Origin of the sequence: Amycolatopsis sp. cmx-11-32, assembly GCF_047608695.1 — a bacterium.
Lineage (GTDB): Bacteria > Actinomycetota > Actinomycetes > Mycobacteriales > Pseudonocardiaceae > Amycolatopsis.
The window spans coordinates 170,397-273,357 of the sequence record NZ_JADNQN010000013.1; the positions used below are offsets into that span (position 1 = coordinate 170,397).

Consider the following 102,961-nt stretch of genomic DNA (forward strand, 5'->3'; position numbering starts at 1 on the left):
GTCACGCCAAGGCGCCGGATCGCTTCCGGGGCGAGGTGGATCGAGTGCGCGAGCCAGACGTCGTCACCGAGCCAGCCGAGTTTGTCGGCGTACTCAGCGGGCGTGCAGCCGGCTTCGGCGAGACACTGCTTCTCCTCGTCGATCGTCTCGGCGAGGTGCGTGTGAAGCCGGACTCCCTTGCGTCGCGCCAATTCCGCCGCACCGGTCATCAGCCGCTCGCTCACCGAGAAGGGTGAGCACGGCCCGACCGCGATCTGGAGGTGCGCGTCCGCGGAGTCGTCGTGGAACCGGGTGATGGCGGCCTCGGTGCCGAGCAGCGCGGCCTCGGTCTCCTCGACGAGGTTGTCCGGCGGGAGCCCGCCCTGGGACTCACCGCGGTCCATCGAGCCGCGGACGACGTGCAGCCGCACCCCGACGCGGATCCTTGCGGCGGCGAGGGCCTCCACCTGGTCGCCGCCGTCGCGCGGGAAGACGTAGTGATGGTCGGCGACGGTGGTGCACCCGGTGGTCGCGAGCCGCGTGAGCCCGGCGGTGGCCGCCGCGTGCGTGATGTCGGCGTCGAGCCTGCTCCAGATCGGGTACAGCGCGACGAGCCATTCGAACAGCGTGTGGTCGGCGGCGAGACCGCGCGTCGCCCATTGGTAGAGGTGGTGGTGGGTGTTGATCAGGCCGGGGGTGACCAGGTAGCCCGAGCCGTCGACTCGTTCGTCGTACTCGCCGCGGGGCGCCTTCCCGGCGCCGACCGCCGCGATGCGGTCGTTCTCGATGACGACGTGGCCCGAGGCGTGCTCGGTGCCCGCGCGATCGACGGTGGCGATCGCGGCGTTCTCGATGACGGTCTTCACGTGGTCTCTCCCCTGGTCGCGGCCAACCGGACGGCGTCGAGGATCTTCTCGTACCCGGTACACCGGCACAGGTTCCCCGCCAGCGCCTCGCGAATCTCCTCGTCGGCGGGGTTTTCGACCCGGTTGAGCAGATCGTGCGCGGCCACCACGAGACCGGGGGTGCAGAAGCCACATTGGACGGCACCCGCGTCCACAAAGGACTGCTGGACCCTGTCGAGGTTGTCGCCGTCGGCGAGCCCTTCGACCGTGCGGACCTCGCGGCCCTCGACCTGACCGGCCGCGACCAGGCACGAGCACACCGGGACCTCGTCGAGATAGACCGTGCAGGAACCGCATTCTCCCTGTTCACAGGCGTTCTTGGAGCCCGGGAGACCGAGCCGCTCGCGGAGCACGTAGAGCAGGCTCTCGCCTTCCCAGACGTCGTCGGCCTGGCGGGACTCGCCGTTGATCGTCACGTTCACGCGCACTCGCGTTCACCCTTCTGAAAGTCGTTCCACGCCCAGGTCAGCGTCCGCCGCGCCAGGACGGACAACGCGTGTTCGCGGTAGCCGGCGCTGCCCCGGACGTCGTCGATCGGCGACGACGCCTGGGAGACCAGCTCGCCGAACCGGCGTTTGACCGAGTCCGCGATCGACGCCTTGGTGGACCAGGGAAGTTCGGCGGTGAGGAATTCCTCGGCGGCGGTCGCCCGGCGCGGGGTCGGCGCGGCCGAGCCGACGGCGGCGCGGACTTCGCGGATGTCGAGATGCAGGGCCACCGCGAACGAGCAGACCGCGATGACCATCGCGTTGCGTGTCCCGACCTTGGCGAACTGCTGCGGGCCGATTGCGGCGGGCAGGTACACGGCGGTGATCAGCTCGTCGGGTTCGAGGGCGTGGCGTTTGACGCCGAGGTAGAACTCCTCGGCCGGGATCCGCCGCGTTCCGCGCACCGACGCGGCCTCGATCTCGGCGCCGAGCACGAGCAGCACGGGATGCGTGTCACCGGCGGGCGAGGCGGCGCCAAGGTTCCCGCCGACGGTGCCACGGTTGCGGATCTGCGGCGAGCCGACGGTGCGCGAGGCCATCGCCAGTGCGGGCAGAACTTCACCCAGCTCAGCGATCACCCGAACGTAGGGCACGCACGCGCCGAGCCGGATATCGCCGTCGGTTTCGGTCCACTCGGCGAGTTCGGTGACGCGGGTGAGATCGAGCAGCGCGCCGGGGCGACGGTGGTCGAAGTTGAGCTCCACCATGACGTCCGTGCCGCCCGCGATGGGCACCGCGTCGGGTCGCTCGGCCTTGACGGCGAGCGCCTCGGTCAGCGAGCTGGGGCGCAGGAAATCCACTCTCGGGCTCCTCGGTTCGGCGGCGGTCTGTGACGGCCGACTCAGTAGACGCCCTGCGCCCGTATGGCGGCAACGGTGCCGAAGCATGAAATCTCCCCTGCACGCACCGGTCGTTTTGTGCTTTCCTACAAACCTGATGACGACCGTGAGAACTCTGCTCGCGCTGCCAGGGCTGCGCTTGCGTGTGCGCGCCGGAACGGCACTGCTCGACCGCCCGGTGTCCCGGATCTACGTCACCGAGCTGCCCGATCCCGGACGGTACGTGTCGGCGGGCGAGTTCGTCCTGAGTGGGTTGCTGTGGTGGCGCGGGCCGGGTGATTCCGAGGCGTTCGTCGCCGCGCTGGCGAAGGCCGGGGCCGCCGCGCTGGCGGCATCCGGAGCGGATTCCGACGGGATCCCCGAAGACCTCGTCGAAGCCTGTACGAGATACGGGATTCCGTTGCTGGAGGTCCCAGCGGATCTATCGTTCTCGGTGGTCACCGAACGTGTCGTGCTGGCGTTGGCCGCGGCCGCGGAAGGCGCTCGCAAACGTTTGCTTTCAGCCGCCACCGAAGACGCGTCGGTGGAGACCCTGCTGGACCGGGCCCGCGCGGAGATCGGCCTCCCCTGCTGGGTGGTGCCCGCCGGCACGCCGTCCGACCTGGTGGGGCGCTTCGTCGCCGCGGGCGGACGCGTGCTGGAGTCCGGCGACGTCACCGTGCGGCCGATCGGCGGCAGGCACGCGGTGCCGTGGCTGCTCGCGATCGGCGGCGCACTGACCGCGGCACAGGTGGAGATCGCCGAGGAGCTCGCCGGGCTGATCGGGCTCGCGCGCACCAGGGCGGACGAGGTCCGCGCGGTCACCGATCGGGTGCTCGAACCGTTGCTGGCCACGCTCGACGAGGGCGGCGATCCGCACGCGGCGCTGACCGCGACCGGACTGCGCGGCGATCTGCGCGTCGTCGTCGCCCGCACCGAGGGAGCCGAAGCGGCACGCGGGATCCTGACCGAACTACTGCCGCCGGGCGCCCTCGTCGGGCCGGCCGGGGAAACAGCCTGGGCGCTGGCCGAGGACGACGGCGAGTGGCCCGAAGACTGGCCCGCCACCGTGACGGCCGCGTTGACGGGAGTGGAATCGCTGCTGCCGTGCCGCCGGGTGCTGATCGGGATCAGCGACCGTTCCCCGGTTTCGGTGCTGCGGGGCGCGAAAGAGGTCGCGCGCTACGCGCTGGCCGTGGCGGGGATGCGGCCGGGCACGATCGAGATCGTCCCCGGCGGCCAGATCGGTATGCACCGGCTGCTGCTGGCAGGCACACCCGACGACCTGCGGGCGGCGTTGCGGCGACGGGTGCTGGGCCCGCTGCTGAGCTACGACGCCGAGCAGGGCACCGATCTGGTGCACACCCTGCGTGTCTTCCTCGAATGCTCCGGCTCGCCGACGCGGGCGGCACGGGCGTTGCACATCCACGTCAACACGTTGCGGTACCGGATCGGGCGGGCGAGCGAACTGCTCGGCGCCGATCTGACCGAGTTCACCGAACAGCTCGACGTCTATTTGGCCTTGTCGGCAGGGAGCTGAAATGGGCATCACCACGGCGCAAGAAGCCGCCTACGACCCGCGGGTGGTCGCGTTCGGCCGGATGATGGGCGCGGCGAACCGGCTCGAATACCTGCTCGGCCGCGCACTGGAGACCGAATGCGGGATCTCGCACCTGATGTTCGAGGTACTGCTGATCGTCGGCAGGGCCGGTGAAACCGGGATGAGCATGCGTGCGATCGCGCAGGAGCAGGTGCTGACCACCGGCGGCGCGACCCGGCTGGTCGACCGGATGACGACACTCGGCCTGGTCGTCCGCGGTTCCGATCCCGAAGACCGCCGCGTGCAACTCGTACGGCTGACCGGCAAGGGTGAGGAGACGACCGTGCGGGCGGCGCGGACGCACGTCGAGAACATCCAGCGGCTCTTCCTCGACCCGCTGCCCGCGGACCATCGGGAACAGTTCGCGCTGGACCTGCGGACACTGAGTCATTTCGCGCGTGACGCACTCCCCAGGCTCCGCTAGGAATAGCTGACTCGTCAGGCATCGTTGGATATCGTCATGAGGCTCATCTATGTCTTCGACGCGTACTGCGGCTGGTCTTACGGCTTCGCCAGGACCATGGCCGACGTCGCGCACCGGCATCCGGATCTGCCGGTCGAAGTGGTGTCCGGCGGCCTGTTCATCGGCGGGCGCCGGGTACCGATCCGGCAATTCGGCCACGTCCAAGGAGCAAACGCCGAGATCACCCGCCGGACCGGGGCACCGTTCGGCGAAAGCTACGAACGCCTCATCGCGGACGGCGAGTTCGTCATGGACTCCGAGGCAGCCGCGTGCGGGATGGCGGCGTTGCGCGAAGTCGCGCCGGACCGCGCGGTGCGGCTCGCGGCCTTGCTGCAAGAGGCTTTCTATCTCGACGGGCTGAGCCTGTCCGAGGTCTCGACATATCGGATGGTCGCCCAGCGGGCGGGCTTGAACGGAGACGCTGTCGAGGCCGCACTGGACCGGGTGTCCGCGGCGGCCGATTTCCGGCGGGCACGGGATCTGGGCGTCACCGGGTACCCGACGCTGCTGGCCGACGACGGGGAACGGGTGGGGACGCTGGTCGCCGGGAACGCGAGCGCGGACGAGGTGGAGCGGCGGATCGGCGCACTGGTTTCCTGATCACTTCGATACTTGACTCCGGACATGTCGAACGATGTGACGTTGCGGCCCGCCGACGCCCAGGACGCTTCGGCGGTGGCGGAGATCTGGTACCACGGCTGGCAGGACGGCCATCTCGGCAACGTGCCCGACGCGCTTCTGCGGATCCGCACCCGGGAATCGTTCCGGGAGCGGGCATCCGACCGAGTCGGCGACACGTCGGTCGCCCTGGTGGCCGGCGAGGTGGCGGGGTTCGTGATGGTCGTCGGCGATGAGGTCGAGCAGGTGTACGTGTCTTCGGCGCATCGTGGCAGCGGCGTGGCCGGGGTGTTGCTCGCGGAGGCCGAACGGCTTGTCGGCGGTGGCGGGCATTCGCGGGCATGGCTCGCGGTCGTGCCGGGGAACACGCGGGCGCGGCGGTTCTACGAGCGGTGCGGGTGGGTTGACGAGGGCGGGTTCGATAATCGGGTCGATGGGCCGGATGGGCTGATTTCGGTGCCTTGTCGGCGTTATGTGAAGACGACCGCTTGAGGTGTCCTTTTCACCTTGCGAAGATCCCGGCAATGATCGAGTCGCCATCGGCATGTGTCCGTGGCGGTGGCTCCGATTCGCCCGCATGCCATGGCGAAGGGTGAGCGCTTCCGCCTAACCATCGGCGACTCGTGATGGCCGGTGACACACCGAACTTGTTGTGGTGCAGCGTAGAGAAGCGGAGTTCCGCGCTTGATGAGTGCTGCATACACCGATATCCGAGGACGCTGTGCTGTTCCTGTCCGGCCTGCGCCCGCGGAGCGCGTGTGGCGGGGGCCTACAAGCAAGCCGTTCTGGTGCCGCGCTGGTTCCTGGACGACTATCGGGACTAGGGCAACGCGGTGCTCGCGGCACCTGCGCGGGGCGCTGCTGGCGGCCGGTTATTCGTACGTGATCGAGGACGGCGCGTTAATCCACACCGACTGGATCTCCATTCCCGGCCCCACATTCAGTGTCGACTTGTGGTGGTCGGGCAAGCATCGCCATCACGGTGGGAACACTTAGGTGGTGTCCGCCTCGGACGGGGGCCGCTGCGGACATCCGATGTACGGCCTGACCCTGGCGGGCTTGGGCCATGAAGGCGAGCCCGAAACGTCCACGATCCCTTTAGAAAGCCAAAAGACGGGTAACCAACCGTCGAGGAGCGGGCTTACAACGCCATCCACAGTACCGTGCGCTGCCTCGCCGAACGCGCCAACTCACTACAAGATTGCTCGCACAACGCCGCGAAAGGTTATGCGAAAATGTTTATCACCCTTCAGTGGTAAATGCGCCGTTTCGCGGTAACGCAAAATTACGAACACCTGTTCGACAGAATTGCGGTATCATTGAGGGGTGTCCGAGACCTTCCTTCCCGAACTCCCGCAGGAGTTGTGGCGTGCCGGCAAGCTGGAGCTTGCCCACGGCGTGCAGCAGTTCCTGCAGGTGATGAGGATGACATCCGCCGGTCTGGGCCAGTATCTGGCGGAGATCGAATCTCGTGGCGTCAAGGACTTGTACGGGTATGGCACGACGATTGCGTGGTTCGCCGATATCGCCGGGTTGAGTCAAGGTGAGGCGCGGCCGTAGGTGAATCGCGCGATCGACCTGAACCCCACACGCGCTCTCGACGGCACCGAGATCCCGCCGTTCGCACCCGCCACCGGCGCCGCGGCAGCCGAGGGTGCGATCGGGGAAGAACGGATCAAACAAATCCTGGAGATCCTGCGGAAGATCCCGGCCGAAGTGACCGTGGAGGATCGAGAGCATGCCGAGAAGACCCTCGCCGCTCTCGCCCGGGACGCGGGCCCCCGGCAGGTCTCGAAACTCGGGGACAACCTGCTCGCCTGGCTCGACCCCGACGGCAACGAACCCAAGGATCCCGAACCCGCCCAACCCCGCCGCGAACTCACGCTGGAACGCCGCAAGGACGGCTTCTGGACACTGAAAGGCCTCCTTGACGACGAGAGCGGGGCGCGGACCGCGGCCGCGCTGGAGGCTTACGCGAAACCGCGGCCGGTGGATGAGTTCGGTCAGGTGGATTTGCGTTCCAAAGCCGAACGCCAGGGTGACGCGTGGGTCGACCTCGTGGACCTCGCGGTCGCCTGCCCCGATCAGCCCGGCACCAACGGCTACCGCACCCTCCTCCACATCACCATCGGCCTCGAGGAACTCAAAACCGGACTCGGCACCGCCTGCCTCGACTTCGTCGGGACGATGACCGCCCGCGAAGCACGGATGGCCGCCTGCGACTGCCTCATGCTTCCCGTGGTCCTCAACGCCGCTGGCGAACCCCTCGACAGGGGGCGTCTCAGGCGGTTCGTCACCCCAGGCCAACGCCGAGCACTCAACATCCGAGACCGCGGATGCACCTTCCCAGGATGCCACCGCAAACCCAAAAACTGTCACGCCCACCACATTCACCATTGGGTAGACGGCGGACCCACCAACCTCCGCAACCTCACACTGCTCTGCGGTTTCCATCACCGCCTAATCCATCATGGTGACTGGGAAGTCCAGTTAGCCGCCGATGGGCTGCCGGAATTCATCCCGCCCCAATACCTGGATCCACTGCGAAAAACCCGACGCAACACCCTGACCTGACCCGAAGAGCCCGCCAGCCACACGGCGACGGGCCCTTCGGCATGCCCAAAGGTGGACTGTGCGGAAAGAGGACACTCAACCTGAATCCACCGGTGTTGTGCATGTCCGGGTACGCAAATGCCCTCTGGCTTGAACGATTGTTTTGCGACGGAACAGAAAGCACTGAGCGCGAGGGCATCGGCTGGATGTGATCAGCTCATACCCCCGGATCGGGACGCAAAGCGTTGTCGGTCGTGGCCGGGATGGCCGCGGACAGCCTCACCCCGGAAACCCAACTAACGGAATCGCACAGCGTGGTCGAAGTGGCGATTCGGCTCATTGAGGGTTAAGGAGCCACCACCCGCCCGACTCACGCGAGTAGTCACCTTCTCGCGGCACAGCCGCCCCCTCCAGCATACTCAGCCGGAGTTCTCCGGCAAGGCCAGATAGGCGAGCGGCCTCGCCCGCCGCGCGGGCGTGCTGGTGTTCGCCTCGCACGCCGACGAACTCCTGCGGGAGCTGTGCACCACCGCCTTGTGGATGGACGAAGGCCGGATCCGCGCGCACGGCTCGCTGGACGAGGTTCTCGCGTCTTACCACGGCCGGGTGCCGCCGCTCACCTAGCTCTCCGCGCGTATCCGTCCAATTCGGACCGGGAGAACGACAGCTCCTCCACGTCCACAGCTCCGCAATCCAGCCCCCGCGACAGGAAGCTCGCGAGTGCCTGCGCCGTCGCGGGCTCGTCCAGTACACCGCGGCCGGTCTGGTCCGCGTAGTCCCGCAGCCGTCCCAGCGCCGCCGGGTACCCCTCGCGGAAGAACGCGTACGTCGCGGCGAACCGGGTCGGCAATTGGTGCGGGTGCAAATCCCAGCCCTGGTAGAAGCCGCGCTCCAGGGAACGCCGCACCAGTCGCAGATGTTCGTGCCAGGCCGGGAGGATCGCGTCGCCGACGGGCAGCTTGTTCGTCGAGCCGTCCGAAAGCCGGACACCGGTGCCCGCGGCCGAAACCTGCATGAGCTGCTTGGCGAAATCGGCGGCCGGATGTTCCATGCTCTGGTACTCGGCGCTGATCCCGAGACCCGCGCTGTAGTCGTAGGTCCCGTAGTGCAGCCCCGAACAGCGGCCGCGCGCGGCTTCGATGATCCGCGGCACCGCCACCGTCCCATCGACGTCCACAATGGACTGTGCTGTCTCGATCTGGACCTCGAACCGCAGCGTGCCCTCGGACAGGCCGTACGCCGATTCGAGGCGCTCCAGCACATCCGCCGCGACTTCGACCTGCTCGACAGCGGTCACCTTCGGCAGCGTGACGACGAAACCTTCCGGCAGTGGCCCGCTTTCCAGCAGTCCGGCCAAAACGAGATCGAGGGTGCGGATGCCGCGGCGCCGGGTCGCCTGTTCGAAACTCTTGAACCGGATGCCGACGAACGGCGTACCGCCAGTGATGGCGAGGGTCCGTCCCGCGGCGAGCGCGGTGGCGTCCTCCTCGGCGTCACCCGGCCTGCCGTAGCCGTCCTCGAAGTCGATCCGCAGATCCTCGATCGGCTCGGTCAGGAGTTTGGTCCGGACGCGGTCGGCGACGTCCGCGTCGAGACCGAGTTCGTCCGCGTGCTCGCCGAAGACCCGCAGGGCCTGCTTGCCCCAATCAGCGACGAGCCGAGTCTTGTACCGCGAGGCGGGCACGTACACGGTGTGCACGGGCTGGCGGCCGGGCGGCTCGCCGGGATACTTGGCCACGAAGCGCGCGTCGGCCTCGGCGAGGCGCGCGTCAGCGGCGGTGTAGACGTCCTCGGTGAGCCGCCCGTTCCCCATCTGTCTACTTGATCCGTTCGTAGGCGGGCAGCGTCAGGAAGTCCGGGAACTCGTCGGCGAGCGCGACCTGCTCGAACAACTCGACGGCGGGTTCCAGCAGCTCCGGCTTGATCTCGGCGGCGAGTTCGCCCCGCACCTCGGCCAGCACACCACGCACCAGTTCCCCGGTCACCTTGTCACCGGTGTCGAGCTGCGTGCCGTTACGCACCCACTGCCACACCTGCGACCGTGAGATCTCGGCGGTGGCCGCGTCCTCCATCAGGTTGTGGATCGCCGCCGCGCCGTTTCCGCTCAGCCAAGAGGCGAGGTAGCGGATGCCGACGTCGACAGCGGCGCGCAGACCGGCGGCGGTGGCGCCGCCCGGCGTCGAAGCCGCGTCGAGCAGCTGGTCGGCGGTGACGGACACCTCGTCACGGGTCCGGTCGAGCTGGTTCGGCTTGCCGCCGAGGACCTTGTCGAACTCCTCGCGGCAGATCTCGACCATGCCAGGGTGCGCGACCCACGAACCGTCGAAGCCGTCGCCCGCTTCACGGCTCTTGTCCGCGCGGACCTTGTCGAGTGCCGCGGCGGTGACTTCCGGGTCCTTGCGGTTCGGGATGAACGCGGCCATGCCGCCGATCGCGAACGCGCCGCGCCGGTGGCAGGTGCGCACCAGCAGTTCGGTGTAGGCGCGCATGAACGGCGCGGTCATGGTGACCGAGTTGCGGTCCGGCAGCACGAACTTCTCGCCCGCGTCGCGGAAGTACTTGATGACGCTGAACAGGTAGTCCCAGCGGCCGGCGTTCAGGCCGGAAGCGTGTTCGCGCAGTTCGTAGAGGATCTCGTCCATCTCGAACGCGGCCGGGATGGTCTCGATCAGCACGGTCGCGCGGACGGTGCCGTGCTCGATCCCGAGCGTCTTCTCCGCGTGGGTGAAGACGTCGTTCCAGAGCCGGGCTTCGAGGTGGCTCTCCATCTTCGGCAGGTAGAAGTACGGGCCCTTGCCGCGGTTGAGCAGTTCCTGCGCGTTGTGGAAGAAGTGCAGGCCGAAGTCGACCAGCGCGCCGACGGCCTGGCGTCCACCGAAGGACAGGCCCCGCTCGTCGAGGTGCCAGCCACGGGGGCGGACGACGATGGTCGCGTGCTCGACGTCGTCCTTCAGCGCGTAGCTCTTGCCGCCGCTTTCCAGCGTGATGGTCTCGCGGACGGCGTCGTACAGGTTGACCTGGCCGGAGACGACGTTCGCCCAGTGCGGCGTGTTGGCGTCCTCGAGGTCGGCGAGCCACACCTTGGCGCCGGAGTTCAGCGCGTTGATGGTCATCTTGCGGTCGGTCGGACCGGTGATCTCGACGCGGCGGTCGCGCAGCGCGGGCGGAGCCTCGGCCACCTTCCAGTCGCCCTCGCGGATCTCCTTGGTCTCGGGCAGGAAGTCGAGTTTGCCGGTGGTCCTTGCCTCCTCGCGGCGCTCGCCCCTGGCCCGCAGAAGCTCGTCACGGCGGGCGGCGAAGGCCTCGTGCAGGCCGGCGAGGAAGGCGAGCGCCTCTGGCGTGAGGATCTCGCCTCCACGCTCGACGGGCGCACCGAGCACCTTGGCTGAGATCTGGTCAGACATGTGAAACACCCCGCGTCGGAGAAGATCGAAGATCGGCTAAAGATAACGTCCCTACGGTTTTACATGACGGACTATAGTTTCTGCATAGCGGAACATCAACGCCGACGTAAGGAGTGCCACGGTGGCAGCGGAGAAGAACGGACGCGATGGCGGCGTCCAGTCACTTCAGCGGGCCTTCGAGCTCCTCGAGCACCTCGCGGACACGGGAGGCGAGGCCAGTCTTTCGGAGCTGGCGACCCTGTCCGGGCTGCCGATGCCGACCATCCACCGGTTGATCAGGACACTGGTGGACCTGGGTTACGTCCGGCAGAACACCAACCGCCGGTACGCGCTGGGCGCCCGGCTCATCCGGCTGGGCGAGAACGCCAGCATGCAGTTCGGCTCGTGGGCACGGCCGCTGCTCGCGGAACTGGTCGACGAGATCGGCGAGACCGCGAACCTCGCGGTGCTGGAGCGAGACGAGGTCGTCTACGTCGCCCAGGTGCCGTCGAAGCACTCGATGCGGATGTTCACCGAGGTCGGACGGCGCCTCCTGCCGCACGGCACCGGCGTCGGGAAGGCGATGCTCGCGCACCTGCCGTCCGATGACGTCACTGCACTGCTCTCGCGGACCGGCATGCCCTCGTACACCGAGCACACCTTCACCGACCAGGACGCGCTTCTGCGGGAGCTGGCGAAAATCGCCCAGCAGGGTTACGCGCTCGACGAAGCCGAGCAGGAACTGGGTGTCCGCTGCGTGGCCGTCGCGGTCCCTGGCGCGCCAGTGCCGGCGGCGGTCTCGGTGTCCGGACCCTCGGGACGGCTCACGATGGAGGCCGTCGAGCGGATCGCGCCCGCCGTCCAGCGGATCGCGAACGCGCTCGGGTCGACCCTTTCGCGTGACGGAGTCACCGTCTGAGCCTGGTCTCCAAACCGTCGAGCATCCGGTCCAGCCCATAGCCGAACTTCTCGTCGCGGAGCCGCTCCGGGTCGGCCTCGGCGTCGTCCTGGACAAGGCGTTCTCGCTGATAAGGATGCTCCCGTGCCGCCTCTTCGATGGCCGGACGCAGTTGCTCCGCCCACTCGCGCTCGCTTCGGCCGCTCTTCGCGACCGTCGTGAGCCAAGCCGCCTCGGTCGTCCCCATGCCGATGACGTAGGAGATGACCGCGCTGATCGCTTGATCCGACTCGTCGTCAGGGAATCCCGCGGTCACGAAGACGGCCATCAGCCGCTCGTTGAGCCGCATGACGTTCGGCCCGAGGTACGACAGGCCGACCGAGCCGAGCAGTGAGGCGACCCAGGGGTGCCGCAGGATCATCGCGCGCACGCTCCGCGCCCCGACGATGGCCGCTTCACGCCACCGTGCCGGATCGTCGCTGTCCGGCACGGTGATCTCGCCATAGACCTCGTCGACGACAAGCTCGATCAGTTCGTCACGGTTGGCCACGTGCCGGTAGAGCGAGGTCGCGCCCGCGTTCAGCGCGGTGCCCAGTCTGCGCATGCTCAGCGCGTCGACGCCTTCCACGTCCAAGAGCCGGACGGCCTCGGCGACGATTTGCGCCTGGCTCAACGCCGGCTGGTCGCGCTTCCGGCGGGGACGGGTCCACACCGACTGGATGGGCTGCTCTTCGACCGACATGCCCCCACCTTAGCGCACGACGTGCCCCCTTGCGCACGATCTAAACTCCTGCGTACAGTGTGCGCATCAGCAGAACAATGTATGCAACTACTTCAGGGGGTATCCGATGAACGAGTCGGCAGGCCGAGACCCACGCCGCTGGTGGATTCTGATCGTGCTGTGCTTGAGCACGCTCGTGCTGGTCGTGGACAACATGGTCCTGACGGTCGCCGTGCCGCCGCTGGCCGAAGACCTCGGGGCGAGCGCCCAGGACACGCAGTGGATCCTGGACTCCTACATCCTGGTGTTCGCGGGCCTGCTGCTCACGTCGGGAAGCCTCGGCGACCGGTTCGGCCGCCGGAAGGTGATGATCATCGGCCTCCTCCTGTTCGGGGCGGCCTCACTCGTCGCCACGTTCGCCGCGAACCCGCTCGAACTGATCCTGTCCCGCGCGGTGATGGGCGTCGGCGGCGCGCTGATCATGCCGAGCACCCTGTCCATCCTGATCACCGTGTTCGACGACGCCGAGCGCCGCAAGGCGATGGCGGCCTGGAGCGCGGTCGCGATGCTCGGCCTGATCGGCGGCCCGGTGCTGGGCGGCGTGCTGATCGCGTGGTTCTGGTGGGGCGCGGTGTTCCTGATCAACGTGCCGATCGTCGTCATCGCCGTGGTCGCCGCGCTCACCCTGATGCCGGAATCGAAGGGCCCGTGGCAGAAGCCCGACCCGCTCGGCGCGATCCTGTCCGCGACCGGCATGGTCGCACTGGTCTGGACGATCATCGAACTGCCCAAGCACGGCATCACCGAGGCCGGGACCCTCGTCCCGCTGGTGGTCGCGGTGATGAGCCTGGTCGGCTTCGTGTTCTGGGAGCGGCACACGCCGTCACCGATGGTCCCGCTGAAGCTGTTCCGCAAGCGCAACTTCAGTGGTGGCAGCCTGTCACTCACACTGGTGCAGGTCGGCAACGGCGGCCTGCTGCTGCTCCTGACCCAGTACCTGCAGTACATCCTCGGCTACACGCCGACCCAGGCCGGCCTGGCGTTCATCCCGATGGCCATCGCTTCGCTGCTCTGCAACACCCTCGGCGCCACGCTGGGCCAGAAGGTCGGCAACCGCGTGCTGGCCACCGTCGGGATGACCGTGATGGCGGCCGGATTCGGGCTGCTCGCGACGCTGTCGACGAACGAAGGCTTCCTCCTGCCGGCGATCGCGCTGTTCCTGCTCGGCGCCGGTGGCGGACTGGCGATGCCGGCGGCGATCGCGGCGCTGATGGGCGAGGTCCCCGAGGAGCAGGCCGGTGTCGGCTCCGCGCTCAACGACACCATCCAGCAGCTGGGCGCCGCGCTCGGCATCGCGATCCTGGGCAGCATCGTGTCCAGCCTGTTCACCGCGCACATGCCCGACTCCGCCCCGGCGCAGGCGCGGCTCTCGATCGGCGACGCCTTCGCCACCGGTGACAGCGGCCTGATCACCGCGGCCCGCGAGTCGTTCACCTCGGCGATGTCGACGACGTTCCTCGTGAGCGCGGTGGGCGTGCTGGCCGCGGCGGTGGTCGCCTTCCTGGTGATGCGGGACAAGAAGACCGCTCCGGTCGAGACCGACGAGAACGTCCCTGTCACGGCCTGAGCCAGTGAGAGGAAGTCCCGTTCATCGCGAATTTTGCGATGAACGGGACTTTCCTCTCACCTGGGTCTAGTTGCTGAGCAAGGCTTCCACGAACGCGCCGGGCTCGAACGGCGCCAGGTCGTCCGGCCCCTCGCCGAGGCCGACCAGCTTGACCGGCACCCCGAGTTCGCGCTGCACCTGGAAGACGATGCCGCCCTTCGCGGTGCCGTCGAGCTTCGTCAGGACGATGCCGGTGACGTCGATGACCTCCGAGAACACGCGGGCCTGCATCAGCCCGTTCTGCCCGGTGGTGGCGTCGAGGACCAGCAGTACCTCGTCGACCTTCGCCTGCTTCTCGACGACTCGCTTGACTTTGCCCAGCTCGTCCATCAGGCCGGTCTTGGTGTGCAGACGGCCGGCGGTGTCGATCAGCACCGCGTCCACGCCCGCCTCGGCGCCGCGCTTCACCGCGTCGAAGGCGACCGCCGCCGGGTCCGCGCCTTCCTTGCCGCGAACGACCTCCGCGCCGACCCGCGCGCCCCAGGTCTGCAGCTGGTCCGCCGCGGCGGCGCGGAAGGTGTCGGCCGCGCCGAGCACGACGGTGCTCCCCTGCGCGACGAGGACCCTGGCGAGTTTGCCGGTGGTGGTCGTCTTGCCGGTGCCGTTGACCCCGGCGATCAGGACGACGGCGGGTTGCTTCACGCCGTCGACGATGTGCGGCAGCGCGCGAACGGCGCGGACGGCATCGGTCGACAGGGCGGCCGTCAGCACCTCCTGCAACACCGTGCGCGCCTCTTCGGACGTCCGCACGGCGCGGCGCTTCAACTCGTCACGAAGGCGCTCGACGATCTCCGTGGTCGTCGCGGCGCCCAGGTCCGCCATCAGCAGGGTGTCTTCGACGTCCTGCCAGGAATCCTCATCCAGATCGCCGGCGCCCAGCAGGCCCAGCAGGCTCTGACCGAACACCGAGCGGGACTTGCCCAGCCTGCCGCGCAGCCGCTCGAGGCGCCCCGTCGCCGGGGCGATCTCCTCAGCGGGGGCGGGTACTTCTTCTTCGACCGGTTCGGGCAGGTCGACGTCGCGCACCGTGCGCTGCGAGGAATCCCTCGGCACCGACGCGTCGTCCCCGACCGCGGGCTGGCCGTCGGTCTCGGGGCGGTCCTCGACCGGGTGCTCGGCTTCTTCGGTCTTCTCACCGCCCGGAGCGAGCGCGATCCCGCCGGTCGCGGTGTAGCCGCCACCCTTCGGCTTCTCGCGCTCGACGGCCTCGGCAGCCTTGGACTCGTCCAGGCTGATCCGGCGGCGGCGCGCGATGAACAGTCCGGCCACCAGAACGGCGACCAGGACCACAACGGCAACGACAGCGATCCAGAACCAGGGGGTGTTCGACACGGCGTCATCCTCGCATCCGCACGGCACCCGGCTCAGACGCCCCACGGGAAGCAAGCCGATCTTGTCAGGCACCCACTCGATAGGACTCATTTCGGACAAGAACAAACAGTGTTGCTTGCGTGGCCTCCTGATCGAGGGTTAGACCACCCGAATGACGGTTTTCTCCGGCACTGGGGTCCGGGTGATCGGACTCATCTCCGGCACGTCGATCGACGGGATCGACGTGGCGGCCGCCGACCTGCGCGCCCACGGGGACACCGTGGTGCTCTCCCCGCTCGGCCGGCTCGAAGTCCCTTATCCCGAAGCGCTCCGTGAGGCTTTGCTCGACGCCCTCCCGCCGAACCCCTGCAGTGCCGGACAGCTCACGAAACTCGACACCCTGGTGGGCCAGGCCTTCGGCGAGGCGGCCGCGCGCGGCATCGAGGAACTGGCCGGTGGCGAGGCCGACGTCGTCGCCTCACTCGGCCAGACGGTGTTCCACTGGGTCGAGGACGGCGCCGCGCGCGGCACACTGCAACTGGGGAATCCGGCGTGGATCGCCGAGCGCACCGGACTGCCGGTGGTGGCCGACCTGCGTGCGCGCGACGTCGCCGCCGGCGGGCACGGCGCGCCGCTGGCCAGCACGCTGGACGCGTTGTGGCTGCGGGACATGACGGCGTTCGGCCCGGTCGCGGCGCTGAACATCGGCGGCATCGCGAACATCACCGTGGTCCCCGCGGACGGTGACGTCCTCGCCTACGACACCGGGCCCGGCAACGCCCTGATGGACGTCGCCGCGCACCGCGCCACCGGCAAGCGTGCCGACATCGACGGAGCGCTCGCCATGCGCGGGAGGATCCGGCCCGATCTGCTGGCGAAGCTCCTGCTCGACCCGTACTACGCGGCCACGCCGCCGAAGTCGACCGGCAAGGAACTGTTCCACGGCTCCTACCTCGACACCGCGCTCGACGGGCTCCCGCCGGTCGGCGCCGAAGACCTACTGGCGACGCTGACCGAACTGACCGCGGTCACAATCGCCGCGGCATGCCGTCGCCACTCCGTCGCGACGCTGATCGTCTCCGGCGGCGGCGCCGACAACCCGGCGCTGATGGCGTCGCTCGCCAGGAACCTGCCGGGAACGGCGCTGAAGACCAGCGACGACCACGGCCTGCCACGCGCGGGCAAAGAGGCATACCTGACCATTCTTCTCGGCTGGCTGACCTTCTCCGGCGTCCCGGGGAACCTCCCGTCGGCGACCGGGGCCCGCGGCGACCGGCTGCTGGGCAGCATCACCCCGGGCGCGGGTCCCCTGCGGCTACCCGCCCCTCTTACCTCAACCGTGACCCGGCTACGGGTAGCGGCGACGACCGGCGAGCGATAGGAGATACGGATGCGCGCACTTGACCTCGCGATCATCGGGCTTTTTCTGGTCGGCATGCCCCTGCTGGGCATCTGGATCGGCGGCAAACAGAAATCCGGCTCCGACTACTTCGTCGGCGAAGGCAAGATCTCCTGGTGGGTGGCCTGCCTTTCGGTGGTCTCCGCGGAGACGTCCACCCTCACCGTGCTCTCCGTGCCGACGGTGGCCTACATCGCCGCCCCTGGCGACGGCGGGATGACCTACCTGGCCTTGGCGATCGGCTACATCGCCGGCCGGACCGTGGTGTCGATGGTGCTGCTGCCGCGCTACGTCGCGGGCAACCTGGTCACCGCGTACGCCTTCCTGGGCAAACGATTCGGCGGCGGGCTGCAGGGCACCGCGTCGGTGACCTTCCTGCTCACCCGCACGCTGGCCGACGGCATCCGGCTGTTCGCCACCGCGATCCCGATCAAGGTGGTGATGGCCGCCTACGGCCTGAGCGTCTCGTACTGGACCATCGTGGTCGGGCTCGGCATCGCGATGGTGCTCTACAGCTTCTTCGGCGGGGTTCGCGCGGTCGTCTGGGTCGACGCGATCCAGATGCTCTGGTACATCCTCGGCGCGGTCGTGGTGATCTGGGCGCTCTCCGGCAAGCTGCCGGACGGCTGGTTCGGCAAGGCCGTCGACGCCGACAAGTTCCAGATCTTCGACTTCTCCTCGAACATGCTCACCGGCCAGTACGCGTTCTTCACCGCGGTGATCGGCGGCGCGGTGCTCTCGATGGCCTCGCACGGCTCGGACCAGCTGATCGTGCAGCGCCTGCAGGCCACCAACGACCTGCGGGCCGCGCGGAAGGCGTTGATCGCCAGCGGTTTCGTGGTGTTCATCCAGTTCGCGCTGTTCCTGTTCATCGGCGTACTGCTGTGGGCGCTGTACAACGGCCTGAGCCCGACCAAGCCGAAGCCGGAAGGCCTCGGACTGGCCAACAAGGACGAGCTGTTCGCGAACTTCATCGTGAACGACCTGCCCAGCGGCCTTTCCGGGTTCGTGATCGCCGGAATCCTGGCCGCCGCACTGAGTTCGTCGCTCGGCGCGCTGGCGTCGTCCACGGTGACCGACGTCTACGAACGGGTGATCGGCAGGCAGTTGCCGGAAGCCGACCGGCTGAAGCACGGCCGGATCTGGACGATCATCTGGGCGGGCGCGCTGATCCTGTGCGCCGGTTTCTTCGCCTCCGCCAACAAGACGTCGGCCGACCCGATCGTGGTGCAGGCGCTCGGCATCACCGGTTACACCTACGGCGCGCTGCTCGGCGCGTTCCTGCTGGGCCTGCTGTTCAAGCGGGCCAGGCAGGCGGACGCGATCGTGGCCTTCGTCTCGACGGTGGTCGTGATGGCGTTCATCATCCTCGGCGTCAAGTTCAACAAACCGGACGGCAGCCTGATCGGGATCGACTTCAGCAAGGCATCGGGGAACACGGTGGCGCTGGCGTGGCCCTGGTACACGCTGTGCGGCGTGGTGATCACGCTCCTGGTGGGCGGATTGCTCTCGCTGCGGCACGGGAGCGTGGATCCGCTGGCGGAGCCGGACGTGAAGGAGTCGACGCCCGTTTAACCCCTTTCGAACGCTAGGAACGGTCCGTTCCTTGCAAATTTTGCTAGGAACGGACCGTTCCTAGCACGCGCTAAGCGGGAACAGGGTCCTCTTCGGCGGTCCGCAGCCGCTGCGAGATGACCTTCGTGATGCCGTCGCCCTGCATCGAAACGCCGTACAGGGCGTCGGCGATCTCCATGGTCGGCTTCTGGTGGGTGATGATGATCAGCTGCGACGAGTCCCGCAGCTGCTCCAGCAGCCCGATCAGCCGTCGCATGTTGGTGTCGTCGAGCGCGGCCTCGACCTCGTCCATCACGTAGAAGGGCGAAGGCCGGGCGCGGAAGATCGCCACCAGCATGCCGACGGCGACGAGTGACTTCTCACCACCGGAAAGCAGCGAGAGTCGCTTGACCTTCTTGCCCGGCGGGCGCGCTTCGACGTCGACACCAGTGGAGAGCAGGTCGTTGGGCTGGGTGAGCACCATGCGCCCCTCACCGCCCGGGAACAGCACGCTGAACACGGTCTCGAACTCGCGAGCGACGTCCTCGTACGCCGACTCGAAGACCTCGAGGATCTTTTCGTCGACCTGCTTGATGACGGCTTCGAGGTCCTTGCGGGTGTCCTTGAGGTCTTCGAGCTGGGTCGAGAGGAACTTGTACCGCTCCTCCAGCGCCGCGAACTCCTCCAGCGCCAGCGGGTTGACCTTGCCCAGCAGGCTCAGGTCCTTCTCCGCGCGCTTCGCCCGGCGGGCCTGGGTGTCGCGGTCGAACGGCATGGGCGGCGGCTGGGTGACGTCTTCGCCGCGTTCCTTGGCCGCCTCGTACTCGGCCATCTCCCCCGCGCTCGGCGGCACGGGGATGTCCGGGCCGTACTCGGAGACCAGGTCTTCGAGGCCGATACCGAAGTCCTCGGCGATCTTGGTTTCGAGCTGCTCCAGCCGCAGCCGCTGCTCGGCACGCAGCACCTCGTCGCGGTGAACGGCGTCGGTGAGCTTCTCCAGTTCGCCGGTCAGCTCGCGGACCTTGCTGCGGACCTGGGTCAGCGCGGTCTCCCGCGACTGCCGCCGCGCCTGCGCCTCGTCCCGCTCGTGGGCGGCGCGCTGCACGGAAACCTCGATGCGCTCCAGCGCGATCTCGCCGCCGTTGACCACCGCGTTGGCGATCTCGGCGCCGCGTTTCCGCGCGGCCCTCGCTTTTTCGGCGCGTTCGCGGGCCTGGCGCTCGGCGTACGCGGCACGGCGGAGCGATTCGGCCTTGCCCTGGATGCTCCGCGCTCGCTCCTCGGCGGTGCGCAGCGCGAGCCGGGACTCCATCTCTTCCTGGCGGACGGTGCCGAGGTCTTCGGCGGCCTGGTCGCGTTCGACGGTGTCCGGGTCCTCGTCGATCTCCTGATCGGCGACCGCGGACAGCCGCTCTTCGAGTTCGGCGAGCTGCCGCAGCGCCTGTTCACGGCTCTGCTCGACCTTGGCGCGCTGGTTGCTCAGCCGCTCCATCTCCGCCTGCGCGGCGCGCGCGGCCTGCTGCATGCGGTTCAGCCGCTCGGACGAGCGGGCCTTGCGGACTTTCGCGTCCCCGAGGGCGTCCTTGGCCCTGCCGACCTCTTCGCGCCGTGCCTGCTGTCCGGCGCGGGCGCCTTCGAGTTCCGCGGCGGCGCGTTCCAGCGCGCGCTCGGCGGCGTTCAGCCGATCGCCCGCCTCGTCGACGGCGGCCCGCACCTCGATGACGCTCTCACTGCGGGCCGAACCACCGACAGCCCAGCGGGCACCGAAGACGTCGCCCTCTGGCGTGACCGTGCTGACCTCGGGATATAGCTCGACGAGACGGCGCGCGGACTCCAGACCGTCCACAATGGCCACCCGGTCGAGTGCGTGCTCGACGGCGGACCGGAGCGCGGACGGCGCCGAGACCACTTCGCGTGCCCAGCGCGCACCCTGCGGCAGCGTCGGCCAGGCACTGGTGTCCACTGTGGACTCCAGGCCGCCGAGCAGGATGCCCGCGCGACCGGAGTCGTTGTCCTTCAGGAATTTCAGTGCGGCGAGCGCGTCGGCGCCGCCGTTGACCGCGACCGCGTCGGCGACCGGGCCGAGTGCCGCGGCCAGCGCCACCTCGTGCCCTGCCTCGACGGTGAGCAGCGCGGCCACCGAACCGAGCAGACCCGGCAGCTCGTGCTGCGCGCCGAGCAGCGCACCGGCGCCGTCCTTGCGGCGCAAGCCCATCGACAGCGCCTCGACGCGTGCCTTCTCCGACGCGATCTCGCGTTCGACGGTCCGCTCGACCTTGACCAGTTCCTCGACCCGCGCCTTGGCGGCGTTGTTGGCCTCCACCGCGCGGTCGTGATGGGCTTGCAGGTCGAAGTCGTCGGATTCCTCGACGCCGCCCTCGGCCTTGGCTTCTTCGAGTTCCTCGACGGCGATCTCCGCACGCTCGGCGGCCTCTTCGAGCGACACGGTGAGCCTGTCGATCTCGTCGGAGGTGGCGCCGTTCTTGCTGCGCAGCGCCTCGACCTGCCCGGCGAGCTTCGCGAGGCCTTCCCGCCGGTCGGCGATCGCGCGGACGGCGGCCATATGCGCGCGCTCGGCGGCCTGCACGAGGTGTTCGAGCTGCTCGCGCCGCTGGACGGTCTCCGAAAGCACCATCCGTGCCTCGGCGACGGCCTCGTTGAGCTCCTGTTCCCGCTCGGCGACCTGCTCGGCCTCGGCTTCCAGTTCGTCGGGATCACGGCCGTTGCCGGCGTGCTGCACGTCGGACGACAGGTGCCGCTGACGCTCCAGCGCGAGGCGCACGGTGCCGCGCAACCGCTCCGTCAACGCGGAAAGCTTGTACCAAGTCTCCTGGGCCGCGGCCAGCCGCGGCGCGTCCTCGGCGAGCGAAGCCTCGAGTTCGGCTTCCTCGGCGGCGACGATCTCCAGTGCCTGCTCGACCTCGGTACGGCGCTGACGGGCGACACGCTCGTCAGCCTCTTCCTTGGCGATGCCGGAGCGCTGGGTGACGAGGTCGTCGGCGAACAACCGCAGCCGGGCGTCACGCAGTTCGGACTGCACCCACTGCGCCTTGCGGGCGATCTCGGCCTGCTTGCCCAGCGGTTTGAGCTGGCGGCGCAGCTCGGTGGTGAGGTCGCCGAGGCGATCGAGGTTGCCCTGCATGTTCGCGAGCTTGCGCAGGGTCTGTTCCTTGCGCTTGCGGTGCTTGAGGACCCCGGCGGCCTCTTCGATGAAGGCGCGGCGCTCTTCAGGCTTCGATTCGAGGATCGCCGAAAGCTGGCCCTGCCCGACGATGACGTGCATCTCGCGGCCGATACCGGAGTCCGACAGCAGTTCCTGCACGTCCATCAGGCGGCAGCGGTCGCCGTTGATCTCGTACTCGCTCGCGCCGTCGCGGAACATGCGGCGGGTGATCGAGACCTCGGAGTACTCGATGGGCAGCGCGCCGTCGGCGTTGTCGATGGTGAGGGTGACCTCGGCGCGCCCGAGCGGGGCGCGGCCGGCGGTCCCGGCGAAGATGACGTCCTCCATCTTGCCGCCGCGCAGGTCCTTCGCGCCCTGGGTGCCCATGACCCAGCGGAGCGCGTCGAGGACGTTCGATTTGCCGGAGCCGTTCGGCCCGACCACACAGGTGATGCCCGGCTCGAAACGCAACGTCGTCGCCGAGGCGAAGGACTTGAAGCCCTTGAGCGTCAGGCTCTTCAGGTGCACGTCGTGCTGACCCCTCTAGGCTGCGGGAACCGGTCGTTCAATCGGCCCAGGCTACCCGTGTGGCGGGTGCGGGCGTGGGAGGCGGGGGCAACGGAACCGGCTCAGCGTTCCACGAAGCCGCGGATCCCGCCTTTCGCTGGCGACCAGCGCTCAACGACGCGATCCACACTACCGGGTGATTCTCCCGACCGAAGAGCCGTCAAAAGCCGCTCACAGTGTTCACGAACACCCTCCGCTACCACCTCGACACGTCCGTCGGCCAGGTTGCCCGCGCTGCCGACGAGGCCCAGCTCAAGCGCCCGGCTACGGGTCCACCAGCGGAAACCGACCCCCTGGACGCGGCCGTGCACCCACGCGGTCAGCCTGATGTGCGTTTCTTCCTCACTCACGACCACTATCGTGCACCATGCGGACGAACGCGGAGCGTGAACACTACGTTCGCTGTCGTTCGCAGACGGTGAGGCAGCGGTGATAATCTCCGCGCCGGGTCCCCACTTGGCTACCTCGCCCGGTAGCCGGAGACGACACGGTGTTGTCCGGCCGTCGTCGCCTCAACTCCCCGAAGTCCCCCATCCGAGGAGCCAGCACATGCCCCGTCCCGACGGGTCTGATCCGAGCGCACGCGTGTCCGTGGCACCCCCGCGCGGCGCCACCGGCAAGCTCAGCCGCGCCGGCTACGCCGTAGTCGGCGTCAGCGGCCTCGTGGTGGCGACGGCCTTCGCCGCGATCGCCGAACTGGCGGGTCCCGGCGTTTCGACCACCGCGGGCGGCACCGGCTTCCCCGGCGGGCAGGGCACCTCCCCCGCCGGCGTCCAGCTGGTCCCCGGCAACGCGGTCCCGGGCGGCCCGATAACCGTCAGCGGCTCGCCGATCCCCGGCGCGCCCGCCAGCTCCACGGCGCCGCCGACCACGGTGACGTCGGTCGGCCCAGACGGCAAGGAGACGACGAGCGTCGTCACGCCACCGCCGCCGAACCCCGGCCCTGGTCCTGGTCCTGGCCCAGGCCCCGGCGAGCCGCCACGCACGATCCTGCCGCCGACGCCTCCCACCAAGACGACTCCGCCGACGAAGACGACCACGACGCCGCCAACGACTCCACCGTCCGAGACGCCGACCACTCCCGTCAGCTCGACCCCGGGTGGCGGCTCCAGCAGCAGCGGCGCTCCCGAGTCCTCGCCGGGCCGGTCCAGTATTTCCGGTACCGACACGACCACGAGCGGCCCTCTGTAAGCCCCACAACGTGAAATGAACGGGACTTTCATCGCAAAATTTGCGATGAAAGTCCCGTTCATTTCAGCTTCGGCTTCCTGTCCCAGGTTGCGACGCCGGAGTTCTTGGGGTAAGGCATCGTCAGCCTCGCACAGCGACCAATAGCCGCCTGACCTACAAGACCGGGACCCTGGCGCCTAGCGCGAAGAAGGGGCCTTCATGTACTTAGCCGCAAGACAACACAGCCTCACATTTCGAAGCGGTACCCCATCCCCGGTTCCGTCAGCAGGTGCCGCGGCCGCGAGGGTTCCGGTTCCAGCTTCCGCCGCAACTGCGCCAGATACACCCGCAGGTAGTGCGACTCGGTCTCGTAGTTCGGGCCCCACACCTCGTGCAGCAGCTGCTTCTGCGCCACCAGCCGTCCCCGGTTGCGCACCAGCAGTTCCAGCACGCCCCATTCGGTTTTGGTGAGGTGCACTTCCTTGCCGTCCCGGCGCACCTTCTTGGCCGCCAGGTCGATGCAGAACGATCCCGTGTCCACCACCGCGTCCACACCGTCCACACTGGACGCCGCCGAACGCCGCACGGCGGCACGAAGCCGCGCCAGCAGTTCGTCCATGCCGAAGGGCTTGGTGACGTAGTCGTCGGCGCCGGCGTCGAGCGCCTGCACCTTGTCGGCCGAGTCGCCGCGCGCGGACAGCACGATGATCGGCACCGTCGTCCAGCCGCGGAGCCCGGCGATCACCTCGGTGCCGTCGAGGTCGGGAAGGCCGAGGTCGAGTACGACGACGTCGGGTTTGGTCTCGGCGACGGCCTTCAGCGCGGCCGTCCCGTCGTGCGCGGTGATCACCTTGTAGCCGCGGGCGGAAAGGTTGATCCGCAGGGCTCGCACGATCTGCGGTTCGTCGTCGACGACCAATACGGTCGCCGACGCGGTTTCGGCGCTCATCGCACTCGCTCCTCCTCTTCGTTTTCAAGGCCCTCGTCGTCGAAAGCGAGGAGGTTCTTTTCCGGATCCTGACCAACATAGGCGGGCAGCGAGATGACGACGGTGAGCCCGCCGCCGGGCGTGTCCTCCGCCCGGATCCGCCCGCCCATCGCCTCGGTGAACCCCTTGGCGACAGAGAGCCCCAGTCCCACGCCGGGCACGCTGTCCCGGTCTCCCCCGAGCCGCTGGAACGGCGCGAAAGCCGAGTCCGCGGTGCCTTTTTTGAGGCCTCGCCCGTGGTCGACGATGCGGAGTTCGACGTGCTCCGAATGCGTGCTGGCGCGGGCCGAGACCGGCTCGCCGGACACGCCGTGCCGCAGCGCGTTGTCGATCACGTTCGCCACGACCCGTTCCAGCAGGCCGGGATCCGCGCACACCGACGGCAGCCTGGCGTCGATCGCGACCACGACCGACGCCGAATTGTCCACATTGGACAGGGCATGCGAGACGACCTCGTCGTAGCCGACCGGGCGCAGGTGCGGGCGGACCGCTCCGGTCGCCAGGCGGGACGAGTCGAGCAGGTTGTCGATCAGCCCGGCGAGCCGGTCCGCCGATTCCTCGATCGCCTCCAGCAGCTCGTCCGTGTCCTCTTCGGACAGTGAGATGTCGGTCGCGCGCAGGCTGCCGATGGCCGCCTTGATGGAGGTCAGCGGCGTGCGGAGATCGTGTCCGACGGCCGACAACAACGCCGTGCGCAGTTCGGTCGCCTCGGCCTTGCGTTCGGCGCGGATGGCCGCCTTCGCCATCCTCTGCTGCCGCAGCGCGAGCAGCGCTTGGCCGGCCACGGCTTCCAGCACTCCACGGTCGGACGCGGGCAGCGCGCGGCCGCGCAGCGTCAGATGGACGTCGGCGGTGACCGCGATGTCGGAGTCGGCCTGATCCGGATCGGCACAGGGATCCGAGCCCGCGTTCGCCACGCGTTTCCACTTCCCGTCCCGCTTTTCCAGCAGGGACACCGAAGTCATCCCGAAGTTCTCGCGGACCTTCTCCAGCAGCCGCTCGATCGGGTTGGTGTGCGTGAGCACGGTCCGTGCGTAGGAGGCGAGCAGCGCCGCTTCGGTGCGCGCCCGCGCGGCCTGGGTCGCGCGCCGGGCGGCCGTGTCGACGACCGCCGCGACGAGAATCGCCACCAGCACCATCGCGACCAGCGTGATCACGTTGCGCGGCTCGTGGACGGTCAGGTTGTACAGCGGCGGGGTGAAGAAGAAGTTCAGCAGCCCGGCCGAGATCACCGCCGCGAGCAGCGCGGGCCCGAGCCCGCCCACGAGCGCGACCAGCACCGTCGCGAGGACGTAGTCGACCACGTCGGTGGAAAAGTCCAACTGATCCCGCAGCAGGACGCCGAGCAGCGTCGCCAGTGCCGGCAACACCAGCGAGAGCGCCCAGCCACTCAGCCGCCGCGACGGCGTGAGCGGGCTTCGGCTGAACCGGGCGCGCAACCGTCCGCCCGCTTGGGCGTGCGTGACCATGTGGACGTCGATCGGGCCGGACCGCTGGACCACGGCCGCGCCGATGCCCTCGTCGAACAGCCGAGCGACCCGCGAACGCCGCGAGGTCCCGACGACCAGCTGGGTCGCGTTCACCCCGCGTGCGAAGTCGAGCAGCGCGGTCGGCACGTCGTCACCGACGACGGTGTGGAAGGTCGCGCCGACCTCTTCGGTCAGCTTCCGGTACTTCCCGACCGCCGTCGGCCCCATCCCGGCCAGCCCGTCCCCGCGCAGGATGTGCAGCACCTGCAGTTCGGCACCCGCGCGGTTCGCGATCCGGCTCGCGCGGCGGATCAGCGTCTCGCTCTCCGGGCCACCGGTGATGGACACGACCACCCGTTCGCGGGCTTCCCACGTGTCGGTGATCTCCTGCTCGGCGCGATACCGCTGGAGTGCGACGTCCACCTGGTCCGCGACCCACAGCAGCGCGAGCTCCCGCAGCGCGGTGAGATTGCCGGGCCGGAAGTAGTTGCCCAGCGCCGCGTCGATCCGCTCGGCCGGGTAGACGTTGCCGTGCGCGAGGCGCCGCCGCAGCGCCTCGGGCGTGATGTCGACCAGCTCCAGCTGCTCGGCCCGCCGCACGACCTCGTCGGGCACCGTCTCCTGCTGGACGACGCCGGTGATGCGCTCGACGACGTCGTTGAGGCTCTGCAGATGCTGCACGTTGACCGTGGAGAGGACGTCGATCCCGGCGGCGAGCAGTTCGTCGATGTCCTGCCAGCGCTTCTCGTTGCGCGAACCCGGCACGTTGGTGTGTGCGAGTTCGTCCACGACGGCGACCTCGGGCGCGCGGGCGAGCAGCGCGTCGAGGTCCATCTCCTCGAATTCGCGGTCCCGGTGCTCGGACCGGCGGCGCGGGACGGTCTCCAGTCCCTCGACAAGCTCCGCGGTCTTCTTGCGGCCGTGTGTCTCGACCAGGCCGATGACCACGTCGGTGCCCCGGTCGAGGCGACGGCGCGCCTCGCCGAGCATCGCGAAGGTCTTCCCGACGCCAGGGGCCGCGCCGAGGTAGATCCTCAGCTCACCCCGGCGCGGCTTGGTCGTGTTCTCGTCCACGAGTGTCAGTGTGCTCCTCCGGCCGCGTCACGCACGGCCAAGTTGACCTTCAGCACATCGACGCCCGGCACACCGATCCCGGCGCCGCCCGTGTTTTCCGCCACGAGCTGCCGGACCTTCTTCTCGGGGAGGCCGGTGTTCCTCGCCACTCGCGTGACCTGCAGGTCGGCGTAGGCGACGCTGATCGCCGGATCCATCCCCGATCCCGACGCCGTCACAGCGTCGGCGGGCACCCGCGACTCCTGGACGCCTTCGCGGGCGGCGATCAGCTTCTTGCGCTCGCCGATCGCGGCGACCAGGTCCTCGTTGTACGGGCCCTTGTTCGATGGGCCGGACGACGACGGGTCACCGGGGCCGAGCACGTCCTTCGAACCCGCGGACGGGCGGTTGTGGAACCAGGGGTCCTTGGCCGGGTCGGCCGCGACCGGGTCGACGCCGATCAGTGAGGAGCCGACGGCCTGCCCCTCTCGGGTGAGGATCGAACCTTCGGCGTTGCCTTCCAGCCCGGGGATCCGCGCCACGGCCCACACCCCCAAGGGGTAGACGACTCCCAGCAGGACCGTGAAGACGAGCAGGACACGCAGCCCGGCGAGGGTCTGCTTCAACAGTGCGTTCATGGGATTACCCGATTCCAGGGATGAGACGGACGAGCAGGTCGATCAGCCAGATCCCGAGGAAGGGGCTGACGATGCCACCGAGGCCGTAGACCAGCAAGTTCCGGCGCAGCAGCGCCGAAGCCGAGGACGGCTTGTACCGGACGCCGCGCAGGGCGAGCGGGATCAGCCCGACGATGATCAGGGCGTTGAAGATGACCGCCGACAGGATCGCCGACTTCGGCGTCGCCAGTTGCATGATGTTGAGCGCGCCGAGCTGGGCGAAGATACCGGTGAACATCGCGGGCAGGATCGCGAAGTACTTCGCGAGGTCGTTGGCGACGCTGAACGTGGTCAGCGCGCCGCGGGTGATCAGCAGCTGCTTGCCGATCTCCACGATCTCGATCAGCTTCGTCGGGTCGGAGTCGAGGTCCACCATGTTCCCCGCCTCCTTGGCGGCGGAGGTCCCGGTGTTCATCGCGACACCGACGTCGGACTGCGCCAGCGCGGGGGCGTCGTTGGTGCCGTCACCGGTCATCGCGACCAGCCGCCCGCCTTCCTGCTCCTTCTTGATCAGCGCCATCTTGTCTTCGGGCTTGGCCTCGGCGAGGTAGTCGTCGACACCCGCGTCCCGCGCGATCGCCTTGGCCGTCAACGGGTTGTCCCCGGTGATCATGACGGTCTTGATACCCATCGCGCGGAGCTGGACGAACCGCTCCTTCATCCCGGGTTTGACCACATCGGACAGCCGGATCACACCACGTACGAACGCTTTCGCGCCGTCGTACTCCGCGACCACCAGCGGGGTCCCGCCCTCCCGGCTGATCTCGTCGACGACGCGTTCGGTCTCGTCCGGCATGTCGCCGCCGCGTTCGCGGACCCACGTCCGCACCGACCCGGCCGCGCCTTTACGGACCTGGCGTTCACCGATGTCGATGCCGCTCATCCGCGTCTGCGCGGTGAACTCGACGAAGTCCGCGAGCTTTTCGTCGTCGGACGCCGTCTCCGCGAGGCCGTGCTCACGGACGGCGAGCTCGACGATGCTGCGGCCTTCCGGTGTGCCGTCGGCGAGGCTGGAAAGCCTCGCCGTCTTGGCGATGTCGTCCACAGTGGATGTTCCGACCGGGATCAGCTCGGTGGCCTTGCGGTTGCCGAAGGTGATCGTGCCCGTCTTGTCCAGCAGCAAGGTCGAGACGTCGCCGGCGGCCTCCACCGCGCGGCCGCTCGTCGCGAGCACGTTGCGCTGCACCAGCCGGTCCATCCCGGCGATACCGATCGCGGACAGCAACGCGCCGATCGTCGTCGGGATCAGGCAGACCACCAACGCGGTCAGCACGATCACGGACTGCTGGCTGCCGGAGTAGCCGGCCATCGGCTGCAGCGCCACGACGGCGAGCAGGAAGATGATCGTCAGCGTCGAGAGCAGGATGGTCAGCGCGATCTCGTTCGGCGTCTTCTGCCGGGAAGCGCCTTCCACCAAGGCGATCATGCGGTCCACAAAGGACTCGCCGGGTTTGGTGGTGATCTTCACGACGACCCGGTCCGAAAGCACCGTGGTCCCGCCGGTGACCGCGCACCGGTCACCGCCCGATTCGCGGATGACCGGGGCCGACTCACCGGTGATGGCCGATTCGTCGACGGTGGCGATGCCCTCGACGACGTCGCCGTCACCAGGGATGACCTGTCCGGCCTCGACCACCACGAGGTCGCCGACACGCAGGTCGACACCCGGCACGTTCTCCTCGTCGCCGTCCTCGGTGAGACGGCGGGCGATGGTCTCCTTCTTGCTGCGGCGCAGGGTTTCCGCCTGCGCCTTGCCCCGGCCTTCCGCGACGGCCTCGGCGAGGTTCGCGAACAGGACGGTGAACCACAGCCAGATCGCGATGAGGATGGTGAACACGCTCGGGTCGGTGACGGCGAACACCGTCGTCAGCGCCGAGCCCACCCACACCACGAACATGACCGGGTTGGCCAGCTGGTGCTTGGGGTTCAGCTTCCGCAGCGCCTCCGGCAGCGACGTCAGCAGCTGACGCGGGCTGAAGATCCCGGCACCGACACGGCCGGTGTTCTCGACGTGATGCTGGGAAGTCTCCTCGGGAGTACGTTCCTGAGTCATGGTCATGCGAGTGCCTCTGCGATGGGCCCGAGCGCAAGCGCCGGGATGAAGGTGAGGGCCGCGACGAGCACGATCGTGCCGGCGAGCATCGCGGCGAAGAGCGGTCCGGTGGTGGGCAGCGTGCCGGCGGTCTCCGGAACCTTCCGTTGCGAGGCAAGGGATCCGGCCAGGCACAGGACGGCGATGATCGGGATGAACCGGCCGAGCAGCATCGCCACCGACAACGAGGACTGGAACCAGTCGCTGGTCACCGTCAGGCCGCCGAACGCGCTGCCGTTGTTGTTGCCCGCCGACGCGTAGGCGTAGAGGACCTCGGAGAGGCCGTGCGCACCCGAGTTGGTCATCGCGGCCGGGGTGTCGGCCAACATGAGCGCGATGCCGGACCCGAGCAGCACCACTGTCGGCATCGCGAGCATTGAGATCGCCGCGCAGGTGACCTCGCGTTTGCCGAGTTTCTTCCCCAGGTATTCGGGTGTCCGGCCGACCATCAGCCCGGCGAGGAACATCGCGATCACGGCCATCACCAGGATGCCGTAGAGACCGGTGCCCACCCCGCCCGGCGAGATCTCGCCCAGCAGCATGTTGAGCAGCGCGCCACCGCCGCCGAGCCCGCTGTAGCTGTCGTGCGCGCCGTTGACCGCGCCGGTCGACGTGCCGGTGGTGGCGTTGGCGAACAGCGAACTCAGGCCGATGCCGAAGCGCTGTTCCTTGCCCTCCAGGTTCGCCCCGGCGGCCAGCGACGCCGGACCGCTCGCGTGGGCTTCGGACAGCCAGGTCACGGTGAGCATCGTGGTGAACAGCCCGGCCATCACCGAAAGCAGGACATAGCCCTGCCGCGTGTTGCCGACGAGCTTGCCGAAGGTCCGCGTGAGCGAGACCGGGATGACCAGGATCAGGAAGATCTCGATCAGATTGGTCCACGCGTTGGGGTTCTCGAACGGATGGGCGGAGTTGGCGTTGAAGATGCCACCGCCGTTGGTGCCGAGTTCCTTGATGGCTTCCTGACTCGCGGCGGGTGCCAGCGCGATCTTTCCGGTGCTACCGTCGGGATTGAGGACGTCGACGCCGCTCTTGAGGCTCTGGACGACGCCGAGCGCGATCAGTGCGATCGCGGCCACGAACGCGATCGGCAGCAGGATCCGGACCGTGCCACGGGTCAGGTCCACCCAGAAGTTGCCGAGACGGTCGGTCTTCGCGCGGACGAACCCGCGGACCACCGCGACGGCGACCGAAAGACCCACGGCCGCGGACAGGAAGTTCTGCACGGTCAGGCCGGCCATCTGCACGAAGTGACCCATGGTCGCTTCGGGGCTGTAGGACTGCCAGTTCGTGTTGGTCACGAAGCTGACGGCGGTGTTGAAGGCGACCGCCGGCGAGACCGGTTCCTTGCCGAGGCTCCACGGCAGGATCGCCTGGAGCCGCTGAAGCAGGTACAGAAGGACGACGGAGACGAACGAGAAGCCGATCACGGCGGACGCGTAGGTCTTCCAGTGCTGTTCCGATCCGGGGTTCACCCGGAACAGGCGGTACAGGCCGCGTTCGGCCTTGGTGTGCTTCTCCGTAGCGGAGACAGAGAAGACGCGCGCCATGTAGTCGCCGAGTGGCCGGTAGACCACCGCGAGCGCGACGAGAAGGAGGCCGGCCTGCAAGAGGCCGGCCATCGTGTCTGACATCAGAATTTCTCCGGCCTGACCAGTGCGATGAACAAATAGACGATCAGCCCCAGCGCCAGCAGTCCGCCGACGACGTTGGCCACGGCTCCCGTGCCGGTCACAGCTTCTCCAGACCACGAAGGGTCAGGGCGAGAACCACGAATACGCCGATCAGGAGCACGGCGTAGAGCAAGTCGGCCACTAGGCACCTCTCAGGACAGGTCACCCCATCGGTGACCAGGACTCCGCAACAGTGCGCCGCGTGGAGCCGTCCGCGACCTCGGCCTGACGGCCTCTTGATGCCCCGATCGGGTGCCTTTACGACTTCTTGATGCCCGGTGACTTGTCCCACAGACAGTCACGCAGCGGGGACGGAGCGTGCAATTCGGGCAGACAAGCCATCCGAATCGTGTTACACCAGTGTTACAGATAGTTGTATGCGCTAACTAATCAACGGGAGGTAGCGATGTGCGGAATCGCAGGCTGGGTCTCCTTCGATACGGATCTGACGCAGCGCGGGGAAATCGTCGACGCGATGACCGAGACCATGGCGTGCCGCGGTCCTGACGACTCGGGCACCTGGATCCGGCCGGACGTGGCGCTGGGCCACCGCCGTCTCGCGATCATCGATTTGCCGGGCGGCGGGCAGCCGATGGCCGAAGCCGGGCTGGCGGCCATGGTCTACAGCGGTGAGGCGTACAACTTCACCGAGCTGCGTGAAGAACTTTCCCAGCGGGGCCACAAATTCGAGACCGACAGCGACACCGAGGTCGTGCTCCACGGCTACCTGGAGTGGGGCGACGAGGTCGTCGATCACCTCAACGGGATGTACGCTTTCGCGATCTGGGACGAGCGTGGCGAGAAGCTCGTGATGATCCGCGACCGCATGGGCATCAAACCGTTCTACTACTACCCGACCTCCGACGGCGTCCTGTTCGGTTCCGAGCCGAAGGCGATCCTCGCCAACCCCTTGGCGCGCAAGGTGGTCGACTCCGACGGTCTGCGCGAGCTGATGTCGATGACCAAGACTCCGGGCTGGTCACTGTGGAAGGGCATGCACGAGGTCGGGCCGGGCACGATCGTCACCGTCGACCGCTCCGGGATCCGCACGCGGACGTACTGGAAGCTGGAAGCGAAGCAGCACACGGACGACCAGGAGACCACGGTCGAGCGGGTCCGCGAGCTGATGACCGACATCGTGCACCGTCAGCTGATCGCCGACGTGCCCCGCTGCGTCCTCCTGTCCGGCGGGCTCGATTCCAGCGCCGTCACGGGTCTCGCCGCGACGCGGCTGGCCGAGCAGGGCGAGCGGCTGCGCACGTTCTCGGTCGATTTCCTCGGCCAGGAAGAGCACTTCACGCCGGACGAGGTGCGGGACACCCCGGACTCGCCCTTCATCCGCGACGTCGCGGACCTGGTCGGTTCCGACCACAAGGACGTCATGCTCAACCCGGCCGAGCTCAGCGACCCGGAGGTGCGCCGCAAGGTGCTGACCGCGCGGGACATCCCCGCCGGGCTCGGCGACATGGACACCTCGCTGTACCTGCTGTTCAAGGCGATCCGCGCGGAATCCACGGTGGCGCTGTCCGGCGAGTCGGCCGACGAGGTGTTCGGTGGATACCGCTGGTTCCACGACGAAGGCGCGGTGAACTCGGGGACGTTCCCCTGGCTCGCGTTCCGCATGGGGCTGACGAGTGAACGGGGCGCCCTGCTGCGCCAGGACGTCCGAAACAAGCTGGATCTGCCCGGCTACATCGCCGACCAGTACAGCACCGCCGTCGCCCAGGTCGAGTACCTCGACGGCGAAAACGAGCAGGAACGGAAGATGCGGACGGTCTGCAACCTCCACCTAGGCCGCTTCGTGCGGATGCTGCTGGACCGCAAGGACCGGGCGTCGATGGCCGTCGGACTCGAGGTGCGGGTGCCGTTCTGCGACCACCGTCTCGTCGAGTACGTCTACAACACGCCGTGGTCGCTGAAGACGTTCGACGGCAGGGAAAAGAGCCTGCTGCGGCACGCCACGAAGCACGTGCTGCCCGCTTCGGTGCGTGACCGGGTCAAGAGCCCGTATCCGTCCACTCAGGACCCCGGCTACGCGGCGGCGTTGCAACAGCAGGCCAAGGAAGCCCTGACCGAACGGGACAACCCGGTGTTCTCACTGGTGGACCGTGACTGGCTGCACCGGGTGTCCGAAGTGGACCCGGTCACGATGTCCTCGGCCCAGCGCACCGGGATCGACCGGGCGCTGGACCTCTACCACTGGTTCGACCTGTACCAGCCCGAACTGCAGCTGGACTGAGGTTTCGGTCCGCCGTCGTCTCAGCGACGGCGGCGGACCGTTCCCCCTACCGCGACACCCCCGAGTACCGCGGTAGCGGCGAGCAGGATGCCCGCCTCGGTCCATTGGAAGCGCCAGAACCGGCCGACGGGCTGGTAGACGGTGAAGTCCTGATAGCCCGCCGCCAGAGCGCACACGCTCTTCCCCAGCCCCAGTGGGCAGCCGGGGACCTCGTCCAGCGAACTCATTTCGCGGCCGTCCGGCGCGACCCTGCCCATGTTGACGATCAGAGCCCCCTTCGCGGCCGGATCCGGGCCGGTCGTGCGCACCGGCTCGGCGTAATGCGGCCTCAGGACGAGCAAGACGATCGAAGCCGCGACGAACACCGCGACCGTGATCGCGATGGCGGGCAGGGTCTTGCGCACCAGCACCCCGGCCGCCGTCCCGAGGGTGAAGGCGAACAGCCACCAAGCGGCGGGCGCGATCCCGACCGCGCCGAAGTAGGACGTCTCGGCGAAGGTCTCCGCCTTGCCGGGGAACATTTCCAGCCACCTGCCGAATATCTGCCCCGACGCGAGTCCTGCCAGCATCGCGTATCCGGCGAGGACGCCGAACTTGACGGCCAGCCAGTGCCCGCGGCCGACCGACTGCGTCCACGCGAGCTGATGGGTGTTGCGCTCGTACTCCCTGGCGAGCAGCGGCGCGCCCCAGAAGACGCCGGCCAGCAAGGGAACGAACGGCACCATCGCGATCAGCGGGTAGATCTTCTGGTAGAGGTTCTCCAGTCCCGCGTCGTACTCACGGCACGGGGTGCCGCCTCCGTGACAGTACAAAGAGGTCTCGCCGTTCGCGGCGTCCGTGGCGAACTGCCCGGACAAGAGTAAGACGCCGCCGAGCACGGCAAGGAATCCCAAAGTGACCAGCAGCTGCGCGCGGTGCTGCCGCCAGGTGAGCCAGAGCAAGAACGAATCCCTTTCTAGGAGCGGCGTCGGACGGCGAAGGCCGCGACGACGGCTAACAGCAGCGTGACGCCGCCCAGGATCGCCGCCTCGGTCCATTGGAAGCGCCAATACCAGTCCGACGGCAGGATCTTGAGCGCGGTGACCTCGCCGGTGGCGTCCCGGACCTCGGCCAGCACCCGGCCTCCCGGGCCGTCACGACCGAAGTCCAAGGCGACGACTTCCGGTTCGGCGTAGAGGTCGCGGAAGTTGGACACACCGATCATCAGACCGACGATCACCGCGATGGTGACGGCGATGGCCGGGAGGGTCTTGCGGATGAGCGCACCCGCGGCCGTGCCGAGCACGAACCCGAAGAGCCACCACACGCCGGGCGCGACACCGGTCATTGCGAACAGGACGGGGTTGTCGAAGCGACTAATGAACGCGGTGTCGCCGCGATCGGTCGGGAAGACCTCCACCCAGCGCTGCATCATCGTGCCGAACGCGAGACCGCCGAGCGTGGCGAGGACGGCGAGGAACCCCAGTTTCACGCCGAGCCACCGGAAGCGCGAGATCGACTGGGTCCAAGCGAGTCTCGTGGTGCCCCGTTCGTACTCGGCCGCGACCAGCGGCGCGCCCCAGAAGACGCCGATCGCCACCGGGAGGACCTGCAACCAGGAGAGGTAGGTGTACAGACTCTCGAAGAGCTTCGCCGGGTCGGTGCTCGTCGACGCGGCGTTTCCGTTGACAAACAACAGGATTCCGACAGCGATGAGCAGTGCCGCCGTGATCAGCAGCTGCATGCGGTGCTGGCGGTAGGTGAGCCAGAACATCGTTCCCCCTTACGCCGAAGCCAGTGTCGGACGCGGCAGGCTCGCGGACTCGGGCCGCCGCAGGTAAGCGAGCACCAGCTCCTCCAGGTTCGCCGGCCGCTCTGTCCACTGTGGACCCAGCGGAATCGGTTCGGTACGGGCGAAGACGGTCGCCTGCCTTCCGGCCCGGGCTTCGTCCACGACCGCGACGCGCTTGGCCAGTGCGTCGGCCTCCTCCGCGGGTCCGGAAAGGATCCGGTGCCCGGCGACGAGTTCGTCGATGTCGCCGCTGACCTGGACACGGCCTCCGTTGAGGACGATCAGCCAGTCGCAGGTGTTCTCCAGATCGGAGACGACGTGGGAGGAGAGCAGGACGGTCATTCCGGTCTCGGCGACCGCTTCCATCAGCCCGCGCATGACTTCGTGGCGGGCCAGCGGGTCGAGGTTCGCGAGCGGCTCGTCGAGGACCAGGAGGTCCGGGCGTTTCGCGAGCGCGAGGGTGAGCGCGACCTGCGCGCGCTGTCCCCCGGACAGCTTGCCGATCTTGTACTTCAAGGGAAGCCGCAGCGAATCGATGCGGTTGAGCGCGAACTCGTCGTCCCAGCCGGGATTGAGGCGCCTGCCGAACTTGAGCATCTCGGCGATACTGAAGCCGGGGTACAACGGTTTGTCCTGCGCCAGGAACGCGGTGGTTCCCTGGATCGAGACCGAGCCGAGGGTCGCGTCGAGCAGCCCGACGGCCAGGTGCAGGAAGGTCGTCTTGCCGGCGCCGTTCGGCCCGACCAGCGCGACGACGCGTCCTTTCGGGACGGACAGTGAGCAGTCACGCAGTGCCCACTTGCGGCGGTAGCTCTTGCCGAGCCCTGTCGCCTCGATGACGGGTCTATCGGTCATGCCGTCCGCTCCCCTCGAAAGCCATCGACCACCACCGAGGTGAACAACGCCTCGACGTCTTCCTGATCCAGTCCCGATTCCCGTGCGTCGCGGACCCAGACCCCCAGGGTCTTCCGCAACCGCGTGTGCTCCGCGAACGAAGCGCCTCCGAGCGTCTTCTGCACGAAGGTGCCGAGGCCCGGCTTCCCTTCGACAAGGCCTTCGCGCTCCAGCTCGCGATAGGCCTTGAGGACGGTGTTGGGGTTGATCGCCAGCTCGGCGACCACCTCCTTCGCCGTCGGCAACCGGTCCCCCGGCTCCAGCAAACCCAGCCGGAGGGCGGTTTTGACCTGCTGGACGAGCTGGACGTACGTCGCGACGCCCGAGCCCTTGTCCAGATGGAAGGTGACCACTCGCAACACCCTTTCACTAATTAAGTAGTGAAAGGGTGTAGGACGACGTGCCTGCTTGTCAAGCCGGAAGGTGGTGCGAGTGAGCTTGACCCATCGCAAGTAGTCCTCTAGTTGCGGAAAGTCCTGGCGTGGGCGAGCTGCATCCGGCCCGCCCCAGGACGTCGCCTTGAGACGGCGAAGAGAAGAACCCCAGTCCCAGTCAAGAAGAAGCGCCAGTCCGACGACGCGGGGGAAGACGTCGAGCTGGCACTACCCCCAACCCCCACCGCCGTCAGAAGGCGGTGCCTGTGCAAGGTGAAGGTGCCCACCGTCGTACCGGAACCGAATGGGGGGTCCTGCCCGTCTTGTTGGTTGGGCACGGTTCCGGCGACGGGTCCTCGGTGGACACCCCATAAGGATCACGGCGTCCGGATGCAGGGCGCTTGCACTACGCTTGCAGGCTCTGACGACGTAGGCGGAGGTGGCCGGGTGGAGTTCCGCGTCCTCGGCGCCGTCGAGGCGTGGGCCGACGGCGGTCCGGTCGATCTCGGCTCGCCCAAACAACGGCTCGTGCTGGCGGTTCTCCTGCTGGAAGCGGGCAAGCCGGTGCCGCGTGACCGGATCATCGACCTGCTCTGGCCGGAAGCGCCGCCCGCGAGTGCCCGGAACACCGTTCAAGCGCTGGTGTCCCGGCTGCGGGCGGTGTTCCGCGGCGCGGGCGGGCCGGAGATCGTCTCCGAGGGGACCCGCTACCTGCTCAAGGTCGAGCCGCGCCAGGTCGACTTGCACCGCTTCACCGAACTCACAGCGCGAGCTCGCAGTGCCGACGACGAAACCGCGGTGGAACTCCTGGACGAGGCGCTCGGATTGTGGCGCGGCGAGGCGCTGTCCGACGTCGTGCGCGGCGAAGTCGCCCAGCGTCTCCGCGGCGGCATGAACGAGGAACGCTGGACGGCGCTGGAGGATCGCGCCGAGGCACAGTTGCGGCTCGGCCGCGGCCGTCAGGTCATCGCGGAGCTGACCGAACTGGTCGCCGCGCATCCCCTGCGGCAGCGGTTCGTCGGGCAGCTCATGGTCGCGCTGCACCGCGAAGGCCGCACCGACGACGCTCTCGAGGCTTTCCGCTCCCTGCGCGACAGGCTGGGCACCGAACTCGGCCTCGATCCCTCACCCGAGCTGCGCAAACTCGAAACCGCCATCCTCGCCGCCGACCCCGCCCTGGAGCCCGCGCCGGCGTCGGTCAAACCCGAGCCGGTCCGCCCGGCGCAGCTGCCGCACGACGTCCGGGGGTTCGCCGGGCGAGCGGCCGAGTTGGAGCGGCTCGACGAGGCGACCCGTCACGCGGCCGGAGGCACCGACATCTGGGTGATCAGCGGGACCGCCGGCGTCGGCAAGACCGCGCTCGCGGTCCGCTGGGCCCACCGCGTCCGCGACGCGTTCCCCGACGGCCAGCTCTACCTCGATCTGCGCGGCTTCGACCCCGACCACGAACCGCTCACCCCGGCGGTCGCGCTCACCCAGCTCCTCCAGGCGCTCGGCACCGCGCCCAAGGCCATCCCACCGGACACCGACACCCGCGCGGCACTCCTCCGTTCCCTCCTCGCCGACAAGCGGGTCCTCCTGGTCCTCGACAACGTGCGCGACACCGCCCAGGTGATGCCGCTGCTGCCGCCGTCCGGCACCGCCCTGGTCACCAGCCGCCAGCGGCTCGGCGATCTCATCGCCCGCACCGGCGCCCGCGCGCTCCCACTGTCCGTCCTTCCGGCCGAAGACGCGCGGCACCTGCTGGAAGCCGTGCTCGGCAGCGAAACCGTCGCCGCCGAGGCGGGCGCGGCGGCGGAGCTGGCCCGGCTGTGCGGACATCTCCCGCTCGCCCTCCGGATCGCGGCGGCCAACCTCGGTGCCAGCGGCGAACCCGAGATCGCCGAACTCGCCCGCGAGCTGGCCGGTGGCGACCCGCTGGCGGAACTCACCGTCGACGGCGCCGAGGAAAGTGCCGTGACCACGGCGTTCGGCGTCTCCTACCGGGCACTTCCCGAGGAACACCGCCTGCTGTTCCGAAGGCTCGCTCTGGTCCCGGGCCAGACGTTCACCGCCTCCGCCGCCCAGGCACTGACCGGTGCGACGCGGGGCAACCAGCTGCTCAAGGCGCTCGCGGCGGCCCACCTGGTGGAGCGCTACACCCCGGGGCGCTACCGGTTCCACGATCTACTCCGCAGTTTCGCGGCGGGCCGCACACTGTCGGAGGACACGAAGTCCGAACGCGACACCGCGGAGAGGCGGCTCTTCGAGCACTACCTGACCACCGCCGACGCGGCAGGCCGCGTCCTCATCCCGCATTTCTTGCGCCTTCCCCGCGAAGAACCGGAAGACAAACCCTTCGCCGACACCGAAGAGGCGCTGACCTGGCTGGACGCCGAGTGGCCGAACCTCGCCGCCGCGGTCGAGCACGGTGCCGAACACGGCCCGCCCGAGTTCTCCTGGCACCTCGCCGACGCGCTCCGCGCCTTCTTCCACCAGCGCGGCCACCACGCGGAGTGGATCGACACCGCGTCGACCGCGCTCAAGGCCGCCCGCCGCGGCGGCGCCGGACAAGCACAAGCGGCGATGCATCTGAGCATCGCGCTCGCCTGCGTCAACAGCGGCCGCTACGACGAAGCGCGCGAACACCTCACCAGCGCCTTGCGGGGAGACCTCCTCGACCGCTGGGACGCCGGCCGTGCCGCCGTGCTCAACAACCTGAGCGCGGTGCACCAGCGCCTCGGCGACCCGCAAGAGGCGATCCGCTGCGGGCTGGAATCCCTGCGATTGTGCGAAGAACTGAACATGCCCGCCATCTCGATGGCGTTGGCGAACCTCGGTTTCCCGTACTGGCAGACGGGTCAGCTCGACGAGGCACTCGCCAACTTCACCCGCGCGCTCGCCGTCGCCGAACGGGACGGCGCCCGGTTCAGCGTCGCGGTGCTGCTGGTCGACCTCGGCAACGTGCACCGCGATCTCGGGCTGCTCGATGAGGCCTACGACTTCTACACCCGCGCGCTCGCGGCCAACCGCGAACTCGGCTACACCTACGGCGAGGCCACGGCCCTGTCCGGCAGGGCCCTGCTCGAAAGCAGGCGTGACCCGAGTGAGCAGAACCGCGCGGACGCGCTCGAAGCCGTCGAACTCACCCGCAAGATCGGTGACCGGGGCACCGAGGCCTGGACACTCGTCGGACTCGGCGAGGTCTGCCTGCGGCTCGGCCTGCCCGAGGAAGCCGCCGAACACCACCGGCTCGCGTTGTCCATCGCGCGGACGACCAGCTTCTTCTGGTGCGAGGCCGTCGCGCGGACCGGGCTCGCGGAAACCCTGCTGGAACTGGAAAAACTCGACGAAGCCAGGACACACGGCGAGCTGGCGCTGGAACTCGCTACGCGCTCCGGCTACCGGCTCGTCGAAGAACGCGCGGAGCTGATCCTGGGCAAGCTTTAGCCGCGCGCCTTCCCGTACGACCTCACGCTGCCGGCGATCGCCGCCATACTCGCCGTCAGGACGGCGAAGATGACCGCCAGCGCGATGGCGACACCGTTGCCCTTGTCGAAGCCGAAGATCCACTTGAGCTGAGCGTCGAGGGGTGTGCCCCGCAGCAGCGGTGTCGCGAAAATCATCGCCACCGCGAAAAGCGCGCAAAGCCCGCACAGTGTCCAGGCGCCGGAAATCCTGCGGGCGAACGTGAATCCCGCCGCGACCACCAGCGCTCCGGCGCTGATGACGCCGAAGACGACGTTCTGCACCTCCACACCGGACCAATGACCGGTCGGCCCGTTGGCGTGGACGACGTTGTAGAGCACGAACCAGACGAGCATGACGACGGTGAGCAACGCCAGGGCACCGGCGATCACCGCCGCCGCGGCGTTCGCCCTCGCCCTGGGCTTCGGCAGAGGAAACCCGGGCTGCGGTGGATTCGGCTGCATCCGCACTCCTCGCGCGTTCGGCGACACGAAACGTGCCGCCCGTCATGGTCCGCGATCACCGTAGCGAAAGGGCGCCCATGGTGGTGGGGGGTGGCAGCAACTTGCCTTCGCGGCGCGGCGGCCCCGGGGCATCGCGGTCCGGTCCGTGTGAAGACCTCCTTGCCTACTCCGAAGGTAGCGAAGGAGTCCTTCACGGACTCGGAGATCGCCGACGCGCCGGCAGTCACTGGATGCGTGTGAAGCCCCCTTCATGTACTCGGCAGAAGCACGCCGATGGCACGGCGATCCGCGGTCGTGAATGGTAAGGACAGTTAGGGCTGAGGGTGTCTTGGGTACCTGCTGCGGGGCGTTGGGGGCGATGTCGCGTGACCAGCGGGACGACACGCGTGATTGGATGGACAACACGCGTGTTTAGAGGGACGACTCGCCGCGTAGCCCGGCCGCACACGTGTCGTCCAACCAATCACGCGAAACGGCCAGCCCGGCACAAGGGTCGTGAGTGGTGAGGGCGGTCAGAACTCACGAGACCAGGTTGCTTCAGACCCGTACCTCGTCCACCTGGACCGGGCGGCGTTCGCGTCGGGAGACTTCGCACGCCTCGGCGATGTAGAACGCCTCAAGCGCGTCCGCCGCACCACAGGGGCTCGCAGCGCGGCCGGCCGCGACATCGAGGAACGCCTTCAGTTCGCTGATGTACGCGGGCCGGAAACGTTCCATGAACCCGGGATAGGCCGGGCCGGGCAACGGCTGGACGCCGGGTTCCACCGAGGTCAGCGGCGCCCGATCGTCCAGGCCCACCACGGCGTTCCCGGTCGAGCCGAGCACTTCCAGCCGGACGTCGTAGCCCGCGCCGTTGTACCTGGTCAGGGAGACCACGGCCAGTGTCCCGTCGTCCAGCGTCAGCGTCGCGGCGGCGGTGTCGATGTCACCGGCGTCGACGAAGAACTGTTCCCCCTTGTTCGCTCCGACGGCGTAGACCTCGACGACCTCGCGGCCACTGACGAACCGGACGACGTCGAAGTCGTGCACCCCGCAGTCGCGGAACAGGCCGCCGGAGTGCGCGACGTACTCCGGCGGAGGCGGGGCCGGGTCCAGCGTGGTCGCGCGCAAGGTGTGCAGCCAGCCCAGTTCACCCGACGCCACGGCGGACTGGGCGGCCGCGTAGCCCGCGTCGAACCTGCGCTGGAAACCGATCTGCACCGGCACGTCCGATCCGGCGATCTTGTCGATCACCGCGAGTGTGCCGGGGATGTCGGCGGCGACCGGCTTCTCGCAGAACACCGGGACGCCCGTGTCGACGGCCCTGAGGATCAGTTCCGGATGCGCGCCCGTCGCCGCCGTGATCACCAGGCCGTCCAAAGAGGAGGCGAAGAGCGCGGAAATGTCCGCCGCCGCTTCGACGCCGAGTTCGGCCGCGGCCGCCTGGGCGCGTCCGGCGTCCACGTCGGCGACGACCACGGACGAAACCTCGTCGAAGCTCTTCAAGGTCTTGGCGTGCGAAGTGCCGATCCGGCCGGTGCCGGCGAGTCCCAACCTCATCGTGGTAACCCTTTCTCGAGCTCGGTGGTGGTCGAACGGACCACCAGCGACGGGTGCAGCAGATGCCGGACCGGTTCGGCGCGTTCGCCCCGGACCCGTTCGAGCAGTGCTTCGACGGCCAGCCGTCCCATTTCCGTACGCGGCTGGTCCACAGTGGTCAGTGAGAGGTGGCGCAGCGCGGCCAGCGACGTGTTGTCGTAGCCGACCACGGAAACGTCCTCGGGAACCCGCAGGCCTGCCTCCTCCAGCGCGGAGATCGCGCCGACGGCGTTGAAGTCGTTGCCCGCCAGCAAAGCCGTCGGAAGGTTCGCCCTCGCGTGGTCACCGAGCAGCTCGTGGACGGCCTTCTCCCCGGCGGTGTCGGTGTGTTCGCTGCGCACGATGATCGGGTGCAGGCGGTGACGCCGCATGGCCTGCTGATAGCCACGGCGCCGGGCGGCCGCACCGGCCGCGAGCCCACCGTCGAGATGAGCGATCCGCCTGTGCCCCAAGGAGACCAAGTGCTCGACGGCGAGCGCGGCCCCCGCCTCGCCGTCGTCGTTCACCGTGTCCACCCCAGGCGCACGCGAGGTGCGCGACACCAGGACGACGGGACATCGCGTGGCCGCCTCCTCGATCGCCGACGCCGGCACCACCGGCGACAGCAGGATCACCCCGGCGGGCCGGAAGGACAGCAGACTCCGCAGGGCCGCCCGTTCGCGCGCGGGACTGCGGCCGCCGGTGTTGAGGATCAAGTGGAATCCGGCCGCTTCGGCCGCCGCGTCGAGACCTTCGACGACGTCGGCGAAGAACGCGTTGCGGAGATCGGAGACCATCACGCCGAGGACGGTCGACGTCCGGCTGGCCAGCGACCTGGCCATCGCGTGCGGCTCGTAGCCCAGTTCGTGCGCCGCGCACAGCACCCGAGTCCGGCGCTCGTCGGACACGTTCGGCGCGTTCCGCATCACCAAGGACACGAGCGCGCGGGACACCCCCGCCTTCGCGGCGACGTCCTCCATCGTCGGTCGTGTCATTTTTCCGAGCCTCCCCCTGCCCTTGACTTTGCTGTGACGAACGCTACAAGATTAGAGCGCTCTAATCAATAGAGCGCTCCAATCCGATCCCTCCCGGAGGCCGCCGATGACATCCCGGATCCGAATCGCCGCCGCCCCGATCTCTTGGGGCGTGTGCGAAGTCCCCGGCTGGGGCCAGGTGCTCGACGCGGCGACCGTACTGGGCGAAATGGCGGAACTGGGGGTGCGCGCGACCGAACTCGGCCCTCCCGGTTACCTGCCGCGCGAACCGGCCGCGCTGCGTGAACTGCTCGGCGGGTACGGACTCGATCTGGTCGGCGGCTTCCTCGCGGTCGTGCTGCACGAGAACCAGAAGGCCGCGCTCGCCGAAGCGGAGGAATCCGCGGCGTTGTTCGCCGCGTGCGGCGGCGAAATGCTCGTGCTGGCCGCCGCGACCGGGCTCGACGGCTACGACGACCGGCCCGAGCTGAGCGACGCCAAATGGGCGACGCTGATCGAAACCTCTGGTGAGATCAGGGAAATCGCCTCCCGGCACGGTCTTCGCACCGTACTGCACCCGCATGTCGGGACGCATGCGGAAACGGAGGAAGAGGTCGAGCGTGTCCTCGCCGATTCCGATCTCCCGCTCTGTCTGGACACCGGGCATCTACTGATCGGCGGCACCGATCCGGTCGCGCTGGCCAAGCGCTACCCCGAACGGATCGGCCACCTGCACCTCAAGGACGTACGCGGCGAAATCGCCGAAGACGTCCGTGCCGGCAGGCTTCCCTACGCCGAAGCGGTAGGCAAAGGTTTGTACGTCCCGCTCGGCGACGGGGACGTCGACATCGAGTCGATGGTCAGGTTCGTCCACGAGGCGGGCTACGACGGGTGGTACGTGCTGGAACAGGACACCGCGCTGGGTGAGCGGAGCCCGGAGTGTCTGCCGAAGCGGGACGTGGCCAGGAGCCTGGCCCATCTCGACGGAATCGTCAGCCGGCTCCCGGCTGCCAGGTAACGGAAGAAGCGAGGAGAGACGACGATGTCCCATCGCTTTAAGGCGGCTTGGGTGATCGCAGCAGGGCTAGTGCTCCTGTCCGCGTGCACCGGGCCGAAGGCCGAGGAGAAACCGGCCGAGGGCGCGGGTCCGGCGACGACGACGCAGCCCAGCGGGCCGTTGCGGGTCGCGGTCATTTCGCACGGCACGGCGGGCGACGCGTTCTGGAACGTGGTCAAGAACGGCGCCGAGGAAGCGGGCAGGCAGCTCGGCGTGCAGGTCGAGTACAACTCCGACGGGGATCCCGGTAACCAGGCCAAACTGGTCGACAACGCGGTCGCCCAGCAGGTCGGCGGGCTGGTGGTGTCCATGGCGAACCCCGAGGCGCTCAAGACCTCGATCGAGAACGCGGTCCGTGCGGGGATCCCGGTCATCACCATAAACTCCGGTGAGGACAAGAGCGCGGGCTACGGCGCACTCACCCACGTCGGGCAGAACGAGACCATCGCGGGCGAGGAGGCCGGGAAGAAGTTCAAGGAACTCGGCAAGAAGAAGCTGCTCTGTGTGGTCCACGAAGCAGGCAACGTCGGGCAGGCGCAGCGCTGCGACGGCACCAAAACCGGGTTTTCGGGCGACGTGCAGACCCTGCAGGTGGACATCAGCAACCCCACCGACGCCGAGTCCCGGATCAGGGGCGCGGTGCAGACCGACTCCTCCCTCGACGCCGTCCTGACCCTGAATTCGCAGGTCGCCGCGCGAGCGGTGAGCGCGATCAAGGCGGTGGGCTCGACGGCGCAGGTCGGCACGTTCGACCTCAACACCGACGTGGTCGGCGCGATCAAGGCGGGTGACGTGGTCTTCGCGGTCGATCAGCAGCAGTACGAGCAGGGCTATCTCCCAGTGCAGTTCCTCGAGCTCTACCGGGACAACGCGAACGTCGTCGGCGGCGGGAAACCGGTGCTCACCGGGCCCGACCTGGTCGACAAATCCACTGTGGACACCGTCGGCCAGTACGTGCAAAGGGGCACGCGATGACAACCACCACCCTCGACGAACGGGTCGCGAAACCGCGGCTGCTCGACCGGATGGTCGTCCGGCCCGAGATCGGCGCGCTCCTGGGCGCCGTCGTCGTCTTCCTCTTCTTCACCGTCGTCACCGACCAGTTCTTCAGCGGCAGCGGGGTGGCGACCTGGCTGGACGACGCCTCGACCCTCGGCATCATGGCGGTCGCGGTGTCCCTGCTGATGATCGGCGGCGAGTTCGACCTCTCGGCCGGGGTGATGACGGCGTCCACCGCGCTCGTCACCGCGACACTGGCGACGCAGGCTGGCTGGAACGTCTGGCTCGCGCTGTTCGCGTCGCTGGTCTTCGCCCTAGCGGTCGGCGCGTTCAACGGCTGGCTGGTGATGCGCACCGGATTGCCCAGCTTCATCGTCACGCTGGGCACATTCCTGGCGCTGCAAGGGCTGAACCTCGGCGTGACGCGGCTGGTCACCGGCACCGTGCAGGTCTCCGGGATGCGCTCGACCGACGGCTACGAGTCCGCCGGCTTCGTCTTCGCGTCCACGGTGGACGTCAGCGGGACGGCGTTCCAGATCTCCATCGTCTGGTGGATCGGGTTCGCCGCGCTGGCGGCCTGGCTGCTGGTCCGGACCCGGTTCGGCAACTGGATCTTCGCCGTCGGCGGCAACGCGCTGAGTTCGCGCGCGGTCGGGGTTCCGGTGGTGCGCACCAAGATCATGCTGTTCATGACCACCGCGCTCGCCGCGTGGCTGGTCGGCTCGATCAACATCCTGCGGTTCGCGAGCGTCCAGGCGAACCAGGGCATCGGACTGGAGTTCCAGTACATCATCGCGGCCGTGATCGGCGGCTGCCTGCTCACCGGCGGGTTCGGTTCGGCGATCGGCGCCGCGATCGGGGCGCTGATCTTCGGCATGGCGCGGCAGGGCATCGTGTTCGCCCGCTGGGACAGCGACTGGTTCATGCTGTTCCTCGGCGTGATGCTGCTGTCCGCGGTCGGAGTCAACAACGCCTTCCGGCGGCGCGCGGAAAGGGTCCGGCGATGACGCAGCTCCTCGAGGTAAAAGCCGTCGGCAAGACCTACGGCAGTGTGATCGCGCTGCGCGACGTGTCCACGGTGGTCAACGCGGGCGAGGTGACCTGCGTACTCGGCGACAACGGCGCCGGGAAGTCCACCTTGATCAAGATCCTGGCCGGAGTGCACCAGCACGACCGAGGCGAGTTCCTGGTCGAGGACGAGCCGGTCAAGTTCGCCTCGCCACGGGAAGCGCTCGATCGCGGCATCGCGACGGTGTACCAGGACCTGGCGATCGTGCCGCTGATGAGCGTGTGGCGGAACTTCTTCCTCGGCTCCGAACCGACGGTCGGTTTCGGCCCGTTCCGGGCGCTGGACCGGAAGAAGGGCCGCGAGACGACCAAGAAGGCGTTGTCCGACATGGGCATCGACCTGCGTGACGTCGAGCAGCCGGTCGGCACGCTGTCCGGTGGCGAGCGGCAGTGCGTCGCCATCGCACGGGCGGTGCACTTCGGCGCGAAGGTGCTGATCCTCGACGAGCCGACAGCGGCGCTGGGCGTGAAACAGGCCGGTGTCGTGCTCAAGTACGTCGCGCAGGCACGTGATCGCGGGCTCGGCGTCGTGCTCATCACGCACAACCCACACCACGCGTACCCGGTGGCCGACCGGTTCCTCCTGCTCAAGCGGGGCGCGCCGCTCGGCACCTACGAGAAGTCCGAGATCGACCTGGCCGAACTGACCCGGCAGATGGCGGGCGGTGCGGAACTGGAAGCCCTCGAACACGAGTTGCGACAGGTGGAGTCCCCTTCATGACCGCTCTCGAAGCACTGACCGTCGGCCGGGTCGGGGTGGACCTCTACCCCGAGCAGAGCGGCGTACCGCTGGCCGGGGTCAGCACCTTCGCCAAGTCGCTCGGCGGGACCGCGACCAACGTCGCGGTCGCCGCCGCGCGGCTCGGCCGCTCGACCTCGGTACTGACGAAGGTCGGTCCGGACGGCTTCGGCGACTACGTGCGGCAGGCGCTGCGAGAGTTCGGCGTCTCTCCCGGCCACGTCGGGACCTCGTCGGGGCTGCAGACGCCAGTGGTGTTCTGCGCGCTGAACCCGCCCGCGGATCCTCCGCTGCTGTTCTATCGGTCCCCCATCGCCCCGGACCTGACCCTCACCGAAACCGAGGTGCCCTGGGACGTCGTGGAAACGGTCCCGCTGCTGTGGGTCACCGGAACCGGGGTGTCCGTCGAACCGGCGCGCGGCACCCAGCGCAAGATGCTGGAGCGGCGCGGACGGCGCTCGCATACCGTGCTGGACCTCGACTTCCGGCCGATGTTCTGGCCCGACACCGATACCGCGCGCGAAGAGATCGGCTGGATGCTCGACCACGTCACGGTCGCCGTGGGCAACCGCACCGAGGCGGAGGTCGCCGTCGGCACCGCGGATCCCGACGAGGCCGCGTCCCGGATGCTGGCCAGGGGCGTCGAACTGGCGGTGATCAAGAAGGGTGCCGAGGGCGTTCTGGTGGCCACCGCCGAAGGACGCTGGACCGTGCCGCCGCAGCGGGTCGAGGTCGTCTGCGGGCTCGGCGCCGGAGACGGCTTCGGCGGCGCGCTGATCCACGGTCTGCTGTCCGGCTGGGATCCGGTGCGCATCGCCACCTACGCCAACGCGGCGGGCGCGCTCGTCGCGTCCCGGCTGGCCTGCGCCGACGCCATGCCCACCGCCGACGAGATCGAGGAGTTGCTGTGAGCAAGCTGCACCGTCCACTCGGGACGCTTTCGGACGAGCGGGATCCGGTCCGGCTCACCCCGGACTCGGCGGGCTGGACCTATAGTGGCCTGCGGGTTCTCTCGCTGGCCGCCGGTGAGACCAGGGTCGTGCGCACCGGAGAGTACGAGGCGTTCGTCCTCCCTCTGTCCGGCGCGTGCACGGTCCGGGTCGACGGACAGGTCTTCGAGCTCGCGGGGCGGGACTCCGTGTTCACCCGGGTCACGGACTTCGCCTACGTCCCGCGCGATGCCGAAGTCGAGTTGTCGACAACGGACGGCATCGACGTCGCGCTGCCGATGGCGCGCTGCGTCCGCCGTCTCGAACCGCGTTACGGACCGGCGGAGAACGTGCCGGTGGAGGTACGCGGAGCGGGGCAGGCGACAAGACAGGTCACCAACTTCGGTGTGCCGGGGGTCTGGGACCACGCGGACAAGCTGAACGCGTGCGAGCTGATCACCCCGGGCGGCAACTGGTCGTCCTACCCGCCGCACAAGCACGACGAGGCGTCCGAATGCGAGGTCGTCAACGAGGAGATCTACTACTTCCGCGTCGCCGGACGTGACGGTGTGACGCCGTCACGAGAAGGGTTCGGTCTCCATCGGACGTACACTTCGGACGGTGAGCTGGATGAGGACGTCGCGGTCCGGGACGGCGACGTCTTCCTGATCCCGCGCGGCTATCACGGCCCTTGTGTCGCCGCGCCGGGTTATCCGATGTACTACCTGAACGTGCTGGCAGGGCCCGCCGAAGAGCGGTCGATGGTCTTCTGCGACGACCCGGCGCACAGCTGGGTCCGTGCGACGTGGAATGACCAGGAACTCGATCCGCGCTGCCCGGTCACCAGCCACGAAGGGCGAGTGTCATGAAACTGACCACGGCACAGGCTCTCGTGCGCTGGCTGCTCGCGCAGCGGTCGGAAGCCCTGGACGGGCGGGAGGTCCCGTTGTTCCCCGGGGTGTTCGCGATCTTCGGGCACGGCAACGTCCTGGGTCTCGGTACCGCGCTGGAAGAGCATCGCGACGCTCTGTGGAAGGACCCCTCCACGGGAAAGAGTGTGTCGGCGTTGCCCCTGTGGCGCGGGCAGACCGAGCAGGGCATGGCGCTCGCGGCGGTCGGTTACGCGAAGGCGACGCATCGGCGCCAGGTCGGCGTGGTGACGTCGTCGATCGGGCCCGGCGCGCTGAACATGGTCACCGCGGCCGGGGTCGCGCACGCCAACCGGCTGCCGGTGCTGCTGCTCCCCGGTGACACCTTCACCAGTCGCGCGCCGGATCCGGTGCTGCAACAGGTGGAGCATTTCGGCGACCCGACGGCCACGGTCAACGACGCTTTCCGCGCCGTGAGCCGGTATTTCGACCGGATCACCCGGCCCGAGCAGCTGCTCTCGACCTTGCCGCAGGTCGCCAGGGTGCTGACCGATCCGGCGGACGCGGGCCCGGTGACGCTGGCACTGCCCCAGGACGTCCAGGTGGAGACCTACGACTTCCCGGACGCGCTGTTCGCACCGGTGACCCATCGTCCACCGCGTCCTCGGCCCGATCGCCGGGCGCTGACCGAAGCGGCGGGCGCGCTGCGAGCGGCGAAGAAACCGTTACTGGTCCTCGGCGGCGGTGTCCGTTACTCCGGCGCCGGTGAGCGCGCGCTGGCTTTCGCCGAGCGTCACGGCATCCCGGTCACCGAAACCACGGCCGGGCGAACGCTGGTCCCGCACGGTCATCCACTGCACGCGGGCCCGCTGGGCGTCACCGGCTCGACCTCCGCGAACGTCCTTGCCGCCGAGGCCGACGTCGTACTGGCCGTCGGTACCCGTCTACAGGACTTCACCACGGCGTCCTGGACGATCTTCTCGCCCGGCGTCCGGCTGATCACCCTGAACGCCGCGCGGTTCGACGCGGTCAAACACGGCGCGCTGGCCGTCGTGGGCGACGCCGACGCGGGCCTCACCGATCTGGCAGCTCAGCTGGAAAGCTGGCGCGTCGATCCTTTGTGGACAGATCGCGCGGCGGCGGAACGTGGCCGGTGGGACGCGCACATCGACGCACTGCGCGCCGCTTCCGGCGAGGTGCCGACCTATGCCCAGGTCGTCGGCGCGGTCAACGATCTCTCCGAGCCGCGGGACTACGTGATGACCGCGTCCGGCGGGATGCCCGGCGAGCTGATCGGCGGCTGGCGCGGAGCGGGGCCGGTCGGCATGGACGTCGAGTACGGGTTCTCGTGCATGGGGTACGAACTCGCGGGTGCGTGGGGTGCGGCGATGGCCCACACCGAGGGCCTGGTCACCACGATGCTCGGCGATGGCTCGTACCTGATGCTGAACTCGGAACTGTTCTCGGCCGCCTTCGCCGGGCATCCCTTCGTGGCGGTGGTCTGCGACAACGACGGCTACGCGGTGATCGCCCGCCTTCAGGAGGGCCAGGGCGGCAAGCCGTTCAACAACTTCCTCGCCGACTGCCGGAGCGCGCACGAGTCGCCGCCTCGGGTCGACTTCGCGCGGCATGCGGAATCGCTGGGATGCGCCGTGTTCACGGCGTCCACTGTGGACGACGTGCGGGCGGCTTACGCGAAGGCACGGGAAGCCGCCGTGGCCGGACGACGACCGGCGGTGGTCGTCGTCCGGACCCAGCCGAACTCGTGGACCGAGGCCGGCGCGTGGTGGGAGGTCGGCGTTCCGGAGCACCTCTCTGGGCGTGACGGTATAGAGAGCGGGAAAGTGCGGCAGGTGCGCTACTTGAATTGCAACTAGAGGACTACTTGCGGTCGAAGCTGGCGAAGTAACCGGCCGCCATGTCCTCGTCACCGTGCCACCCCGGGGCAACCCGTTCGACGTCCGGAAACCCACCGGGCTGGCCGGGATCCTCGACGACCTCAGCGTCCGAGCAGGCGCCGGATCTCGGTGACAGCAGAGCGGCCCGCGCGGTTCGCGCCGACGGTGCTGGCGGACGGGCCGTAGCCGACCAGGTGCAGGCGCGGTTCGGCGACGACCCGGGTGCCGTCCATCCGGATCCCGCCGCCCGGCCCGCGCGGGCGCAGCGGCGCGAGGTGGTCGATGGCGGCACGGAAACCGGTGGCCCAGAGGATGATGTCGGCGGGCTCGACGGTGCCGTCCGCCCACACCACGCCATCCGGGGTGATTCGTTCGAACATCGGGTGCCGGTCGAGGATCCCCGCGTCCAGCCCCGCCCGGACCTCGGGTGTCACCGCCAGATCGGTCACGCTGACGACGCTCTTCGGTGGCAGGCCCTCCCGGACCCGCCTGTCGACCTTGGCGACGACCTCACGGCCCCAGTCCTCGCTGAACGGCTCGTCACGCCAGACCGGCGGGCGCCGGGTCACCCAACGCGTCGAGTGTGCGAAGGGCGCGATCTCCAGCAGCAGCTGGACGGCCGACGCGCCACCGCCGACCACGACGACGCGCTTGCCGCGGAAGGCGCCGACGCCGGTGTAGTCGGCGGTGTGCACCTGGCGGCCGCGGAAGGTCTCCTGCCCCGGGTAGTACGGCCAGAACGGCCGGTCCCAGGTGCCGGTCGCGCTGATCACCGCACGGGCGGCCCACGTTTCCGTCGCACTCGCGACGACCAGCCGATCGTCCTCGCCGCGCACCGACAAGACGTCGACGGGACGATGGACCGGAAGGTCATAGGCGCGCTCGTAGCGACCGAAGTACTCGGAAACGGCCTCAGCGGCGGGCCGGTCCGGGCCCGGGGTGCCGAAGGACATCCCGGGGAGGTCGTAGACGCCGTGGACCTTCTCCATCACCAGCGAAGGCCAGCGGTACTGCCACGCGCCGCCCGGCCGCTTGCCGTGGTCGAGCACGACGAAGCCCGCCTCGTTCGCGAACCCCGCGCGGCGCAGGTGGTACGCCGCCGACAGCCCTGCCTGGCCCGCCCCGATCACCGCCACGTCGACTTCGTGATCCGCCTTCATAACGGGTTCAACGGTGACCGGCCCGCACTATTTCGCGTGGTGGGTCACAGCCCGCACGATCGCGACGATCACGAGCACCCCGGCGAGGGCGACCAGCGCCGGCGCCACCCGGTTGACCACCGACTCACCCGCGTACTCCATGAGGTCGATCGCCTCGCCCTCCGCCACCGGCTTCACCGCTTTCAACGGCGGACGCGCCGGGGTTTCGGGCTTCGCGGGTTCGGCCTTCGTGGCGAGTTTGCCGGACAAGCAGTCCGCGAACGAGTCGAGGATCTTGCCGCCGACTTCGGAGATCATCCCGCGTCCGAACTGCGCCGGTTTGCCGGTGACCGCCAGTTCCGTGACCACGGTGCCGTGGGTGACGCCGTCCTTCTCGGTGAGGGTGAGGGTCACCGTCGCCGACGCCGTTCCCGCGCCACGGACGTCCTTGCCGGACGCCTTGATCACCACTTTCCTGGCGTCCGCGTCCTTTGCGACGAAATGGCCTGCTCCTTTGTAAAGCAGGGAGATCGGCCCGAGCTTGACCTTCACCGTGCCCTTGAAAGCGTCCCCGTCGACCTCGGTGACGGTGGCGCCTGGCATGCACGGTGCCACTCGTTCCGGATTGACGACGGCCTTCCAGACCTCGTCGACCGGGGCGGGAACGGTGAATTCGTGGTCGAGCCGCACGGGCCGACCTCCCTTCGTGTCAGGAGCCCGCGGCGGCGAGCACCGCCCGGCCGGTCAGCACCCGCGCGAGATGCTGCCGGTATTCGACGTCGGAGTTGCCGTCCGCGGTCGGGTTCGTGCCTTCGGCCGCGTGTTCGGCCGCGCCGCGGATCGCCTCGGCGGTGGCCGCGCAGCCGACCAGCGCCGCCTCGACCCCGGCCGCCCGCACCGGTGTCGAGCCCATGTTGGTGAGCGCGACCCGCGCCTCCTCGATGGTGCCGGCCTCGGTGCGGACGCACGCCGCGACCGCGACCATGGACCACGCCTGCGCGACCCGGTTGAACTTCTCGTAGTGGGCACGCCAGCCGGTGTGTTTCGGCACGCGGACCTCGACCAGGATCTCGTCCTCGGCGAGCGCGGTGGTGAACATGTCCTGGAAGAAGTCCGCCGCGGCGACCGTCCGCCGCCCGCCCGGCCCGGCGACGACGAGTTCGCAGCCGAGTGCGAGCACGGGGGCCGGCAGGTCGCCTGCCGGATCGGCGTGCGCGATGGCGCCGCCGAACGTCCCGCGATGGCGGATCTGCGGATCGGCGACCGTGTCGGTGGCGGCCTTGAGCAGGGTGGCGTGCTCGGCGACCAGCTCGTCCCGCTGGACGTCGTGATGCGTGGTCATCGAGCCGATGACCAGCGCGTCGCCGTCCTCGCGGACACCGCGCAGCTCGCCGACCTTCCCGAGGTCGATCAGCGTGGTCGGCGTGGCGAGCCGCATCCTCAGCACCGGCAACAGGCTCTGCCCGCCTGCCAGCACTTTGGCGTCCTCGCCCGCCTCGGCGAGGGCACTCACCACTTCGTCCACTGTGGACGGAGCGACGTAGTCGAACGGAGCCGGGATCACTGGACACCTCCGGAAGCGTCGATCGAACCGAGGCCGCCGCCGGCTTCGGCACCCAAGCCGCCCTCCGCGGTCGTCCGGTGCTGGATGGCGTGCCAGACCCGCATCGGGGTCAACGGCATCTCGATGTCGTTCACCCCGAAGTGGCGGACGGCGTCGATCACGGCGTTGACCACCGCCGGTGTCGAGGCGATCGTGCCCGCCTCGCCGACTCCCTTTGCGCCCAACGGGTTCGTCGTCGACGGCGTCTCGGTGCGGTCGGTGGTGAAGTGGGGCAGATCCGCCGCCGACGGCAGGAGATAGTCGGCGAACGTCCCGGTAATCAGCGTCCCGCCTTCGTCGTGGACGGCCTCTTCGAACAGCGCCTGCGCGATGCCCTGCGCGAGTCCGCCGTGCACCTGGCCTTCCACGATCAGCGGGTTGACCGCCACGCCGACGTCGTCGACGCAGACGTAGGAGCGCAACCGCACGCGCCCGGTCTCGGTGTCGACCTCGGCCGCGCACAGATGCGTGCCATGCGGGAAGGAGAAGTTCTCCGGATCGAACGTGTCCGCCGAATCCAGCGAGGGTTCGACCCCGTCCGGCAGGTCGTGCGCCGAGAACACGGCCCACGCGATGTCCTGGATGGAGGTCGAGGAATCCGTGCCCTTGACGGAGAACTTGCCCGCCTCGAATTCGAGGTCGTCCTCGGCGCATTCCATCATGTGCGCCGCGATCGGCTTGGCCTTGGCGAGCACCTTGTCCGCCGCCTTGACCACCGCGACCCCGCCGACCACCAGCGACCGGGAACCGTAGGTGTCCATGCCCTTGTGCGAGGACTGGGTGTCGCCGTGGATGACCTCGATGTCCTCGAACGGGACACCGAGTTTGTCGGCGACGATCTGGCTCCACGCCGTCTCGTGGCCCTGGCCGTGCGCGGAGGCGCCGGTGATCACCTCGATCTTGCCGGTGGGCAGCACCCGGATCTCCGCGTGCTCCCAGCCGCCCGCCGCGTAGTCCAGCGAGCCGAGCACCCGCGACGGCGCGAGGCCGCACATTTCGGTGAACGTCGAGATGCCGATGCCGAGCTGGACGGAGTCGCCGGAATCCCGTCGCTCCTTCTGTTCCCGGCGGAGACCGTCGTAGTCGAAGAGTTCCTTGGCCTTGGCGGTGGCGGCCTCGTAGTTGCCCGAGTCGTAGGTCAGCCCGGCCACCGTGGTGAACGGGAACTCCTCGTGCTTGATCCAGTTCTTCTCGCGGAGTTCCATCGGGTCCATGCCCAGTTCGACGGCGAGTTCGTCCATGATCCGCTCGATGCCGAACGTGGCCTCCGGCCGGCCCGCGCCGCGGTACGCGTCGGTGAGTGTGGTGTTGGTGAACACGTTGGTGCAGGCGAAGTGGTACGCCGGGAACTTGTAGATGGCGTTGAACATGAACGCGCCGAGGATCGGCACACCGGGGCCGACGAGGCCGAGGTACGCGCCCATGTCGGCGAGCAGTTCGACCTTGAGGCCGGTCACCGTGCCGTCGCGGTTCGCGGTAATGGTGATGTCCTGGACCTGGTCGCGGCCGTGGTGCGCGGCGACCATGGTCTCCGATCGGGACTCGCTCCACTTGACCGGTTTGCCGAGCCGCCGCGCGATCAGCGTCGACATCATCTCTTCGGGCAGCACGGCGATCTTGCCGCCGAACCCGCCGCCGACGTCCGGCGCGATCACGCGCACCTTGTGCTCGGGCAGGCCTAGCGTGGCCGCGGTCATCGTTTTGAGGATGTGCGGGACCTGGGTGGCCGACCACATGACCAGCTGGCTGCCGGTCGGGTCGACGACGCACGCCCGCGGTTCCATGAAGGCGGGCACGAGCCGTTGCTGGCGGAAGCGCCGCTTCAGGACGACTTCGGAGTTCGCGATCGCGTCCTCGACGTCGGTTCCCGTTCCCGCCCCCGCGGAATCGAAGACCCATACGGCGTTCTGGTTGGTGCCGAGATCTTCGTGCACCAGCGGCGCGCCCTCGGCAAGCGCGTTCTCGAGCCCGAGAACGACCGGCAGTTCGTCATACTCGACGTCGATCGCTTCGAGCGCGTCATGCGCTTCGGCCGAGGTACGGGCGACGACGACCGCGACGCCTTCACCGGCGAAGTTCACTGTGTCCGAAGCGAGGATGGGCCGTCTCGGCGATTTCATGTCCGGGGTGATCGGCCACGCGCACGGCATGCCGATGGCGCTCTCGGGATCAAGGTCCTTCCCGGTGAAGACCGCGACGACACCCTGCGCGGACTTCGCCTCGGTGACGTCGATCGACACGATCTTGGCGTGCGCGAACGGGCTGCGGAGCACCGCGAGGTGCAGCATGCCCGGCAGTGTCAGGTTGTCGGTCCAGCGCGTGCGGCCGGTGATGAGGCGCTCGTCCTCCTTGCGGCGACGGGACTTGCCGACCTCCGGTTCGATCGTGGAGGTCATCACTCACCACCCGCGCCGACACGGGAAGCGGTGTCCGAGGCGAGCCGCTCGGCTTCGGGACCGGCACCGGGCCGCATCTGGTGGGCGGCGTCGCGCACCGCGCGGACGATGTTCTGGTAACCCGTGCAGCGGCACAGGTTGCCTTCGAGCCCTTCCCGGACGGCCTTCTCGTCCGGATCGGGATTGTCTGCGAGCAGATCGATCGACTGCATGATCATGCCGGGTGTGCAGAATCCGCACTGGAGCGCGTGATTCTCGTGGAAGGCCTTCTGCACCGGGTGCAGTTCGCCGTCGCGGGCGAGTCCTTCGATCGTGGTGATTTCGCAGCCGTCGGCCTGGACCGCGAGTACCGAACAGGATTTCACGCTGCGCCCGTCGAGGTGGACGGTGCAGGCCCCGCAGTTGCTGGTGTCGCAACCGACCACGGTGCCTACCTTCCCGACGTGTTCGCGCAGATGGTGCACGAGCAGGGTGCGGGGTTCGACGTCGTCTGTGTAGCTGGTGCCGTCGACGGTGACGGTGACGCGCATCAGGCCTCCAAAAGCAACAGAAACCCCGCGCTGGTCCGGGGTCGTTCGGGAGCGGCCGGTCATCCGGTTGTCATGGACCGACCCCGGGCGGGCCGTGATCGGACTCACAGTCGAGCGTGCTACGTCTGCCCGGCCGGAACAACCCCCACCAGGGGGTGACTCCCGGCCGGGCCCGCAGTTGCGTCGATCTCTACGACTTATTCTCCGCAGGTGCGGTTGCCGGTCTATGCCGATCGTTCGAGGAAACCATTGGCGATCAACCATCCGACGTTGACCGAAGGTGGCGAGCCGGGCAGCAACGCACCGTCCACTTGGTACTGGAATCCCCCACCCGGCTGGGCGAACCAGGCGGCGATCGGACCGGAGTGGACCGCGAACGACTTCGCGACCCGATAGGCGTGATAGTTGCAGCTCGCGCCCGGCGAGGAATCGAGACTCTGCGGCGGGATCGCCCTCGACGCGTACGGAGATCCCTTCGGCGCGAGGAAGGAACCGTACTCACTGCCGTACCTGTCGATCCGCTTGCCCGGTGTCAACGTGATCACGTACTGGATGGGTGTCCCGTCGGGCCGCAGGACGTAGCCGTTCTTCGGCGGATAGCGCCACGACGCGGCCGCTTGGTCGTAGTAGGTGTCGAGGAAACGTTGCTCGGCCAAGGCCCCGGTGCGGCGGTAGCCGATGAGCTGGAAACCGACGGCGCCCAGCACCGGGAGTTTCTCCGGGCCGAGCCGTTTGTCACCGTGGTGATCGGACTCCGAGCATTCGGTGAGCCGTCCGGCTTGGATGGTGCTCGGATGTGCTGTGGCGGTCTGTGTCGTGACCGGGGCGAGGAGCAGGCCGATGGCGGCGAACACCGTCAAGGTGCGTCTCAGCAGCATGCTCCGAGCACACCAGCCGTCGCGTGGGGCGGGCGACGGCTGATCGACTGACGTCGTTGAGCCGACCGGCTGGTTCAGCCCGTCATGCCCAGCACCGACAGATCGGCGTTCGCCCCGGTGACCACGGTGGCGGCGAAGTCGCCCGGGAGGTCGTGCACGGTCAGCGCGGCCAGCCCGGCCGCGCCCGCGGGTTCCGGGACGACGCCGAGGGTTTCCGCGCCCAAGCGCATGGCCGCGCGCAGATCGTCGTCGCTGACCAGCACGAAGTCGTCGACGAGCGACCGCATCCGACGAAGGGACTCCGGCTCCGGGGTCTGGATCGAGATCCCGCCGGCGAACGAGTTCGCCCGGTCGACGGTGATCGATTCACCCGCCCGCCAGCTCCTCTCCATCGCCGGGGCCGACTCGGTCCCGACACCGACGATGCGGACGTCGGGCGAATGCGCCTTGAGCCAGAGCGCGACCCCGGCGATCAGCGCGCCGTCGCCGACCGGGAGGACTACCGTGTCGATCCGGCTCTCCCGCGCCAGTTCCAGGCCGATCGTGCCCGCACCCTCGGAGATCGCGGGCTCGCGGCCGTCGACCACGAAGACGCGATCCGGCGCTTCGGCGGCGAAGGCGGCAGCGGCGGCTTTCGCCTCGCCGTCGACCCGGCGCACCCGGGCGCCCAGTGCCTTCATCCGCCGGAGTTTGATCGGGGAGATGTCGGCGGGGACGAAAACCTCGGCCCGCAGGCCGCGTTTCCTGGCGGCGAAGGCGACGGCCTGCCCGAAGTTGCCGCTCGTGCCGCACACCATCGTGGTGCCCGGCTCCAGCCCGGCGGCGAAGTAGTCCGCGCCGCGGCCCTTGAAGCTGCGCAACGGATTCAGCGTCTCGACCTTCACCAGCACACGACGGCCGAGCCGTTCGTTCAGCTGTTCGTCGCTGTACTGCGGGGAGTTCAGGAAAACGGGATCGATCTTCTTCGCCGCCTCGGCGATGTGGTCCAGCTGCAGGTCGATGTCGGTCATGACGCTCAAACTAGGCGAGAAGCCGATCATGCCGATTGTAAGTTTTCCCGTCCGTGTGCAAAAATCTTGCGTGCCTCTCGACGAGATCGACCACCTGCTGCTCGACCTCGTCCAGGTCGACGCGGCCCGCCCGCTGCACGATCTGGGTGACGCCGTCGGCCTTTCCCCGAGCGCGGTCCAGCGACGGCTGACCCGGCTGCGCGCGGCGGGCGTGATCCGCGCTCAGGTCGCCGTACTCGATCCGGAAGCGCTGAGCGCCGGGATGGCGTCGGTCATCCTGGTCGCGCTGACCGACGACGACGTGGAGCATCACGACGCGTTCCGCGCGCGCATGCTGGCCGAACCGCGAGTCCAGCACTGCTACAGCATCGTCGGGCAGTGGGACTACGTCGTCGTCCTGCTCACGCCGGATCTCAAGGCGAGCCGGTACCTTTCCCGGAAACTGTTCACCGAGCACGTCAAACGGTTCGAGACCCTGCCTGCCTTCGACGTGGTCAAGTCGAGCCAGGCTGTCCCGGTTCCCGGCGTCAGCCGTGGATCCGGCCGGTGAGTTCGGCGAGCCGCGAGCCCGAACCGCTCCACCGCAGCGCGATGATCTCCGCCGCGATCGACACCGCGGTCTCCTCCGGCGTCCGCGCGCCGAGGTCGAGCCCGATCGGCGAGGCCAGCCGTCCGAGTTCCGCCTCGGTGACCCCGGCCTCGCGCAGCCGCGCGAACCGGTCGTCGTGGGTCTTGCGCGAGCCCATCGCGCCGACGTAGCCGACGTCGAGCCGCAACGCGACCTCCAGCAACGGCACGTCGAACTTCGGGTCGTGGGTGAGCACGGCGATCGCGGTCCGGCCGTCGGTCCGGCCCGCCTCGGCTTCGGCGTTCAGGTAGCGATGCGGCCAGTCGACGACGACCTCGTCCGCGTCGGGGAACCGGCTCTTCGTCGCGAACACGGGCCGCGCGTCGCAGACCGTGACCTGGTAGCCGAGGTACGCGCCCATTTTCGCCATCGCGGCGGCGAAGTCGATCGCGCCGAACACCAGCAGCCTCGCGGGCGGCTCGAAGGAGTTGACGAAGACCGTCATCCCTTCGCCGCGGCGCTGCCCGTCCGGCCCGTGGTGCAGCGTGCCGGTGCGGCCCGCCACGAGCATTCCGCGCGCGTCGTCGGCGACGGCGTCGTCCATCCGGGAGGAGCCGAGCGAACCGGCGACACGGTCCGGCCAGACGATCAGGTGCTCGCCGACCAGCCCTTCCCGTTCGTGCTCGATCACCGTCACCACGGCCACCGGCTGTCCACTGTGGACCGATTCGACGACGTCGCCGAGTTCCGGCATCGAGTCGCGGTCGATGTGCTGGACGTAGATGTCGATGATCCCGCCGCAGGTCAGCCCGACCGCGAACGCGTCGTCGTCGGTGACGCCGTAGCGCTGCAACACCGGGGCACGGTCGGCGACCACCTGTCGCGCGAGTGCGTAGACGGCACCCTCGACGCAGCCGCCGGAGACGCTGCCGGTGACCGTGCCGTCCGGCGCGACGAGCATCGCCGCGCCCGGGCTCCGCGGCGCCGACGAGAACGTCGCCACCACCGTGCCGACCCCCACGGTCTCACCGGCCGCCCAGCGGCGGTGCAGTTCGTCCAGTACGTCACGCATCGGCGATCTCCACCAGCAGTCGTTCCAACGTGGCCAAGCTGTGCCCGGCGAGCAGCCGATCGAGGTACGGGAGCGCGGCCACGATGCCGGACTGCACGGGCGCGTAACCTGCCCGCCCCGCGTGCGGATTCACCCAGAATACGACGTGCGCGAGCCGTCGCAGCCTGGCGAGCTGCTCGCCGAGCATCCCGGGGTCGCCCCGCTCCCAGCCGTCGGAGAACACGGTGACCACGGAACGCCTGGCCACGCCGCGTTGTCCCCAGCGGTCGAGGAAGGCCCGCAGGGTCTCGCCGAGCCGGGTCCCGCCCGCGAAATCGGGGACGGCGGCGGCCGCGGCGAGCATCGCGTGCTCGGGATCGCGCAGGCGCAGCTGGCGGGACACCCTGGTGAGCCGGGTACCGAGGGTGAACACCTCGACCCGGCCGGGAGCGCGCCGGGTGACGACGTGCGCGAACCGCAGCAGGGCGTCGGCGTACGGGTCCATCGAGCCGGAGACGTCGATCAGGAAGACGAGACGGCGCGGTTTCGTGCTCCTCCGCCGGTACGCCAGGCGAACGGGCTCGCCGCCTCCGGCCAGCATCGCGCGGAGCGTGCGTGACGGATCGAGAGTGCCCCGCCGGGCGGCGCGGCGGCGCGGCGATGACCGCGGAGGGAGGGCCGGGCGGAGCTTCGCCAGCAGTTCCCGCAGGTGAGCGCGTTCGGCGATGGTCAGTTCGGCGAGGTCGCGGTGTCGCAGGATCTCGTCGTCACTCGCCGCCACGCGGAGCTGGTCGGGCTCCGCGCCGGACTCGCCCTGGCCCGGGGCCTGCGCGAGCGCGGCGATCCTGGCGCGCTTCGGGGGTGCCTCCCGGCCTCGCCGCCGGGGACCGGATTCCGCCTCGGTGAACCAGCTGTCGAACGCCGTGTCGTAGCGCGGGAGGTCGTCGGGGTCGGAGCACAGTGTCAGCCGTCCTGCCCAGTACAGCTGCTCGGAGTCGGCGAGGTCGACCTCGCCGACCGCCGCGAGGTACGCCTGGACTCGGTGTGCGTCGCACGGCAAACCGGCTTCGCGCAAAGCCTCCGCGAAGCCGACGAAACCCGCCAATGGATCGCTCACCCCTCCATTGTGCGCGCGTTTCGTCCTCTAGTTGCGGTAGTTGCGTGTGCAAGTACCGCAACTAGAGGACGAAACGCGGGGTCGGCGGCGGGCGAAGACGGGGGGTTTCTCGCGGAGGGGGCCGATGCCACCCATGAAGGCGCCCAGGCCGGTGAGCAGCGGAAACCGGTCCGAGATCCGGAGAACCAGGGGGATGGTCCGCTCGTTCAGCGTCCCGTCGAGGGCGGGCTCGATGAGCATCTTGTGTTCCCCCAGTTGCTGCTTCTGGGCGAGGGTGACGGCGACGTTCCGGCGGCGTTGCACGCGGCCGAGGTCCCGCGCGGTCAGCGTGCCACTCCGGAGCGGCGCGGCGAGGATCCGCGCGGCCGCCACGGCGTCCTGCACCGCGATGTTGACGCCCATCCCGCCGACCGGCGACATCGCGTGCGCGGCGTCGCCGATGCAGAGCACCCGTTCGGAGTACCAGTGCGGGAGTTTGGACATCCGGACCTTCAGCAGTTTGACGTCGTCCCAATCGCGGATCGCGGCGAGTTCACCCTGTCCCCAGCCGAACAGGGCGCCGATCCGCTCGCGGAACTTCTCGATGCCCTCGGCACGCAGCGCCTCGTCCTGGCCCTTCCTGATCAGGTACGAAGTCTGGTAGTAGTCGCCGCGGTCCATCGTCACGCCGGCGTGGCCGTTCGCGAAACAGCCGAACACCTGGGCTTCCTTACCCGTGTCTTCGAGTTTGGGCACGCGGACCCACCACACGTCCATCGGCACGTCGTACTCGTGCGGCACGAGCCCCGCTTCCGCGCGCACCAGGGAATCCCGGCCATCGCAGCCGACCACCAGCGACGCGGCCAATTCCCGCTCCACCCCGTCGGAATCGAGGTAACGCACCCCGCCGCCCTGGCGCAGTCCGGTGACCTCGGCGCCCATCCGCAGGGTGAACGTCGATTCCTCGGCAGCCGCTTCGGCGAGCAGGTTCAGGAAGTCCCACTGCGGGACCATCGAGATGTACTTGTGCGGCCCGGGAACCCGGCTGAAATCGGCGGCGACGATCGTCTTGTCGCCGATCACCATCCGCATCTTCTCCAGCCGTTTCGACGGGAGTTCCGCAAACCGTTCGCCGAGCCCGAGTTCGTCGAGCAGCGTCAACGTCGGCGGATGCACCGTGTCACCACGGAAATCGCGGAAGAAGTCCTTGTGTTTTTCGAGAACGGTGACCTCGACCCCGGCTCGCGCCAACAGGAGTCCGAGCACCATCCCCGCCGGACCGCCCCCCACCACACAACACTGTGTACGTTCCATAATCGAGTTGTAGCGCGCCCGGCGGGCCGTCGCCAAGCTTTCGGCGCCGAAGAGGACCTAGGTCCTACCGGGAATCCTCGCTACGGTGACGCCATGTTCCCGTCCCGTGCCGTGCTCGCCACCCTGCTCGCCTGCGCCCTCGGCGCGGCCGCCGCCCCGGCCGCCTCGGCGACCCCGCCGCCCGCCCCGGTCCCGGTGGTGTTCGACGGCGACTCCGATTTCGCGGACATCGCGACGCTCGCGTATCTGTGCCAGGCCCACAAACAGCGCCGCGTCGATCTGCGCGCCGTCACCGTCACCAACAACGGCGCGGGAATTCCCGGACGCGCGCTGACCCACGTGCGGACGACACTCGGGAAGTGCGGACTCTCCGGCATTCCGGTCGCGGACGGATCCGACACCGGCGTGAACCCGATGCCCGCCGACAGCCGTGCGTGGACCGAGAGCATCCTCAACGGCGCACTCGGTGACGCGGGGGTTTCGCACCGTCCGTCGCGGGTCCGGGCGTCGGCGCTGCTCGCCGCGACGGTACTCAAGTCGGCGAAGCCAGTCGTTGTGATCGCGACCGGTCCGCTCACGAATGTCGCGAAGGCCATGGCCGTTCCCGGTGTGGCGCAGCGGATTTCACGGCTTTCGGTGATGGGCGGTGCCTTCGACGTCCCCGGCAACGTGTTCGGCCCGGACGCGGGGAAGTTCGACGGAACCCAGGAGGTCAACATGTGGCTCGACCCCGCTTCGGCGGACAAGGTCTTCGCCGGGATCCGCCGCGTCGACATCGTTCCGCTGGATGCCACGAACGACGTCCCCATCACACCGTCCTATGTGGAGCGATTGGGCCGCGAAGCCCGGACCGCGGAGGCGAAGCTGGTGCACTCCATCGTCACCCAGCCCGATCTCGTCCCGTACGTCCAGGACGGGACCGCGTTCTGGTGGGACACGCTCGTCTCGTCCGAGGTGTTCGACGCCGTGAGCCCGGTGAAGCTGCGGCAGGCGAAGGTCGACGTAAGGCAGGACGGCGCCGCGGCGGGCCGTACTTACGTGACGCCGGAGGGAACTTCGCAGAACGTCGGCTACGACGCCGATCCCGTGGCTTACGAGAACGGCTTCCTGAAGATGCTGAACGGTCAGGTCGTGACGCGCAGTCCGGCGATGAGGACCCCGACCATCCGGCGCGCGTCGTAGCGGGGATCGCTGTCGGCGCCGATGCAGAGATTCCCGACGCCTCGCATGACTTCGATCGCCTGCAGATCGGAGCGGATCTCGCCGGATTCGGCCGAGGCGTCGAGCAACGTCGTGCACGCGGGCAGGAGCCTGTCGAGGAAGTAGGCGTGCAACGGCTCGAAGCCGGTGTTGTCCGACTGGAACGCGGCGGCGAGGCCATGTTTGGTGACCAGGAAATCGACGAAGAGGCCGATCCAGCGTCGCAACGCCTCGTACGGGGAATCGCTCGACGCCAGTAGCTCCGGCCCGGCCTCGGCGCAGGCGTCGACCTGGTGCCGGTAGACGGCGATGATGAGATCCGCCCTGGTCGGGAAGTGCCGGTAAATGGTGCCCATCCCGACGCCCGCCTTGGCCGCGATGTCGCGGACCGGCGCCTCGACGCCCGAGGTGACGAAAACGGCGGCGGCCGCGTCGAGCAGGGTCTTCTCGTTGCGCCGGGCGTCCGCGCGTTTGGATTTGGCGCCTTCTTCACTCACCACGCGGCATCCTCCACCATGCTTGCCAAGCGGAACAGTGTTCCATATCGTTAGCGGAGCAACGTTCCGCTTGCTCATCCTGCCATGGAGGACACCGTCATGCAGTACCGCACCTTGGGCCGGACCGGCGTGCAGGTCAGTACCCTCGCGCTCGGCGCGATGAACTTCGGCGCGATCGGGCGCACCACCCAGGACGAGGCCACCGCCATCGTCGACGCCGCCCTCGAAGGCGGGATCAACCTCGTCGACACCGCCGACCTGTACAGCGCCGGCGAGTCGGAGAAAATGGTCGGCAGAGCCATCACCGGACGCCGCGAGGACATCGTGCTTGCCACGAAGGCGACCATGCCGATGGGCGGCGACCGCAACCATCAGGGCGCTTCACGGCGCTGGCTGGTCACCGAACTGGACAACAGCCTGCGCCGCCTCGGCGTCGACCACGTCGACCTCTACCAGATCCACCGCTGGGACCCGAAGACCAGCGACGAGGAGACCCTTTCGGCGCTGACCGATCTCCAGCACGCGGGGAAGATCCGCTACTTCGGTTCGTCGACGTTCCCCGCCTACCGCGTCGTGCGGGCACAGTGGGCCGCCCGCGAACACCGCCTGAGCCGGTACGTCACCGAGCAGCCCAGCTACTCGATCCTGCAGCGCGGCATCGAAACGCATGTGCTGCCCGTGACCGAGGAATACGGGCTGGGCGTGCTGGCGTGGAGCCCGCTCGCCTCGGGCTGGCTTTCGGGCGCGGTCCGCGCGGGGCAGGAGATCACCACCAACCGCTCGAAGGTCCGGCCGCAGCGCTTCGACCTGGCCATCCCGGCGAACCGGGCCCGGCTCGAAGCCGTCGAACGGCTGGCCAAGGTCGCCGACGAGGCCGGTCTGACGCTGATCCAGCTCGCGCTCGGCTTCGTGACCGCGCATCCGGCCGTGACCAGCGCGATCATCGGGCCGCGCACCCTGGAGCACCTGGAATCCCAGCTCGCCGCCGCGGACACGGTGCTGCCGTCCGACGTCCTCGACGCGATCGACGAGATCGTCGCTCCCGGTGTGGACCTCGCCCCGGACGAAAAGATGGATACCCCGCCGTCGCTGCTCGACCCGGCACTACGGCGGCGCTGACCAGGTCAGGTGAGCAGTTTGTCCAGCTTGGCGCGGACCCGGTCGAGGTCTTCGCTGTACTTGAGCACCGCACCGAGCGTCCGCGCCGCCGCCGCGGCGTCCAGTTCGGACACTTCCAGCGCTAGGAGCGCCTGAGCCCAGTCGAGGGATTCCGCCACCCCGGGTGGTTTCAGCAGTTCCATCGCCCGGAGCCGGTGCACCGCGTTCGCGACCTGCGCCGCGAGCCCTTCGCCGAGGTTCGGGATCCTGCGTCGCAGGATCTCGATCTCACGGCCGAGGTCCGGATGTTCGAGCCAGTGGTAAAGACAACGGCGCTTGAGCGCGTCGTGAACTTCCCGGGTCCGGTTCGAGGTCAGCACCACGAGCGGCGGATGCTCGGCGCGCACCTCGCCGAACTCGGGAATGGTGACGGCGTTCTCGTCGAGGAGTTGCAGCAGGAACGCCTCGAACTCGTCGTCGGCGCGGTCGATCTCGTCGACCAGCAGCACGCACGGCGCGATCTGCAACGCCTTCAGCAGTGGCCGGGAGAGCAGGAATCGTTCGGTGTAAAGGGACTGCTCGGCGGCCTCGACGTCGAGGCCGCCGTCACCGGCGGCTTCGAGCGCCCGCAGATGCAGCAACTGGCGGGGGAAGTCCCACTCGTACAACGCCTGGGCGGCGTCGATGCCTTCGTGGCACTGAAGCCGGATGAGTGGCATGCCGAGTGCTTCGGCCAGTCCCAAGGCGAGTGAGGTCTTGCCGGTGCCCGGTTCGCCCTCGCAGAACAACGGGCGGCCGAGCCGCAGGGCAAGGAATCCGGCCGTGGCGATGCCGTCGTCGGCGAGGTAGCCGACCGCTTCGAGGGCTTCGGCCAGTTTCTCCGGCGATTCGACGGTCACTTCCCGATCGTAAGCCTCGGAGAGTGCGAGATCAGCCTGGAAGATCCTCGCGGCGGTCCACGTCGTGCCCGGTGCCGAGGTCGCCGCATTCGACGAGCCGCAGTTCCGGGCGTCCCTTCAGCCAGTCGCGTGCGCCCTTGTCCCCGGACGTGCCCGCCGCGATCTCCGGCCACCAACGGCGGCCGAGCACGACGGGATGGCCGGGGACGCCGTCGTAGGCCGCCCGCGCGACGGTGTCCTCGTCGGCCTTGTCCGCGACCCGGCGCACCACTCCGGCACTGACGCCGGGCAGATCCACGAGATGCACGACGGCGGCTTCCGCGGCAGTGGTTTCCAGTGCCCTCAGGCCCGCGCGCAGTGACGCGCCCAGGCCGGATTCCCAGTCCTCGGCCACGACTGCGGCCTCGGAGTCGGGCAGGAGCGCGCGGACTTCCTCGGCCGAGGCGCCCAGCACCACCCGGACCGGTGCGCAACCGGCGTCGGTGAGCACTCGCAGCGCGCGGACGACGAACGGCTCACCGTCGAGGACGGCCAGTGCCTTCGGCCCGCCGAACCGGCGGCCGGCCCCGGCCGCGAGCAGCAGCCCGGCGGTCTCAGCCATGCCCTGCCTTGGTCGGCGGCGCGGAGGCCAGGTCGGTCTCGATGGCTTTCGCCGCGTTGAGCAGCGACGGCAGCAGTTCCTGCTCGACCGACTCGGGCGTCGTGCGGCTGGCGTGGGTGGAGAGGTTGACCGCGGCCACGACCTTGCCACGCCGGTCCCGGATCGGCGCGGCGATGGAGCGGAGGCCCTCTTCGAGCTCCTGGTCGACCATCGCGTACCCCTGCCGGTAGACCCGCTCGAGTTCGGCGATCAGGTCTTTTCGCCTGGTCAGCGTGCGCGCGGTCAGTTTCTCGAGTTTGGCCGCGTCGAAGTAGCCGTGCAGGTCGTCACCTTCGAGGTCGGCCAGCAGGACGTGCCCCATCGACGTCGCGTGGGCCGGGAAGCGGGTGCCGACGTTGATGCTGACGGTCATGATCCGCGAAACGGCTACGCGCGCGACGTAAACGATGTCCAGGCCTTCGAGCACCGACACCGAACTCGACTCGTGTACCTCGGCGGACAGCCGTTCCAGATGCGGCTGGGCGACCTCGGGCAGCGACAGGCTCGACAGATATGAGTAGCCGAGTTCGAGGACCCGCGCGGTGAGCGAGAAGTATTTGCCGTCCGTGCGCACGTACCCCAGGTCGACGAGGGTGAGCAGGAACCGGCGGGCGGCCGCCCTGGTCAGCCCGGTGGAGCGGGCGACGTCGCTCAGCGTGAGTTCCGCCGCGTCCGCGTTGAACGCCTTGATCACCGCCAGTCCGCGTTCCAGCGACTGGACATGATGCGCTCCGCGCTCGGTCACCTCGCCTTCGTCCATACGAGAACCCTAACCGTCACCCTCTTCCTGAGCGGCAGGCTCACCGAGTTCGGCCAGCACCCGCTGGGCGACGGCGAACGCCGCGTTGGCGGCCGGGGCACCCGCGTAGACGGCGGTGTGCAGCAGGACCTCGGAGATCTCCTGCGCGCTGAGTCCATTGTGGACGGCGGCCCGGACGTGCATGGCGAGTTCGTCGTGTGCGTGCAGCGCGGTGAGCGCGGCCAGGGTGACGCAACTGCGGGTCTTGCGGTCGAGTCCGTCGCGGGACCAGACCGACCCCCACGCGCCCCGGGTGATGTAGTCCTGGAACGGGCGGCTGAACTCGGTGGTGCGGGCCACCGCGCGATCGACGTGCGCGTCGCCGAGGACTTCGCGGCGCACCCGCATCCCGGTCTCATAGGGGTCTTCGCTCATCGGGCCACCTCCAGGTGTTCGAGGATCAGCGCGGTGAACCGCTCCGGCTGTTCGAAGTTCCCCAGATGAGCGGCGCCTTCGACGACCTCGAGCCGCGCGTCCGGTATGCCGCCCGCGATCACTTCGGCGTGCTCGACCGGGGTGGCCGGATCTTCGGCCCCGGCGATGACCAGGGTCCGCGCCGCGATCTTGGGCAGATCGCCGACGAGGTCCATCCGTTCGATGGCCTGGCAGGACGCCGCGTATCCCTCGGCGGGGACACTCGCGATCATCTCGCGCAAGAACCTCGCCTGGTCGGGACGGGCGGCGGCGTAACCGGCGGTCACCCAGCGGCCGACCCCGGCTTCGGCGACGGATCCGGTGCCGTTCTCCCGGACCGCCCTCGCCCTGTCCGCCCACCTCTCCGGCGGCCCAAGTTTCGCGGACGTGCAGCACAGCGTGAGGCTCTCGATCCGGTCCGGCGCGTTCACGCCCAGCCACATCCCGGTCATCCCACCGAGCGAGAGCCCGACGAAATGAGCGCTTCCGACGCCTTGCTCGTCGAGCAGCGCGAGCAGGTCGCCGCCGAGGTCCTCGAGCGCGTACGGCCCGGGCGGGACCGGAGAGGCGCCGTGCCCGCGGGTGTCGTAGCGGATCACCCGGAAACCCTGCTCCACCAAGGGTTTCATCTGCGGTTCCCACATGCGGTGGTCACTGCCGAGCGACCCGCTGAACACCACGACGGGACCGTCCACGGGTCCTTCCGCGATGCTGTGCACCTTCACCGGCTCAGACATCGAAGAACACCGTTTCCCCTCGGCCCTGCAACCGGATGTCGAACCGGTAGCCGTCGCCTGTCTTGGTGGCGATCAGCGTGCTCCGGCGTGCTTCCGGGACCGAGGCGAGCACCGGATCTTCGGAGTTGTCGTTGTCCTCGAAGTAGATCCGGGTGACGACGCGGTGCAGGAGACCGCGCGCGAGCACCGAGACGTCGATATGCGGCGCCTGCGTGCTGCCCGCCGGACCGGGCAGTACGCCGGGCATGATCGTCCGGATCTCGTAGTTCCCGCCCGGATCGGTCGGGCAGCGCCCGAAGCCCCGGAACCCGCTCGCGACGGCTCCGCGCGGGTCGTCGGGGTGGTCGAACCGGCCGTCGGCGTCGGCCTGCCAGGTTTCGATCATCGCGTCCGGGACAGGGTCACCCGCGCCGTCGAGGACCCTGCCGTGGATGCGGATCGCGGCCGGTTCGTCCGCCGGGACGACGTCCGGCCCGTCGGGCCACGGCAGGCCGATGGACAGGTAGGGGCCGACGGTCTGGGAAGGCGTCGTCTCCGGCATCAGTGCTCGTCCTCCTCGTCCTCGAAGACCGACGCCTCGCGGCCACGCACGACGATGTCGAACTGAAAGGCCAGCGCCCACTCGGCTTCGGTGCGGTCGAGGTCGAAGCGCGCGATCATCCGCTGCCGCGCCTTCTCGTCCGGGATGGAGTTGAAGATCGGGTCCTGCGAGAACAGCGGGTCTTCCGGGAAGTACATCTGCGTGACCAGCCGCTGGGTGAACGCGCTGCCGAAGACGGAGAAGTGGATGTGCGCCGGCCGCCAGGCGTTGTCGTGGTTCTTCCACGGGTACGCGCCCGGTTTGACGGTGGTGAAGGTGTAGCGTCCCTCGCCGTCGGTCAGTGTCCGGCCCGCTCCGTCGAAGTTGGGGTCCACCGGCGACGGCCACCGGTCTCCGGTGTGCCGGTACCGGCCACCCGCGTTCGCCTGCCAGATCTCCACGAGCGAATCCCGGATCGGCCACCCGTCGCCGTCGAGCAGCCGTCCGGTGACGATGATCCGCTGTCCCTGCGGCTCGCCCGCGTGCCCCTTGGTGAGGTCGTTGTCGAACTCGCCGATCCGCCCCGGCCCCAGCGCCGGCCCGGTGACCTCGGTCAGCAGGTGCGGGAGCACGATCAGCGGTTCCTGGGGGTGGCGCAGCGCCGTCGACCGATACCCGGCGTAGTCGAGCGGCGGATGCGTTCCCTCCGGGTCGCGCCGGTAGCTCGGGAGCCTCAGTTCTGCGGGTGCGGACATGTCGTGTGCCTCCTCCAGGCGCCGGTCAGTGAGCTTCGAGGACGACGGCCAGCCCCTGGCCGACGCCGATGCAGATGGCCGCCAGCCCCCACCGGCCGCCGGCGCGGCGCAGGTGGTGGGCGAGCGTGCCGAGGATCCGGCCGCCGGAGGCGCCCAGCGGATGCCCGATCGCGATCGCGCCACCGTTCACGTTCACGATTTCCGGGTCGAGCTTCGACCAGTCGCGCAGACAGGCCAGTGATTGCGCGGCGAAGGCCTCGTTCAGTTCCACCGCCGCCAGGTCGTCCCAGCCGATCCCGGCGCGCTCCAAGGCGATCTCGGCCGCGCGGACCGGGCCGATGCCGAAGACGTCGGGATCGACGCCCGCCGCGCCCCGGCCCGCGATCCTGGCCAGCGGCGCCTTTCCCAGCTGCTTCCCGGCGGCCTCGTCACCGAGCAGCAACGCGGACGCGCCGTCGTTCAGCGGCGACGCGTTCGCGGCCGTGACCGTCCCTTGTGGACGGAACACGGGCTTGAGCTTCGCCAGCTTCTCCAAGCTGGAGTCCGGCCGGATGCCTTCGTCACGGGTGAGTTCGACGCCCGCGACCGGGACGACGTGGTCGTCGTAGAACCCCTCGTCCCAGGCGCGGGCGGCGTTGACGTGGCTGCGGACGGCGAACGCGTCCTGCTCGTCGCGGCCGATGCCGTAGCGCTCGGCGAGCTGCTCGGTGGACTCGCCGAGGGAAACCGTCCACTGCTCGGGCATCTTCGGGTTGACCATGCGCCAGCCCAGCGCGGTGGAGTGCAACGTCTGGTTGCCGGCGGGGAAGGCCTTCTCCGGCTTCTGCATGACCAACGGCGAACGGCTCATCGACTCGACCCCGCCCGCGACGGCGAGCGAAGCGTCACCGACCTGGATCGACCGGCTCGCCTGCATGACCGCGTCGAGACCGGAACCGCACAGCCGGTTCACGGTCGCGCCGGGGACGGTCGTCGGCCAGCCCGCCAGCAACGCCGCCATCCGCGCGACGTTGCGGTTGTCCTCGCCCGCGCCGTTGGCGTCGCCGAGCACGACCTCGTCCACGGTGGCCGGGTCGAGGTCGTTGCGCTCACCCAGGGCCCGCAGCACGGTGGCGGCGAGGTCGTCCGGCCGGACCCCGGACAGGGCGCCGCCGTACTTGCCGAACGGGGTACGGATGGCGTCGAACAGGAAGACGTCGGTCATGCGCTCGCCCTTTTGAGGTCTCGGAGGATGCGGAGTTCCGCCTCGGTCGGCGCCGGGGTGGTTCCGGCGTCGCCCGCCACTTTCAGTTTCCACCCTGTCGCCTCGACGACCTGATCGACTTCGATTCCGGGATGCAGTTCGGTGAGCGTGAGCTCGGCGGTCTCCGGGTCGGGCCGCATCAGGCCGAGGTCGGTGACCACCAGCGTCGGCCCGGCGCCGGGGAGCCCGAGCCTCTCGCGGTCGCCCTTGCCGGTGCCGTGGCCGAACGACGTCACGAAGTCGACCTTCTCGACGAACGTGCGGGTGCTCTGCCGCAGCACCACGAACACCTCGCGGCAGGACGCGGCGATCTCCGGTGCCCCGCCCGCCCCTGGCAGCCGCACCTTGGGGTTGGCGTAGTCCGGGCCGATGACGGTGGTGTTGATGTTGCCGAACTTGTCCAGCTGGGCGGCGCCGAGGAAGCCGACGTCGATCCGGCCGGGCTGGAGCCAGTAGTTGAAGACCTCGGGAACGCTGACCACGGCGTCCGCGGTGTCGGCGAGTTCGCCGTCGCCGATGGACAACGGGAGCCGGCTCGGTTTGGCGCCGAGGCAACCGGATTCGTAGATCAGCGTGAGGTTCGGCGCGTGCCCGCGGCGGGCGAGGTTGGCCGCCGTACTGGGCAGGCCGATGCCCACGAAACAGGACATCCCGTCACCGAGCGCGCGAGCGGCGGCGACGCTCATCATCTCGTCGGAGGTGTACTCGGTCATGCCTTCACTCCAGTCAGCTCGTCGAGCCAGCGGGTGAAGCTCTCCCTGTCCCGGCCGATCGCGTCCCATGCCTGGTAGGCGTCGTTGTCCCGTTCGTAGTACCCCGCCGCGTACGACGGCCTCGCGCCGCCGGGAACCTCGGCGACGGCCGTGACCGCCCACGACGGCAGCACGATCGCGCCCGGCCGGGGCTCCAGTGCGTCCACGACCTCCTCGACGGTGACGAGCGATCGCTTCGCCGCCAGCACCGCCTCCTTCTGCACACCCGTGATGCCCCAGATCTGGACGTTGCCGGACCGGTCGGCGCGCTGGGCGTGGACGATCGTCACGTCCGGGTTGAGCGCGGGGACGGCCGCGAGCTGCTCACCGGTGAAGGGACAGGTGATGGGCTTGATCGTGGCCGTCTTGGCGGGGAGATCGGTGCCGGTGTAGCCGCGCAGCACGGCGAACGGCAGCCCCGACGCACCGGCGACGTACCGATTCGCCATGCCCGCGTGGCTGTGTTCCTCTATCTCCAGTGGCACCGGCCACGCGTGCTGGACCGCGTCGCGGAAACGATGCAGCGAGCCCACACCGGGATTGCCGCCCCAGGAAAAGATCAGCTTGCTCGCGCAGCCCGCGCCGATGAGCTGGTCGTAGACGATGTCCGGGGTCATACGGACCAGCGTCAGGCCGGTGCGGCGCTGACGGATGATCTCCTGGCCCGCGGCTACGGGGATGAGGTGCGTGAAGCCCTCGAGCGCGACAGTGTCCCCGTCGCGCACCAGCCGTGCCACGGCCTCCTTCAACGACAGCAGCTCCGCCATCCCCACTCCCGGCTTGTTCGTATCGCGCACACATGTTCTTCATATGAACATAGCACAGCGGAGCCAGTCGGGCACTCCTTCTTTGAGCCGGCTGCGTGAAGGTGCCGGTCGCGACACTTGCCCGCTTGAAGTACGTGAAGGCCCCCTTCCTACGCCTAGCGCCAGGGCCTCGGCAAAGGTGAGGTCTTGCCGGTCAGGCGGCTGTGCCCCCATTCCTCCATCGTCGCGCGATCACACCGGTCGCGAAGCTTGATCAACAGAGGTTCAGAGACATGCCCCCTCCGGCACACGCCCGAGTGGGAAAATTCCGGACGTTGAACGCCCCAAATCCTCCCCGCTCGGCCTTGCGGGCGCCAGCGATGCCAAGCCCGGACTCCCGCCAGCAGCTCTGTTGCGGACACCAATCACCCCCACCGACACGGCATGAAGGCCTCCTTGAGGGACCCAGAGTCCCTCAAGGAGGCCTTCACAGACCACAGGACCTGCCGTGGTCGTACACCGTCATCCCGACCCGGCGGTCCTTGAGCCTGGGAACGTTCGCGTCCTTGACGATGCCGGTGACCACGGCGACCGGGCCGCCGACCACCAGGCAGTCGACGATCCCCTGGAAGTAGCCGGAGAAGCCCTCGCCGACGTGGCTCACCCGGAACGTCCCGCGACTGTTCGGATAGAGGCCGTGGGCGTCGAAGGCGAACCGGACGTCGTCGCCACCCTTCCGCAGCATCTTGGCGCTGCCGACCAGACTCGGTTCGGCCGGCTTCCCGCCGCCCTCCTCCGCACCCGACGCCGGACTGGCGGCGGCGAGAGTCGCGGCGAGGACCATCGCGGCACCGACGGCCGCCAGTGCTCGTGATCGTTTCATTTTCACCCCTGGTATCCCCTGGTCGCGGAACTTTTCCGCACTTACCACGGTCCCGGGAGGCCCGACGGTGAAGACTCCCCCGCACAGGGGAAGCGCCTCCCTCATCACGGGGATTCTCACGGTTGGGATACCAACTGCCGCACACTAGGCTGAGGAAGTGACCTCGACGACCGCGGTGACCCGGTGGATTCCCGACGAAGCGCTGAAAGTGCTCGCCGAAGCCGGGGAGGTGAAACTGTCGCGCGCCGACCGGCCGTTGACGCCGGAAGAGTTCCGCGAGTTCGTCAAAGGCGCCTCCGCGGTCGTCGGCATGCTGCACGACCGGATAGACGGCGTGGTCGCCGACGCGGCCGGGCCGGGACTGAAGGTCGTGGCGAACGTGGCCGTCGGCTACGACAACATCGACGTCCCGGCGCTGGCCGAACGCGGGATCACCGTCACCAACACCCCCGGCGTACTCACCGACGCCACCGCGGATCTGGCGTTCGGGCTGATCCTCGCGGTCACGCGACGCCTCGGCGAGGGCGAACGGGTGATCCGCTCGCGCACTCCGTGGTCGTTCCACCTTGGTTTCCTGCTCGGTTCCGGACTGCAGGACAAGACGCTCGGAATCGTCGGGCTCGGCCAGATCGGGCAGGCGGTCGCGCGGCGGGCACTCGGGTTCGGCATGCGGATTGTCTACACAGGACGGTCGCGGGCCGCCGAAGACGTCGAGAAGACCTTGGGCGCGAAGTACGTGTCCCGCAACGAACTGCTGGAAAGCTCCGATGTCGTTTCCCTGCACTGCCCCCTGACGCCGGAGACCCGGCACCTCATCGACGCGGGCGCGCTGAAGTCGATGAGGCCGGGCGCGTACCTGATCAACACCACGCGCGGTCGGGTCGTCCACGAGGCGGCGCTGGCGGACGCGCTCGAAGCAGGCGAGATCGCCGGAGCGGGGCTCGACGTGTTCGAGGCCGAACCCGAGGTCGAGCCACGCCTGCTCGCCCGCGAAAACGTCGTCTTGACGCCCCACCTCGGATCGGCGACGGTCGAGACCCGTACCGCCATGGCCGTGCTCGCGGCCGAAAACGTCGCGTCGGTGCTCACCGGCGGAAACCCGCTGACGGAGGTTCGTCCATGACTCGTGTGGTCATCGCGCCCGACAAGTTCAAGGGAAGCCTGACCGCGGTCGAGGCCGCGGAGGCGATCGCCCACGGCGTCCGCGACGCACTGCCCGAGGCCGAGGTTTCCTCCTGTCCGGTCGCCGACGGCGGCGAGGGAACGCTCGACGTCCTCGTCGCGGCGGGTGGCCGCCTCGTGGAACTCCCGGTCCGGGGGCCGCTCGAGGACACCGTCGACGCCCGCTACGTGCTGCTCGACGGGACGGCCTACATCGAGTCGGCCCGCGCGTGCGGAATCGAGTTCGTGGAGCCGAGCCCGGAAGTGGCGCTGGCCGCGCACACCTGGGGCGTCGGCGAACTCCTCGCGCACGCGCTCGACAACGGCGCGCGGCGGCTGGTGCTGACCGTCGGCGGAACCGCGAGCACCGACGGCGGCGCCGGGATGCTGGCGGCGCTGGGCGCCGGGGTGTTCGACGCGTTCGGCGCACCCGTCGGACTCGGTGGCGGCACGCTGAGCCGCGTCGCCTCGGCCGAACTCGGCCCGGCACGCGAACGGCTCGGGGACGTGACGGTCGCCGTCGCCACGGACGTGACGAACCCGCTGCTCGGATCGCGTGGCGCGGCCGCGATCTTCGGTCCCCAGAAGGGTGCGGGCCCGCACGAGATCGAGCGGCTGGACGAGTCCTTGGCCCGCTGGGCGCAAGCGTTGCGGAACGCCGGGACTCCCGACGTTTCCGACATCCCCGGAGCGGGAGCGGGCGGCGGGGTCGCCGCCGGTGCGATCGCGGGACTCGGCGCGACGGTCGAATCGGGCTTCCAGCTCATCGCCGGGCTCACCGGGGTCGCCGACGCCATCGAACGCGCCGACCTCGTCATCACCGGTGAGGGCTCACTGGACGAGCAGAGTCTCGACGGCAAGGCCCCGGCCGGCATCGCGGCCCGCGCGCGGGAGCACGCGGTGCCACTGATGGTGCTTGCCGGGCGGATTCAGCTGGACGAGAGCCAGCTCGCCGGCCTCGGAGTCGTGGGCAGCGCCGCCCTGATCGACCACGCGCCTTCGCTCGACCACGCGCGTGCGCACGCCGCAGAGCTTCTGCGCGAGCGGGCCGGCGAACTGGTCCGTGCCTGGTCCCGGATTTGAAAGCCTGAACTCGCCGGGCTCAGCTGCCGGACTGGGGCTGAGCCTGCGGGAGTACGGCGAAGGCGACTTCGCCGGTCTCGTCCTGCTGAACGTCGAGCACCTTGTCGTCGAGCAATGCGGCCGCTTCGGGTTCCAAGTACACCTTCGGGCCGCCGTCGGCGCCGACCACCTTGTCGCCGCTCTCCGGCTCGGGGGCGACGGAAACCGCGAGCTGGGGACTGTCTCCCTGCTGGGAATGCATCGCGAACCGCAGCCCGCCTCCGTCTTGCCCGTCTTCCTGCCCGGTCAGTGCGGTGATCGCCTCAGCGGCGGCTTCGGTGACTGTAAGCATCTCTGCCTTTCCTTCGGCGCGTCTTGCACTGGCGGACCACGCCAGGGGTCGCGGCATGGCCTGCCACCTGGGTGAAGATCATTTTTCGCCCACGTCCGGCTCCTCTTCGGCCAGCCGCATGGCGTGGGATTCCCCTTCGCGGACCTCCGCGGGCGTGGTCCCGAACTGGTCGGCCCCACTCCAGTGTTCAGGCGGCTCAACGCCTTCCTCGAGTGGATCGACACTGAGTTCGTCCTCGTCGAGCGCCTCACTGGGAGGCAACGTTTCCGGCTCTGCGGTCTCGCGGTCACTCATCGGCCGCTCCCTCCTCATCGGACGTCGGCCGGGTCGTGCTGTATTCGCCCGGCCCCTGTGGCCTACCCGATGACTTCGGCGGCCAAACGACGGCACTGTCGCCGGGATCACAGGCCCCAGCGGGTTTACTGGCTTCACAAGTTTGTGAAACGAGGAGTAGCGTCGTCGTCATGACCACCACCAGGTGGGCGCCAGGACACCGGATCATCCGGCGCGCGCCGGAACGGCACCACGAACTCGGCCACCATGCCGCTTGGTACGTCGTCGCCGGTGTCGTCGCAACCGGCCTGCAGGCGGTGCTCTTCCTCCTCCTGCAACCGGTCCTCGGACCTCAGGTGGCCAACCTGGTCGCGCTCGCGGTCACGACCGTCGGGAACACCGAGTTCCACCGCCAGGTCACCTTCGCCACCCGGAAGAGTCATGCGGGCAAGCGGCACTTCCAGGACCTGGTGACGTTCGCCTTTTACGCCGCGTACGGTTCGATCGTGCTCGCGTCCCTCGATGCGGTGATCACCGAGCCGACCGCGTTGGAGCAAACGGGTGCCCTGCTCGCGGCCAGCGTCGTAGGCGGCATCGCGCGCTTCGCGGTCCTTCGCTGGTGGGTCTTCGCGCGCCGGAATGCGTAGGCGCTACTCGGCCGCATCCGCCCGTGCCGTCAGGAACCGCCTGGGCGCGAGCAGACTTACTCCGGCAGCGCCTACTGTTCGTCGCGTGGCAGAGACCAACGGACCGCACGAAGGCGGTTCGGAACCCGACTACCGATTCACGCTCGCCAACGAACGGACCTTCCTCGCCTGGCTTCGGACGGCGCTGGGCCTGCTCGCCGGCGGCGTCGCCGTGCACCAGCTGGTCCCCGACCCGACCGCGCTGAGCACCGTCCTCGCGAGTCTCTGCGTCGTACTGGCCGCCGTGCTCGCGGCGAGCGCGTATCCGCGCTGGCGGCGAGTGCAGTCGGCGATGCGTGCGGGGCGGCCGCTACCGAAGAGCGGGATGCTGGTCTTACTGACGGCCGGGATCTTCGCGATCACCCTGACCGCCGCGGCACTGATGGTCCTCTCGTGAGTTCGGGCAATCACGGAGCGCAAGCGGAACGGACGGGACTGGCCTGGCGCCGGACCGCGCTCGCGGCTACTGCCTGCACACTCCTGCTCCTGCACCTGGCCGCCCGGCGAGGCTGGGGGACGACGGTCATCCCGGTCGTGTTCGCAGGCGCCATGGTGATCACTTTGGTCGTCATCGGTTCGCTTCGTGAACGGGTACTGCGCAGGGCGGAAACCCCGAAACCTCTTAACCCCGCCTTCGCCGTCACCGCGTCTGCACTCGTCGTAGCGACGGCGGCCGCTTTGATCGCGGTGCGCTAAAGGCCGCACACATCCTGCGATCACGACCGCGTTTTTCCTGACGCGGAGTCTCGGTTGTGTTAAGCCGACTCCGGCGAATGGGCTATCTCTAGTTGAAATCTTTACTGCCGTTCGATCGACGCCTACGATTACGCTGCGTCGCAACGGCGGTGGATGGATCTGATCTTACGGAGTATCCGCCGCCCTCAATCGTTACGGATTGTTGACCCCTCGACAGCGACGGTCACAGGGTCGGCCGGGGAGGACGACCATGCAGACACTTTCCAGCGCGTCCAGAACCGTTACCCCCGATGCGGTCCCCGGGTACACGACTCCGGAGAACCTGCCTCGACCGGGCGGACGGCTGACGAAGGAGGACCTCGATCCCCTCGTCAAGGACGCGGGTGACGGGAATCCCGCCGCCGTTCAATCGCTGCTGCGGATGATCGGGCCCGTCGTGGTCCGCTACTGCCGCGCCAGAATGGGCGGCCGCGACCTGTCCTACCTGTCGGCGGACGACGTCGCGCAGGAAGTGTGCATGGCCGTGCTGAAAGCACTGCCCGGCTACCAGGATCGCGGCGGTTCGTTCCTCTATCTCGTGCACGCGATCGCGGCCAACAAGGTCGCCGACGCCTATCGCGCGGTCTCCCGCGACCGGTCGGAGCCGGTGCCCGAACTGCCGGAACGACCCATCGGCGACAACGAGCCCGAAACGCACGCCCTGCATCTCGACCTCGGTGCCCGGCTCAACCGCCTGCTCTCCACTCTTCCGCGAGTGCAGCAGGAGATCCTCGCCCTCCGTATCTCCGTCGGCCTCTCCGCCGCCGAAACCGCCGAGGCGCTCGGGATCTCCGCCGGCAACGTGCGCGTGACGCAGCACCGCGCATTGGCCCGCCTGCGGACGATGGTCAAGCAGGACGAATTCTGAGCTTTCTTCCCCCTGCCACAGGTCGTTGATCGGCGGTTCGCAGGCGCCCGGTCCCCGCGCCCGCCCACTTCTTCCGTCTCCGGTTCCGGCCGGGGGTGGATGAGCCAGGCCCCCTTCCTTGCTGGGCGCGGGTGGGCAACCGCGCGACAGGACCACATGGCTCACGAGAGGCGATAAGCCCGCCGCGCGGTCCCGTCGAAGAATTCCCACCGCTCCGCGTCGCTCAACGAGCCGGTCAGCGAGAACGCCGTGTCGACGACGACCTCGTACGCGGCCGCGAGTTCGCAGACCGGCCAGTCGGAGCCGAACATCAGCCGCGAAGCCCCGAAGGACTCCAGCACGTGTTCGGCCCAGCGCGCCAGATGTCCGGCCTTCCACTGTGCCCAGTCGGCCTCGGTCACCAGCCCCGAAAGCTTGCAGTACACGTTGTCCAGCTCTCCCAACGCCGCGACACCGTCCGCCCACGGCTGCCATTCCCCCGAGGAGATGGGCGGCTTCGCGGCGTGGTCGAGCACGAAGACCTGGTCCGGCAGGGTGGAAGCCGCGGCGAGCGCCGCCGGAAGCTGGGCTGGCTTCACCAACAGGTCGTACGCCAGCCCGGCCTCACCGAGAGCGGCGAGGCCACGCAGAACGTCGGGCCGCGTGAGCCAAGACGGGTCCGGCTCGTCCTCGACCTGATGCCGGATTCCCACCAGGGGGCCGGAAAACGCGGCGAGACGATCGGCGACATCGGGCGCCGTGAGATCGGCCCAGCCGACGACACCCGCGATCAGCGGTTCGGCACGGGCGACGGAAAGGAACTCGTGCGTCTCCTCCTCCGACGAGACCGTCTGCACCAGGACGGTCCCCTGCACGCCCGCCATCTCGGTCACCGCGTGGAGATCGTCCACTGTGTACGGACGGCGGATCGGGTCCAGCGCCGCGCCCGTCATCCACGGGTAGTGCCGTCGCGAGGGATCCCAGAGATGGTGGTGCGCGTCGATCACGACTGTCCTTCCGGCCGCAGCGAGGTGTCCTCTCGCAACAGTCCCGCACGGATCAGGTCCGTCCACAACTCGCGCGGCACCGGGCGACGGAACCGTTCGGCGTTGAGCCGGACCTGGCCGGGATCGTGCGCGCCGACGACGACGGACACCACCGCCGGATGCGCGGCGGGCAACGCCAAGGCGGCCTGGGGAAGTTCGACACCGTGCCGCTCGCAGACCTCGGCGATCCGCTGTGCCCGCTCGACCAGTTCGGCCGGAGCCTCGGCGTAGTCGTACATCGTGCCGGGTGACGCCGTGGCGAGGATCCCGGCGTTGAACGCGCCACCGGCCACCACGTCGACCCCACGTTCCGCGCACAGCGGCAGGAGATCGTCGAGGGCGGGCTGGTTGAGCAGGGTGTACCGGCCTGCCAGCAGGATCACGTCGAGGTCGAACCGGCGGACGAACTCCGTGAGCATCGGCGCCTGGTTCATCCCTGCCCCGATGGCGTCGACGACACCCTGTTCCCGCAATTCGAGCAGCGCGGGGAAAGCGCCGTTGACGGTGTCTTCGAAGTGCTCGTCCGGATCGTGCACGTAGACGACGTCCACTCGGTCGAGCCCGAGCCGCTCCAGACTGTCCTCAAGCGACCGGAGAATCCCCTCGCGGCTGAAGTCCCAGCGCCGTTTGTAGGCCGCCGGCACGACGAAACCCTGGCTGTCGGTCCGCGAAGCGCCGCCGGGATCCGGTTCCAGCACGCGGCCGACCTTGGTCGACACCACGAAGTCCGCACGCGGACGCGACGAAAGCGCCGCGCCCAGCCGTCGTTCCGACAGGCCGAGACCGTAGTGCGGGGCGGTGTCGAAGTACCGGATGCCTTCGTCCCACGCCTGCCGGACGGTCGCTTCGGCCGTCTCGTCGGTGATGGCGTGGTACAGATTGCCCAGCTGCGCGCAGCCGAGCCCCAGTGGGGACAGGGAGATCTTCACGGAAGCTCCCAAACCAGGCCGATACCCGAATCGTTACCCGAGTAGTCGTCTTCGACGTCGAGCAGTTCGGACATCCGCGCCTGCCAGGGAATGTTGGCCGGATGATCGCGCAGTGTCGCGCGCATCTTCGCGTAGTCCTCGACTTCTACCAGGTGGAACAGATCGAGACCGTCACGCCAGATCCGCCACGAGCGCACCCCCGCGGACCTCAGCGCTTCGTCGAGATCGACCGGGATGACGGCGTGGACCGACTCGTATTCGGCCTCCTTCCCCGGCTTCAGCCGGGTGTGGAGTGCCACTCTTTGTAGTGCGACACCGTGGGTCACCGCGCCTCCTCAGCTCGAAACATGGCACTCTGTCAACTAACACTCAAACATCCGAGGTCTTCGGGGAGGGCGGTGGAACATGCCGGTCACCGATGTCGCGATCGACAAGATCAAGGACATGATCATCTCCGGCGAGCTTGCTCCAGGCGACAGGCTGCCGAAGGAGGCCGAACTGGCCCAGCGGCTCGGTCTGTCCCGCAGTTCGCTGCGCGAAGCGGTGAAGGCGCTGTGCCTGATCCGCGTGCTCGACGTCCGCCAGGGCGACGGAACGTACGTCACCAGCCTCGAACCGAATCTCCTCCTCGACGCGATGACCTTCGTGGTGGACTTCCACCGCGACGACACCGTGCTGGACTTCCTCGCCGTCCGCCGGATCCTCGAACCGGCCGCGACGGCGATGGCGGCGATACACATGAACGACGAGGACATCGCGGAACTAGGCCGCCTGCTCGACGAACTGGCCGACTCGCCGACCGTGGAAGCGCTGGTCGCGAACGACCTGCAGTTCCACCGCAAGATCGCCGACGGCTCCGGCAATCCGGTGCTGTGCTCGCTGCTGGACAGCCTCTCCGGCCCCACCGCGCGTGCCCGCATCTGGCGCGGGCTCACGCAGGAGGGCGCGGTCGCGAAGACCCGCGAGCAGCACTCGGCGATCTACGAGGCCATCGCCGCCCGCGAACCCGAACTGGCGCGTTCGTGGGCGACCGTGCACGTGGCCGGGGTCGAGCAGTGGCTCCGCAACGCCCTCGGCACCGCCGACGACCCGACCGTGGCCGCCGAAGCTTCCTGACACAACTTCCTCCATTAGGGTCCTCGAACCGTCTCGCGGCGTGCAATGAACGGTCCGTTCCTTGCAAATTTTGCAAGGAACGGACCGTTCATTGCATCCGCCGGCTAGGTCTGGGCCTTCCCGCCGGCATAGCGGGAAATGATCAACGCGACCAGGATGATCACGCCGTAAATCGCCTTCAGCCACTCGGGTGGCACCTGCGCCACCTGCAGCAGGTTGGTGACCGTCTGCAGGAGCAGGACGCCGGTGAGCGCCCCCACCAGCGTGCCCTTCCCACCGTCCAGTGAGACACCGCCGATCACCGCAGCGGCGAACACCTGGAGGATCAATCCGTCGCCCTGATCCGCGCCGAGCGCGCCGACGTACCCCGTGTACGCGAGCCCGCCGAGCGCGGCCAGCACACCGGCCACGACGAACACACCCCACGAGATCCGGTCGACGCGGATGCCCGCGGCCCGCGCGGCTTCCCGGTTGCCGCCGATGGCGTACAGCGATCGGCCGATCCGGTGATAGCGCAGCCCCAGCCCGAACACGGTGAACAATGCCGCGGCCAGCCACACCGACATCGGCAGCCCGATGAACGTGGTCGTCGCCAGCGCGGTGAACACGTCCAGCTGGTCGAACAGCGTCTTCCCCTGGGTGGAGCCGATCTGCGTGCCACGCAGCACCGTCAGCATCGCCAGCGTGACGATGAAGGCGTTCAGTTTCAGCTTGACGATCAGGAACCCGTTCACGAAACCGATGGCGGCACCGGCCACCAGCACGGCGAGGATACCCGCGAACCCGGGGAGTTCGGTGCCGAAGCCCGAAGACGCCACCGGGATCACCAGCATCGCGCCCAGCGCGGGTGCCATGCCCATGGTGGATTCCAGCGACAGGTCGAACTTCCCGGTGAGCAGGACCAGCGATTCGCCAAGCACCACCATCGACAGTGCCGCCGAGGCGGACAGGATGCCGACGATGCTGCCGAAGGTCAGGAACGTGTCACTGATCAGTCCTCCGATGATCAGCACCACGATGAGGGCGGGCACCAGCGCGAGTTCGCGCAGCCAGCGGAACTTCCGGCGTTTCGGCGAGGCCGCGAAGGACGTTGTTGGGCCTGTTATCAAGGCTCGACTCCTTCGATGTCAGCCACCAGATCGCCGTCGGACCAGCCCGCCCGGTGTTCGGCGACCACCGCACCGGCGCGCAGCACCAGCACCCGGTCGCTCAGGCGCAGATCGTCCAGCTCGTCGCTGACGATCAGCACCGCCTTGCCCTCGGCCCGCACCCGGTCGACGACCGCGAGCAGTGCCTCCTTCGATTTCACGTCCACGCCGGCGGTCGGGTTGATCAGCACGACCAGCCGGGGGTCCCCGGCCAGCGCGCGGGCCAGGACGACCTTCTGCTGGTTGCCGCCGGAAAGGTCGGACACCGGCTGGTCGGCGTCGGCCGCGACGATGCCGTAGTCCTTCAGTGCCTTGGACGCCCGCTCGTATCGCGCGCCAGGTGACGCCAGGCCCACCTTGCCCATTCGGTCCAAAATGGACAGTGTGGCGTTGTCCATGATGGAGTGTTCGAGGACCAGGCCTTCGTGGTGCCGGTCTCTCGGCACACAGCCGATTCCGGCGCCAATCGCGGCCGGGATGTCACCCGGCTTCAACGACTCGCCTTCGACCCGGATCGTGCCGGAGGCCGCCGAACGCAGCCCGTACACGGTTTCGGCGACCTGGTGCTTGCCGCTGGCGTTGCTGCCCGCGAGCCCGAGCACCTCACCGCGGTGGATCCGGAAGGTCACGTCGTCGAACCCGGCACCGGAAAGCCCGTCGACGGTCAAGACCTCGTCCGCGTCCGAAGCCAGCGCCTCTCGCGCCGAGGCGTCGCGGACGGAAAGCCCGCCCTGCTCACCGGTCATCGCGTCGATCAGCTCGGCGTGACCGACCTCCGAGACCGGCGCGGTGAGGATGTGCTTGGCGTCGCGCAGCACGGTGACCGCCTGGCACACCTCGTACACCTCGTGGAGGTGATGCGAGATGAACAGGAACGTCACCCCGTTCGCCCGCATCTGGCGCATCCGCCCGAAGAGCCGCTCGATCGCCTGGCTGTCCAGTTGCGCCGTCGGTTCGTCGAGCACGATGAACCGGGCGCCATGGGAAAGCGCCCGCGCGATCTCCACGAACTGCCGGTCCTCGACCGCAAGCTCGCCCGCCGGGGTGTCGACGTCGACCCGCACGTCCCACGAGTCGAGCAGTTCCCGCGCCTGACGGCGCAACCGCTGCCAGCCGATCGCGAAACCTTTACCGGACTGGCGGTTGAGGAACAGGTTCTCCGCGACGGTCAGCTGCGGGACGACCATCGCGTGCTGGTACACGCAGGCGACCGCGCGCTTCCATTCGTCCTGTTTGGACAACGGTGGGGCGGGAACGCCGCCGAACTCGACGCGGCCGGTGTCCGTTTTGGACAGTCCGGTGAGGATGGAGACGAGGGTGGACTTCCCCGCGCCGTTGCGGCCGACGAGCGCGTGCGACTCGCCGGGGTGCACGGTGATACTGACGTCGGACAGCGCCACGGTCGGGCCGTAGCGTTTACCGACGCCCTGTGCGCTGACCACCGGTACGGCGGCGGAGCCGGCGGGCAGCGCGCTCACAGGTTGTTCCCCCACAGGGCCTTGTCGTCCACGTTGTCCTTGGTGACCACGGGTGCGGGAAGCTGGTCCTCCAGTATCCCGGGCCGGACCTCGACGATCGTGCTGCCGTGGTCGGTCGGCCCCGCCTCGAAGGTCTCTCCCGCCATCGCCTTCTTGATCCAGTACATGCCGTACTTGGCGTAGTCGTCGGCGGGCTGGGAGACGGTCGCGTCGAGTTCGCCGGCGCGGATCGCGGCCAGTTCCTGCGGAATGCCGTCGTTGCTGACCAGGACGACGTGCCTAGGGTCGCCGACCGGGAAGTAGAGGCTCTTGCGTTTGAGGGCCTGCTGCGTCGGCGCCAGGTAGACACCGCCGGCCTGCATGTACACGGCCTTGATGTCCGGGTTGGCGGTCAGCAGACTGTCCAAACCCGACGATGCCTTGTCCGCCTTCCACTCGGCGGCGATCTCCAGCACCTGGACGTCCGGGGACTTCGCCTTCATGCACTGCCGGAACGCCTCGGAACGGTCGCGGCCGTTGACCGAGGCGAGGTCACCCATGACCTGCACGACCTTGCCCGAAGTGACCTTCGCGCCGATCGCCTCACAGGCCTTGGTGCCGTACGCCTTGTTGTCCGCGCGCACCACCATCGCGACCTTGCCGCTCTCCGGTGCGACGTCGACGGCCACCGCCGGAACACCCTTGTTCTCCGCGGCCTTGAGGCCCGCCACGACGGCGGCGGAGTCCAGCGGAGTCACGACAAGCCCCTTGATGCCCTGGTTGAGCAAGGTGTTGATGTCGGTGATCTGCTTCGCCGAATCACTGTCCGCGTTGACCGTCGGCAGCGCGTCGACGCCCTGTTCCTTCGCCTTCAGTGGTACGTAGTTGTTGTAGGCCTGCCAGAACGGCGAGGCCAGCAACGGGATCGTCGCACCGACCTTGCCACCGCGGGCCCCACCGGCACCCGGTGCCGGCGCGTTGTCCTTGGTGGACCCACAGGCCGACAGGGCCAGGCCGAGCGCGGTGGCCGCGGCGGCCACCTTGATCACCCTCGTACGCACCGCATCCTCCTCGATGACCGGGAACCTACTGCTGGACCGGGCCGCGCGGACGCAGCCCGTACATACCTCCGTCGACGGCGAGCGCCGTTCCGGTGGTCGACGCGGACAGCGGACTGGCGAGGTACGCGATCGAGTTCGCGACCTCGTCCGCGGTCACCAGCCTGCCCATCGGCTGGCGGGCGGCCAGCGCGGCCCGTTCGGCCTCCGGGTCGCCCGCGGAGTCGAGCAGCCTGCCGACCCACGGGGTGTCCGCGGTGCCGGGGCAGACGCAGTTGACCCGGATCCGGTCGGCGAGGTGGTCGGTCGCCATCGCCAAGGTCAGCGAGAGCACCGCGCCCTTGCTGGCCGAGTACAGCGCGCGGCTGGGCAGGCCCGCCCACGCGGCGATCGAGCAGGTGTTGACGATCGCGGCCGACGGCGACTTCTTCAGCTGCGGCAACGCCGCCCGCGCGAGCCGCACCATGCCGACGACGTTGATGTCGAGCACCCGGTGCCATTCGTCGTCGTCGTTGGCGGTGACGTCACCCTGAGCGCCGATCCCGGCGTTGTTGACCAGGATGTCGAGCCTGCCGAACCGTTCCGCGACCGCGTCGATCGCCGAGCGCACCTCGTCGTCCGAACCGACGTCACACCGGAATCCGGTGAGGCCCTCGGGGAGGTCGCCCGGTTTGAGGTCGAGCACCGCGACCGTCGCCCCTCGGGAGGCGAGCAGATCCGCGGTGGCCCTGCCGATCCCGGACGCGCCACCGGTGACGGCGGCGACGAGGCCTTCGAACTCACTCACTGGCGGTCTCCGTCCATTCTGGACCGTCGGGGAAGGTGAACCGGCGCAGCGTCGCGTCGTGCATCCGCGCGGAGAAGCCCGGCGAGGACGGCGCGAGGTAGCGGCCATCGGCCACGACGGCCGGATCGGTGAAGTGCTCGTGGAGGTGCTCGACCCACTCGATGGACCGGTCGGCGTCGGAACCGGACACCGCCACGTAGTCGAACATCGACAGGTGCCGCACGAGTTCGCACAGCCCGACACCACCGGCGTGCGGGCACACCGGGACGTCGAACTTGGCCGCCAGCAACAGGATCGCCAGGTTCTCGTTGAACCCGCCGACCCTGGCGGCGTCCAGTTGCAGCACCGAGATCGCCCCGGCCTGCAGGAGTTGCTTGAACACCACGCGGTTCTGGACGTGCTCGCCGGTGGCCACGCGGATCGGGGCGAGTGCCTTGGCGATCGCGGCGTGCCCGAGCACGTCGTCCGGCGAGGTGGGTTCCTCGATCCAGTACGGGTCGTACGGCGCCAGCGCGGTCATCCAGGCGATCGCGACCGAGACGTCCCAGCGCTGGTTCGCGTCGACGGCGACCCGGATGCCCGCACCGACGGTCTCGCGGGCGAGCTTCATCCGGCGGACATCGTCCTCGAGGTTGCCGCCGACCTTCAGCTTGATCATCTCGAAACCGTCCGCGACCGCCTGCCCGGCGAGCCGGACGAGTTTCGCGTCCGAGTAACCGAGCCAACCGGGAGACGTGCTGTACGCGCGGTATCCGTCGCGTTCGATCCGGGCGATCCGTTCGGCGCGGCCGGGCTCGGCGGCACGAAGGATGTCGAGCGCTTCCTCTTCGGTCAGCGCGTCGGAGAGGTAGCGGAAGTCGACGAGGGAGACCAGATCCTCTGGCGACATCTCGGCGGCGAAACGCCAGACCGGGAGCCCGGCGATGCGCGCGGCGAGATCCCAGGCGGCGTTGACCACCGCGCCGATCGCCATATGCGCGACACCCTTTTCCGGGCCGAGCCAACGCAGTTGCGAGTCGCCGACCAATGCCCTGGACAGGTCGCCGAGCGCTGCCGCGTCCGTGGGGACGTCACGGCCGACCACATGCGTTTCGAGCGCGCGGATGGCGGCGGCCTGGACGTCGTTGCCGCGGCCGATGGTGAAGGCGAGCCCGTAGCCGTCCGGGCCGCCGTCGGTGTGCAGCACGACGTACGCGGCCGAGTAGTCCGGGTCCGGGTTCATGGCGTCCGAACCGTCCAGCTCGCGCGAGGTGGGGAAGCGGACGTCGAGCACCTCCATGCCCACGATCTTCGCCATCACGCCTGCCTCACGGTCTGGCGCTGGCGGCCGAGGCCGTCGATCTCGAGCTCGATGACGTCACCTTCCCGCAGGTACGGCTTGGGATCGGGCTGACCGAGCGCGACGCCCTGCGGGGTTCCGGTGTTGATGAGGTCCCCCGGACGCAGCACCATGAACTGACTCAAATAATGCACGATCTCGGCGACCGTGAAAATCATGTCCTTGGTCGACGAGTCCTGCTTCTTCTCGCCGTTGACCCACAGCCGCAGGCCGAGGTCCTGCGGGTCGGGCACCTCGTCCGAGGTGACCAGCCACGGGCCGAGCGGGTTGAAGTTCTCGCACGACTTGCCCTTGTCCCACTGGCCGCCGCGTTCGAGCTGGAACTCGCGCTCGGACACGTCGTTAGAGACGGTGTACCCGGCGACGTAGTCGAGAGCTTCTTCGACGCTGTCGAGATAGCGCGCGGTCTTGCCGATGACGACGCCGAGCTCGACCTCCCAGTCGGTCTTCGCCGAGTTCCGCGGCACGAGCACGTCGTCCTCCGGGCCGACGACGACATCGGAGGCCTTCATGAAGACGACCGGCTCGGCCGGGACGGCGGCGCCGGACTCCTCGGCGTGCCGCCGGTAGTTGAGGCCGATGCAGACGACCTTGCCGGGCCGGGCGATCGGCGCGGCGACCCTGGGCCCCGCGGCTTCGGCACCGGCTTCGGGCAGCTCACCGGCGGCCAGCGCGGCCGCGACCCTGGCGACGCCGTCGCTCGCGAAGAAGCTGCCATCGATGTCGGCGGTCAGCCCCGCGAGGTCGCGCAACGTGCCGCCCCCGGCACGTACGAACGGACGCTCACTCCCCGGCTCCCCGAGACGCAACAGCTGCACGGATTTTTCCTTCCGGCCGAACCAACAGCAACGAACAGACATCCGATGTATACCCGACCACCTCCGGCCACATCTAGGGGGCGTCTCGATTTGTGCGGAAAATTGATCGGATCAGTGGTCGAAAGTTGACATGGTCTGCCTCACAGCGGGAATAGTTACCTACTCTAAGCAAGTTGTTCTTCGCGGAACCGTCACTGGGAGAGGAAAAGCATGACCATCGCGCCCGAGCGAGTGGAACAAACCGTCGCGCGCCCGAGCACGACCGGACGCGCCCGATTCGTCCTGATCCTCGGCGGCCTGTCCGCCTTCGGGCCCCTGTCGATCGACATGTACCTGCCCGCACTGCCGCAGATGGCGGGGGAACTGCGCGCGGCGGACGCGACCGTCCAGCTGACGCTGAGCGCGTTCATCATCGGGCTCGCCATCGGCCAGCTGATCCTCGGACCGCTGTCCGACGCGATCGGCCGCCGCAAACCGCTCGTGGCCGGGCTCGGCCTCTACCTGGTCGGCTCGATCCTGTGCGCCATCGCCCCGAGCGCCGAACTGCTCATCGCCGCCCGCGGCGTCCAGGCCTTCGGTGCCGCGGCCGGCATCGTGATCGCCAGGGCGACCGTGCGCGACCTCTATTCCGGCACCGCGATGACGAAGTTCTTCTCCCTGCTCATGCTGGTCAACGGGCTCGCCCCGATCCTGGCGCCGATCATCGGCGGCCAGATCATGAACTGGACCTCGTGGCGCGGCGTGTTCGTCTGCCTGACCGTGTTCGGCGCGATCCTGCTCGCCGTCGTCTTCTTCCTGCTGCCGGAACCGCTGCCCGAGGAACGCCGCACGCCCGCGCGGTTCGGCTCGGTGATGCGGACCTACGCCTGCCTGTTCCGCGACCGCGGTTTCCTCGGCTACGCGCTCGCTTCCGGGCTCATGTTCGGCAGCCTGTTCGCCTACATCTCCGGATCGTCCTTCGCGCTGCAGGGTGTCTACGGGCTCAGCCCGCAGGCGTACAGCCTGGTGTTCGGACTCAACGGCATCGGCATCGTGGCCGTCGGCCAGCTGAACGGGCGAATCGTCGGACGATTCCCGGAGCGGACGCTGCTGACCGTCGGCCTGATCGTCGCCGCGGCGGCCGGGTTCGGCGTGCTGGCCGCGGTGGTGCTGGACCTGAGTCTGGTCGGTCTGCTGGTCCCGCTGTTCATCCTGGTGTCGAGCATCGGCATGGTCGCGCCGAACGCGAGTTCGCTGGCGCTGGCCGAGCAGGCCCGGTCGGCCGGTTCGGCGTCGGCGTTGCTGGGGGTGGTGCAGTTCGTCGTCGGCGGGCTGGCGACGCCACTGGTCGGACTGGGCGGTGCGGGAACCGCGGTGCCGATGGGGATCACGATGGCGGTCTTCGGCGTACTCGCGCTGCTGGCCTTCGGGACCATGACGCGCCCTTCGCGGTTCGTAGCGGCGCCGGTGGCCTTGGCGGTCACTCAAGAGGCTTAAGGGGCCGCGAAAGGCCTCGCGGCCGTCGACCAGGGCCTTCAACGCGTCCCCGTCATCCCACTGGTTGACGTTCATCGCGGCGGCCACCTGCCCGTCCCGCAACTCAGAACGCCGTGAAGTCCCGCGCCGCGAGGTCGCCACGCACGACGAGTTCGTCGCGTCCGGGCTCGGCGAGACCGCGGTATTCGCAGCCCAGGGTCGTACTGATCCGAGAAGAAATACGGGCCTTTCAGATACGGCTCGTTCTCTCCCAGCAGGTTCCGCTACTCCGCTCCGGCCTCGTCCGGCCAGCGAACGCGGAAGTCGATCACGATACGAAGGATCGGTTAACCCATCAGTAGGAAAGTCGGGTATTCCGCGTCACGGCCCTGAAACCGCCTCGTCCCAGCCTCGGACGAGAAAGGAAGATCATGGGATACGGGAGGATGAGGACGTTGGCACCCCGGGACGAATGGTCGGTCGGCTGCCGGGATCTCGCGGGCAGGCGCAGGGACCTGACGGTGTTCGTGAGCAGCGACAAGATCGTGCTCGTGGCGCCGCCCGGAGAGGCCGCCGTGCTCGGGCCGCTAGGCGTGGGTCGCCTGCGCGCCGCGCTCCGCGACGCCGTGGTCGCGGTGGCAGAACATCCGGACCACAGTGAATGACAACTACCGTTCCTACTTCTGAGTAGGTAGAGTCGGCCCCGTTCGGAAGGAGCCGGCCATGACCACCTACTTCGTGACGGGCGCGACGGGATTTCTGGGCAAACGCCTGGTCGCGCGCCTACTGCGGCGACCTGAGACCGTAGCCGTCCATGTTCTCGTGAGGGAGACCTCACGCGGGAAGCTTCCGAGCCACGAGAAGCTCGTTCCCGTCACCGGCGATCTGACCGATTCCTCGCTGGGCATCGACCCCGACGGCCTGGGCCCACTCGACCACGTCGTGCACCTCGGCGCGATCTACGACCTCACCGCGGACGAAGCGGCCAACCGTGCGGCCAACGTCGACGGCACCCGCAACGTCCTGGAGTTCGCCGCCGCCGCGAACGCCGGGCTCTTCCACCACGTCTCTTCGATCGCGGTCGCCGGACAGTACGCCGGGCGCTTCACCGAGGCGGACTTCGACCTCGGCCAGAGCTTCGCGTCGCCGTATCACGCGACGAAGTTCGAGGCCGAGAAGCTCGTGCGACGACACGGGAAGACGCCGTTCCGCGTGTACCGGCCGTCCGCCGTGGCAGGCGATTCGCGCACCGGCGAGATGGACAAGATCGACGGCCCGTACTACTTCCTTCCCGCGATCTCACGGCTCGCCGCGCTACAAGAAAAACTGCGCCTTCGTCTCCCGCTCGCCGCCCCGGATCTCGGCGCCACGAACATCGTGCCGGTCGACTACGTCGTCGAAGCGCTCGAGCACCTCATGCACGTCGACGCGCCCAGCGGCAGCACGTACCACCTCGCGTCGCCGCGTCCGCAACCACTGCACGAGGTCTACAACGCCTTCGCGCGGGCGGCGGGCGCGCCGAAGATCTCCGCCGTCCTTCCCTCACGAGCGTCCGGAGCGCTGAAGCGAACCGGGACCCGCTTGGCGAAGTCCGCGGCGGCCGGATTCGACCGCGTCCCGGGCGGGCGTTCGGCCCGCGCGGCGGTGCTGGCGGAGCTCGGCATCCCGCTCGAAGTCCTGCCGCATCTGAGCATGGCGGTTGACTTCGACACGAGTGCGACCACCGCGGCGCTCGACGGCAGCGGAATCACCTTGCCCCCGTTGAAGGAGTACGCGGGGCCGCTCTACCGGTACTGGCTCGGACACCTGGACCCCGATCGCGGCCGCCGTCGTCCTGGGCAGGAACCGCTCGACGGCCGCAAGGTCCTGATCACCGGTGCCTCGTCGGGCATCGGGCGCGCGTCCGCGCTGGCCATCGCCGCGAAGGGCGCCGAGGTGATCCTCGTGGCCAGGCGTGCCGACGAACTCGAAGAGGTCCGCGAACAGATCGTCGCGGCGGGCGGGAAGGCCTCCGCGTACCCGTGCGACCTCACCGACGGCGGCGCGGTCGACGCTCTGGTCAAGGACGTGCTCGCCGCACACGGCGCCGTCGACATGCTGGTCAACAACGCGGGCCGCTCGATCCGGCGTTCGCTTTCGCTGTCCACCGAACGTTTCCACGACTTCGAGCGCACGATGGCGATCAACTACTTCGGCCCCGTGCGGCTGACCCTCGGCCTGCTGCCGTCGATGACCGCGCGCGGATTCGGCCACGTCGTCAACGTGACCACCCAAGGACTGCAGACGGACACACCGCGGTTTTCCGCCTACCTGGCTTCGAAGGCCGCGCTGGAGGAGTTCGGGCTGACCGCCGGACGGGAGACGCTTTCCGACGGCGTCACCTTCACTTCGGTCCGGATGCCACTGGTGCGCACCGACATGATCGCGCCGACCGGGTCCTACCGCGGGATGCCGTCGAGCTCTCCCGAACGCGCCGCCGCTCTGGTGGTGAAGGCACTCGAGAAACGGCCGGAGATCTTGAACCTGCCCGAAGGCACGGCCGCCGAGTTGGTGACGCTCGTCGCACCCAGGACGACGCGGTTCTTCGCCCACCTCGTCTACCGCGCGATGCCCGAGTCCGCGCCGGAAACCCGTGGCCTGCCCCGGAAAGCCCCACTCGCCTCGGTGGCGGGCGCGGTCACCAGGCTGGTCTGGCGCCGCCGTCCCTGACGTCCCCGCCGCCGGGCTCGATCGGGATACGCCCCGGCCGCTACCATCGGTTTCCGATACGCCGTGGTCGGCGGGCACGGGCCGAGGTAGGGACGAGCGGGAAGGGGCAGTGTGGACGTCGCCAGTCCCCCGCTGTCGACCGGACCGGACACTGCGGTGGTACGTCCGTCCAGGACAGTGCTGCGGCTTTCCCTGCACGTGACGTGGGTCCTCGCACTCGCCATCGCCACCGAACTCCGGGTGGGGCGCTTCGGTTTCCACCCGTCGGACCAGGGTTTCATCCTCGCCCAGGCGTGGCGGGTCCTGCACGGCGAAGTCCCGCACTCCGACATCATCTCCGCGCGGCCGCTGGGTTCGGCGTACCTGCACGTCGTCGACTTCGTCCTGCCGGGGCCGCTGTTCTTCGTCTCCAGCGTGCTCAGCATGCTGGAGATCATCCTGGCGACCATCGCGTTCGCCGTGCTGGTCACCCGCCGCCGCGTCCGCGACTGGGGACCCGGGCTCACCGGACTGACGGCGGCCGCGTCGCTGCTGAACCTGAACGCTTTCCCGCTGATGGCGTGGCACACGATCGACGGGATCTTCCTGACCGCCTGCGGCGCCTGGGCGCTGGATTCCGGGCTGCGCGGCGAGCTGGCGTGGCCGCGGCGGCTCGGTCTCGTCCTGCTGGGCACCGCGGTGTTCGTCAAGCAGAGTTTCGCGCCGGTGCCGGTGATTGCGCTGTTCTGGTTGCTGCTGCACCCGTCGCTGGCCGACGGCGCGTTCCGCATCGGCCGCTGGTGGGCACGCCTGGCGTGGGACCTGCTGGCGCTGGGTGCCTTTTTGGTTTTCTACCTCGGAATCGTCACACTCGACGGTGGACTCGGCGCGATGGCCGAGCAGCTCACCGGCGGCCTCCCCGCGTACGGCGAACGACTTCTCGGGCTGTGGCTGGAGAATCCCGAATCCCTCTTGCTGCCGCCGGTGCGGGGCTTGACCTTCTTCGCCATCGCGGGCGTGCTGCTGGCTCTGCTCGCGATCTTCCGCGACCGTGCCGGATTCACCGGCGCGATCATCGCGAGGCTGGTGTCACTGGCCGGGGTGGCGGTGGTGGTCGGCACCGTCGTGGATGGACACTTCACCGGCGCGTCGCGCTGGGCGGACGTCCTCTGGTGGATCCTCGGTGTCGCACTGCTGGTGAACTGGGTGGCGAAACGGCGGTTGCCGCGAATGGGCGCGCTGGTCTTCGCGACCGGCTTCATGACGAGTCTGTCCTGGGGGAACGACACCCCGACGCTGTTCACCGGAACGCTGGCGCTGACGGCGATCCTGCTGCTGTCGGACGCGCTGCCGCCGATGCCCGAGCCGCCTCGCCAGGTCGGCCTGGCCGTCGCCGCGGCGATGGGACTGGTCGCGGTGCTGGCGTCGGGCTGGGCCGTGGTCGCGCACCACGACGAAGCCGCGTACCTCGACATGGCGCACGAGAAGCTGACCGGTGACCTGGGCGCGGTGACGCCGTCGATGCGCGGGATCCGGACGAACCCGGGGACCTTCACCTACATCGCCCAGATCCAGGACTGCGTCACGCGGTTCCCCGCGGGGCGGACGGCGATCCTGCCCGACAACCCGTTCGCCTACCCCGCCTTCGGCCTGCGCAACCCGTTCCCGCTGGAATGGCCGCTGCCGCTGGAGATCGTCGCCGACGCTCCACAGCGGATGCTGTCGACCGCCGACGACCTCAACCGTGACGGTGACTACCTGGTGCTGTTCCAGACGGTGAGCATGCCGACCTTGGCCAAGGGCGGGCCGGTCCCCGCCGAGGTCGCGGGAGACGCGCCGATCTTCGACTACCTCGGGATGGAGAACGCGCTGCGGTCGCGGCTCACCGGGCAGACCGTCACCTGCGGCAGCTTCATCGGCAAGTGGGTCCCGCGCCCCTGACCCCCCCTGCAATTCGTCCTCTAGTTGCGGTAGTTGGGAATACGAACGACCGCAACTAGAGGACGAATTGCGGGAGTTAGTCGACGCCCGCGTCTTCGGGGCGTCCGGCGGCGAGCCCGGCGAGAACGTCCAGGGCGGCCGAAAGCGTTTCGATCGGCGGAGAGGACACCGCCAGGCGCACGGCGTTCGGGGCGTGGCCGGGGACGATGGCGAACGCGGCCGCCGGGGTGACCGCGATCCCGCGGCGCGCGGCCGCGGCGACGAAGGTTTCGGCACGCCAGTGCTCGGGGAGTTCCCACCAGCAGTGGTACGCCCGCGGATCCGCGCGCAGCGTGAACCCGTCCAGCCGCTCAGCCGTCACCCGCTGGCGTTCCGCGGCGTCGAGGCGTTTCGCCCGTTCGACGGTTTCCAAGGTGCCGCCGGTGATCCACCGGGTGGCGGCTTCGAGGGCGAACCGGGGCGCGACCCAGCCGCCCGAACGCACCGCCGCCGCCAGCCGCTCCGTCCATTCCGGTGGCACGGCGAGGAATCCGGTGGTCAGCCCGGGGGCGAGCCGTTTGGACATGCTGTCGGCGAACACCGTGCGTTCGGGCGCGTAGGTCGCGAACGGACGGATCTCGGGCCGGAGGAACGTGTAGATCCCGTCCTCGATCACCGGGATGTCCATCCGGCGCACGGTTTCCGCCAGCTCGACACGCCGCGTTTCGTCCATTGTGGACCCGAGGGGGTTGTGCAAAGTCGGCTGGACGTACAGCGCGCGGACCGGCGCGGCGGCGTGCGCGGCTTCGAGCGCTTCGGGCACGAGGCCGAGGTCATCGGTCTCGATGGGCACCAACTGGACGCCGAGCCGTCCGGTGAGCGCCTTGACCACGGGGTAGGTGATGGCCTCGACGGCGAGCCGTTCCCCCATCGGCACGAAGGCGGCGATGGCGGCCGCGATGGCCTCGCGACCGCTTCCGGCGAAGAGGACTTCCGGCGTCCAGCCGTCCTTCGCGAACAGTCCGGTGACGGCGTCACGCGCCTGCTTCGAACCGGTGACGCTCCCCGGCCGCAGCGCCGCAGTCAGGACGTCGTCACGCAGGAGCGGCTCCAGCGCCTTCCCGACCAGCGCGGATTGCTCCGGGAGGACGGCGAAATTGAGTTCGAGGTCGACCTTCGCGCCGCCCGGCTCGGCGAGCGCGGTCTCCAGCGGTGGCTTCGCGGCGCGGACGAACGTGCCGCGGCCGACTTCACCGACAACGACGCCTCGCCGCACGAGTTCGCCGTAGACCCTGGCGGCGGTCGAGTTCGCGATCCCGCGTTCGCGGGCGAATCGCCGCTGTGGGGGCAGCCTGTCACCCGGCCGAAGCCTGCCCGCCTCGACATCGGCGGAGATCTCGTCCGCGACTATCCGGTAGTCCTCCATGCCTCCCCCTCGATCGCACCGACACCGCTCGCGTGATCGCACTGCGGATGATGCCATCGAACGGGAGACGGGAGCCGACCGCGACCTACGGAACATCACAACGGCGGCTTTCTAGGTAGCCTAACCTGAGTGGAGGCCCTCACCGAGCAAAGCACGACGTCGCGCCTGCACGCGGACGCGCTGACGCTCGTCTACGACGGCCGGACCGTGGCCGAAGACCTCGGGGTGGTCATCGCCGACCGGTCGTTCACCGTCATCGTCGGACCGAACGCCTGCGGCAAGACGACCCTGCTGCGCGCGCCGCGCGAATGCTCGAACCCCGACAGGGTTCGGTGTTCCTCGACGGCCAGGTGATCAGCTCCTTCCCCGCCAAGGAGGTCGCGCGACGGCTCGGCCTGCTGCCGCAGAGTTCGATCGCGCCCGACGGCATCACCGTCGCCGACCTCGTCGCACGCGGCCGGTACCCGCATCAGCGCCTGCTGCGCCAGTGGTCCCGTGAGGACGCCACCGTGGTCTCGGAATTCATGCGCGCCACCGGAGTCGGCGACCTCGCCGAGCGGCTGGTCGACGAACTCTCGGGTGGCCGGCGGCAGCGCGTGTGGATGGCGATCGCGCTCGCGCAGGTGACGGACCTCCTGCTCCTCGACGAACCGACGACCTATCTGGACACCGCGCACCAGATGGACATCCTCGACCTGTGCGCGCGACTGCACCAGGAACAGGGCCGGACGCTGGTCGCGGTGCTGCACGACCTCGACCACGCGGCCCGCTACGCGACGCACATGATCGCGATGCGGGACGGAAAGGTACTGGCGACCGGAGCACCCGAAGAAGTCGTGACCGCCGAAAACGTCGAGAAGATCTTCGAGCTGCCGCGCCGGGTCATGCCGTGCCCCGAAACCGGGACCCCGCTGGTGATCCCGAAGGCGGTCGCCGCGCCGCCTGATCGGAGTAGGTTGGCGGAGGAGGTGCCATGTCACAGCAACTGTGGTCCGAAGTGGACGACTACCTGTCCGGGGTGCTCGTCCCGTCCGATCCCGCCCTCGAAGCCGCGCTGCTGGCGTCGGAGAAGGCCGGGCTGCCCTCGATCGCCGTCGCCCCGAACCAGGGGAAGCTGCTGAACCTGCTGGCCAGGATGATCGGCGCACGGTCGATCCTGGAGATCGGCACGCTCGGCGGGTACAGCACGATCTGGCTCGCACGCGCCCTGCCGCCGCAGGGCAGGCTCGTCACGCTCGAGTTCGACCCGAAGCACGCCGAAGTCGCGCGCGGCAACCTCGACGCGGCCGGGCTCGGCGGGCTGGTCGACGTCCGCGTCGGCAAGGCACTGGACCTGCTGCCGTCGGTCGAAGGACCGATCGACTTGGCGTTCATCGACGCGGACAAGGTCAACAATCCTGGTTATTTCGAAGCGGCGCTGAAGCTCGTCCGGCCCGGCGGCGTGATCGTGGTCGACAACGTCGTCCGCGGTGGCGCGGTGGCCAACGCCGCCAGCGAAGACCCGAACATCCAGGGGATCCGGCGGCTGCACGAGATGATCTCCGCCGAACCACGCGTCGACGCGACGGCTGTCCAGACCGTCGGCGCGAAGGGCTACGACGGGCTGACCATCGCGCTCGTGAAGTCCTGATGGCCCGGTTCGATCCGGCGGCGCTGCGGCGCGCGCACCGCGTGCTGTCCGGCTACGTCGAGCGCGGCGAGGTCCCCGGGCTCGTCTCCCTCGTCGCGGCAGGCGACGAGGTCCATGTGAACGTCTTGGGAGACAAGGCGATCGGCGGCGAGCCGATGGAACGCGACAGTCTCTTCCGGATCAGTTCGATGACCAAACCCGTCACCGCGGTCGCGGCGATGATGCTGGTCGAGGAGTGCCGCCTCCGGCTCGACGAACCGGTCGGCGGGCTGCTGCCCGAACTCGCGGACCGCCGGGTGCTGCGCCGGATCGACGGCCCGCTGGACGACACCGTCCCGGCGGACCGGCCGATCACCCTGCGGGACGTGCTCACCTTCCGGCTGGGATTCGGCATCGTCCTCGCACCGCCGGGAGCGACCCCGATCCAGCGCGCGATCGACGAACTCGAACTGGTCATCGGCCCGCCGAAACCGACGACACCGCTCCATCCGGACGAGTGGCTGCGCCGGTTCGGCACGCTGCCGCTGCTGCACCAGCCCGGCGAGCGGTGGATGTACCAAGTCGGTTCGGAAGTGCTGGCCATCCTGATCGCGCGCGCCGCGGACATGCCCTTCGAGCGGTTCCTCGCCGAACGGATCTTCGAGCCGCTGGGCATGTCCGACACCGCCTTCGTGGTCTCCGCCGGGCAGGCCCACCGGTTCACGACGTCGTATCAAGCGGACGAGGTCACCGGTGAACTGCACGTGTTCGACGCCCCCGACGGCCAGTGGAGCGCACCGGTCCCGTTCCCGTCCGGCGGCGCGGGGCTCGTCTCCACGGCCGACGACTACCTCGCGTTCAGCCAGATGTTGCTGAACAACGGCGAGCGGCTCTTGTCCCCTAGGTCGGTCGCGCTGCTCACGGCCGACCACCTCACCCCGGAGCAGGCGTCGAGCGGCGCACCGCTCCTGGATCACGGCCTCGGCTGGGGGTTCGGGCTCGCCGTCGTCAACCGGGAAGACGGCCTCGCCACCAAGGGCCGCTACGGCTGGGACGGCGGGCTCGGCACGTCCTGGGCGGCGGATCCGGCCACGGGGCTGACCGGGATCCTCCTCACCCAGCGCGCCGACTGGCCCGCCCCGTGGCACGCGCGCGCAGACTTCTGGACGACCACGCAGACCGCGCTCACCTGAGTCACCGAGTCGGTGCCGGAGCCATCCGGGTTTCGACGGGCTCCGGCCACCGCACCGGCATCCCTTGGTGGAAACCGCTCATGAAGCGCTGCCACATCTCGCTCGGGATCGTCTTGCCCGTCAGCTTCTCCCCGGCGGCGTCCCGCATCCGTCGCGGCTGGTCGGAGCCGACCCAGACCGCCGTCGAAAGCTGCGGCGTGTAGCCGACCGCCCAGCCACCCGCGTTGTCGTCGGTTTCGTTGTACTGGAAGTCGCCGGTCTTCATCGCCGCCGGGCGGTCCTTCATCCCGGAGGTCAGCACGCGGCTGACCGTGCCGGCGATCCGGCGGCTCAGCGTCTCGTCGCCGCCGAAAGCGGGCGTCTTGTCCTCAGATCGTTCCCACACGACTTCGCCGTGCTCGTCCCGGATCTTCGACACCAGATGCGGGGTGGCACGCATGCCGTCGGCGGCGAAGGTGGCGTAGGCGCCGGCCATGTCGCTGGGCCGCAGGGGATACCGGCCGACCGCGATTCCCGGGCCGATCAGGAACCCGTCCTTCTCGCGCAGGGTCACTTCGCCGTCGACGGTCTCGGGGATCCCGGCCGCGCGGGCGCCGTTCCGGACCGCTTCCGCGCCGAGTTTCTTCGCCAGGTCGACGAACGGCCCCTGAGCGCCCCGTCCGATCGCCTCGCGCAGCGTGCACTTCCCCGCATCGCCGCACTGCTCCTGGAACGTGAAGGTCTCCCCGAGAAAGTCGACCTGTGCGGGCGGCTTCAGCGGTTCGTCCACGTTGACGCCCCGCTCGAAACCGGCGGCGAGAGTGAACGGCTGGAAGGCCGAACCGGTGCCGTACGGGGTTCCGGCGTAGTCGTGCACGCTCCAGCCGCCGCCGTTGTAGGCGCGGATGGCGCCGGTCCCGGGTTCGACGGCGACCAGCGAGGCGCGGAAGTGCTCCGGCTGCCCCCGCAGTCGCTCCTTGACCACCTTCTCGGCTTCGGCCTGGGCACGCGGATCGATGGTCGTCTCGACCTTCATCGCGCCGCCGCGGAGCCGGTCCAGCGGGTAGCCGACCTGTTCCAGTTCGGCGAGGACCCGCTGCTTGATGTGGTACTGCTCGTAGGTGACGCGACCGGCGCGGGTCTCCGAAGGCGCCTGGATCGCGTCCTCCGGATAGGTCATCGCGACCGCTTCGGCCTGACTGAGGTAACCCCGCGCGACCAGCTTGTTCACCACGTAGGACCAGCGTTTCATGGCGTGCTCGTGGGTGGAGGCGTACGGGTCGTGCACCGAAGGCGACTGGATCATCCCGGCGAGGAAGGCCGCCTCGCTCCAGGTCATCGAGTCGTCGAGCTTGCGGCCGAAGTAGGCGTTCATCGCCGACGCCGGGCCGTAGGTGCCGCGGCCGAACGAGATGATGTTGAGATAGCTCTCGAAGATCTCCTTCTTGGTCTGCTGCTGGGTGATCTTCGTGGCGAGCACCAGTTCGGAGAACTTGCGGGTGAGGGTGGCGTCCTCGTTGCCGGTGGACTTCTTGATGTACTGCTGGGTGATCCCCGAGCCGCCGCCGACGCCGGTCACCAGCGCGCGGCCCAGGCCGGTGAGGTCGAAACCCTCGTTGTCCCAGAAGGTCGGGTCCTCGGTCGCGACGATCGCGTCGCGCAACTTCGCGGGGATGTCGGCGTAGGGCATGAACAACCGGTCGCCGCCGGGCGGGATCACCTTGAGCAGTTCGGAGCCGTCGGCGTTCTGCAGGACGACGGTCTTGTCGAGGTCGGCGAGCACCTCTTGCGGGCTGCGGACGTCGAGCAGAACGTAAGCGATCCCGAACGCGACCACCGGGATACCGATCAGGAGGCCCAGCGACCAGGCGGCGATGCGGCGCCACCTGCGCTTTTTCCCCTTCGGTTCCGGGGTGGCCGTGGGTTCCGACTCGGGTGCGGTCTCGTCATCCGGGTTCTCCACGCCAGGTAAGACGCCCGAACGAGTGAAAAGGTTGTGGGAAAATCACCGAATCCCGGGCCCTGGGTCAGGCGAGGAAGGCGCGAAGCAGCGAAGCGGTGCCTTCGACGTGCTCGGTCATCACCCGGCGGGCCGCCTCGGAGTCACCGGCGAGGATCGCGTCGACGATGGCCTCGTGCTGGGCGTTCGAGTGCTCCAGGTTCGGTTCGAGCAGCGGGATCGTGTCGAGCAGCTGGTTGACCCGCATCCGCGCGTCGGCCATCGCCGTGGTCAGCGAGCCGGACGCGGTGACCTCGGCGATCGCCAGGTGCAGCCGCGAATCCTTGCGCCGGTAGTCGCCGACGTCGGCAGCGGCGGCCTCGGCGAGCGTGCTGGTCAGGTGCTGCCGGTCGGCCGGGGTGAGGGAACGCGACGCCGCCATCTCGGCGGCGCCGGTTTCCAGGACGTGCCGCAGGCCGAGCGCGTCCTCCAGGGTGGCGTTGTCGATCTTCCGCCCGTCGGCGGCGGGCGGATCGGGCAGGACGCCGTTGACGAACGTGCCGCCGTAGCGACCCCGCCGCGACTCGACGTATCCGGCGTCGGCCAGCGCGCGGATCGCTTCCCGCAGCGTCACCCGGCTGACGCCGAGCCGCTCGGCGAGTTCCCGTTCCGAAGGCAGTCGCTCCCCCGCGCCCACCACTCCGAGCCGGATCGCCTGGAGCAGCCTTTCGACGGTCTCCTCGAAGGCGTTGCCCGCGCGCACCGGGCGGAACAGCGCGTCACCCGCGTTCGCGACCGTGCTCGACTCCACCCTTCGAGTTTAGGCCGCCCGCAAGTCGTCCTCTGGTTGCGGTACTTGCACACGCATGTACCGCAACAAGAGGACGACTTGCGGGGGGTGTCAGCACTCGATGACGTTGACGGCCAGGCCGCCGCGCGCGGTCTCCTTGTACTTCACGCTCATGTCGGCACCGGTCTCGCGCATGGTCTTGATCGCCTTGTCCAGCGTCACTACGTGCGAACCGTCGCCGCGCATCGCCATCCGCGCGGCATGGATCGCCTTCGACGCGCCGACGGCGTTGCGCTCGATGCACGGGATCTGCACCAGCCCGCCGACCGGGTCACAGGTGAGCCCCAGGTGGTGCTCGACGCCGATCTCGGCGGCGTTCTCCACCTGCGCCGGTGAACCGCCGAGGACCTCGGTGAGCGCGGCGGCGGCCATCGCGCTGGCCGAACCGACCTCGCCCTGGCAGCCGACCTCGGCACCGGAGATCGAGCCCGTCTGCTTGAGGATCGAGCCGATCGCGCCCGCGGTGAGCATGAACGTCACGATGCCGTCGTCCGACGAACCCCGGATGAACCGCTGGTAGTAGTGCAGGACCGCGGGGATGATCCCGGCGGCGCCGTTGGTCGGCGCGGTGACGACGCGGCCACCCGCGGCGTTCTCCTCGTTGACCGCCAGCGCGTACAGGCTCACCCAGTCCATGGCGTACAGCGGATCGCCGACGCCGTCTTCGGCGAGCAGCTTCTCGTGCAGCGCCTTCGCCCGGCGCGGCACCTTCAGCCCGCCAGGCAGGACACCTTCGTGCTCGCAGCCGTTGTGCACGCACTCCACCATGACCTGCCAGATCTCCAGCAAGCCTTCGCGGACCTCCTCGCGCGTACGCCAGGAGAGCTCGTTGCGCAGCATGATCTCGCTGATCGGCAGCCCGGTGTCCTCGCAGTGCTTCAGCAGGTCCGCGCCGGTGCGGAACGGGAACTCCAGCCGCGTCGAGTCCTCGACGACGACAGTGTCGGTCTCGTAGGACTCGTCGCGCACGAAGCCACCACCGACGGAGTAGTAGGTGCGCTCGCGCAGCACCTTCCCGTCGGCGTCGAACGCGCGGAAGATCATGCCGTTCGGGTGCGCCGGCAACGACTTCCGCCGGTGCATCGTCAGGTCGGTGTCCTCGGTGAACACGATTTCGTGCTCGCCGCGCACCTTCAGCAGGCACGATTCCCGGATCTCGGCGATCTTGCCGGGCACCGTGTCGGTGTCGATCTCCTCCGGACGCTCCCCGGACAGCCCGAGCAGCACGGCCTTGTCGCTGCCGTGCCCGAACCCGGTCGCGCCGAGCGAACCGAACAGTTCGGCTTGGACCCGAGTCGTGGCGGCCAGGTCACCGTCGTCGGCGAGACCGTCCACAAAGGTCAGTGCGGCGCGCATCGGACCCACCGTATGGGAGCTGGAGGGGCCGATGCCGATCGAAAACAGGTCGAAGACGCTGATCGCCATTGATCTGCCCTCCTTCCTATCTGGCCAGCAGTGAGCTGGCTTCTTGGGCGGCGGGGCCTTCGGCGGCGAGGTGGGCCAAGTTCTCCGACAATGCTTCACCGCGGTGAGCCTTCGTCTGCGCGAACAGACGCCCGGCCCGATACGACGACCGGACCAACGGCCCGGCCATCACACCAGCGAAACCCAACGCCCCAGCGGCATTGGAATGCTCAACGAACTCTTCCGGCTTCACCCACCGATCCACCGGATGATGCCGCGGCGAAGGCCGCAAATACTGAGTAATCGTCAAAATCTCACACCCCGCCTCCACCAGATCCCGCATCGCCGGCGCCACCTCCTCCGGAGTCTCACCCATACCCAAGATCAAGTTCGACTTCGTCACCAAACCAGCCGCACGAGCCCGCGAAA

General features: G+C 68.9%; 93 protein-coding genes and 5 pseudogenes (1 of these 98 running past the window's edge). 36 read left to right on the forward strand and 62 right to left on the reverse strand.

Annotated elements, in window-relative coordinates; all coding sequences use genetic code 11:
• The 3 genes in view from ACM6LR_RS31710 to ACM6LR_RS31720 are tightly spaced (each overlapping or abutting the next) and all read right to left on the reverse strand, a layout consistent with a single transcriptional unit that may run on beyond the window.
• Window positions 1-845: the 5' portion of an 8-oxoguanine deaminase gene (locus tag ACM6LR_RS31710; RefSeq protein ID WP_414945100.1), read on the reverse strand. 505 nt of this gene lie to the left of the window's left edge; only the first 845 of its 1,350 coding nucleotides appear in the window; it begins with the start codon at window positions 843-845; its stop codon lies off the left edge, out of view.
• Window positions 842-1,312 carry a (2Fe-2S)-binding protein gene (locus ACM6LR_RS31715; protein ID WP_414945101.1) on the reverse strand — a complete coding sequence of 157 codons (471 nt, stop codon included), beginning with the start codon at window positions 1,310-1,312 and terminating at the stop codon, window positions 842-844. The genes ACM6LR_RS31710 and ACM6LR_RS31715 overlap by 4 nt, the downstream gene beginning before the upstream one ends.
• Complete coding sequence (locus ACM6LR_RS31720; RefSeq protein WP_414940873.1) at window positions 1,303-2,172, reverse strand: FAD binding domain-containing protein; 870 nt, start codon at window positions 2,170-2,172, stop codon at window positions 1,303-1,305. Before ACM6LR_RS31720 ends, ACM6LR_RS31715 begins: the two co-directional genes overlap by 10 nt.
• Window positions 2,173-2,308: 136 nt before the next feature.
• Here ACM6LR_RS31720 and ACM6LR_RS31725 point away from each other — a divergent pair, with 136 nt between their 5' ends.
• The 6 genes and pseudogenes from ACM6LR_RS31725 to ACM6LR_RS31750 form a co-directional block, all read left to right on the forward strand.
• On the forward strand, window positions 2,309-3,730 hold the full coding sequence (locus tag ACM6LR_RS31725; protein WP_414940874.1) for a PucR family transcriptional regulator: 1,422 nt from the start codon (window positions 2,309-2,311) through the stop codon (window positions 3,728-3,730).
• Window position 3,731: 1 nt separating this feature from the next.
• On the forward strand, window positions 3,732-4,214 hold the full coding sequence (locus ACM6LR_RS31730; protein WP_414940875.1) for a MarR family winged helix-turn-helix transcriptional regulator: 483 nt from the start codon (window positions 3,732-3,734) through the stop codon (window positions 4,212-4,214).
• 36 nt (window positions 4,215-4,250) lie between these two features.
• Window positions 4,251-4,853, forward strand: coding sequence for a DsbA family protein (locus ACM6LR_RS31735; protein ID WP_414940876.1), 603 nt, complete (start codon window positions 4,251-4,253; stop codon window positions 4,851-4,853).
• 24 nt (window positions 4,854-4,877) lie between these two features.
• Complete coding sequence (locus ACM6LR_RS31740; RefSeq protein ID WP_414940878.1) at window positions 4,878-5,363, forward strand: GNAT family N-acetyltransferase; 486 nt, start codon at window positions 4,878-4,880, stop codon at window positions 5,361-5,363.
• Between the two features lie 834 nt (window positions 5,364-6,197).
• Window positions 6,198-7,445: pseudogene (locus ACM6LR_RS31745) on the forward strand (DUF222 domain-containing protein).
• A 438-nt stretch (window positions 7,446-7,883) separates the two neighbouring features.
• Window positions 7,884-8,048, forward strand: a pseudogene (locus tag ACM6LR_RS31750) (ABC transporter ATP-binding protein); the annotation flags it as partial.
• Here ACM6LR_RS31750 and ACM6LR_RS31755 read toward each other — a convergent pair.
• Both ACM6LR_RS31755 and aceB read right to left on the reverse strand, forming a co-directional pair.
• On the reverse strand, window positions 8,041-9,237 hold the full coding sequence (locus tag ACM6LR_RS31755; RefSeq protein WP_414940879.1) for a DUF6986 family protein: 1,197 nt from the start codon (window positions 9,235-9,237) through the stop codon (window positions 8,041-8,043). The pseudogene ACM6LR_RS31750 and the gene ACM6LR_RS31755 overlap by 8 nt on opposite strands.
• Before the next feature lie 4 nt (window positions 9,238-9,241).
• Window positions 9,242-10,828: a malate synthase A gene (aceB, locus tag ACM6LR_RS31760; protein WP_414940880.1), complete on the reverse strand. Its 1,587-nt coding sequence runs from the start codon at window positions 10,826-10,828 to the stop codon at window positions 9,242-9,244.
• Window positions 10,829-10,949: 121 nt separating this feature from the next.
• Between aceB and ACM6LR_RS31765 the strand changes: the two genes are divergently transcribed.
• A complete protein-coding gene (locus ACM6LR_RS31765; RefSeq protein ID WP_409490238.1) occupies window positions 10,950-11,726 on the forward strand; it encodes an IclR family transcriptional regulator in 777 nt (258 codons plus the stop codon).
• On the opposite strand, the gene ACM6LR_RS31770 is transcribed toward ACM6LR_RS31765, so the two are convergent.
• The gene (locus ACM6LR_RS31770; RefSeq protein WP_414940881.1) at window positions 11,716-12,447 is read right to left on the reverse strand and encodes a TetR/AcrR family transcriptional regulator; all 732 of its coding nucleotides are present in this window, start codon (window positions 12,445-12,447) and stop codon (window positions 11,716-11,718) included. The genes ACM6LR_RS31765 and ACM6LR_RS31770 overlap by 11 nt on opposite strands.
• Before the next feature lie 106 nt (window positions 12,448-12,553).
• Between ACM6LR_RS31770 and ACM6LR_RS31775 the strand changes: the two genes are divergently transcribed.
• Window positions 12,554-14,053, forward strand: coding sequence for an MFS transporter (locus tag ACM6LR_RS31775; protein ID WP_414945102.1), 1,500 nt, complete (start codon window positions 12,554-12,556; stop codon window positions 14,051-14,053).
• A 66-nt stretch (window positions 14,054-14,119) separates the two neighbouring features.
• Here ACM6LR_RS31775 and ftsY read toward each other — a convergent pair whose 3' ends face one another.
• Window positions 14,120-15,424 carry a signal recognition particle-docking protein FtsY gene (gene ftsY, locus ACM6LR_RS31780; protein ID WP_414940883.1) on the reverse strand — a complete coding sequence of 435 codons (1,305 nt, stop codon included), beginning with the start codon at window positions 15,422-15,424 and terminating at the stop codon, window positions 14,120-14,122.
• Between the two features lie 151 nt (window positions 15,425-15,575).
• Between ftsY and ACM6LR_RS31785 the strand changes: the two genes are divergently transcribed.
• Together ACM6LR_RS31785 and ACM6LR_RS31790 are read left to right on the forward strand one after the other, a co-directional pair.
• Window positions 15,576-16,784: an anhydro-N-acetylmuramic acid kinase gene (locus ACM6LR_RS31785; RefSeq protein ID WP_414940884.1), complete on the forward strand. Its 1,209-nt coding sequence runs from the start codon at window positions 15,576-15,578 to the stop codon at window positions 16,782-16,784.
• Window positions 16,785-16,793: 9 nt separating this feature from the next.
• Window positions 16,794-18,377 carry a sodium:solute symporter gene (locus tag ACM6LR_RS31790; RefSeq protein WP_414940885.1) on the forward strand — a complete coding sequence of 528 codons (1,584 nt, stop codon included), beginning with the start codon at window positions 16,794-16,796 and terminating at the stop codon, window positions 18,375-18,377.
• Window positions 18,378-18,447: 70 nt separating this feature from the next.
• Here ACM6LR_RS31790 and smc read toward each other — a convergent pair whose 3' ends face one another.
• The 9 genes from smc to kdpF form a co-directional block, all read right to left on the reverse strand.
• Entirely contained in the window at window positions 18,448-22,047 is a 3,600-nt protein-coding gene (gene smc, locus ACM6LR_RS31795; RefSeq protein WP_414940886.1) for a chromosome segregation protein SMC, read from the reverse strand.
• A gap of 101 nt (window positions 22,048-22,148) precedes the next feature.
• Window positions 22,149-22,436 carry an acylphosphatase gene (locus ACM6LR_RS31800; RefSeq protein ID WP_101609697.1) on the reverse strand — a complete coding sequence of 96 codons (288 nt, stop codon included), beginning with the start codon at window positions 22,434-22,436 and terminating at the stop codon, window positions 22,149-22,151.
• A gap of 285 nt (window positions 22,437-22,721) precedes the next feature.
• Window positions 22,722-23,261, reverse strand: a complete 540-nt coding sequence (locus ACM6LR_RS31805) for a hypothetical protein (protein WP_414940888.1) — start codon at window positions 23,259-23,261, stop codon at window positions 22,722-22,724.
• Between the two features lie 242 nt (window positions 23,262-23,503).
• Window positions 23,504-24,205, reverse strand: coding sequence for a response regulator (locus ACM6LR_RS31810; protein ID WP_414940889.1), 702 nt, complete (start codon window positions 24,203-24,205; stop codon window positions 23,504-23,506).
• Window positions 24,202-26,787, reverse strand: a complete 2,586-nt coding sequence (locus ACM6LR_RS31815; protein WP_414940890.1) for a DUF4118 domain-containing protein — start codon at window positions 26,785-26,787, stop codon at window positions 24,202-24,204. Before ACM6LR_RS31815 ends, ACM6LR_RS31810 begins: the two co-directional genes overlap by 4 nt.
• A gap of 5 nt (window positions 26,788-26,792) precedes the next feature.
• Window positions 26,793-27,404 carry a potassium-transporting ATPase subunit C gene (locus tag ACM6LR_RS31820; RefSeq protein WP_414940891.1) on the reverse strand — a complete coding sequence of 204 codons (612 nt, stop codon included), beginning with the start codon at window positions 27,402-27,404 and terminating at the stop codon, window positions 26,793-26,795.
• A 4-nt stretch (window positions 27,405-27,408) separates the two neighbouring features.
• Complete coding sequence (gene kdpB, locus ACM6LR_RS31825) at window positions 27,409-29,502, reverse strand: potassium-transporting ATPase subunit KdpB (RefSeq protein WP_414945103.1); 2,094 nt, start codon at window positions 29,500-29,502, stop codon at window positions 27,409-27,411.
• On the reverse strand, window positions 29,499-31,169 hold the full coding sequence (gene kdpA / locus ACM6LR_RS31830; RefSeq protein WP_414945104.1) for a potassium-transporting ATPase subunit KdpA: 1,671 nt from the start codon (window positions 31,167-31,169) through the stop codon (window positions 29,499-29,501). The genes kdpB and kdpA overlap by 4 nt, the downstream gene beginning before the upstream one ends.
• Window positions 31,169-31,270, reverse strand: a complete 102-nt coding sequence (gene kdpF / locus ACM6LR_RS31835; protein WP_007031325.1) for a K(+)-transporting ATPase subunit F — start codon at window positions 31,268-31,270, stop codon at window positions 31,169-31,171. The genes kdpA and kdpF overlap by 1 nt, the downstream gene beginning before the upstream one ends.
• Before the next feature lie 344 nt (window positions 31,271-31,614).
• Here kdpF and asnB point away from each other — a divergent pair, with 344 nt between their 5' ends.
• A complete protein-coding gene (gene asnB / locus ACM6LR_RS31840) occupies window positions 31,615-33,447 on the forward strand; it encodes an asparagine synthase (glutamine-hydrolyzing) (RefSeq protein WP_414945105.1) in 1,833 nt (610 codons plus the stop codon).
• Between the two features lie 20 nt (window positions 33,448-33,467).
• On the opposite strand, the gene ACM6LR_RS31845 is transcribed toward asnB, so the two are convergent.
• Genes ACM6LR_RS31845 through ACM6LR_RS31860 form a run of 4 tightly spaced genes read right to left on the reverse strand, consistent with a single transcriptional unit; the run spans window position 33,468 to window position 36,465 of the window.
• Entirely contained in the window at window positions 33,468-34,388 is a 921-nt protein-coding gene (locus ACM6LR_RS31845; RefSeq protein ID WP_414945106.1) for an ABC transporter permease, read from the reverse strand.
• A gap of 14 nt (window positions 34,389-34,402) precedes the next feature.
• Window positions 34,403-35,200 carry an ABC transporter permease gene (locus tag ACM6LR_RS31850; protein WP_414940896.1) on the reverse strand — a complete coding sequence of 266 codons (798 nt, stop codon included), beginning with the start codon at window positions 35,198-35,200 and terminating at the stop codon, window positions 34,403-34,405.
• Between the two features lie 9 nt (window positions 35,201-35,209).
• The gene (locus tag ACM6LR_RS31855) at window positions 35,210-36,073 is read right to left on the reverse strand and encodes an ABC transporter ATP-binding protein (protein WP_414940897.1); all 864 of its coding nucleotides are present in this window, start codon (window positions 36,071-36,073) and stop codon (window positions 35,210-35,212) included.
• Window positions 36,070-36,465, reverse strand: a complete 396-nt coding sequence (locus tag ACM6LR_RS31860) for a GntR family transcriptional regulator (protein ID WP_414940898.1) — start codon at window positions 36,463-36,465, stop codon at window positions 36,070-36,072. Before ACM6LR_RS31860 ends, ACM6LR_RS31855 begins: the two co-directional genes overlap by 4 nt.
• Window positions 36,466-36,933: 468 nt before the next feature.
• Here ACM6LR_RS31860 and ACM6LR_RS31865 point away from each other — a divergent pair, with 468 nt between their 5' ends.
• Window positions 36,934-39,915, forward strand: coding sequence for a BTAD domain-containing putative transcriptional regulator (locus ACM6LR_RS31865; protein ID WP_414945107.1), 2,982 nt, complete (start codon window positions 36,934-36,936; stop codon window positions 39,913-39,915).
• Here the strand turns inward: ACM6LR_RS31865 and ACM6LR_RS31870 are convergent.
• The 3 genes from ACM6LR_RS31870 to ACM6LR_RS31880 form a co-directional block, all read right to left on the reverse strand.
• On the reverse strand, window positions 39,912-40,397 hold the full coding sequence (locus ACM6LR_RS31870) for a hypothetical protein (protein WP_414940900.1): 486 nt from the start codon (window positions 40,395-40,397) through the stop codon (window positions 39,912-39,914). The two genes, ACM6LR_RS31865 and ACM6LR_RS31870, sit on opposite strands and share 4 nt — an antisense overlap.
• Window positions 40,398-40,934: 537 nt before the next feature.
• Window positions 40,935-41,936 (reverse strand): Gfo/Idh/MocA family oxidoreductase, encoded by a 1,002-nt coding sequence (locus tag ACM6LR_RS31875; protein ID WP_414940901.1) that lies wholly within the window; start codon window positions 41,934-41,936, stop codon window positions 40,935-40,937.
• Window positions 41,933-42,949, reverse strand: coding sequence for a LacI family DNA-binding transcriptional regulator (locus ACM6LR_RS31880; protein ID WP_414940902.1), 1,017 nt, complete (start codon window positions 42,947-42,949; stop codon window positions 41,933-41,935). The genes ACM6LR_RS31875 and ACM6LR_RS31880 overlap by 4 nt, the downstream gene beginning before the upstream one ends.
• 106 nt (window positions 42,950-43,055) lie before the next feature.
• On the opposite strand from ACM6LR_RS31880, the gene ACM6LR_RS31885 reads away from it, so the two are divergent.
• From ACM6LR_RS31885 to iolD, 7 genes are read left to right on the forward strand one after another with little or no spacing between them, the layout of a single operon-like run.
• On the forward strand, window positions 43,056-43,946 hold the full coding sequence (locus ACM6LR_RS31885; protein WP_414940903.1) for a sugar phosphate isomerase/epimerase family protein: 891 nt from the start codon (window positions 43,056-43,058) through the stop codon (window positions 43,944-43,946).
• Between the two features lie 24 nt (window positions 43,947-43,970).
• Window positions 43,971-44,960 carry a substrate-binding domain-containing protein gene (locus ACM6LR_RS31890; protein WP_414945108.1) on the forward strand — a complete coding sequence of 330 codons (990 nt, stop codon included), beginning with the start codon at window positions 43,971-43,973 and terminating at the stop codon, window positions 44,958-44,960.
• Window positions 44,957-45,991: an ABC transporter permease gene (locus ACM6LR_RS31895; protein ID WP_414940905.1), complete on the forward strand. Its 1,035-nt coding sequence runs from the start codon at window positions 44,957-44,959 to the stop codon at window positions 45,989-45,991. The genes ACM6LR_RS31890 and ACM6LR_RS31895 overlap by 4 nt, the downstream gene beginning before the upstream one ends.
• Window positions 45,988-46,773, forward strand: coding sequence for an ATP-binding cassette domain-containing protein (locus ACM6LR_RS31900; RefSeq protein ID WP_414945109.1), 786 nt, complete (start codon window positions 45,988-45,990; stop codon window positions 46,771-46,773). The genes ACM6LR_RS31895 and ACM6LR_RS31900 overlap by 4 nt, the downstream gene beginning before the upstream one ends.
• Window positions 46,770-47,702 carry a 5-dehydro-2-deoxygluconokinase gene (iolC, locus tag ACM6LR_RS31905; protein ID WP_414945110.1) on the forward strand — a complete coding sequence of 311 codons (933 nt, stop codon included), beginning with the start codon at window positions 46,770-46,772 and terminating at the stop codon, window positions 47,700-47,702. The genes ACM6LR_RS31900 and iolC overlap by 4 nt, the downstream gene beginning before the upstream one ends.
• Window positions 47,699-48,589, forward strand: a complete 891-nt coding sequence (iolB, locus tag ACM6LR_RS31910) for a 5-deoxy-glucuronate isomerase (protein WP_414945111.1) — start codon at window positions 47,699-47,701, stop codon at window positions 48,587-48,589. The genes iolC and iolB overlap by 4 nt, the downstream gene beginning before the upstream one ends.
• Window positions 48,586-50,466: a 3D-(3,5/4)-trihydroxycyclohexane-1,2-dione acylhydrolase (decyclizing) gene (gene iolD, locus ACM6LR_RS31915; protein ID WP_414945112.1), complete on the forward strand. Its 1,881-nt coding sequence runs from the start codon at window positions 48,586-48,588 to the stop codon at window positions 50,464-50,466. The genes iolB and iolD overlap by 4 nt, the downstream gene beginning before the upstream one ends.
• Before the next feature lie 122 nt (window positions 50,467-50,588).
• Here iolD and ACM6LR_RS31920 read toward each other — a convergent pair whose 3' ends face one another.
• The 7 genes from ACM6LR_RS31920 to ACM6LR_RS31950 form a co-directional block, all read right to left on the reverse strand.
• Complete coding sequence (locus ACM6LR_RS31920) at window positions 50,589-51,647, reverse strand: NAD(P)-binding domain-containing protein (protein WP_414945113.1); 1,059 nt, start codon at window positions 51,645-51,647, stop codon at window positions 50,589-50,591.
• A gap of 27 nt (window positions 51,648-51,674) precedes the next feature.
• Window positions 51,675-52,316 carry an SRPBCC family protein gene (locus ACM6LR_RS31925; protein ID WP_414940911.1) on the reverse strand — a complete coding sequence of 214 codons (642 nt, stop codon included), beginning with the start codon at window positions 52,314-52,316 and terminating at the stop codon, window positions 51,675-51,677.
• Between the two features lie 19 nt (window positions 52,317-52,335).
• Window positions 52,336-53,190 carry an FAD binding domain-containing protein gene (locus tag ACM6LR_RS31930; protein WP_414940912.1) on the reverse strand — a complete coding sequence of 285 codons (855 nt, stop codon included), beginning with the start codon at window positions 53,188-53,190 and terminating at the stop codon, window positions 52,336-52,338.
• On the reverse strand, window positions 53,187-55,625 hold the full coding sequence (locus ACM6LR_RS31935) for a xanthine dehydrogenase family protein molybdopterin-binding subunit (RefSeq protein ID WP_414940913.1): 2,439 nt from the start codon (window positions 55,623-55,625) through the stop codon (window positions 53,187-53,189). The genes ACM6LR_RS31930 and ACM6LR_RS31935 overlap by 4 nt, the downstream gene beginning before the upstream one ends.
• On the reverse strand, window positions 55,625-56,155 hold the full coding sequence (locus tag ACM6LR_RS31940) for a (2Fe-2S)-binding protein (protein WP_414940914.1): 531 nt from the start codon (window positions 56,153-56,155) through the stop codon (window positions 55,625-55,627). The genes ACM6LR_RS31935 and ACM6LR_RS31940 overlap by 1 nt, the downstream gene beginning before the upstream one ends.
• 224 nt (window positions 56,156-56,379) lie before the next feature.
• A complete protein-coding gene (locus ACM6LR_RS31945; protein ID WP_414940915.1) occupies window positions 56,380-57,033 on the reverse strand; it encodes a TNT domain-containing protein in 654 nt (217 codons plus the stop codon).
• 74 nt (window positions 57,034-57,107) lie between these two features.
• Window positions 57,108-58,043 carry a threonine ammonia-lyase gene (locus tag ACM6LR_RS31950; RefSeq protein ID WP_414940916.1) on the reverse strand — a complete coding sequence of 312 codons (936 nt, stop codon included), beginning with the start codon at window positions 58,041-58,043 and terminating at the stop codon, window positions 57,108-57,110.
• A 70-nt stretch (window positions 58,044-58,113) separates the two neighbouring features.
• Here ACM6LR_RS31950 and ACM6LR_RS31955 point away from each other — a divergent pair, with 70 nt between their 5' ends.
• Window positions 58,114-58,593 (forward strand): Lrp/AsnC family transcriptional regulator, encoded by a 480-nt coding sequence (locus ACM6LR_RS31955; RefSeq protein WP_414945114.1) that lies wholly within the window; start codon window positions 58,114-58,116, stop codon window positions 58,591-58,593.
• Here ACM6LR_RS31955 and ACM6LR_RS31960 read toward each other — a convergent pair.
• The 3 genes from ACM6LR_RS31960 to ACM6LR_RS31970 are packed head-to-tail and all read right to left on the reverse strand — an operon-like array spanning window position 58,571 to window position 62,072.
• Entirely contained in the window at window positions 58,571-59,683 is a 1,113-nt protein-coding gene (locus tag ACM6LR_RS31960) for an XdhC family protein (protein WP_414940918.1), read from the reverse strand. The genes ACM6LR_RS31955 and ACM6LR_RS31960 overlap by 23 nt on opposite strands.
• Window positions 59,676-60,779 carry a vWA domain-containing protein gene (locus ACM6LR_RS31965; protein ID WP_414945115.1) on the reverse strand — a complete coding sequence of 368 codons (1,104 nt, stop codon included), beginning with the start codon at window positions 60,777-60,779 and terminating at the stop codon, window positions 59,676-59,678. Before ACM6LR_RS31965 ends, ACM6LR_RS31960 begins: the two co-directional genes overlap by 8 nt.
• A gap of 27 nt (window positions 60,780-60,806) precedes the next feature.
• Window positions 60,807-62,072 carry an FAD-dependent oxidoreductase gene (locus tag ACM6LR_RS31970; RefSeq protein WP_414940920.1) on the reverse strand — a complete coding sequence of 422 codons (1,266 nt, stop codon included), beginning with the start codon at window positions 62,070-62,072 and terminating at the stop codon, window positions 60,807-60,809.
• Between the two features lie 93 nt (window positions 62,073-62,165).
• Here ACM6LR_RS31970 and ACM6LR_RS31975 point away from each other — a divergent pair, with 93 nt between their 5' ends.
• A complete protein-coding gene (locus tag ACM6LR_RS31975) occupies window positions 62,166-63,254 on the forward strand; it encodes a nucleoside hydrolase (RefSeq protein ID WP_414945116.1) in 1,089 nt (362 codons plus the stop codon).
• Here the strand turns inward: ACM6LR_RS31975 and ACM6LR_RS31980 are convergent.
• Window positions 63,197-63,769 (reverse strand): TetR/AcrR family transcriptional regulator, encoded by a 573-nt coding sequence (locus ACM6LR_RS31980; protein WP_414940972.1) that lies wholly within the window; start codon window positions 63,767-63,769, stop codon window positions 63,197-63,199. The genes ACM6LR_RS31975 and ACM6LR_RS31980 overlap by 58 nt on opposite strands.
• A 99-nt stretch (window positions 63,770-63,868) precedes the next feature.
• Between ACM6LR_RS31980 and ACM6LR_RS31985 the strand changes: the two genes are divergently transcribed.
• Window positions 63,869-64,888: an aldo/keto reductase gene (locus tag ACM6LR_RS31985; RefSeq protein ID WP_414940973.1), complete on the forward strand. Its 1,020-nt coding sequence runs from the start codon at window positions 63,869-63,871 to the stop codon at window positions 64,886-64,888.
• Between the two features lie 5 nt (window positions 64,889-64,893).
• Here ACM6LR_RS31985 and ACM6LR_RS31990 read toward each other — a convergent pair whose 3' ends face one another.
• The 11 genes from ACM6LR_RS31990 to ACM6LR_RS32040 all read right to left on the reverse strand — a co-directional run bounded on the left by ACM6LR_RS31990 (window position 64,894) and on the right by ACM6LR_RS32040 (window position 73,255).
• A complete protein-coding gene (locus ACM6LR_RS31990; protein ID WP_414940922.1) occupies window positions 64,894-65,766 on the reverse strand; it encodes an AAA family ATPase in 873 nt (290 codons plus the stop codon).
• Window positions 65,767-65,797: 31 nt separating this feature from the next.
• Window positions 65,798-66,367, reverse strand: a complete 570-nt coding sequence (locus ACM6LR_RS31995) for a nucleotidyltransferase family protein (protein WP_414945117.1) — start codon at window positions 66,365-66,367, stop codon at window positions 65,798-65,800.
• Entirely contained in the window at window positions 66,360-67,166 is an 807-nt protein-coding gene (locus ACM6LR_RS32000) for an IclR family transcriptional regulator C-terminal domain-containing protein (RefSeq protein ID WP_414940924.1), read from the reverse strand. Before ACM6LR_RS32000 ends, ACM6LR_RS31995 begins: the two co-directional genes overlap by 8 nt.
• Window positions 67,167-67,175: 9 nt before the next feature.
• On the reverse strand, window positions 67,176-67,580 hold the full coding sequence (gene pcaC, locus ACM6LR_RS32005; protein ID WP_414940925.1) for a 4-carboxymuconolactone decarboxylase: 405 nt from the start codon (window positions 67,578-67,580) through the stop codon (window positions 67,176-67,178).
• Complete coding sequence (gene pcaD / locus ACM6LR_RS32010; protein ID WP_414945118.1) at window positions 67,577-68,356, reverse strand: 3-oxoadipate enol-lactonase; 780 nt, start codon at window positions 68,354-68,356, stop codon at window positions 67,577-67,579. The genes pcaC and pcaD overlap by 4 nt, the downstream gene beginning before the upstream one ends.
• A complete protein-coding gene (gene pcaG, locus ACM6LR_RS32015; protein WP_414945119.1) occupies window positions 68,349-68,897 on the reverse strand; it encodes a protocatechuate 3,4-dioxygenase subunit alpha in 549 nt (182 codons plus the stop codon). The genes pcaD and pcaG overlap by 8 nt, the downstream gene beginning before the upstream one ends.
• Entirely contained in the window at window positions 68,897-69,631 is a 735-nt protein-coding gene (pcaH, locus tag ACM6LR_RS32020; RefSeq protein WP_414945120.1) for a protocatechuate 3,4-dioxygenase subunit beta, read from the reverse strand. Before pcaH ends, pcaG begins: the two co-directional genes overlap by 1 nt.
• Window positions 69,632-69,656: 25 nt before the next feature.
• Window positions 69,657-70,835: a thiolase family protein gene (locus tag ACM6LR_RS32025; protein WP_414945121.1), complete on the reverse strand. Its 1,179-nt coding sequence runs from the start codon at window positions 70,833-70,835 to the stop codon at window positions 69,657-69,659.
• Window positions 70,832-71,587, reverse strand: coding sequence for a CoA-transferase subunit beta (locus ACM6LR_RS32030; protein WP_414940930.1), 756 nt, complete (start codon window positions 71,585-71,587; stop codon window positions 70,832-70,834). The genes ACM6LR_RS32025 and ACM6LR_RS32030 overlap by 4 nt, the downstream gene beginning before the upstream one ends.
• Complete coding sequence (locus ACM6LR_RS32035; RefSeq protein WP_414940931.1) at window positions 71,584-72,393, reverse strand: CoA transferase subunit A; 810 nt, start codon at window positions 72,391-72,393, stop codon at window positions 71,584-71,586. Before ACM6LR_RS32035 ends, ACM6LR_RS32030 begins: the two co-directional genes overlap by 4 nt.
• A gap of 466 nt (window positions 72,394-72,859) precedes the next feature.
• Entirely contained in the window at window positions 72,860-73,255 is a 396-nt protein-coding gene (locus tag ACM6LR_RS32040; RefSeq protein ID WP_414945122.1) for a hypothetical protein, read from the reverse strand.
• A 157-nt stretch (window positions 73,256-73,412) separates the two neighbouring features.
• On the opposite strand from ACM6LR_RS32040, the gene ACM6LR_RS32045 reads away from it, so the two are divergent.
• Both ACM6LR_RS32045 and ACM6LR_RS32050 read left to right on the forward strand, forming a co-directional pair.
• The gene (locus ACM6LR_RS32045) at window positions 73,413-74,378 is read left to right on the forward strand and encodes a 2-hydroxyacid dehydrogenase (RefSeq protein WP_414945123.1); all 966 of its coding nucleotides are present in this window, start codon (window positions 73,413-73,415) and stop codon (window positions 74,376-74,378) included.
• Window positions 74,375-75,499, forward strand: a complete 1,125-nt coding sequence (locus ACM6LR_RS32050; RefSeq protein WP_414940934.1) for a glycerate kinase — start codon at window positions 74,375-74,377, stop codon at window positions 75,497-75,499. The genes ACM6LR_RS32045 and ACM6LR_RS32050 overlap by 4 nt, the downstream gene beginning before the upstream one ends.
• Before the next feature lie 19 nt (window positions 75,500-75,518).
• On the opposite strand, the gene ACM6LR_RS32055 is transcribed toward ACM6LR_RS32050, so the two are convergent.
• Window positions 75,519-75,830, reverse strand: coding sequence for an iron-sulfur cluster biosynthesis protein (locus tag ACM6LR_RS32055; RefSeq protein WP_414940935.1), 312 nt, complete (start codon window positions 75,828-75,830; stop codon window positions 75,519-75,521).
• Between the two features lie 78 nt (window positions 75,831-75,908).
• Window positions 75,909-76,124: a hypothetical protein gene (locus ACM6LR_RS32060; protein WP_414945124.1), complete on the reverse strand. Its 216-nt coding sequence runs from the start codon at window positions 76,122-76,124 to the stop codon at window positions 75,909-75,911.
• A gap of 170 nt (window positions 76,125-76,294) precedes the next feature.
• Here ACM6LR_RS32060 and ACM6LR_RS32065 point away from each other — a divergent pair, with 170 nt between their 5' ends.
• The 4 genes from ACM6LR_RS32065 (at window position 76,295) to shbA (ending at window position 78,392) form a co-directional block, all read left to right on the forward strand.
• A complete protein-coding gene (locus ACM6LR_RS32065; protein WP_414945125.1) occupies window positions 76,295-76,750 on the forward strand; it encodes a GtrA family protein in 456 nt (151 codons plus the stop codon).
• 85 nt (window positions 76,751-76,835) lie between these two features.
• Window positions 76,836-77,186 carry a YidH family protein gene (locus ACM6LR_RS32070; RefSeq protein WP_414945126.1) on the forward strand — a complete coding sequence of 117 codons (351 nt, stop codon included), beginning with the start codon at window positions 76,836-76,838 and terminating at the stop codon, window positions 77,184-77,186.
• The gene (locus ACM6LR_RS32075) at window positions 77,183-77,485 is read left to right on the forward strand and encodes a DUF202 domain-containing protein (RefSeq protein ID WP_414940941.1); all 303 of its coding nucleotides are present in this window, start codon (window positions 77,183-77,185) and stop codon (window positions 77,483-77,485) included. The genes ACM6LR_RS32070 and ACM6LR_RS32075 overlap by 4 nt, the downstream gene beginning before the upstream one ends.
• 250 nt (window positions 77,486-77,735) lie before the next feature.
• On the forward strand, window positions 77,736-78,392 hold the full coding sequence (gene shbA / locus ACM6LR_RS32080; RefSeq protein ID WP_414940942.1) for an RNA polymerase sigma factor ShbA: 657 nt from the start codon (window positions 77,736-77,738) through the stop codon (window positions 78,390-78,392).
• A 161-nt stretch (window positions 78,393-78,553) separates the two neighbouring features.
• Here the strand turns inward: shbA and ACM6LR_RS32085 are convergent, their stop codons facing one another.
• From ACM6LR_RS32085 to ACM6LR_RS32095, 3 genes are read right to left on the reverse strand one after another with little or no spacing between them, the layout of a single operon-like run.
• Entirely contained in the window at window positions 78,554-79,378 is an 825-nt protein-coding gene (locus ACM6LR_RS32085; protein ID WP_414945127.1) for an amidohydrolase family protein, read from the reverse strand.
• Window positions 79,375-80,346, reverse strand: coding sequence for an aldo/keto reductase (locus ACM6LR_RS32090; protein ID WP_414940945.1), 972 nt, complete (start codon window positions 80,344-80,346; stop codon window positions 79,375-79,377). The genes ACM6LR_RS32085 and ACM6LR_RS32090 overlap by 4 nt, the downstream gene beginning before the upstream one ends.
• Complete coding sequence (locus tag ACM6LR_RS32095) at window positions 80,343-80,645, reverse strand: L-rhamnose mutarotase (protein WP_414940946.1); 303 nt, start codon at window positions 80,643-80,645, stop codon at window positions 80,343-80,345. The genes ACM6LR_RS32090 and ACM6LR_RS32095 overlap by 4 nt, the downstream gene beginning before the upstream one ends.
• A gap of 106 nt (window positions 80,646-80,751) precedes the next feature.
• Here ACM6LR_RS32095 and ACM6LR_RS32100 point away from each other — a divergent pair, with 106 nt between their 5' ends.
• The gene (locus ACM6LR_RS32100; protein ID WP_414940947.1) at window positions 80,752-81,462 is read left to right on the forward strand and encodes a FadR/GntR family transcriptional regulator; all 711 of its coding nucleotides are present in this window, start codon (window positions 80,752-80,754) and stop codon (window positions 81,460-81,462) included.
• Window positions 81,463-81,566: 104 nt separating this feature from the next.
• Here the strand turns inward: ACM6LR_RS32100 and ACM6LR_RS32105 are convergent, their stop codons facing one another.
• From ACM6LR_RS32105 to ACM6LR_RS32130, 6 genes are read right to left on the reverse strand one after another with little or no spacing between them, the layout of a single operon-like run.
• Window positions 81,567-82,571 carry an ABC transporter permease gene (locus tag ACM6LR_RS32105; RefSeq protein ID WP_414940948.1) on the reverse strand — a complete coding sequence of 335 codons (1,005 nt, stop codon included), beginning with the start codon at window positions 82,569-82,571 and terminating at the stop codon, window positions 81,567-81,569.
• Window positions 82,568-84,088 (reverse strand): sugar ABC transporter ATP-binding protein, encoded by a 1,521-nt coding sequence (locus tag ACM6LR_RS32110; protein ID WP_414940949.1) that lies wholly within the window; start codon window positions 84,086-84,088, stop codon window positions 82,568-82,570. The genes ACM6LR_RS32105 and ACM6LR_RS32110 overlap by 4 nt, the downstream gene beginning before the upstream one ends.
• Window positions 84,085-85,128: a sugar ABC transporter substrate-binding protein gene (locus tag ACM6LR_RS32115; RefSeq protein ID WP_414940950.1), complete on the reverse strand. Its 1,044-nt coding sequence runs from the start codon at window positions 85,126-85,128 to the stop codon at window positions 84,085-84,087. The genes ACM6LR_RS32110 and ACM6LR_RS32115 overlap by 4 nt, the downstream gene beginning before the upstream one ends.
• A gap of 25 nt (window positions 85,129-85,153) precedes the next feature.
• Window positions 85,154-85,912: an SDR family NAD(P)-dependent oxidoreductase gene (locus tag ACM6LR_RS32120; protein ID WP_414940951.1), complete on the reverse strand. Its 759-nt coding sequence runs from the start codon at window positions 85,910-85,912 to the stop codon at window positions 85,154-85,156.
• Window positions 85,905-87,209 carry an enolase C-terminal domain-like protein gene (locus ACM6LR_RS32125; RefSeq protein WP_414940952.1) on the reverse strand — a complete coding sequence of 435 codons (1,305 nt, stop codon included), beginning with the start codon at window positions 87,207-87,209 and terminating at the stop codon, window positions 85,905-85,907. Before ACM6LR_RS32125 ends, ACM6LR_RS32120 begins: the two co-directional genes overlap by 8 nt.
• A complete protein-coding gene (locus ACM6LR_RS32130) occupies window positions 87,209-88,069 on the reverse strand; it encodes a fumarylacetoacetate hydrolase family protein (RefSeq protein ID WP_414940953.1) in 861 nt (286 codons plus the stop codon). Before ACM6LR_RS32130 ends, ACM6LR_RS32125 begins: the two co-directional genes overlap by 1 nt.
• Window positions 88,070-88,279: 210 nt before the next feature.
• Between ACM6LR_RS32130 and ACM6LR_RS32135 the strand changes: the two genes are divergently transcribed.
• The gene (locus ACM6LR_RS32135; protein WP_414945128.1) at window positions 88,280-89,545 is read left to right on the forward strand and encodes a Bcr/CflA family multidrug efflux MFS transporter; all 1,266 of its coding nucleotides are present in this window, start codon (window positions 88,280-88,282) and stop codon (window positions 89,543-89,545) included.
• 18 nt (window positions 89,546-89,563) lie between these two features.
• Here ACM6LR_RS32135 and ACM6LR_RS32140 read toward each other — a convergent pair.
• Window positions 89,564-89,805 (reverse strand): annotated as a pseudogene (locus tag ACM6LR_RS32140) (oxidoreductase C-terminal domain-containing protein); the annotation flags it as partial.
• A 165-nt stretch (window positions 89,806-89,970) separates the two neighbouring features.
• On the opposite strand from ACM6LR_RS32140, the gene ACM6LR_RS32145 reads away from it, so the two are divergent.
• From ACM6LR_RS32145 to ACM6LR_RS32155, 3 genes are all read left to right on the forward strand, one after another.
• On the forward strand, window positions 89,971-90,189 hold the full coding sequence (locus tag ACM6LR_RS32145) for a hypothetical protein (RefSeq protein ID WP_414945129.1): 219 nt from the start codon (window positions 89,971-89,973) through the stop codon (window positions 90,187-90,189).
• A gap of 58 nt (window positions 90,190-90,247) precedes the next feature.
• Window positions 90,248-92,233: an SDR family oxidoreductase gene (locus ACM6LR_RS32150; protein ID WP_414940956.1), complete on the forward strand. Its 1,986-nt coding sequence runs from the start codon at window positions 90,248-90,250 to the stop codon at window positions 92,231-92,233.
• A gap of 111 nt (window positions 92,234-92,344) precedes the next feature.
• A complete protein-coding gene (locus tag ACM6LR_RS32155; protein WP_414940957.1) occupies window positions 92,345-94,153 on the forward strand; it encodes a hypothetical protein in 1,809 nt (602 codons plus the stop codon).
• Between the two features lie 76 nt (window positions 94,154-94,229).
• On the opposite strand, the gene ACM6LR_RS32160 is transcribed toward ACM6LR_RS32155, so the two are convergent.
• A complete protein-coding gene (locus ACM6LR_RS32160) occupies window positions 94,230-95,558 on the reverse strand; it encodes a PLP-dependent aminotransferase family protein (protein ID WP_414945130.1) in 1,329 nt (442 codons plus the stop codon).
• 129 nt (window positions 95,559-95,687) lie between these two features.
• On the opposite strand from ACM6LR_RS32160, the pseudogene ACM6LR_RS32165 reads away from it, so the two are divergent.
• The 3 genes and pseudogenes from ACM6LR_RS32165 to ACM6LR_RS32175 form a co-directional block, all read left to right on the forward strand.
• A pseudogene (locus ACM6LR_RS32165) lies at window positions 95,688-96,487 on the forward strand (ABC transporter ATP-binding protein); the annotation flags it as partial.
• 44 nt (window positions 96,488-96,531) lie between these two features.
• Entirely contained in the window at window positions 96,532-97,188 is a 657-nt protein-coding gene (locus ACM6LR_RS32170; RefSeq protein ID WP_414940959.1) for an O-methyltransferase, read from the forward strand.
• Complete coding sequence (locus tag ACM6LR_RS32175) at window positions 97,188-98,360, forward strand: serine hydrolase domain-containing protein (RefSeq protein ID WP_414945131.1); 1,173 nt, start codon at window positions 97,188-97,190, stop codon at window positions 98,358-98,360. Before ACM6LR_RS32170 ends, ACM6LR_RS32175 begins: the two co-directional genes overlap by 1 nt.
• A gap of 1 nt (window position 98,361) precedes the next feature.
• Here the strand turns inward: ACM6LR_RS32175 and ACM6LR_RS32180 are convergent, their stop codons facing one another.
• The 4 genes and pseudogenes from ACM6LR_RS32180 to ACM6LR_RS32195 form a co-directional block, all read right to left on the reverse strand.
• Window positions 98,362-100,302 carry a transglycosylase domain-containing protein gene (locus tag ACM6LR_RS32180; protein ID WP_414940962.1) on the reverse strand — a complete coding sequence of 647 codons (1,941 nt, stop codon included), beginning with the start codon at window positions 100,300-100,302 and terminating at the stop codon, window positions 98,362-98,364.
• A gap of 64 nt (window positions 100,303-100,366) precedes the next feature.
• Window positions 100,367-101,089 (reverse strand): FadR/GntR family transcriptional regulator, encoded by a 723-nt coding sequence (locus ACM6LR_RS32185; RefSeq protein WP_414940963.1) that lies wholly within the window; start codon window positions 101,087-101,089, stop codon window positions 100,367-100,369.
• Between the two features lie 90 nt (window positions 101,090-101,179).
• The gene (locus ACM6LR_RS32190) at window positions 101,180-102,553 is read right to left on the reverse strand and encodes an L-serine ammonia-lyase (protein ID WP_414945132.1); all 1,374 of its coding nucleotides are present in this window, start codon (window positions 102,551-102,553) and stop codon (window positions 101,180-101,182) included.
• Between the two features lie 16 nt (window positions 102,554-102,569).
• Window positions 102,570-102,961, reverse strand: a pseudogene (locus ACM6LR_RS32195) (lipoyl synthase); the annotation flags it as partial.

Excerpts from the sequence above, each read along its gene's own strand:
- ACM6LR_RS31725 (WP_414940874.1), top strand. The coding sequence starts at position 2,309 with ATGACGACCGTGAGAACTCTGCTCGCGCTGCCAGGGCTGCGCTTGCGT.
- ACM6LR_RS31730 (WP_414940875.1), top strand. The coding sequence starts at position 3,732 with ATGGGCATCACCACGGCGCAAGAAGCCGCCTACGACCCGCGGGTGGTC.
- ACM6LR_RS31735 (WP_414940876.1), top strand. The coding sequence starts at position 4,251 with ATGAGGCTCATCTATGTCTTCGACGCGTACTGCGGCTGGTCTTACGGC.
- ACM6LR_RS31740 (WP_414940878.1), top strand. The coding sequence starts at position 4,878 with ATGTCGAACGATGTGACGTTGCGGCCCGCCGACGCCCAGGACGCTTCG.
- ACM6LR_RS31755 (WP_414940879.1), bottom strand. The coding sequence starts at position 9,237 with ATGGGGAACGGGCGGCTCACCGAGGACGTCTACACCGCCGCTGACGCG.
- aceB (WP_414940880.1), bottom strand. The coding sequence starts at position 10,828 with ATGTCTGACCAGATCTCAGCCAAGGTGCTCGGTGCGCCCGTCGAGCGT.
- ACM6LR_RS31770 (WP_414940881.1), bottom strand. The coding sequence starts at position 12,447 with ATGTCGGTCGAAGAGCAGCCCATCCAGTCGGTGTGGACCCGTCCCCGC.
- ACM6LR_RS31775 (WP_414945102.1), top strand. The coding sequence starts at position 12,554 with ATGAACGAGTCGGCAGGCCGAGACCCACGCCGCTGGTGGATTCTGATC.
- ACM6LR_RS31785 (WP_414940884.1), top strand. The coding sequence starts at position 15,576 with ATGACGGTTTTCTCCGGCACTGGGGTCCGGGTGATCGGACTCATCTCC.
- ACM6LR_RS31790 (WP_414940885.1), top strand. The coding sequence starts at position 16,794 with ATGCGCGCACTTGACCTCGCGATCATCGGGCTTTTTCTGGTCGGCATG.
- ACM6LR_RS31810 (WP_414940889.1), bottom strand. The coding sequence starts at position 24,205 with ATGAGCGCCGAAACCGCGTCGGCGACCGTATTGGTCGTCGACGACGAA.
- ACM6LR_RS31820 (WP_414940891.1), bottom strand. The coding sequence starts at position 27,404 with ATGAACGCACTGTTGAAGCAGACCCTCGCCGGGCTGCGTGTCCTGCTC.
- kdpB (WP_414945103.1), bottom strand. The coding sequence starts at position 29,502 with ATGACCATGACTCAGGAACGTACTCCCGAGGAGACTTCCCAGCATCAC.
- kdpA (WP_414945104.1), bottom strand. The coding sequence starts at position 31,169 with ATGTCAGACACGATGGCCGGCCTCTTGCAGGCCGGCCTCCTTCTCGTC.
- asnB (WP_414945105.1), top strand. The coding sequence starts at position 31,615 with ATGTGCGGAATCGCAGGCTGGGTCTCCTTCGATACGGATCTGACGCAG.
- ACM6LR_RS31850 (WP_414940896.1), bottom strand. The coding sequence starts at position 35,200 with ATGTTCTGGCTCACCTACCGCCAGCACCGCATGCAGCTGCTGATCACG.
- ACM6LR_RS31855 (WP_414940897.1), bottom strand. The coding sequence starts at position 36,073 with ATGACCGATAGACCCGTCATCGAGGCGACAGGGCTCGGCAAGAGCTAC.
- ACM6LR_RS31870 (WP_414940900.1), bottom strand. The coding sequence starts at position 40,397 with ATGCAGCCGAATCCACCGCAGCCCGGGTTTCCTCTGCCGAAGCCCAGG.
- ACM6LR_RS31875 (WP_414940901.1), bottom strand. The coding sequence starts at position 41,936 with ATGAGGTTGGGACTCGCCGGCACCGGCCGGATCGGCACTTCGCACGCC.
- ACM6LR_RS31880 (WP_414940902.1), bottom strand. The coding sequence starts at position 42,949 with ATGACACGACCGACGATGGAGGACGTCGCCGCGAAGGCGGGGGTGTCC.
- ACM6LR_RS31885 (WP_414940903.1), top strand. The coding sequence starts at position 43,056 with ATGACATCCCGGATCCGAATCGCCGCCGCCCCGATCTCTTGGGGCGTG.
- ACM6LR_RS31890 (WP_414945108.1), top strand. The coding sequence starts at position 43,971 with ATGTCCCATCGCTTTAAGGCGGCTTGGGTGATCGCAGCAGGGCTAGTG.
- ACM6LR_RS31895 (WP_414940905.1), top strand. The coding sequence starts at position 44,957 with ATGACAACCACCACCCTCGACGAACGGGTCGCGAAACCGCGGCTGCTC.
- ACM6LR_RS31900 (WP_414945109.1), top strand. The coding sequence starts at position 45,988 with ATGACGCAGCTCCTCGAGGTAAAAGCCGTCGGCAAGACCTACGGCAGT.
- iolC (WP_414945110.1), top strand. The coding sequence starts at position 46,770 with ATGACCGCTCTCGAAGCACTGACCGTCGGCCGGGTCGGGGTGGACCTC.
- iolD (WP_414945112.1), top strand. The coding sequence starts at position 48,586 with ATGAAACTGACCACGGCACAGGCTCTCGTGCGCTGGCTGCTCGCGCAG.
- ACM6LR_RS31920 (WP_414945113.1), bottom strand. The coding sequence starts at position 51,647 with ATGAAGGCGGATCACGAAGTCGACGTGGCGGTGATCGGGGCGGGCCAG.
- ACM6LR_RS31935 (WP_414940913.1), bottom strand. The coding sequence starts at position 55,625 with ATGACCTCCACGATCGAACCGGAGGTCGGCAAGTCCCGTCGCCGCAAG.
- ACM6LR_RS31940 (WP_414940914.1), bottom strand. The coding sequence starts at position 56,155 with ATGCGCGTCACCGTCACCGTCGACGGCACCAGCTACACAGACGACGTC.
- ACM6LR_RS31945 (WP_414940915.1), bottom strand. The coding sequence starts at position 57,033 with ATGCTGCTGAGACGCACCTTGACGGTGTTCGCCGCCATCGGCCTGCTC.
- ACM6LR_RS31950 (WP_414940916.1), bottom strand. The coding sequence starts at position 58,043 with ATGACCGACATCGACCTGCAGCTGGACCACATCGCCGAGGCGGCGAAG.
- ACM6LR_RS31960 (WP_414940918.1), bottom strand. The coding sequence starts at position 59,683 with ATGCGTGACGTACTGGACGAACTGCACCGCCGCTGGGCGGCCGGTGAG.
- ACM6LR_RS31970 (WP_414940920.1), bottom strand. The coding sequence starts at position 62,072 with ATGGAACGTACACAGTGTTGTGTGGTGGGGGGCGGTCCGGCGGGGATG.
- ACM6LR_RS31975 (WP_414945116.1), top strand. The coding sequence starts at position 62,166 with ATGTTCCCGTCCCGTGCCGTGCTCGCCACCCTGCTCGCCTGCGCCCTC.
- ACM6LR_RS31985 (WP_414940973.1), top strand. The coding sequence starts at position 63,869 with ATGCAGTACCGCACCTTGGGCCGGACCGGCGTGCAGGTCAGTACCCTC.
- ACM6LR_RS31995 (WP_414945117.1), bottom strand. The coding sequence starts at position 66,367 with ATGGCTGAGACCGCCGGGCTGCTGCTCGCGGCCGGGGCCGGCCGCCGG.
- ACM6LR_RS32000 (WP_414940924.1), bottom strand. The coding sequence starts at position 67,166 with ATGGACGAAGGCGAGGTGACCGAGCGCGGAGCGCATCATGTCCAGTCG.
- pcaC (WP_414940925.1), bottom strand. The coding sequence starts at position 67,580 with ATGAGCGAAGACCCCTATGAGACCGGGATGCGGGTGCGCCGCGAAGTC.
- pcaD (WP_414945118.1), bottom strand. The coding sequence starts at position 68,356 with ATGTCTGAGCCGGTGAAGGTGCACAGCATCGCGGAAGGACCCGTGGAC.
- pcaG (WP_414945119.1), bottom strand. The coding sequence starts at position 68,897 with ATGCCGGAGACGACGCCTTCCCAGACCGTCGGCCCCTACCTGTCCATC.
- pcaH (WP_414945120.1), bottom strand. The coding sequence starts at position 69,631 with ATGTCCGCACCCGCAGAACTGAGGCTCCCGAGCTACCGGCGCGACCCG.
- ACM6LR_RS32025 (WP_414945121.1), bottom strand. The coding sequence starts at position 70,835 with ATGACCGACGTCTTCCTGTTCGACGCCATCCGTACCCCGTTCGGCAAG.
- ACM6LR_RS32030 (WP_414940930.1), bottom strand. The coding sequence starts at position 71,587 with ATGACCGAGTACACCTCCGACGAGATGATGAGCGTCGCCGCCGCTCGC.
- ACM6LR_RS32035 (WP_414940931.1), bottom strand. The coding sequence starts at position 72,393 with ATGGCGGAGCTGCTGTCGTTGAAGGAGGCCGTGGCACGGCTGGTGCGC.
- ACM6LR_RS32040 (WP_414945122.1), bottom strand. The coding sequence starts at position 73,255 with ATGAAACGATCACGAGCACTGGCGGCCGTCGGTGCCGCGATGGTCCTC.
- ACM6LR_RS32050 (WP_414940934.1), top strand. The coding sequence starts at position 74,375 with ATGACTCGTGTGGTCATCGCGCCCGACAAGTTCAAGGGAAGCCTGACC.
- ACM6LR_RS32055 (WP_414940935.1), bottom strand. The coding sequence starts at position 75,830 with ATGCTTACAGTCACCGAAGCCGCCGCTGAGGCGATCACCGCACTGACC.
- ACM6LR_RS32060 (WP_414945124.1), bottom strand. The coding sequence starts at position 76,124 with ATGAGTGACCGCGAGACCGCAGAGCCGGAAACGTTGCCTCCCAGTGAG.
- ACM6LR_RS32065 (WP_414945125.1), top strand. The coding sequence starts at position 76,295 with ATGACCACCACCAGGTGGGCGCCAGGACACCGGATCATCCGGCGCGCG.
- shbA (WP_414940942.1), top strand. The coding sequence starts at position 77,736 with ATGCAGACACTTTCCAGCGCGTCCAGAACCGTTACCCCCGATGCGGTC.
- ACM6LR_RS32100 (WP_414940947.1), top strand. The coding sequence starts at position 80,752 with ATGCCGGTCACCGATGTCGCGATCGACAAGATCAAGGACATGATCATC.
- ACM6LR_RS32125 (WP_414940952.1), bottom strand. The coding sequence starts at position 87,209 with ATGGCGAAGATCGTGGGCATGGAGGTGCTCGACGTCCGCTTCCCCACC.
- ACM6LR_RS32135 (WP_414945128.1), top strand. The coding sequence starts at position 88,280 with ATGACCATCGCGCCCGAGCGAGTGGAACAAACCGTCGCGCGCCCGAGC.
- ACM6LR_RS32145 (WP_414945129.1), top strand. The coding sequence starts at position 89,971 with ATGAGGACGTTGGCACCCCGGGACGAATGGTCGGTCGGCTGCCGGGAT.
- ACM6LR_RS32150 (WP_414940956.1), top strand. The coding sequence starts at position 90,248 with ATGACCACCTACTTCGTGACGGGCGCGACGGGATTTCTGGGCAAACGC.
- ACM6LR_RS32160 (WP_414945130.1), bottom strand. The coding sequence starts at position 95,558 with ATGGAGGACTACCGGATAGTCGCGGACGAGATCTCCGCCGATGTCGAG.
- ACM6LR_RS32170 (WP_414940959.1), top strand. The coding sequence starts at position 96,532 with ATGTCACAGCAACTGTGGTCCGAAGTGGACGACTACCTGTCCGGGGTG.
- ACM6LR_RS32175 (WP_414945131.1), top strand. The coding sequence starts at position 97,188 with ATGGCCCGGTTCGATCCGGCGGCGCTGCGGCGCGCGCACCGCGTGCTG.
- ACM6LR_RS32190 (WP_414945132.1), bottom strand. The coding sequence starts at position 102,553 with ATGGCGATCAGCGTCTTCGACCTGTTTTCGATCGGCATCGGCCCCTCC.